Annotated in this window: 92 protein-coding genes and 1 pseudogene (2 of these 93 running past the window's edge); 69 read left to right on the top strand and 24 right to left on the bottom strand. The window is 35.8% G+C overall.

What is annotated here, in order from left to right; all coding sequences use genetic code 11:
• The 19 genes from OEV98_RS03540 to OEV98_RS03450 form a co-directional block, all read left to right on the top strand.
• A protein-coding gene (locus OEV98_RS03540) for a DUF5696 domain-containing protein (protein WP_263071821.1) crosses the window boundary here: on the top strand, nt 1–447 show its end. 2064 nt of this gene lie to the left of the window's left edge; the window shows 447 of its 2511 coding nt (coding positions 2065–2511); its start codon lies beyond the left edge, outside the window; its stop codon occupies nt 445–447.
• Complete coding sequence (locus tag OEV98_RS03535; protein WP_263071820.1) at nt 444–1400, top strand: carbohydrate ABC transporter permease; 957 nt, start codon at nt 444–446, stop codon at nt 1398–1400. The genes OEV98_RS03540 and OEV98_RS03535 overlap by 4 nt, the downstream gene beginning before the upstream one ends.
• A 12-nt stretch (nt 1401–1412) precedes the next feature.
• Nucleotides 1413–2402: a carbohydrate ABC transporter permease gene (locus OEV98_RS03530; RefSeq protein ID WP_263071819.1), complete on the top strand. Its 990-nt coding sequence runs from the start codon at nt 1413–1415 to the stop codon at nt 2400–2402.
• A 446-nt stretch (nt 2403–2848) separates the two neighbouring features.
• On the top strand, nt 2849–4276 hold the full coding sequence (locus OEV98_RS03525; protein WP_263071818.1) for an ABC transporter substrate-binding protein: 1428 nt from the start codon (nt 2849–2851) through the stop codon (nt 4274–4276).
• An 87-nt stretch (nt 4277–4363) separates the two neighbouring features.
• Nucleotides 4364–5419 carry a glycoside hydrolase family 43 protein gene (locus OEV98_RS03520; protein ID WP_263071817.1) on the top strand — a complete coding sequence of 352 codons (1056 nt, stop codon included), beginning with the start codon at nt 4364–4366 and terminating at the stop codon, nt 5417–5419.
• A gap of 114 nt (nt 5420–5533) precedes the next feature.
• Nucleotides 5534–6271: a YesL family protein gene (locus tag OEV98_RS03515; RefSeq protein ID WP_263071816.1), complete on the top strand. Its 738-nt coding sequence runs from the start codon at nt 5534–5536 to the stop codon at nt 6269–6271.
• Complete coding sequence (locus tag OEV98_RS03510; protein ID WP_263071815.1) at nt 6268–7212, top strand: ABC transporter ATP-binding protein; 945 nt, start codon at nt 6268–6270, stop codon at nt 7210–7212. Before OEV98_RS03515 ends, OEV98_RS03510 begins: the two co-directional genes overlap by 4 nt.
• A gap of 2 nt (nt 7213–7214) precedes the next feature.
• On the top strand, nt 7215–8081 hold the full coding sequence (locus OEV98_RS03505; protein ID WP_263071814.1) for an ABC transporter permease: 867 nt from the start codon (nt 7215–7217) through the stop codon (nt 8079–8081).
• Nucleotides 8082–8118: 37 nt separating this feature from the next.
• Nucleotides 8119–9552, top strand: a complete 1434-nt coding sequence (locus OEV98_RS03500) for a GldG family protein (protein WP_263071813.1) — start codon at nt 8119–8121, stop codon at nt 9550–9552.
• Between the two features lie 28 nt (nt 9553–9580).
• Nucleotides 9581–10990 carry a DUF4340 domain-containing protein gene (locus OEV98_RS03495; RefSeq protein ID WP_263071812.1) on the top strand — a complete coding sequence of 470 codons (1410 nt, stop codon included), beginning with the start codon at nt 9581–9583 and terminating at the stop codon, nt 10988–10990.
• A 235-nt stretch (nt 10991–11225) separates the two neighbouring features.
• Nucleotides 11226–12260, top strand: a complete 1035-nt coding sequence (locus OEV98_RS03490; RefSeq protein WP_263071811.1) for a LacI family DNA-binding transcriptional regulator — start codon at nt 11226–11228, stop codon at nt 12258–12260.
• Between the two features lie 95 nt (nt 12261–12355).
• A complete protein-coding gene (locus OEV98_RS03485) occupies nt 12356–14188 on the top strand; it encodes a heparinase II/III family protein (RefSeq protein WP_263071810.1) in 1833 nt (610 codons plus the stop codon).
• 121 nt (nt 14189–14309) lie between these two features.
• The gene (locus OEV98_RS03480; RefSeq protein ID WP_263071809.1) at nt 14310–17447 is read left to right on the top strand and encodes a glycoside hydrolase family 2 TIM barrel-domain containing protein; all 3138 of its coding nucleotides are present in this window, start codon (nt 14310–14312) and stop codon (nt 17445–17447) included.
• Between the two features lie 113 nt (nt 17448–17560).
• Nucleotides 17561–19537, top strand: a complete 1977-nt coding sequence (locus OEV98_RS03475; protein ID WP_263071808.1) for a beta-galactosidase — start codon at nt 17561–17563, stop codon at nt 19535–19537.
• A 195-nt stretch (nt 19538–19732) separates the two neighbouring features.
• Complete coding sequence (locus tag OEV98_RS03470; RefSeq protein ID WP_263071807.1) at nt 19733–20437, top strand: SDR family oxidoreductase; 705 nt, start codon at nt 19733–19735, stop codon at nt 20435–20437.
• A gap of 155 nt (nt 20438–20592) precedes the next feature.
• The gene (locus OEV98_RS03465) at nt 20593–22044 is read left to right on the top strand and encodes an alpha-N-arabinofuranosidase (protein ID WP_263071806.1); all 1452 of its coding nucleotides are present in this window, start codon (nt 20593–20595) and stop codon (nt 22042–22044) included.
• A gap of 1 nt (nt 22045) precedes the next feature.
• On the top strand, nt 22046–22282 hold the full coding sequence (locus tag OEV98_RS03460) for a DUF6171 family protein (protein ID WP_263071805.1): 237 nt from the start codon (nt 22046–22048) through the stop codon (nt 22280–22282).
• Nucleotides 22283–22396: 114 nt separating this feature from the next.
• Nucleotides 22397–23680, top strand: coding sequence for a glycoside hydrolase family 27 protein (locus OEV98_RS03455; protein ID WP_263071804.1), 1284 nt, complete (start codon nt 22397–22399; stop codon nt 23678–23680).
• A gap of 72 nt (nt 23681–23752) precedes the next feature.
• A complete protein-coding gene (locus tag OEV98_RS03450) occupies nt 23753–25675 on the top strand; it encodes a glycoside hydrolase family 127 protein (protein WP_407676479.1) in 1923 nt (640 codons plus the stop codon).
• 232 nt (nt 25676–25907) lie between these two features.
• On the opposite strand, the gene OEV98_RS03445 is transcribed toward OEV98_RS03450, so the two are convergent.
• From OEV98_RS03445 to OEV98_RS03435, 3 genes are all read right to left on the bottom strand, one after another.
• Nucleotides 25908–31652 (bottom strand): lamin tail domain-containing protein, encoded by a 5745-nt coding sequence (locus OEV98_RS03445; protein WP_263071801.1) that lies wholly within the window; start codon nt 31650–31652, stop codon nt 25908–25910.
• A 261-nt stretch (nt 31653–31913) separates the two neighbouring features.
• The gene (locus OEV98_RS03440) at nt 31914–33089 is read right to left on the bottom strand and encodes a DUF4317 domain-containing protein (RefSeq protein WP_263071800.1); all 1176 of its coding nucleotides are present in this window, start codon (nt 33087–33089) and stop codon (nt 31914–31916) included.
• Nucleotides 33090–33534: 445 nt separating this feature from the next.
• Nucleotides 33535–33984, bottom strand: a complete 450-nt coding sequence (locus OEV98_RS03435; protein ID WP_263071799.1) for an SRPBCC family protein — start codon at nt 33982–33984, stop codon at nt 33535–33537.
• 329 nt (nt 33985–34313) lie between these two features.
• Here OEV98_RS03435 and qoxA point away from each other — a divergent pair, with 329 nt between their 5' ends.
• The 19 genes from qoxA to OEV98_RS03340 all read left to right on the top strand — a co-directional run bounded on the left by qoxA (nt 34314) and on the right by OEV98_RS03340 (nt 53973).
• The gene (gene qoxA, locus OEV98_RS03430) at nt 34314–35234 is read left to right on the top strand and encodes a cytochrome aa3 quinol oxidase subunit II (protein ID WP_263071954.1); all 921 of its coding nucleotides are present in this window, start codon (nt 34314–34316) and stop codon (nt 35232–35234) included.
• Between the two features lie 73 nt (nt 35235–35307).
• The gene (gene qoxB, locus OEV98_RS03425) at nt 35308–37257 is read left to right on the top strand and encodes a cytochrome aa3 quinol oxidase subunit I (RefSeq protein ID WP_263071798.1); all 1950 of its coding nucleotides are present in this window, start codon (nt 35308–35310) and stop codon (nt 37255–37257) included.
• Nucleotides 37254–37856, top strand: coding sequence for a cytochrome aa3 quinol oxidase subunit III (gene qoxC, locus OEV98_RS03420; RefSeq protein WP_263071797.1), 603 nt, complete (start codon nt 37254–37256; stop codon nt 37854–37856). The genes qoxB and qoxC overlap by 4 nt, the downstream gene beginning before the upstream one ends.
• Nucleotides 37853–38140 carry a cytochrome aa3 quinol oxidase subunit IV gene (gene qoxD, locus OEV98_RS03415; protein WP_263071796.1) on the top strand — a complete coding sequence of 96 codons (288 nt, stop codon included), beginning with the start codon at nt 37853–37855 and terminating at the stop codon, nt 38138–38140. Before qoxC ends, qoxD begins: the two co-directional genes overlap by 4 nt.
• A 130-nt stretch (nt 38141–38270) precedes the next feature.
• Nucleotides 38271–38873 (top strand): nucleoside/nucleotide kinase family protein, encoded by a 603-nt coding sequence (locus tag OEV98_RS03410; protein ID WP_263071795.1) that lies wholly within the window; start codon nt 38271–38273, stop codon nt 38871–38873.
• Nucleotides 38874–39030: 157 nt separating this feature from the next.
• Nucleotides 39031–39762 carry a hypothetical protein gene (locus OEV98_RS03405; protein ID WP_263071794.1) on the top strand — a complete coding sequence of 244 codons (732 nt, stop codon included), beginning with the start codon at nt 39031–39033 and terminating at the stop codon, nt 39760–39762.
• A gap of 206 nt (nt 39763–39968) precedes the next feature.
• Nucleotides 39969–40316 carry a PadR family transcriptional regulator gene (locus OEV98_RS03400; protein WP_263071793.1) on the top strand — a complete coding sequence of 116 codons (348 nt, stop codon included), beginning with the start codon at nt 39969–39971 and terminating at the stop codon, nt 40314–40316.
• Nucleotides 40303–41301, top strand: a complete 999-nt coding sequence (locus OEV98_RS03395) for an HAAS signaling domain-containing protein (RefSeq protein WP_263071792.1) — start codon at nt 40303–40305, stop codon at nt 41299–41301. Before OEV98_RS03400 ends, OEV98_RS03395 begins: the two co-directional genes overlap by 14 nt.
• A 173-nt stretch (nt 41302–41474) precedes the next feature.
• A complete protein-coding gene (locus OEV98_RS03390; protein ID WP_263071791.1) occupies nt 41475–41780 on the top strand; it encodes a putative quinol monooxygenase in 306 nt (101 codons plus the stop codon).
• Nucleotides 41781–42155: 375 nt separating this feature from the next.
• Nucleotides 42156–42929: a TerC family protein gene (locus OEV98_RS03385; RefSeq protein WP_263071790.1), complete on the top strand. Its 774-nt coding sequence runs from the start codon at nt 42156–42158 to the stop codon at nt 42927–42929.
• A 100-nt stretch (nt 42930–43029) separates the two neighbouring features.
• A complete protein-coding gene (locus tag OEV98_RS03380) occupies nt 43030–43848 on the top strand; it encodes an SPL family radical SAM protein (RefSeq protein WP_407676486.1) in 819 nt (272 codons plus the stop codon).
• Nucleotides 43849–43998: 150 nt separating this feature from the next.
• Nucleotides 43999–46296 (top strand): glycoside hydrolase family 3 C-terminal domain-containing protein, encoded by a 2298-nt coding sequence (locus OEV98_RS03375; protein WP_263071788.1) that lies wholly within the window; start codon nt 43999–44001, stop codon nt 46294–46296.
• An 84-nt stretch (nt 46297–46380) separates the two neighbouring features.
• Complete coding sequence (locus OEV98_RS03370; RefSeq protein WP_263071787.1) at nt 46381–46818, top strand: CBS domain-containing protein; 438 nt, start codon at nt 46381–46383, stop codon at nt 46816–46818.
• A 342-nt stretch (nt 46819–47160) separates the two neighbouring features.
• Entirely contained in the window at nt 47161–48186 is a 1026-nt protein-coding gene (locus tag OEV98_RS03365; protein ID WP_263071786.1) for a LacI family DNA-binding transcriptional regulator, read from the top strand.
• Nucleotides 48187–48341: 155 nt separating this feature from the next.
• The gene (locus OEV98_RS03360; protein ID WP_263071785.1) at nt 48342–50012 is read left to right on the top strand and encodes an ABC transporter substrate-binding protein; all 1671 of its coding nucleotides are present in this window, start codon (nt 48342–48344) and stop codon (nt 50010–50012) included.
• Nucleotides 50013–50074: 62 nt separating this feature from the next.
• Nucleotides 50075–51061 (top strand): ABC transporter permease, encoded by a 987-nt coding sequence (locus tag OEV98_RS03355; RefSeq protein WP_263071784.1) that lies wholly within the window; start codon nt 50075–50077, stop codon nt 51059–51061.
• The gene (locus tag OEV98_RS03350) at nt 51061–52008 is read left to right on the top strand and encodes an ABC transporter permease (protein WP_263071783.1); all 948 of its coding nucleotides are present in this window, start codon (nt 51061–51063) and stop codon (nt 52006–52008) included. Before OEV98_RS03355 ends, OEV98_RS03350 begins: the two co-directional genes overlap by 1 nt.
• A complete protein-coding gene (locus tag OEV98_RS03345; RefSeq protein ID WP_263071782.1) occupies nt 51983–52978 on the top strand; it encodes an ABC transporter ATP-binding protein in 996 nt (331 codons plus the stop codon). Before OEV98_RS03350 ends, OEV98_RS03345 begins: the two co-directional genes overlap by 26 nt.
• Nucleotides 52975–53973: an ABC transporter ATP-binding protein gene (locus OEV98_RS03340; protein WP_263071781.1), complete on the top strand. Its 999-nt coding sequence runs from the start codon at nt 52975–52977 to the stop codon at nt 53971–53973. The genes OEV98_RS03345 and OEV98_RS03340 overlap by 4 nt, the downstream gene beginning before the upstream one ends.
• A gap of 145 nt (nt 53974–54118) precedes the next feature.
• On the opposite strand, the gene nhaC is transcribed toward OEV98_RS03340, so the two are convergent.
• The 3 genes from nhaC to OEV98_RS03325 form a co-directional block, all read right to left on the bottom strand.
• Nucleotides 54119–55516, bottom strand: a complete 1398-nt coding sequence (nhaC, locus tag OEV98_RS03335; protein ID WP_263071780.1) for a Na+/H+ antiporter NhaC — start codon at nt 55514–55516, stop codon at nt 54119–54121.
• A gap of 454 nt (nt 55517–55970) precedes the next feature.
• The gene (locus OEV98_RS03330) at nt 55971–56948 is read right to left on the bottom strand and encodes a sigma-70 family RNA polymerase sigma factor (protein WP_263071779.1); all 978 of its coding nucleotides are present in this window, start codon (nt 56946–56948) and stop codon (nt 55971–55973) included.
• A 260-nt stretch (nt 56949–57208) separates the two neighbouring features.
• Complete coding sequence (locus OEV98_RS03325; protein WP_263071778.1) at nt 57209–58360, bottom strand: aminotransferase class I/II-fold pyridoxal phosphate-dependent enzyme; 1152 nt, start codon at nt 58358–58360, stop codon at nt 57209–57211.
• A gap of 288 nt (nt 58361–58648) precedes the next feature.
• Here OEV98_RS03325 and OEV98_RS03320 point away from each other — a divergent pair, with 288 nt between their 5' ends.
• Nucleotides 58649–59257 (top strand): GNAT family N-acetyltransferase, encoded by a 609-nt coding sequence (locus tag OEV98_RS03320; protein WP_263071777.1) that lies wholly within the window; start codon nt 58649–58651, stop codon nt 59255–59257.
• Nucleotides 59258–59347: 90 nt separating this feature from the next.
• Nucleotides 59348–59608 (top strand): alpha/beta-type small acid-soluble spore protein, encoded by a 261-nt coding sequence (locus OEV98_RS03315; protein ID WP_263071776.1) that lies wholly within the window; start codon nt 59348–59350, stop codon nt 59606–59608.
• A gap of 72 nt (nt 59609–59680) precedes the next feature.
• Here OEV98_RS03315 and OEV98_RS03310 read toward each other — a convergent pair whose 3' ends face one another.
• From OEV98_RS03310 to OEV98_RS03295, 4 genes are read right to left on the bottom strand one after another with little or no spacing between them, the layout of a single operon-like run.
• Entirely contained in the window at nt 59681–60355 is a 675-nt protein-coding gene (locus tag OEV98_RS03310) for a GerAB/ArcD/ProY family transporter (RefSeq protein WP_263071775.1), read from the bottom strand.
• Nucleotides 60303–61334, bottom strand: coding sequence for a spore germination protein (locus OEV98_RS03305; RefSeq protein WP_263071774.1), 1032 nt, complete (start codon nt 61332–61334; stop codon nt 60303–60305). The genes OEV98_RS03310 and OEV98_RS03305 overlap by 53 nt, the downstream gene beginning before the upstream one ends.
• An 8-nt stretch (nt 61335–61342) precedes the next feature.
• Complete coding sequence (locus tag OEV98_RS03300) at nt 61343–61657, bottom strand: spore germination protein (RefSeq protein ID WP_263071773.1); 315 nt, start codon at nt 61655–61657, stop codon at nt 61343–61345.
• On the bottom strand, nt 61632–61943 hold the full coding sequence (locus OEV98_RS03295; RefSeq protein WP_263071772.1) for a hypothetical protein: 312 nt from the start codon (nt 61941–61943) through the stop codon (nt 61632–61634). Before OEV98_RS03295 ends, OEV98_RS03300 begins: the two co-directional genes overlap by 26 nt.
• A 122-nt stretch (nt 61944–62065) precedes the next feature.
• Here OEV98_RS03295 and OEV98_RS03290 point away from each other — a divergent pair, with 122 nt between their 5' ends.
• The 3 genes from OEV98_RS03290 (at nt 62066) to OEV98_RS03280 (ending at nt 64191) form a co-directional block, all read left to right on the top strand.
• Nucleotides 62066–62263: a hypothetical protein gene (locus tag OEV98_RS03290; RefSeq protein WP_263071771.1), complete on the top strand. Its 198-nt coding sequence runs from the start codon at nt 62066–62068 to the stop codon at nt 62261–62263.
• 291 nt (nt 62264–62554) lie between these two features.
• Nucleotides 62555–63424 carry a transporter substrate-binding domain-containing protein gene (locus OEV98_RS03285; protein ID WP_263071770.1) on the top strand — a complete coding sequence of 290 codons (870 nt, stop codon included), beginning with the start codon at nt 62555–62557 and terminating at the stop codon, nt 63422–63424.
• A 92-nt stretch (nt 63425–63516) separates the two neighbouring features.
• Entirely contained in the window at nt 63517–64191 is a 675-nt protein-coding gene (locus OEV98_RS03280) for an amino acid ABC transporter permease (RefSeq protein WP_263071953.1), read from the top strand.
• Between the two features lie 174 nt (nt 64192–64365).
• On the opposite strand, the gene OEV98_RS03275 is transcribed toward OEV98_RS03280, so the two are convergent.
• Together OEV98_RS03275 and OEV98_RS03270 are read right to left on the bottom strand one after the other, a co-directional pair.
• Nucleotides 64366–65997 carry a response regulator transcription factor gene (locus tag OEV98_RS03275; protein ID WP_263071769.1) on the bottom strand — a complete coding sequence of 544 codons (1632 nt, stop codon included), beginning with the start codon at nt 65995–65997 and terminating at the stop codon, nt 64366–64368.
• On the bottom strand, nt 65994–67700 hold the full coding sequence (locus OEV98_RS03270; protein WP_263071768.1) for a sensor histidine kinase: 1707 nt from the start codon (nt 67698–67700) through the stop codon (nt 65994–65996). The genes OEV98_RS03275 and OEV98_RS03270 overlap by 4 nt, the downstream gene beginning before the upstream one ends.
• Nucleotides 67701–67996: 296 nt before the next feature.
• On the opposite strand from OEV98_RS03270, the gene OEV98_RS03265 reads away from it, so the two are divergent.
• The 5 genes from OEV98_RS03265 to OEV98_RS03245 all read left to right on the top strand — a co-directional run bounded on the left by OEV98_RS03265 (nt 67997) and on the right by OEV98_RS03245 (nt 73377).
• A complete protein-coding gene (locus OEV98_RS03265; protein WP_263071952.1) occupies nt 67997–68890 on the top strand; it encodes an ABC transporter permease in 894 nt (297 codons plus the stop codon).
• 15 nt (nt 68891–68905) lie between these two features.
• Nucleotides 68906–69826, top strand: a complete 921-nt coding sequence (locus tag OEV98_RS03260) for a carbohydrate ABC transporter permease (protein WP_263071767.1) — start codon at nt 68906–68908, stop codon at nt 69824–69826.
• Nucleotides 69827–69839: 13 nt separating this feature from the next.
• The gene (locus OEV98_RS03255) at nt 69840–71405 is read left to right on the top strand and encodes a type 2 periplasmic-binding domain-containing protein (protein WP_263071766.1); all 1566 of its coding nucleotides are present in this window, start codon (nt 69840–69842) and stop codon (nt 71403–71405) included.
• Nucleotides 71406–71513: 108 nt separating this feature from the next.
• Nucleotides 71514–72134 (top strand): YesL family protein, encoded by a 621-nt coding sequence (locus OEV98_RS03250; protein WP_263071765.1) that lies wholly within the window; start codon nt 71514–71516, stop codon nt 72132–72134.
• Between the two features lie 223 nt (nt 72135–72357).
• Nucleotides 72358–73377, top strand: coding sequence for a DUF3231 family protein (locus OEV98_RS03245; protein WP_263071764.1), 1020 nt, complete (start codon nt 72358–72360; stop codon nt 73375–73377).
• Between the two features lie 282 nt (nt 73378–73659).
• Here the strand turns inward: OEV98_RS03245 and OEV98_RS03240 are convergent, their stop codons facing one another.
• Both OEV98_RS03240 and OEV98_RS03235 read right to left on the bottom strand, forming a co-directional pair.
• Nucleotides 73660–74742, bottom strand: a complete 1083-nt coding sequence (locus OEV98_RS03240; RefSeq protein ID WP_263071763.1) for a DUF916 and DUF3324 domain-containing protein — start codon at nt 74740–74742, stop codon at nt 73660–73662.
• Nucleotides 74743–74816: 74 nt separating this feature from the next.
• A complete protein-coding gene (locus OEV98_RS03235; protein WP_263071761.1) occupies nt 74817–75410 on the bottom strand; it encodes a WxL domain-containing protein in 594 nt (197 codons plus the stop codon).
• A gap of 375 nt (nt 75411–75785) precedes the next feature.
• Here OEV98_RS03235 and OEV98_RS03230 point away from each other — a divergent pair, with 375 nt between their 5' ends.
• The 10 genes from OEV98_RS03230 to OEV98_RS03185 all read left to right on the top strand — a co-directional run bounded on the left by OEV98_RS03230 (nt 75786) and on the right by OEV98_RS03185 (nt 87510).
• Nucleotides 75786–77846 carry a sensor domain-containing diguanylate cyclase gene (locus OEV98_RS03230; RefSeq protein ID WP_263071760.1) on the top strand — a complete coding sequence of 687 codons (2061 nt, stop codon included), beginning with the start codon at nt 75786–75788 and terminating at the stop codon, nt 77844–77846.
• A gap of 194 nt (nt 77847–78040) precedes the next feature.
• A complete protein-coding gene (gene adhP, locus OEV98_RS03225) occupies nt 78041–79072 on the top strand; it encodes an alcohol dehydrogenase AdhP (RefSeq protein ID WP_263071759.1) in 1032 nt (343 codons plus the stop codon).
• A gap of 410 nt (nt 79073–79482) precedes the next feature.
• The gene (locus OEV98_RS03220) at nt 79483–80436 is read left to right on the top strand and encodes an ABC transporter permease (RefSeq protein ID WP_263071758.1); all 954 of its coding nucleotides are present in this window, start codon (nt 79483–79485) and stop codon (nt 80434–80436) included.
• Complete coding sequence (locus OEV98_RS03215; protein ID WP_263071757.1) at nt 80426–81376, top strand: iron chelate uptake ABC transporter family permease subunit; 951 nt, start codon at nt 80426–80428, stop codon at nt 81374–81376. The genes OEV98_RS03220 and OEV98_RS03215 overlap by 11 nt, the downstream gene beginning before the upstream one ends.
• Nucleotides 81370–82128 carry an iron ABC transporter ATP-binding protein gene (locus tag OEV98_RS03210; protein WP_263071756.1) on the top strand — a complete coding sequence of 253 codons (759 nt, stop codon included), beginning with the start codon at nt 81370–81372 and terminating at the stop codon, nt 82126–82128. The genes OEV98_RS03215 and OEV98_RS03210 overlap by 7 nt, the downstream gene beginning before the upstream one ends.
• Before the next feature lie 186 nt (nt 82129–82314).
• The gene (locus OEV98_RS03205) at nt 82315–83265 is read left to right on the top strand and encodes a siderophore ABC transporter substrate-binding protein (protein ID WP_263071755.1); all 951 of its coding nucleotides are present in this window, start codon (nt 82315–82317) and stop codon (nt 83263–83265) included.
• 132 nt (nt 83266–83397) lie between these two features.
• Nucleotides 83398–84468, top strand: a complete 1071-nt coding sequence (locus OEV98_RS03200; protein WP_263071754.1) for a C45 family autoproteolytic acyltransferase/hydolase — start codon at nt 83398–83400, stop codon at nt 84466–84468.
• A gap of 81 nt (nt 84469–84549) precedes the next feature.
• A complete protein-coding gene (locus tag OEV98_RS03195) occupies nt 84550–85116 on the top strand; it encodes a GNAT family N-acetyltransferase (protein ID WP_263071752.1) in 567 nt (188 codons plus the stop codon).
• A 171-nt stretch (nt 85117–85287) separates the two neighbouring features.
• Nucleotides 85288–86271, top strand: a complete 984-nt coding sequence (locus OEV98_RS03190) for a coiled-coil domain-containing protein (protein WP_263071751.1) — start codon at nt 85288–85290, stop codon at nt 86269–86271.
• Between the two features lie 180 nt (nt 86272–86451).
• Complete coding sequence (locus OEV98_RS03185; protein ID WP_317633783.1) at nt 86452–87510, top strand: lactonase family protein; 1059 nt, start codon at nt 86452–86454, stop codon at nt 87508–87510.
• Between the two features lie 53 nt (nt 87511–87563).
• On the opposite strand, the gene OEV98_RS03180 is transcribed toward OEV98_RS03185, so the two are convergent.
• The 4 genes and pseudogenes from OEV98_RS03180 to OEV98_RS03165 all read right to left on the bottom strand — a co-directional run bounded on the left by OEV98_RS03180 (nt 87564) and on the right by OEV98_RS03165 (nt 93831).
• Nucleotides 87564–89057, bottom strand: coding sequence for a peptide MFS transporter (locus OEV98_RS03180; RefSeq protein WP_263071749.1), 1494 nt, complete (start codon nt 89055–89057; stop codon nt 87564–87566).
• Between the two features lie 492 nt (nt 89058–89549).
• Nucleotides 89550–90293 carry a nucleotidyltransferase domain-containing protein gene (locus tag OEV98_RS03175; RefSeq protein ID WP_263071748.1) on the bottom strand — a complete coding sequence of 248 codons (744 nt, stop codon included), beginning with the start codon at nt 90291–90293 and terminating at the stop codon, nt 89550–89552.
• Between the two features lie 130 nt (nt 90294–90423).
• Nucleotides 90424–92576 (bottom strand): annotated as a pseudogene (locus OEV98_RS03170) (DNA topoisomerase III).
• A gap of 355 nt (nt 92577–92931) precedes the next feature.
• Complete coding sequence (locus OEV98_RS03165; protein ID WP_263071747.1) at nt 92932–93831, bottom strand: RluA family pseudouridine synthase; 900 nt, start codon at nt 93829–93831, stop codon at nt 92932–92934.
• Nucleotides 93832–94037: 206 nt separating this feature from the next.
• Between OEV98_RS03165 and OEV98_RS03160 the strand changes: the two genes are divergently transcribed.
• Complete coding sequence (locus tag OEV98_RS03160) at nt 94038–94439, top strand: YhcU family protein (RefSeq protein WP_263071746.1); 402 nt, start codon at nt 94038–94040, stop codon at nt 94437–94439.
• Between the two features lie 204 nt (nt 94440–94643).
• Here OEV98_RS03160 and OEV98_RS03155 read toward each other — a convergent pair whose 3' ends face one another.
• The 3 genes from OEV98_RS03155 to OEV98_RS03145 all read right to left on the bottom strand — a co-directional run bounded on the left by OEV98_RS03155 (nt 94644) and on the right by OEV98_RS03145 (nt 95998).
• Nucleotides 94644–95114 (bottom strand): thioredoxin family protein, encoded by a 471-nt coding sequence (locus OEV98_RS03155; RefSeq protein WP_263071745.1) that lies wholly within the window; start codon nt 95112–95114, stop codon nt 94644–94646.
• A 1-nt stretch (nt 95115) separates the two neighbouring features.
• Nucleotides 95116–95547 (bottom strand): disulfide oxidoreductase, encoded by a 432-nt coding sequence (locus OEV98_RS03150; RefSeq protein ID WP_263071744.1) that lies wholly within the window; start codon nt 95545–95547, stop codon nt 95116–95118.
• A 202-nt stretch (nt 95548–95749) separates the two neighbouring features.
• Complete coding sequence (locus tag OEV98_RS03145) at nt 95750–95998, bottom strand: YhdB family protein (protein ID WP_263071743.1); 249 nt, start codon at nt 95996–95998, stop codon at nt 95750–95752.
• A 217-nt stretch (nt 95999–96215) separates the two neighbouring features.
• On the opposite strand from OEV98_RS03145, the gene OEV98_RS03140 reads away from it, so the two are divergent.
• Both OEV98_RS03140 and OEV98_RS03135 read left to right on the top strand, forming a co-directional pair.
• Nucleotides 96216–97187, top strand: coding sequence for a M14 family zinc carboxypeptidase (locus OEV98_RS03140; protein WP_263071742.1), 972 nt, complete (start codon nt 96216–96218; stop codon nt 97185–97187).
• 55 nt (nt 97188–97242) lie between these two features.
• Nucleotides 97243–97551 carry a YqzG/YhdC family protein gene (locus OEV98_RS03135; RefSeq protein WP_263071741.1) on the top strand — a complete coding sequence of 103 codons (309 nt, stop codon included), beginning with the start codon at nt 97243–97245 and terminating at the stop codon, nt 97549–97551.
• A gap of 98 nt (nt 97552–97649) precedes the next feature.
• Here OEV98_RS03135 and OEV98_RS03130 read toward each other — a convergent pair whose 3' ends face one another.
• A complete protein-coding gene (locus tag OEV98_RS03130) occupies nt 97650–98552 on the bottom strand; it encodes a LysR family transcriptional regulator (RefSeq protein ID WP_263071740.1) in 903 nt (300 codons plus the stop codon).
• Nucleotides 98553–98797: 245 nt separating this feature from the next.
• Here OEV98_RS03130 and gltB point away from each other — a divergent pair, with 245 nt between their 5' ends.
• Nucleotides 98798–103327, top strand: coding sequence for a glutamate synthase large subunit (gene gltB, locus OEV98_RS03125; protein WP_263071739.1), 4530 nt, complete (start codon nt 98798–98800; stop codon nt 103325–103327).
• Nucleotides 103328–103342: 15 nt separating this feature from the next.
• Complete coding sequence (gene gltD, locus OEV98_RS03120) at nt 103343–104824, top strand: glutamate synthase small subunit (protein ID WP_263071738.1); 1482 nt, start codon at nt 103343–103345, stop codon at nt 104822–104824.
• Between the two features lie 65 nt (nt 104825–104889).
• On the opposite strand, the gene OEV98_RS03115 is transcribed toward gltD, so the two are convergent.
• Nucleotides 104890–105495, bottom strand: a complete 606-nt coding sequence (locus tag OEV98_RS03115) for an HD-GYP domain-containing protein (RefSeq protein WP_263071737.1) — start codon at nt 105493–105495, stop codon at nt 104890–104892.
• Between the two features lie 502 nt (nt 105496–105997).
• Between OEV98_RS03115 and OEV98_RS03110 the strand changes: the two genes are divergently transcribed.
• The 4 genes from OEV98_RS03110 to OEV98_RS03095 all read left to right on the top strand — a co-directional run bounded on the left by OEV98_RS03110 (nt 105998) and on the right by OEV98_RS03095 (nt 111016).
• On the top strand, nt 105998–107413 hold the full coding sequence (locus OEV98_RS03110; RefSeq protein WP_263071736.1) for a SpoVR family protein: 1416 nt from the start codon (nt 105998–106000) through the stop codon (nt 107411–107413).
• 268 nt (nt 107414–107681) lie between these two features.
• Nucleotides 107682–108026 carry an ArsR/SmtB family transcription factor gene (locus OEV98_RS03105; protein WP_263071735.1) on the top strand — a complete coding sequence of 115 codons (345 nt, stop codon included), beginning with the start codon at nt 107682–107684 and terminating at the stop codon, nt 108024–108026.
• Nucleotides 108027–108041: 15 nt separating this feature from the next.
• Nucleotides 108042–109340: an arsenic transporter gene (locus tag OEV98_RS03100; RefSeq protein WP_317633776.1), complete on the top strand. Its 1299-nt coding sequence runs from the start codon at nt 108042–108044 to the stop codon at nt 109338–109340.
• A gap of 29 nt (nt 109341–109369) precedes the next feature.
• Nucleotides 109370–111016, top strand: coding sequence for an FAD-dependent oxidoreductase (locus OEV98_RS03095; protein WP_263071734.1), 1647 nt, complete (start codon nt 109370–109372; stop codon nt 111014–111016).
• 32 nt (nt 111017–111048) lie between these two features.
• Here the strand turns inward: OEV98_RS03095 and OEV98_RS03090 are convergent, their stop codons facing one another.
• On the bottom strand, nt 111049–111270 hold the full coding sequence (locus OEV98_RS03090) for a hypothetical protein (RefSeq protein WP_263071733.1): 222 nt from the start codon (nt 111268–111270) through the stop codon (nt 111049–111051).
• Nucleotides 111271–112012: 742 nt separating this feature from the next.
• On the opposite strand from OEV98_RS03090, the gene OEV98_RS03085 reads away from it, so the two are divergent.
• Nucleotides 112013–114976 (top strand): EAL domain-containing protein, encoded by a 2964-nt coding sequence (locus OEV98_RS03085; RefSeq protein WP_263071732.1) that lies wholly within the window; start codon nt 112013–112015, stop codon nt 114974–114976.
• A 179-nt stretch (nt 114977–115155) separates the two neighbouring features.
• Nucleotides 115156–115343, top strand: partial view of an EAL domain-containing protein gene (locus OEV98_RS03080; protein ID WP_263071731.1) — the 5' portion only. 1888 nt of this gene lie beyond the right edge of the window; 188 of the gene's 2076 nt are visible here — the first part of the coding sequence; the start codon lies at nt 115156–115158; the stop codon falls past the right edge of the window.

Below are 115343 nucleotides of genomic sequence, written 5' to 3'. Positions count from 1 at the left end.
AATCGATACAAGATAATTGATGAGACGGTACCATTTTATCAAATGGTAATCCGTGGCTATATTGATTATGCAGGAAAACCATTAAACTTAGCGGATGATTATCAACAGGAATTATTAAAGTCGATAGAGACTGGAGCAGGAATTTATTTTGAATGGATTTATGCAGATAATGCGATTTTAAAGGAAACAGAATACGAGAATCTATACTCCGTTAATTATGAGGGCTGGATTGAAGAGGCAACTACATTATACAACGAATTAAATGCAAAATTACAAGCTATTCATGGGAAGACGATAAAAGACCATCGTCAAATTAAAGAAAATGTATATGAAGTAACATATGAAAATAATGTGAAAGTTTACGTTAATTATACAAATACTGATATGAACTACAATGGAATAGTCATTAAGGCAAATGACTTTGCAGTAGAGGAGCGAGCAATATGAGTAAAGGGAAAATGTTAAACAAAAAAGGACAAGGGAGTAAGGGTTTTTCATTATCCTTATCGCAGCAACGAGCAGGATTAGGATATTTATTTATCAGTCCATTTTTAATAGGATTCATTTTGCTATTTATTACTCCTCTATTTCAGTCATTGCTTTATAGTTTTAGCAATCTAAATGTAACTTCAACAGGTTATACGCTGGATTTTGTTGGATTAACTAATTATAACCAAGTGTTAAGAGTGGATCCAAACTTTATCCCATCGCTAATTACTACTATTTTACAAATGGTAACGAAAGTACCAATTATTATCATTTTCAGCTTTTTTGCTGCTAGCTTATTAAACCAAAAATTTAAGGGAAGAGGATTTGCTAGATCGATATTTTTCCTACCAGTTATTTTAACTTCTGGAATTATTTTATCGATGGAAACATCGGATTTATTGCTTTCATCTGCACAGCAAGTAGCAGAAGAGGAGTTAACAGCAGGGGCGATGGGATCCGGTCTCCAGTTTCTGCAATTTAGGCAACTATTATTTTCTATTAATATGCCACCAATGTTTATAAACTTTATTGTACTTGCAGTAGACCAAATTTATGAAATTGTAATTGCTTCTGGAGTACAAATATTAATATTTCTAGCAGGCTTACAATCTATTCCACTCTCCTTATATGAGGCGTCGACAATGGATGGAGCCACTGCGTGGGAGAATTTCTGGAAAATCACCTTTCCGATGGTTAGCCCATTAATTATTGTTAATTCAGTTTATACAGTAATTAATACCTTTACTAGCCCAGATAATGAAATGATGAGTATGATTCAATCCACTATTTTTAGTCAATCAAAATTCGGCTTCGGATCAGCGATGGCATGGATATACTTTTTAGCAATTGCCATTATTTTGGCTATTATGTCAGCCATTTTATTAAAACTGGTTGCGAAATACCAACAATAGGAGGTGTCAATCATGGAGCTAATTGCCAAGAAATCTGTTAACAAAAATACGAACCATGTAACAATCCAAGAGCGTTTCCGAGGAATTGCACGAAAAGGTAGTAAATTAACTTGGTCCTTTGTACGATTTGTGATTATCTTTGGAATCTGTTTTGTTATCCTTCAGCCACTATTAACCAAGTTTGCTGTATCATTAATGTCTGAGGCAGATCTATATGATGCAACAGTCCAATATGTCCCAAGAGAAATCACTTTTCAAAATTATATAGATGCTTTCGTTGGAATGGACTATGCCGCAACCTTTGGTAGGACATTGGCACTTTCTTTAATTGCTAGCGTTCTTCAATTGGCATCTTGCACTATTGTTGGCTATGGTTTTGCAAGGTTTAAGTTTCCTTTTAAAAATACAATCTTTATGCTTGTTATTCTATGTTTATTGGTTCCACCAATGACGTTAATGCTACCACTATTTTTACACTTCCGTTTCTTTGATATTTTTGGGTTGTTCGAAATGATGAGTGGAAAACCAGGAATTAATTTATTGGATTCCCTTTGGCCATTTGTTTTAACCTCCATTTTTGCACAAGGCTATAAAAATGGATTATATATTTTCTTACTTCGCCAATATTTTAAAGGAATGCCTGTGGAACTAGAGGAAGCTGCTTATATTGATGGTTGTAGTGCGTTTAAGACGTTTTATAAAGTCATGCTACCAAGCGCAGTTCCCATCTTAGTCACCGTTTTCTTGTTTGGATTTGTTTGGCAGTGGACAGATAGCTTCTATTCCAGCCTATATTTATCCGATTTCAAAGTGATGTCTGGTGGGTTAGGCTCACTTGCAGCCAATATATATTCAAGTGAATTAAGTTTTATTAGTCCTGCATTAACATCGATGATGAATAATACAGGTACAATATTGGTCATTTTCCCTCTTTTTGTCTTATATTTATTTGCTCAACGTTATTTTGTAGAAAGTATTGAGCGTTCAGGTATTGTTGGATAATTATGCTACTCTATTGGCGGAAGTACTTCTTTTGCTGATAGAGTAAGCTAATATTTATTTGTGAAATGATTATGGAAAAAGTTTAGAAATGGTTTATTTATAAATTTCTTAATTCTGTTAAAAATTAAATTACTACACAATTATTTTAATATATAATAAAGGTATTCTTCCTATAAAACATTTTTAGATAAATTATGAGGCTTAAAAAGTAAGCGCTTTAAAAACTGCGGTAGCGGTAAATACATTTCTGCCGAATGACAGATATAATAGAATAATAGATTGGTGAAGTCACTTTATTATGATTAATATAAGAATCTGTAATGGAATTAGATAACGAATCAAGGAATTATAATAAACTAAAAGGATTTAGTGCTGGAAGATGAATCCTATTCTATAACTTTTTTCATATAATTTCACAAAGCTTTACATAAAAAGGGAGGGTATGTATGAAGAAAAAATTTCTAAGCTTAATTGGTATTTTAGGATTATCCGCAGCATTAGTTGGATGTAATGGCGATGATCAAGCTGCAGGCGATGGCGAAAAGGATAAGGATCCTGAAGCGAATGCCCCAGAAGCGGTAGAGGAATTACCAGAGAAGGACTTTGGTGGAATGACCCTTACTTGGGCAGCACCATGGTTGCGAGAAATTGATCCAAATGCAAGTGAAATCATGGAAAAATGGAATGACAGAATTGAAATGCTAGAAGAAAAATGGAATTTTACTTTCGAATCAAAAGAAATTGGTTGGGATGATTATGTAGGTAACTACATTCGTACAACATTAGCTGGGGATCCAGTAGGTGATATTGTATATTTATTAACTCCTAATTTCTACCCAAATTTAGTGGATAATGGAATTGTTTATCCTGTTAGTGATGTAGGTGTTATTGATTATAACGATCCTAAATGGGTGAAATCAGCTACAGAAGCAAGTAAGTATAAAGGAAAAACGTATTCACTTAAGGCAGGTACAGCTAGTACAATCAGTACCCGTGACGGAATTTTCTGGAATAAAACATTATTCGATGAACTAGGATTGCCAAACTTATATGAACTGTATGAGAATGGCGAATGGACTTGGGATAAGCTTGTAGAAGTAGCTGAAATGGCTACGAAGGATACAAATAATGATGGAGAAACAGATATTTATGGATTTGCATCTGAAAACCTACCATGGAAATTGATTTATAGTAACGGATATGAATCAATTATTAAAAATGATGATGGAATCGATATTAATATGAATGATGACAGGGTTATTGAAGCACTAGAATTTTATCAAGATTTTAGTCAAAATAAATCAAATGTTTTAAGAGATTGGTTCGAAGGTGCAAATTGGGATTTCCGATATACAGAATTTGCTAATGGTACGATTGGTATGGTTTCTGGTGAGTGGTGGATTGCAGGGAGTTATTTAACAGAAGGAAGAATGCAGGATGAATATGGATTCTTACCATTCCCTTCTGGCCCATCGAATGATACGCCGATTTCCTATGGTTATGAAGAATCTTTAGAAGTAATGCTTGCAACAGTCGAAAATCCTGAAGACAAAGTATTTATCTGGGATGCAATCAATGATATTGGTACAGAAGAAGATTGGTCCAGATGGTTACGTGAGGAATATGAAGGAACAGCTGGAGACGAAGAATCTGTAGAATACGCTATGATGTTAAACGATAATACGAAGATCAACTTAATTCGTGGATTCGAAAACATTAATACTATATTTAATGATTTCTTTAGTCAAATTGCTTCAGGAGCTACTACTGTACAAAGTGGTTTAGAAGCTATCGATCCACAAATTCAAGCGGAACTTGAAGACTTCAAAAACAATGGTGTTGATTTAGGGATTGAAGAAGAATCAGCAGAATAAAGGAATGTAGTAGCAGATGCCTACTTTGTCATTTGCTACTTCTTCCTTTATTAAGTATATGAAAGATAGAACGGGAGGTTCAAGAGGATGACCGTTACGTATTCAACATTTAAACCAGGACAGCTTTGGAATGATAATCGCGGAAAGCATATTAGTGCACATGGTGGAGGAATTCTTGTACATGAAGGTATCTATTACTGGTATGGGGAAGATAACTCCGAAGGGTATCTTAATAATGTAGGAGTAAGCTGTTATTCTTCTACAGATTTATATAATTGGAAATATGAAGGAACAGCTTTAAGACAAGAAGATATGCCGGAAGAATTACAAGGGAAGAACAACGGTAGAGTAGAGAGACCTAAAGTTATCTACAATACCAAAACGAAAAAATTCGTAATGTGGATGCATGCAGAACGCTCCGGTTATGCTTTTTCAAGTGCAGGTGTGGCTATTAGTGATAGTCCAACAGGTCCTTTTACGTTTTTATTTTACGATCGACCGGTTCTTTTTCAACCAGAAAATGGCTTTGACAAGCATACTAATGAAGAAGAATTAGGAAATTCCTTTCGGGACATGCATGTATTTGTAGATGATGTTGATTCCAATGGAGATGGAGTTAACGATGCATATGTTTATTATGCATCAGAAGGTAATTGGACGTTGTACATTGTCCGACTAAATTCGGATTATACATGGGTTGACCTACCAGATGATCCAGATAGAGTAAGACCACAATGCACAGAAAAGAATTTGGGAGAGGTTTGGTCAAGGCAATTTATTCGTAAGATGAGAGAAGCACCGACGCCATTCAAATATAAAGAGAAATATTATATCATTTCTTCAGCTTGTACAGGCTGGAAACCGAACCAAGCAGAATATGCAATAGCAGATAAGCCATTAGGAGACTACCAAACAATAGGTGACCCTTGTGTTGGGGATGATGATAAAACTACTTTTCATTCACAAAGCACATTTGTATTACCAATAGATAAAAAAAATGGAAAATTTATTTATATAGGTGACCGTTGGACACCTGATGAATTAGGTAAGTCACTACATATATGGCTGCCATTAGAAATTGATGATAACTACAATGTCACGATAAGATGGCAAGATGAATGGGAGCTATCCGAGTTGAAATAACGAAAAGGAATTGTCCCAAATATTGTGGCCATACCCAATTATATTTTTTGCACTTTTATGGGGATTGGCTCCTTTTGGGACAAATTTCTTTTAAGCCTGTAGGAGTGAATGTTGATGAAAAATAAAGACAACAAGGAATTTGTCGATGGAAAAATGTATACATTTGTAAACTATGTTTATTGGATTTTGGCTTCGAGCGTCTTATTTGTAGTTTCAAATATTGTATTTGTATTTGCACTTTATGTGGCGTTATATGCTAACAGGAACCAAGTGTTACCCACCTATTTATTGTTAACGATGCTGGTAATCTGTGCCATTCCAATGGGGCCATCCTTTACAGGATTAAATAGTATTATGAAAAAGATTGTTCATCATTCAGATGTGGCGGTTGTCAAAGACTTTTTTAAAGGGTATACAAAGAATTTTAAACAAGCAACACTGGCATGGGTAATTATTCTATTTTTTATCGCACTTTTTTCGTTAAATTATTACATTATAATCAAAATGGAATTTGCTACATTTTTAATTTTACCGCTCTTTCTATTTATCGCATTTTTAATTTGTTCAAGTTTTTATATTTTTCCATTAATTTCCCAATATTATATGAGTTTAAAAGATATTTTCCGCTTATCCTTGTATTTTGCTCTGAAGGAATTTAAAGCAACGGTTAGTATATTAATTGTTTTCGTAGTTGCAGCTTATTTGTTCTTTTTACTACCAACCGTATTTATAGTCATTGCACCAGGTGGATTAGCATTTTTTATTATGTATTTGACCAATAAAATATTTGCTAGCGTTCGTGCCAGCCACAAAGAAGATAATTCGATAGCAGAAGGTAGTGGAATAATGTGATAGAAATTAAAAATATATCGAAACGATATGGTAATCATCTTGCTTTAGATGATATAAGTCTTACCATCAATGACGGTGAAATTACCGGCTTTCTTGGAACAAATGGAGCAGGGAAATCGACTTTAATGAACATCATTACTGGCTATATTTCCATGACAGAGGGAACTATTTTAATTGATGGAATTGATAGTTTAGAAGATCCTGAAAAGGTTAAGAAAAAAATTGGCTATTTACCAGAATTACCACCTCTATATATGGATATGACAGTAGCCGAGTATTTAAAATTTGTTTGTAAGCTAAAGCATATTCCAGTGAAACAAATACCATTGGAAATGGAAAAAAAAATGGCGCAGGTGAAAATCGAACATGTAAGGAATCGATTAATTAAAAATTTATCCAAAGGGTACAAGCAACGTGTTGGCTTAGCACAGGCAATTCTAGGGAATCCTAGCCTATTAATATTAGATGAACCTACGGTTGGGCTAGATCCGAGAGAAATTATTGAAGTACGGAAGCTAATCCAAGAGATTAGCAAAAATTGTACGATTATTATCAGCTCCCATATATTATCGGAAATTAGTACGATATGCAGTAAAGTAATGATTTTGGATAAAGGAAGACATATTGTTACGGCTGCACCAAATGAATTAATCGAGAAAATGAATAATACTACACAGTTACATATAAGGGTAAAAGGTGATGAAGATGCGATTCAAAAGGCTCTTCATAAATTGGAAGGAATCACCCATATTAAAAAACTAGGAAACTATGAAGAACATACCGTAGATTTATTAATTGTAAGCGAACATGGAATAGATATTCGAGAAGTTTTATCGGTGTACTTAGTAACCAATCACTTTCCTATTATTATGATGAAAAACTATGATGTCAGTTTGGAAGATATATTTTTACAATTAACATCAAGTGAGAGAGGAGAATAATTGTGATTACAATATTGTCCAAGGAATGGAAAGCATACTTTCAATCAGCTACTGGCTATATTTTTATGACCGTTTATTTATTTCTATTTGGCATATACTTTACTTATTTAAATGTAATACCTACACCGAACAATGCCTTTACGACAACATTAAGTAATATGGTATTTATATTTGTATTAGTATCACCAATTTTAACGATGAAAACAGTATCCGAGGAACGGAAAAATCGGACAGATCAATTGTTATTTACGTCACCAAATTCTATTGCAAAAATAATAATAGGGAAATTTTTAGCTGCTGAGATGCTATTTCTATTTACACTTGCTATTACGATTGTTTATCCTATTTTATTAAGCTTCTACGGTAGTATTCCGTACGCATCTATCATTACGGCATATATCGGATTTTTCTTTATGGGCAGTAGTATTCTTGCACTAGGGGTATTTATCTCGTCATTGACTGAAAGCCAAGTCATTGCAGGTGTCACTACATTAGGTGTTTCAATGTTTATTTGGTTAATTGGCTCTATTTCCTATAATTTTCCTACGGATAGCTTTTCCGGTATGATATTTATTCTCTTTTTATTCTTATTTGCATGTATGTTGATATACCAATTTAGTAAAAGTATGCTGCTTGCAATGTTTTCCGCAATTATCTGTGTGGGTTTAATATTTGGTCTATATTTTGTAAAAAAAGAGTTATTTGCGGGAATTATTATTAGCTTTGTCAACTGGTTCTCTCTACCAAAGCATAGTAAGGATTTCTATTTAGGTATATTAAATATATCCGATCTTGTATATTATATGACTTTTATCATAGGCTTCCTATTCTTTACTATACGTTTCATTGAAAAACGTCGATGGAGTTAAATTACTTGAGCTGGTAAGCAAGAAAGGAATGGATCAGATGAAACAAAGCAAGCACAAGGAAAAAAAGCTGAATAGAAGTATTAAATATGGTAGTTATTCATTATTTATGACAATATTAGTAATTGGAATTCTTTATATAATTAATTTAATTGCAGGGAATTCAAATCTTACCGTTGATTTAACAGCAAATAAAGTATTTAGCTTATCGAGTGAAAGCAACCAAATATTAGCGGGGCTAGAGGAAGAAGTAACAATAATTTCGCTTTCCAAAAGTGGGTCTGAGGAAACGACAATTACTAGAATATTAAATGAATACAAAAAAGCAGAAAAAATAAAAGTAGAGTTTATTGATCCTGAAATCAATCCTAGTCTCGTAAGTGAATACCAAGAAGATGGTACTACTTTACCATATGGTAGCGTTATTGTAGCGAGTGGGAATAAATATAAAGTGATAAATAGTGTCGATATGTATTCTTATGATTCTTCCTATCAAAAAATTGAAGAGGTACAGGTCGAGCCACAAATTACAAATGCAATATTAAATGTAACAAATGATTATAATTCTACTATCTTTACATTAGTCGGACATAATGAAACTGCCTTACCTGAGAGCTTAGTCTCGGTCCTTAAGACAGAAAATTATCAAATCGAAGAGCTTCAACTTATTCAGGATGAATGGCAACCAGAAGAAAGTGATCTATTGCTGATTAATGGGGCAAAAAAAGATTTAACAGCAATGGAATTAGAACAAATTGAAGAGTATCTCGATAATGGGGGAAGGCTTCTCTTATTTTGTGATATTGGAGAAGATGTATTTCCTAATTTGAATGTATTGATGAACCGTTTTGGCGTTTCCGTTAATAAGGCAATGGTATTTGAAAATGATAAAAATTATACAGTTACGTCGCAAAACTTTTATTTAGTACCAAAGTTAACTTCACAACCAATCGTAAAACCGCTTAAAGATTCCAAGTACTCGATCCTTACTGTATACGCTCAACCAATTGATATATTAGATGTAAAAAAAGACACATTAATAATGGAGCCGCTCTTACAAACTTCTGAACAATCCTATGGAAAAACGGTTGAAACAATGAAATTAACAACAACCTATGAAAAACAAGAAAATGATTTGACCGGACCATTTGATATCGGAATGGCGATAACGGATCAAAACAAGGATAATGAAAAAATAGACAGTAAACTAGTTCTTTTTACGAGTACACAATTATTAAATGAAAGTTTAATAGAAGCTAGTAATGAGGCAAATATAGACATTACAGTTAACAGTATTAACTGGCTATCGAACCGTCAAGATAGTATGTCGATTCGTCCAAAGGATGTTACTAGTAAAATATTGGCAATGAATCAATCTCAGCAAATGATTATTAGCGGTATTGCTATACTAGTAATCCCACTGCTAATTGCGATATCCGGAGGGTTGACTTGGTATCGAAGGAAAAATAGATAACCAATCCTTTTTAAGGAGAAATGTTGATATGAAAAGAAAAAAGATCGTCATTCTATGTATAGTATTTATAGGACTGCTTGGAGTATTTTTCTTTTATAATATGTTTCCTTCAAAAAGCAATGGCGTAACCAAGGAAACAGAGAATCTCATCTTTAGCCAAAATGAAAAAGATTTAAAAGCAATCCATATATGTAATAAATTGAATGAATTAATTTTTGAACAAGTGGAAGGTAACGACGGGTTGGAGTGGAAAGTAAAAAATGCGGAGGCATCTATAGACGAAGTTAAGCTATTCGAAACAATCCAATCGTTAACTAACATTGAAGCGATAAACATTATTAAGGAAGATACGGGAAATCTAGCAGAATATGGTCTAGCATCTACAGAAATTAAGGCTATACTTGTAAGTCGTGACGGTGGGAAACAGACACTTCTGTTAGGGAATCCGTTACCTACTGGTAAAGGGTATTACTTTATGGTTGAAGGTTCTAAAACAATCTATTCTGTAGAAAAGAAAACTGCCCAACCGTTTACCATTACATTAAATGATCTAGTGTTAAATAATAAACAAGGGAATTTGAACGGAGCACAGTTTCATGAAATTACTTATCAAAATGGTGCCGATTCAATCGTAATGAAGCAAGTAACTGATTCTTCTTCCAAGTATTTTAGTCACTATTATTTAGCAGAACCGTATGATACAAGACCACAGGTTAATGAAAGTAGCGAAGCATTTGAAACAATCATTTCTGTTCTTGCCAATGTATTACCGATGGAAACTGTTACTTTATCAGCAAGCAATTTGTCTGATTACGGTTTAGATAAACCTGCTGTTTATGTAGAAGTTGAAACATTGGATGGTGAATTACGAGCAATATCGATTGGTAAGCAAAAGGAAAATGGTATTTATTATGCACAGTTCGATAAAGAACCAGCAGTTTACTTAGTAAATCTTGGGGAATATTCAAGTATTTTTGCTATTGATGCCTTTGCATTAGCAAATACTACTCCAGTTTATACATTCATTAATAATGTGAGTGCCATTACCATCAACGCAGAATCTGCTAGCTATCAAATGGAATATCAAAAAAGTGAGGAAGATAAGACAAATACAGAGATGACAAATGTTAATATCGAATTCCTGTTAAATGGTCAGGCGACGAATGAAGAAGAAATGAGAGGTGTTTATCTCGATTTATTAGAATTAAATGCGGATTCGGAACTTGCAGATAATAAGCAATCGTTAGCAGAAAAAGCCGCGATAACAATGGAGATACAATTTGTAAATGAAGAAATAATAACTGTTCAATATGTACCATATAATCGAGATTTTTATGCAATCGTAATCGATAATCAATATGATTTTGTAATCGCAAAGGATAAATTAGAAAAAATTTTACACCAACTAGAAGTGATAACTCATTCAAATAATTCATAGGGTATAATCAAGTGTTTTTCATTGACATTGGATAGAAAAAAGAAGTATATTCATAATGAATCCGGTTTCAATTTTAAAATAATATTCAATGTACATGAAATTTGCATAAAATTCCTCCTACTGTAAGTAATATTATATGAATACTATATTAGATAAACACTGATGAATACAATTGCATAACTAAGAATATTGTAAATAATACTACAGCTGTTCGATATAAAAGAGGTTTATAGAGATGAAGAAAGACGTAAAAAAGAATATTACAATTTATGATATTGCAAAAGAAGCAAAGGTTTCTCCAACAACGGTTTCGCGTGTACTAACAGGAAATCCATTAGTAAAAGAAAGCACAAGACAACTTGTGTTAGAAAAAATGAAAGAGCTTGATTTTACTCCAAATGAAGCCGCGAGAAGCTTAACAACAAAGCAAACAAATACAATAGGTTTTATCTTACCAGATATAACAAACCCTTTCTTCTCTCAAGTGTATATAGAAGTAGAGAAAAAAGCTTTGGATCTAGGTTTTACCATATTACTACGAAATTCCATGAGTAATAGTGAAGTAGAATCTGCTCATTTGAAGGAATTTACGGAAAAAAGAGTGGAATGTATTGTTTTTATGGGAGGTCGGATTAACAAAGTTCAACCTTCCGAGGAAGAAATTAACGAGATGCGCGAAGTCGTCAAGCGGGTACCAGTCATTATGGTAAATGGCAAAATGAAGGATGTTAATTGTTATCGGATCCGAACGAATGAAGAAGAGGGGATTCGCTTAACTGTAGAACATTTAGTTTCATTAGGTCATAAAAAAATTGGGCTTATTGGAGGAGTAAAAGGAATAACTTCTTTAGATTTAAAAACAGCAGCATACAGAAAGTCTTTAAAAGCTTTCGATTTAGAGGTTAATCCAAATTGGCAGGTTCCTTCAGGTTTTAGCATCGAAAAGGGTAGAGAAGCAATGAAGCAATTACTTTCTCAAAAGGATTTACCGACAGCAATAATTGGTATCAATGACTTAGTTATTTACGGTGCATTGAAGGAGTGTAGAGAGCAAAATATTTCAATTGATAATTTCTCCTTTGTTGGCTTCGATGATATTTTTCCATCAGATATCGTTCATCCAAGCTTAACTACCGTTAATCATAATTACGATATTCTCTCAAGTGAAATTGTAAAAATCATTCAAAATATAAAAGTAGGAAAAGCTTCAAAGAAGGGAAAAATCATCAATACAAAGCTGATTATTAGAGAGTCGACAAAGGAGGTATAATTTTTTAGCAAAAAATGGCACCGGTTCCATTTTAACCTTCTTTATGAGCTGCTATTGATTTTGAATAGTTGATTATCCGGTAAAAGGGAGGAAATATGGATCGATTGACAATAGAAAATTTATTGGAGAATACAAAGATTAATAGACTGTCATTATTGTTCTCTAACGGTATAACAAAGAGTGAATGGTTGGAAAAGCTAAGAACCTCTGCTAGCTATCAGCCGTTTGTAAATGAAATAAAAGAGGAGGCAAACAATATTCTTGAAAAACCTTGCCAGGAGCTGTCTTATACATTGTTTTCTTTATTTCGGAAGACAGGTTCTCGACTAGAGTTTGAAAAAGTATATTTTGCTAAAAGAAGACGGTTGAATACTTTTGCCTTTCTGACATTACTGGAGCCAACTAATGAACAATATGTAGAGGAATTGCATAATTCCATTTGGTCTATTTGTAATGAGTATTCCTGGTGTTTACCTGCTCATTTAAAAAATAGTCCTGAGATAAGTTTGCAAGCCAATTATTCACTGAAAAGAACATTTAGTGAATATTCCATTGATTTATTTTCTGCTGAAACTGCATTTACGCTTAGTGAAATAGTAACGGTAATGGAGGATACTTTAGATCCTCTTCTCATCAACCGCGTAAAACATGAGGTTCATCGGAGAATATTTTGGCCATTTATACATCAAGGAAAATTTGGATGGGAAACAGCTATGCATAACTGGGCATCCGTTTGTGCAGGATCCATTGGAGCTGCTGCAATCTATTTATTAGAAGATGAAGGAGAACTGTCCATAGTGCTTGAACGTGTTCTTGCCACAATGCAGTATTTTCTAAAAGGCTATAAAGAAGATGGAGCTTGTTTGGAAGGTTATGGATATTGGGAATACGGATTTGGATTTTTTGTCTATTTTGCTGATTTAATGAAAAAACGAACGAACGGTGCTATTAATTTATTTTTGAATGAAAAAGTCCACCAGATTGCATTATTTCAACAAAAGAATTTTTTAAATGGTAGTTCTCTCGTTAATTTTTCGGATGCGCAAGCAAACGGAAAGGTTTTTATTGGGTTAAGTCACTATTTAGCGAAGCTTTACGAAGATTTTGAAGTTCCGGCAATCACTCTCCGTTCAACCTATACTGATGATCATTGTAGTAGATGGGCACCAGCATTTCGAAACCTCCTCTGGTATAATGAATCGCTTTTAGGTAATTCGTGGAGATCTGCAACCTATTATTTTAAGGATTCTCAATGGATAATCTCAAGAACAGATACGAAATATGCTTTTGCCGCAAAAGGTGGTCATAATGGTGAACCGCATAACCATAATGATTTAGGACAATTTATCCTACATGGGGAGCAAGAAGTATTTTTAAAAGACTTAGGGTCAGGTTTATATTGTGATGCTTATTTCGGAGAAGAACGTTACACATTTATTTGCAATGGTTCACAGGGGCATTCTGTTCCAATCATTAATGACCAATTTCAAAGAGCAGGACATCATGTGGAAGCAATGGTTAAAAAGGTAACTTTAGGAGGTGATGCTGAAACTTTTGCGTTGGAGATAACAAAAGCTTATCCTGTACAATCACTAAACAAACTAGAAAGAAATTTTACATGGAGAAAAGGAAAAAAACCATCTCTTTATCTAATAGATACATATGTTTTTTCGGAAGAACCAAAAAAGGTTGTCGAAAGATTTATTCTACCACCAATGACAATAGAGGAGCATAAGGAAGGGATTGTTGTAAAAGGAAGCGAATCGTTATTAATCCAATTTGACCGAAAAAAAGTAGAAATGAAGATTAATAAAATGGAGTTTTCTAACCATTTTGGTGAAATGGAATCATTTATTGCACTTGACTTTATCCTTAAATCACCTGCTAAAAAATTCGATATTGCATTTTCTTTTACCTTTATAAAATGAACCAATTTTGCAGATGATTGGTAGACTTTTTGATTCAAAATGTAACAGTATGTATCAAAGGGTATTTTTTATGATTTAATGGTTCAAACATACGAATAAACAATAGAAAAGAGGAAATAGGATGTTAAAAAGCTTGGCAAAATTTAAATATTCGCCTCCAAAAAATGGATTTCCAGAATGGAATAATAACCCAGATATTTTTCAATTAAACCGATTGGAAGCACATGCGACACTTATGCCATATTCAACGTTAGAGGAGGCGTTAACGGGAGATCGTTCTTCATCCACCTATACACAATCGTTAAATGGTAAATGGAAATTTGCGTTTTCAGAAAATCCTGATGGTCGATTGATAAATTTTTTTGCAACCGATTTCAGTTGTGAATCATGGGATGAAATTACGGTTCCCGGCCATTGGCAATTACAAGGCTACGATTATCCACAATATACAAACGTTCAATATCCTTGGCGTTTAGTAGATGACATAAAGCCACCATTTGCCCCTACTAAATATAATCCGGTTGGGCAATATGTTCGCACATTTGTTACACCAAAAGAGTGGAAGAACCAACCAGTCTATATAAGCTTTCAAGGGGTAGAATCAGCATTTTATGTTTGGTTAAATGGTGAACTTGTTGGCTATAGTGAGGATACCTTTACACCTGCTGAGTTTGATCTAACCCCATACCTTGTAGAGGGGGAGAATAAATTAGCAGTAGAGGTTTACCGTTGGAGTGATGCAAGCTGGTTAGAAGACCAAGATTTTTGGAGAATGAGCGGAATATTTCGGGATGTTTATTTATATTCCACACCAGTAGTTCATATTAATGATTTCTTTGTTCATACCGATTTAGATGATCAGTACTGCCATGCTGAGTTAATTATTGATGCAAAAATTACCAATTACTTTCAAGAAAACATCGGAAGCTTAACCTTTGAAGCAAGATTATACGATCAAAATAATCAGGAAGTATGGAATGAGCCTATAAGTGTATCCGTTGATGTAGATGGAAAGGATTATTGTGCTATCGAAGCAAGAGCTTTTGTGGAAAATCCATTAAAATGGAGTGCAGAGCAACCAAACCTATATACAGTAGTTTTAAGCTTACTAGATCCGTCTGGTGGAATTATAGAAACGGAGAGCTGCAAGATTGGATTTCGAAAATTCGAGATAAAAGATGGGTTAATGAAAATCAACGGAAAACGAATTGTATTTAAAGGCGTTAACCGTCATGAGTTTGCAGCAGATAAAGGAAGAGCAGTAAGCTATGCGGACATGGTACATGATATAAAGCTAATGAAGCAGCATAATATTAACGCTGTTCGTACGTCCCACTATCCGAACCATCCAGCGTGGTATGAGCTATGTGATGAATATGGATTATATGTCATCGATGAAACGAATTTGGAAACACATGGCACTTGGCGGTATGGTCAAAAGACAGAGGAGGGCGCGATTCCTGGCAGCAAACCAGAATGGGAGGCAAATGTATTAGACCGTTGTAATTCGATGCTGCAACGGGATAAAAATCATCCATCTATCGTGATCTGGTCACTCGGGAACGAATCTTTTGGTGGGGATAATTTCATTAAAATGCATGATTTCTTAAAGGAGAAAGACCCATCAAGAGTTATTCACTATGAAGGGATATTCCATTTTAGAGAATCAGAGGCAGCATCTGATATCGAGAGCACGATGTATATTACCCCTGAGGGTGTGGAGGAATATGCAAGAAAAGCTCAAGCAAGCGATACATTTCATAAACCATATATTCTTTGCGAATACTGTCACTCCATGGGGAATTCTACTGGAAACCTTTTCAAATATACTAGGTTGTTTGATAAGTATCCAATACTTCAAGGGGGCTTCATTTGGGATTGGAAGGATCAGGCATTAGTTCATTATACAGAAGCTGGTGAGCGTTATTTAGCCTATGGTGGTGATTTTGGAGAGAATCCACATGATGGAAATTTCTCTGGAAATGGGCTGATTTTTGCGGATGGTTCCATTTCTCCAAAACTATTAGAAGTGAAAAAATGTTATCAAAATGTCGAAATTACTGCAGTAAATTTGGAAAAAGGAAAAATTGCTATCCATAACAAGAATTTATTTACGAATCTAAATAACTATCAGCTACAATGGGTTCTCACTGGAGATGGGGAGCTTGTTGAGAGCGGCATACAAACAGTTGATATTGAACCAGGAGAAAGTAAAGAAGTAATTCTTGATTACTCCATACCTGTCGAAGCGAACGATCCAAGAGAATTTATCCTAACTGTAAGTCTCCTAGAGTCTGAAGAAAAACGTTGGATTGGAAAAGGCCATGAGGTTGCTTTTGAGCAATTTATTTTACAAGGAGAATCAGTTAATTTCAAAGGGAAGACGGATATGCTGACGAAATTAGAAGTATTAGAAAAGGATGAGCAATTGGTAATCAAAGCAGAAAACATTACAGTAGGATTCTCTCGTGAAAATGGTAGTTTGGAATCCTTCTTAGTTGCAGGAAACGAATTGATTAAAACGCCTCTCGTACCAAATTTCTGGCGGGCGATGACTGATAATGATCGTGGGAACAGGCTAAATCAAAGAAGTGCAACATGGCGAGAAGCGGGAATCAATCGAAAGCTTAAATCTTTCTATTTTAAAGTAGAAGAGCATTCTGTTCTAGTGATTACGAAATATGAGATTCCAACAGAGAAAACCTCAAAATGTAAAATCTCTTACCGTATACATTCAGATGGAAACATTAAAGTAGATTTTGAACTTGTTCCTGGAGAGTATCTACCGGAAATTCCAGAGGTGGGTGTTATGCTCTCCATAGATGAATCGTTTGGAAATCTTCAGTGGTATGGTAGAGGGCCACAAGAGAATTATTGGGATAGAGCAACAGGTGCGAAAATTGGTTTATATAGCGGACTAGTGAAAGATCAATATGTTCCATATTTACGACCACAAGAATGTGGAAATAAAACGGATGTTAGATGGGCTACTCTGACAAATAATGATGGGCTGGGACTAGCAGTTTATGGCATGCCAACTATAGAAGTAAATGCATTAGCCTACAGTCCATTCGAATTAGAAGCGTATGATCATGTCTACAAGCTACCAACAAGTGATAAAGTTGTACTTCGAATAAATGCGAAACAAATGGGTGTTGGTGGAGATGATAGCTGGGGCAAGAAAACACATCCAGAATTTACCTTGTTTGCAACCCAAAGCTATCAATATTCCTTCGGATTAAAAGCTGTAACGAAATAGAGATGGACAATAGAACCCCGAACTTACTTTTTAATGCTGCGGGGTTCTTTTTACTGATTATAGTGCTGTTGTTTCGGTAGCTGATTAATGGAAATGATTGGAGAGGAAGTATCGTGAAAATCAAGTCAAATGCATTCTACCCAGACGCTCAAACAGAAAAAATCATCGTTTCAGAAAATGCTTTTCAAATATTAACATCAAGTACAGGTGGGGCAGTTAAACTTGATGGTGCATTGCTTTCATCTAACCTATGGATGGAAAGTAATTATGTATGTGCAGATATTTATCATGAATCGGACAATGTTCTCGTCATTGTATTCCGTTTTACAGAGCATAGTAATAAACAAATTAAAGTGCATTATGGAATTCTACCGTTTGTTAAAACAAGATTGTGCTTTCCTTTGAAGGCTTTAGATGGAGAAAAGCTATTCCTAAACCGGTATCCCGGAGTTATGCAAAGTGTATTAAGAGGCGACAGTAGAATAAACAGAGCAGAAATAAAGGATTTTGCCATTGAAACCATATCTTCTTTAAATGGAAGACAAATAGAAGTAGATAATGTGCAGTTTTTGAAAGAAGAGCCAGATTTTTTATGTGAGAGGCTTCCATACATCGACGAGCTCGGGCAATTAATACATAAGGAATGGGCAAATAAAACAAAAACGGTCGAAGAAATGATTCACTATTTAAAGAATCAATGGGCACAAAGTCAACGTCCAATTCAATCGAATGATGACTTTGGTAGATTTGGCGGTTGGAAGCATTTAACCTTCACGAGTACTGGTTATTTTCGAACGGAATACGATGGAGAAAACTGGTGGTTCGTAGACCCTGATGGCTATGCATTATTTAGTATAGGCATCGATTGTGTTCACCCAGATGATTCTATGAAGGTGACAGGAATGGAACATTTAATCACATGGCTCCCAGAACAGACAGGTCGTTTTCAGCAGGCATTCTCTCGGGAGAACTTTTGCTATAGTATCGCGAATTTAATCCGCGCATTCGGTGATTTATGGTGGGAGAAATGGGCGGATATCATGATAGCAAGATTTAAGGAGTGGGGAGTAAATACGATTGGAAATTGGTCTAGTGATGATTTTATTTCATATTCTAAATTGCCTTACGTAATCCCATTAGCAAGCTTTCCGACTACTGAGAAAACAATATACCGGGATTTTCCGGATGTATTTAGCACTGAATACGATGAGAATGCAAAAGAATTTGCTACACAGCTTTTACCATTTAAGGATGACCGCTATCTTATTGGATATTTTATGCGAAATGAGCCACATTGGGCGTTTGTAGATGGTCTTGATTTAACCGAAACGATGCTCCTACATTCGCAATCTTTTGTAAGTAAGGATGCCTTTATCGATAGAATGAAAGAAAAATATACTACTATTGATCAGTTAAATAAAAGCTGGAATACACAATTTTCTCGTTTTTCTGATTTACTGTATCCAGAGAAAATAGAACTGACAGGATTTACAAAGCAAAAAGATGATTTTCAAGAATTTAATAAAATCCTTATTCGAAAATATGTGGAGATTCCTACTCGTTATTGTAGAGAAGTTGATCCGAACCATTTGAATTTGGGGATGCGCTATGCCTGGATATCTAATGAAGCACTGCTAGAAGGCTGTGAGCTGTTTGATGTCTTTTCAATTAATTCCTATCAGAGGAAACCAGACGAAAATCAAATCGAAAAAATAAGTCAAAAGTTGAAAATTCCAGTTATGATAGGAGAATTTCATTTTGGAGCGGCAGATGTTGGCATGTTAGCCTATGGAATTCGCGCAGTTGCAAATCAATCAGATCGTGGGGCAGCTTACCGATATTATGTCGAGCAAGCAGCCACAATTAAAGGGTTGATTGGTGTCCATTATTTTCAGCAAAATGATCAGCCAGTATTAGGTAGGTTTGATGGGGAGAATTATCAAATTGGTGTTCATGATGTTTGTTTACGGCCATATGATGAATTCGTTGAAGGAATGAAGACAGCTCACAATAATCTTTATTTTATTCGAATAGGTAAGAGACAGGCAACTGACTATTCACCAAAAGAAATTCCGAAAACAGGATTTTAATTTCTGTTATGAGAGCGAAAAAAAAAGGAAAGGCTGTTTTCTTATAGATTGTAGCTATTTGTAAAAGGGCTGGCAACTAAATACATTCCGCTTTCCTGCGAGAGTCTGCGTATATTCAGTATGCTACTTTAATAAAACTATCACATGAAATAACAACAAACCTTTAGAAAATAGCCAAGAGAAATGGGGATAAATATGAAACTATTAGTAACGGGAGCAAATCGTGGATTAGGTTTTTATTTAGTAAAGGTTGGGTTAGAAAAAGGGTACCATATATTTGCAGGAGTTCGAAATTCTACTCCTGATGCAATGAAGTCTTTAGAAGATTTAAAGAATACATTCGGTGCGAATTTGACAATTGTAAAATTGGATGTGACAGACGAGGCATCGGTTATTCGTGCATCACAGCAGGTGATGACCGAAACTGCCAATCTTGATGTAATTATTAATAATGCGGGAGTTTTGTTTGGTAGAAATCGGACGATTGAAGAAGTGGATATTGAGGAATGTATGAAAACAATGGATATAAATACATTTGGTTCATTACGTGTGTTAAAGCATTTTCTCCCATTCGTGCGGAAAGGGAAAAATCAATCGATTATTAATATCTCGTCAGATTCTGGAAGCTTAACGAATGCATATAGTGGTGATTATGCATACGGCCTTTCTAAGGCAGCATTAAATATGCTCTCAGAAAAGCTTCATATCTATTTGAAAAATGACTCTATCCGTGTGTACTCTATTCACCCAGGTTGGATGCGGACAGATATGGGAGGGCAACAGGCATCATTAGACCCAATCGTTTCTGCAAATGGAATTTTCCAAATAATCGAATCTAGACCAGTTATTGCGAGCAAATATGTTTTTATCGATTATAAAGGACAGCCAATGGAAATTTAAAATTCACCTAGAATACTATGGACTTTTTCATTAGAAAGAGTGAATAGTTAACGATATCGACAATAAATTAATCGATATGTACGTATAAGTTATTGACACCGCTTTCATAGAGTGCTATTTTTAGCTTGAAGATAATTATTTAGGGAGGAAGGTATATGAAAATTCATTTATTGTTAGATAAAAAGGGCCCTATCATTAGTAAATACATATACGGACAATTTGCGGAGCATTTAGGACGATGTATTTACGAGGGCATTTGGGTAGGGGAAGATTCGCCCATACCAAACGAAAAAGGAATTCGATTAGATGTGCTCGAGGCATTAAAAGCAATAAACGTCCCGGTACTCCGTTGGCCAGGAGGTTGTTTTGCTGATGAATATCATTGGAAGGATGGCATCGGTCCGAAAGAAAACCGCAAGAAGATGATTAATACCCATTGGGGTGGAGTGGTAGAAAATAATCATTTCGGCACACATGAATTTATGCTGCTTTGCGATTTGATTGGATGTGAAGCTTATATTAATGGAAATGTTGGCAGTGGTACAGTACAGGAAATGTCTGAGTGGGTAGAGTATTTAACATTAAATGGTGAGTCTCCAATGGCGAATCTTCGTAAAGAAAATGGCCGAGAAAAGCCATGGGATGTAAAATTCTTTGGCGTCGGTAATGAGAGCTGGGGCTGTGGCGGAAATATGCGTCCCGAATTTTATGCAGATTTATATCGCCAATATCAAACATATGTACGTCAATATGGGGATCAAAAGATTTATAAAATTGCCTGCGGTGCAAGTGTGGATGATTATCAATGGACAGAAGTTTTAATGAAAAATGCCGCACGCTTTATGGATGGATTAAGCTTACACCATTATTCTATCCCAACGAGAAATTGGCAGGATAAAGGGAATGCCATAGCTTTCCCAGAGGAAGAATGGTTCTCCCTTATCGAACATGCACAATACATGGATGAGCTTATTGAAAAACACAGTACAATTATGGATAAATATGATCCAACGAAACGTGTTGGGTTAATTGTAGATGAGTGGGGCGCATGGTATAATGTCGAGCCTGGTACAAATCCTGGATTTTTATATCAACAGAACACCATTCGGGATGCTGTATTAGCAGCTATTACATTAAATATTTTTCATAAACATGCGGATCGTGTATACATGGCAAATATTGCCCAAATGGTAAATGTTCTGCAGTCCATGCTATTAACAGAAGGAGATCAGATGATTAAGACTCCTACCTATCATGTATTTGATTTGTATCAAAATCACCAAGATGCCGAATTGGTTGATTCCTATGGCGATGCTATCGAACGGGTTAGCTATACTGCTTCAAGGAAAAATGGATGTCTATCAATATCACTATGTAATTACGATCTTTCAGAAACAAAAGAAATCACCTTTACCGGCAGGTTAGGAAATTTCTCCGTCATAGATGCGCAATACATTTCAGCTGACGTAATGGATGCACATAATACATTTGAAGAACCAAATAATGTTGAGAAAAAGAACTTCTCCAACTACGAGATTAATCAGGATGGATTAACCATCACTTTACCACCAATGAGTGTTCTTACCGTTGTATTAAAGGAAAGCTAAGATGGTTTGTGTTGGATGTAGAATAAAAGAACAGGTTGCGCAGCTGAATGTTGATGAACTTGTAATAGAGCAATTATCGCTCGAAGCCGATGTTTTATCAGATGAAGAAAGAGATGAACGATTGTCCATTTGTCAAAACTGTAATTATTTATTAAACCATACATGTAGTAAATGCGGCTGTTTTGTAAAGTTCCGAGCAAGTTTACCTTACAAAAGCTGTCCGATTGGACAATGGTAAATAGGAGTTACTAACAAATGACAACATTTTCTTTTGGCGGTCTTCGTCTGTATTTAAGTTGCTATTTCAAAGAGAAAATTCGGATCATGCTTAATGGATAAAAGAGGTGAATGAATGAAGCACCATCAATATGCACTTACGCCACCGATAGGATGGAATAGCTGGGATTGCTATGGGGCAACGGTTACGGAGGAAGAAGTAAAAGGAAATGCGGAGTATATGGCAAAGAATTTAAAAAAATATGGTTGGGAGTATATCGTCGTAGATATTCAATGGTATGAGCCAGGAGCGGTCTCCTCGGCGTATCGGCCATTTGTTCCTTTAGAAATGGATGAATACTCGCGATTAATTCCTGCAGCTAATCGGTTTCCTTCTTCTGCAAATGGAAAAGGCTTTAAGCCATTGGCTGATTACGTCCACAGCTTAGGACTAAAATTCGGTATTCATATTATGAGAGGTATTCCAAGGCAAGCTGTTCATCAAAATACGGCAATTTTCGGTACAAATAAAAGTGCTCGGGAAATAGCAAATACGAACTCCATTTGTCCGTGGAATACGGATATGTATGGAATTGATCCAAAGAAGGAAGGCGCAAAGGAATACTATCATTCCTTATTTCAGCTATATGCAAATTGGGGAGTGGATTTTGTAAAGGTGGACGATATTGCAGCATCCACATTATATGGAACCAATACGGATGAAATAATGCTGATTAGAAAAGCAATAGAACAATGTGGGAGACCGATGGTTTTAAGTCTCTCACCTGGACCTGCACCTTTAGAACATGCGAGCCTTTTCGTTGAAAATGCCAATATGTGGAGAATGACCGATGATTTTTGGGATATTTGGGAACTACTTTATCAAATGTTTGAACGCTGCTATAAATGGAGTAAATTAGTTGGTCCCGGTTATTGGCCAGATGCAGATATGCTCCCGTTAGGCAGAATTGGGGTACGCTCAGTAGATGGTGGTGCAAGCAACCGATATACGCGCTTTACGAAGGATGAGCAGCGAACAATGATGACATTATGGACGATATTTAAATCCCCTTTAATGTTTGGTGGGGAGATGCGAGACAATGATGATTGGACATTGTCTTTGTTAACAAATGAAGAAGTTCTTCATGTCCATAAAGCTGGCTATAGTGCCCGTCAAATTTATCGAGAAAATGACAAGGTGGTTTGGTCTACGAAGGACTTAGAAGGAAACCTTTACGTAGCATTGTTTAATATTGGGGAAACTACTACAAATGTTTCAGTCTCCTTAAATGAATTAGACTGTATAAAGCCAAAAAAAATGCGCAATTTATGGGATAAAACAGATTTAGGAACTGTAGAAGATCGGATTACTTTTGAACTAAAGCCGCATGCTTCCATTTTCGTGAAACTATCAAACTAGCATCTATATTTATTTCGGATAAGCGGATTAGCTTATGATACCTATAAAAATATAAAATAGGAGTTGATTTTCTTGAAATCAATCGAAAATGTTCAAATAAAAGATACGTTTTGGCGTTCCTATTTAGAAACGGTTAAAAAAGAAGTAATCCCCTATCAATGGGAGGCATTAAATGATCGCCTTCCAAATACGGAACCTAGCCATGCAATCGAAAACTTCCGGATTGCCGCTGGGGAGGCTGAAGGGGAATTCTTTGGGATGGTTTTCCAGGATAGTGATGTTGCAAAATGGTTGGAAGCTGTCGCCTATATTTTAAAGGATGAACCAAATGAGCAATTAGAAAAAACAGCAGATGAAGTAATTGATTTGTTAGAGCGGGCACAACAAGAGGATGGCTATTTAAACACCTATTATACGATTAAAGAGCCAAATAACCGTTGGACAAATTTAACGGATAATCATGAGCTTTATTGTGCCGGACATTTAATAGAGGCGGCAGTTGCATATTATAAAGCAACAAACAAAAGGAAATTTTTGGATGTTGTATGCAAATATGCTGATTATATCGATCAAGTGTTTGGAGAAGAAGAAGGAAAAATACATGGTTATCCAGGTCATCAAGAAATTGAATTAGCTTTATTAAAGCTTTATGAAGTGACAGAAAATGAGCGGTACTTGCATTTAAGTCATTATTTTATTCATCAACGTGGCAAACAGCCGCATTATTTTGATGAAGAGAGAAAAAGACGCGGACAAACAGGACCAAATTGGTATATTGGTGGGAATCAATATAATCAATCCCATCAACCAGTGATTGAACAAAAGCAAGCGGTAGGGCATTCGGTACGGGCAGTTTATATGTATACTGCGATGGCAGATTTGGCAAAAAAGACGAATAATGAATCACTTAAAATTGCCTGTGAAAATCTATGGGAAAATGTTACTCAAAAGCAAATGTATATAACAGGAGGAATCGGTTCAAGCGAACATGGAGAATCATTTTCCTTTGATTATGACCTGCCAAATGATACATCCTATACAGAGACGTGTGCAAGTGTCGGACTTGTATTTTGGGCAAGAAATATGCTTGGATTAGAAAAAAATCGAAAATATGCAGATGTTATGGAACGTGCCTTGTATAATGGAACAATCAGTGGGATGGATTTAGATGGGAAAAAATTCTTTTATGTCAATCCACTCGAGGTATGGCCAAAGGCTTGTAACCATCGATTTGATAAAAGACATGTCAAAGCCGTTCGGCAACAATGGTTTACTTGTGCATGTTGCCCGCCAAATTTAGCAAGAATGATAGGATCCATTGGTGATTTTATTTATTCTACGGAAGATAATCAATTATTCGTTCATCTTTATATCGGAAGTGAATCGGCAGTTTCCATTAAAAATCAAAAAGTGAAAGTTATACAGGAGACAAATTATCCATGGGATGGAGATGTTAAGCTATCCATCGAGATAGAAAGCGCTACCGAATTTACTATAGCTTTAAGAATTCCAGGCTGGTGCAAAAATCCAGTCGTAAAAGTTAATAATCAATTAATCTCCGTAGAGCATTTAGAAAATGGCTATCTTTATATTAATAGAACATGGGAAAATAATGATCAAATCGAGCTGATTTTCCCGATGAAGCCTGAGCGAATATGGTCTAATCCAAAGGTTAGAGAAAATCTTGGGAAGGTCGCGATTCAAAGAGGTCCAATTCTTTATTGCTTGGAAGAAGTAGATAACGGAAAAGAATTGCCGGCAATCCAATTACCAAGACAGTCCATCCTACAGGAGGTAAATGGAACAGGGCTATTTGAAGGTATGGTTACTATTAAGGCGGAAGCATATCGTTTAGTAGAAAATACAGATGATTTATATGTCAATAATGCACTTTTAAAAACCCCTTGTATAATAAAAGCAGTTCCATATTTTGCATGGTGCAACCGTCAACCTGGCGAAATGCTTGTTTGGATCAATGAAGATCGTAATGTTTGAGCTGGCAAATGAATGTCCATTTAAATGATGGGAAAAGGGAATGGTTTCTTAATCGCTCTATTCTATTCACAAGACTGTTGTTAAAAGGGTGTTTGTTGCTTGTAGTTTTCATGAGTTGTGAGATAATATATAAAATCCTTTAGTAGAATGAATACGATGTTAACTTCTTTTTTTTATATTTACCAATAAACATAACCTGCCCCAAATGAAGAGGGGCAGGTAATTGTTTTAATTATGATAACTTCCGATTTCTGCGCTTCTGATAGATGAAAAGTTTAGCTGTAAGTAAAAGGATGATAGAACCAGTGAATAGTAGGTTATAAAAATTGTTTGCTGTATTTGGTAAGTTCTTTTCTGGTTCTTGGTCTTTATCCCGTTGGTCCAGATTTATTTCCTCTTTTGATTGTCCGGTATCCTCTTGATTACTTGGTTGCCCATTTCCTGGCCCCTCATCAACAGGTGGCGATTCTGGATTCGCTGGATCAGATGGTTCCGGGTCATTCTCATCAGCTGGATCAGTTGTTGACGGTGGCGCAATATCTTCCCCTTTTACAAATGTCCAAATATTGGAGACTGTTCGTCCAGTGTATTTATCCTCTGCAACAGCGTACCACGAGTATGTCACGTCATTTTCAAGACCTGGCCAAACGGTTTCAGCTATTTCTCCACTTTGTATCTTTTCGTCTTTGCCAATTTCGCTATCGGTATACACATTGACAGAGAAATAGTCGGTGGCTACACGTTTTTTCACTGCAGATAAATCCAAGTTAATAACGAATTCATCTTTTCCTGGATATGCCTCTCCATCATAATAGTTATAATCATCAAGATAAGGAGAATACGTATTCACTAGTATTCTATTATTTTCTTGATCGAAATGCAGCAATCGCATATATCCTTGCCCACCTTCAGGTCCTGCTTGATAATCGGCTAGCATTTGATATACTTTACGATCCACTGTACCATCCCCATTGTCATCAATTTCATTGACAAGGGTTTGTGCTTCGTGATAATGTCCGCTTAAAACTGCAATGACATTTTTATTTGGTACCACTACTTCATTATAAAGTTTTTCCCCGAGAGGATGTCTCGTTCCAGATGCTTGCAAGTATTCATGGAAGCTTAAAATTGCCTTACGATCTGGATAAGCTGCTAACACATCGTTCATCCATTGAATGCCTTCGTCAGTTACACCCCAACCAAGGTATACCATGATATAGTCATTCCCACCAGCGGAAATAAGATCATAATGACCGCGATTGTTTTCGTAGGAACCACCATAGTATGGTTTATTTTCAAAGCGATCCGCACCGAAATATCGGTAATAATCCGTATAATCATTGTTTACTTGATTTACATCATGATTACCAGCTAAAACGCCATAGGGGATGTTTTCATCGTCTAAAACTTTCATATACTCATCTGCATATTCCCATTGATATTCCTCGGTAGAAACATTTACTAAATCCCCGGTATGGAATACATATTTAATTTTCATTTCCTCTTGCATTTCTGCAATCCATTCTGTTTGTCTATCAAAAATATATGGATAACTTTCTGCATAATATTGGGTATCGGACATCCATACAAAAGTATAATCGTAGTCATCCGGTGTACTAGGAATTTCATCCTGGATTAATACATTGACCTTTGCATCTTTGACAAAATCACGCACAGCAACATTTCCTTTTAGTTCAAAGTCTACTGTTCCTGCTACGTCCGAATCAATTAACGTCCAATCCTGTGTTGTATGATTCCATGCATACATGGATACTTTCCTACCCTCTAAAGAATTTCCGTTCCAAACAAGCTCAACAATATCATTTTCATCAACCGAGCGATCAATTGTTACATCAAAACGGTGATATGGGAACTGTGTATCGGAATCTGTTACAAGATAGTTTCCATCCATGTCCGATACGAGAGAAAGATCCTCATCATTGAAAGCTTGTTCGCCTTCCGGTACCATTGTTTGCGGTGGTTCTGTATCGGAAGCATTTTTATAGCCTGAAATGTGGTCGATTTGACTTGGATCATATTGAAACCCTTGATAGAATGTAACATCTAGTTCATCTCCTGTTGGATCGGTCACACGGACTTGAAGTCTAGGATCTCCTGCAATTGGAGTACCTGCTACTGGATTGGGTGCCACAAGCACTGGTTTTAATGGGTTTTCATTTACTACGGAGAAACGCTTTGTGATTTCCTGGTTGTTTCCTACTTTATCAATAGCGACAATTGTTAGCATATGCTCACCAGGAAGTAGCTTAGATGATGCAGTTTCAAATGGTAGTGTGATTGCTTTATCATCTAAGGTCACTTGAACGTCCCCCACTCCTGCAATCGCATCTGTTACCTCTGCATCAATGGTAAACGCACCTTTGTATTCCTTATTATCCATAATTGTTGTTTGAATAACTGGTGCTGTATTGTCTATCAAGATTCGCGCAATTTTTTCTTCGTCATTATCTGTTGTTTTAATTTCATGTTCACCATCTGCAATTACAGTTGTGTCCCAATCATATGTTTTGGAACGAGTATGTTCCTCAGTAATCGAAAAATGAAAGTCAACAAATGGATTTGCATCATTCATTTTTAAAATCTGTGAAGCATCACTAAAATTTGGATCCTTCAAGACCGTTCCGTCGGCAAGTACGAGTCGGACATTTCGTAAATCATAATCGTCACGGTTCTCAGGTGAATCTAAATCAAATGGAGATGCCTTGTTTCCGGAACGAACCGTTATCGTTGTGTTGGCAGTTAAGCGATCGGATTCAATCGGAATACTGAACGTTTTCCATTGTGTTAACCAGTCATCATCCATCAAGTAAAGGATGTCATCGCCCATTGTTACAGCATTTTGGAAGTACGTATTCAATCCATTTACCTCAAAAGCGAAATAGGCTGTTCGCTCAACAGAGTGGTATAAATCATCGGTTACTTCTGTTCCGTCAATAAAGAGTGTGACATCTTCAGGATTATCTGTTTCAGAAGTTCCTTTTAGGACGGCTGTTCCATTTAATATTTCGCCATCTGCAACATTTAAGCGTAAGCTCGATTGGTCTAAGTCACTTGTAATGGTCACTCGATATGTATCACTTATTACTTCATTTTGACCATCGGAAACTTCAAAATAATAATCTACATATTGATTCCCAATGAGATCAGGAGAGTAGATTGTATGATGATAGAGCATATCATCGTAATCTTCCTGAAGAATAGCTTCCTGATATTCTGATTGATTATTAATCTTATAAAATAAGCGTACAGACTTTACGACTTTGTCATCGGTGGCATTGATAACTATCGGAATATCATCTTTTTGATCAAGTTCTGTAACATCTGTTAAATTTTCAATGGAAGGTGGAACGGAATCCTCTTCATGCTGCACCGGTTGGGCTGGCACTTGGAAGGGTTTTACGATTCCTGGAGTTGCATCCATTATGGCGATTTTCGTTGATTGTGTTGATTTGTTTGTAGGGAAGCGATAGAGAATCCCTTTATCTGGCATAGTGTCATCAACATTTGGCTCATCGAAATAGTAAGCAACTGACACCTCTTTATGAGTATTGGTTGCGACAACAAGTCCACGCATACTTCCATTTGCCATTCCGCCACTATAGATGCGGACAATATTTTCATTCTCTACTAATTGTGAGTCGTAATGGGCATTGAAATCCGCAACGGTTAACTCACGGTTTTGATCGTTTATGATCCAGAAAACAAGCGTTTCCCCAGCTGGAATTATCACTTCCTCTGGAATCGCTGGCCAAACGACATCTGTTCCAGCATCGGTTCCATAACGGTAATAAAGCTTATAATCTTTGAAATTCATTGGTTCATTCGTATTATTATAGATTTCGATAAACTCATAGCCATCTGCAGTACCGACATTCGTTGTGTCTGGTACAACCTCTGTTACAAGAAATTCTGGAAGTTGATTGTAATTTATATTTGGCTGCTCTACATGTATCGTATATGCAGCTGTTTGTACCGATTGGAATCCATCGGTAGCCTCAATATAATAAACCATGGAAGATACGACACTTGTAGCTGGAATTTCTCCTATGTACGTAGATGCATCAGCATCAGTAGTGCTATTACGCATAGATACAGAGGAAAAATTATCTTCATTTTCTTCTTTGTAATAAAGTGTAACAATTGGTATTGCACTATTATCGGTTACAGTAGCTGTCACTTGAATTGGTGTTAATATTTCTCCTTCAATAATGGCAGAATGTGTAATTACTGGTGGCTCTGTATCAACTGGCACTTCTGGTACATGAACAGGAGTGGCCGGAACCTGTTCTTCCTCAATAGTTCCAGGCGTGGGATTAGCCAAAATGCGATGTGTGACCATTTCTGTTCCTGCTAAAGGATATTTATATTCCACAACTGCACCAGTATTATCAGTTTCGTTAGCAAAATAAGCTGCAGAAATGACAGATGTACCTGTATTATCACGGATGACAATCGCACGATTACCACCGTTTGCAAAACCAGGAAAACCTTCTGTAAATGGAATGATTTGTTCTTCTGTCAAGTTCGTGCCAAAATTTTGATTGAATTGTTCGACTGTTTTATTTCCGTTATTAAACCAGAACACAATTGTCTCCTGTGATTCAATGGTAGTAGGAGGGACTTGGAATATTCTTTCTTCCCCTGAATCCGTATATAAGTATTGGAACGAATAGTTCGTTAAAGTGATTGGTTGATCGGTATTATTATAGAGCTCGAAATATTCAAAGTAATCGGTGCCACTACCATTGGAATTAGGCGAAATTTCCGAAATCATTAGTGGTGGTAATTGATTAAAATCGATATCCTCTAAACCAGTAATCGGTACTTGAACTGGAATATCTTTTGCAAAGTTGACGCGATGATTCTGGTCGGTAGCTTCGATGTAATAGCTAATAGACGCCTGTGATAACAATTCTTTTGCAATGACCGCTTGAAAATAATGATTATCAGAGGTTTCCATTTCTATTTTTTCGAAAGCGGTATTTGGATTTACTTGATAGTAAAGAAATGCTCGTGCATTTTGTTGATCATCATTAATTTCCGCAGGAATAACTAAATCCTCTAACGCGATTGCTTGTTCAATCGGTGTATGATTGATTTCCGGTGCTTGGTTATCCGGGACATTTACTACTTGTTCTGGGGCCTGTCCAGCCACCAATGTACCTGGAGTTGGCTGTACTTGCTGTGCAAACTTATCCATTTCGATGCCTACTTCTGGGAATTGATAATGCACGGAAAGTCCATTGCCAATATCCTCAAGCAAATAATTTGCCCAAACAACGTCATTTCCTAAGCGGTCTTTAATTACAACTGCACGATTTCCGCTATTATAGAATCCAGGTGCACCGCTGTATTCGACAACATTTTCTGCAGATAAATTCAATTGGTAGTGTGAATTGAAATCTGCTAATGCTTTATTGGATAAATTATTCCAAAATATGATCGTTTCCTCTGGCTCTAAGGTGACTGGAGCAAAATTCATTTTCACATCTTCATTGCCACTGCCATCTGTATAACGTAGGGCAAATGTATAATGATCTAATACAATCGGTTGATTGGAATTATTGTAAACCTCAAAATACTCGTAATCATCACTGCCAGCATTATTCGGCATGATTTCTGTAATTAAAATTGGTGGTACATTTCCAGTTGTTTTAGTTGCTGCTTGCTCTATGTATTCTGTTTGCTGTTCTTCTCTAGTAGCATCACTAGACTGTCGAGTGCTAGTAGATGGATCTGGATTCGATTCATCTTCCGCTTTCATATCAGTCGGTTTGCCATCCTCTACATGCATAGGGGAGGTGATGACGGTTTCGACATTTTCAGATGTGCCGTCGGCTTCTGCTGCTAAAATCCTTTTCGGGGGACCGATAAGATTAACATTAGAAACGAATAGAGCTAGTAGTAATAGAACGATCATTCCTTTTTTGAGTTTCTTTCTCACTTTTCTTCGCATACTTTCCTCCTTGAATTTAATAAAAATTGTTTCAATTAAAAGTTTAATAGGGAACTATTAAATTCATTTAAGAAGAATGTTAATTTTTTGATAGATATATTAAGAATATTACAAATAGAAGAATGATGGGGAGGTTTTACCCAAATGATTTCGAATGAAATAAAAACCATCAAATGATGATTAACAGTCATCATTTGATGGTTTCGATACGCATGTATTCCTACACATTTTACTCAATCGTTTTTCGTTGGATTTGTTTACTTATAATGTTTTCGTTTCTAGCTTTAATCCTTCTACTTCTACATCTTCATCAATTTCCAAGACAAGGCATCGCTTTCCCTGAAACATAATGTATTTGACATGCTTCAAATCTTTTGGGCTAAGGGTAAGCTTTGCTACTTTCGTATCAATTTTAATCGTTTTTGGAACTAAATTATTTGCCTTAAATTCGTGTTTTTCATCAATTAATACCGATTTCATTGCGTGTTCCACTTGTTCAATACGCACATCCTCGACACCACTTGCAGTTAGAAGCTGCTCGATGTCATGGGAATCTAGCATTGGTGGTTCCACTTCTTTATCTTCCTCATCTTCACTCTCTGCACTGACCGAAATCATTCGATCCAATTCACCGTACACATTGGAGATGACGTCCGAATCCACTTTGTCACCGATTACTTCTTTTAAAATATGATCAAAAATGTCTTTATCCTCTTGTGCAGTAATGATTTCCTCGCAATTAAGGACTTCTTCAATAAATTGGAAGTCTGGTTGATTAGCTTTTCCGGAAAAATAAAGAATATGATTTACATCTGCTGCATTATCATTAAAGGCAGGAAATAGAAAGCCTGTTAATGGGGCAGCTAAATTTATAATCGGATCTACGACATTATTGGCTTTAAATGTTCGCTCGATAAAATCGAATAATAGCGTTTTTTTCGGCTGATCTATTTTATTTAAACTACATAAAATAAGGGGGCTGGCATATGTTTCATCATCTCCACCCTCCTCGGTGTCAAGGCTACGTTTCCTTGTCGGCTTGCGATACTCTGCCCGAATAAAGGTTACAACCGTATCGAATTCATAAACAGTCTGTGCAAACATTTTCTCGACAATTTGCAGCATTTGTTCATTCCAGTCCTCGGTATCCTCCATATGCAATCCTTCATAAAGAATAGTTTGGGTACTATACTCTACATTATGGCGAAATTTTAACTCAAATAGCTTGGAATCAAGGGAACCGGTTAATACTTTTTTAAAGTTCACTAAAAATAATTCCTGGGCTTCCTTTTCTAGCATATAGAACGGTTGACTAATATGTTGGTAAATTTCACCTGTTTCTTTTTTTACATATACATTGAAAATATCTTGTATTTTCATTCGATAATTGTCTAATTTAAATTGCTTTCGAATATTTGCGATATCTTTTTTATTCACTAGTTTCAACTCCCATTTTGATTATACATTGTTGAAAATAATTTTGTAATACTTGACTAATAAACGGAAGCGAGAAATGTAGCGGAAGAGAAATGAAAAATGCTTGAACTGATTGCATTTTTAAGCTGTTTTGAGTCCATTGGAGGATTTTTAGTGTCCATTCTAGCTAAAAAGGCATAGGAGTCATAATCTTATTACAATAATAAAAACGAGTGTCATTTTTCTATAAAAATGAACACCCGTTTTTTACCTTTAAAGGATAGTTGATTTTATAGGATAAAGAACTTGGAATGAACCGCTGAGCAGACCAAATACACGGTGGCGGTTGTTTAGCTACCTACAAAATGAAGGCAATCCGCAGCTAGCCTCACCGCTGGTCCGAATGGATGCTTAGAGTATATTCAGTCTGCGAGCTATTTTACTATAGATACATACTATATAATTTTTAGCCAACCTCTTTAATATTTTTGGATATTGCATCTGCTAGTTCTGGGGTGATTTCTTGTGTGGGGTCAAAGTTTTTTAGCAATGTATTCATAATTTGGCCAACTGCACCCTGTCCTGAAAATTCAAGTGAAAGGGTGACTCGCGTGCGCTTCGGTTGTAATTGCTTTGCTCTTAATTCTCCTTTACCTTGAATGTGATTAGACTCGCTTGCAAAGTCAAATTGTAGGTAATTCGGTTCGTTTCGTTGAATAATGTGCGAGTGAACCTTGACATTACGCTTCCACATTCCAAACTTTGCCTGGACGGAAAGGACGAATTGCTGATCCGAAATTACCTCATGATGAATGTAACCAGGAATAACAGTTAAACAATGAAAATTTGAGTTAATCCATTTCCAAATTGTTTTTATAGGAAAATCTAAATCTATACTGTGTACCAATAAAGGCATAATTGGTAGTACCTCACTTTCCATGTTATTAATGGATGCCACTACTTCAAATGGAATAATGATTCCAATAAACCATGTATATGTCGTATTTCCTTTCCTGATTCCGAAAATTAGCAAAGAGAAAATAGGTAAGTTTAGGAAGTCATATAGCCGTTCGAATTGGACCGTATCGAAGAATGATGTTATGTCCTGAAAATCCTCATGAATTCAAACTTTCTTGTATTATTAGATAGCACTTTTGGACGACGAATACATATTCGTTGACGCATATCTTTCCTTTTTTAGGACAAGTTAGAAATAAAATATGAAAAAGAGAGGACTAGGAATTGATGAAAACAAAATGGGCATTATTCGTTGTTCATTTTCTTATAGCTTTCGTGCTTATTGGCTGCGATAAAATAGCAGTTCTTGATCCGAAGGGACCACAAGCGCAAACACAAGCAAATGTGATTTGGCTATCGATTGGCATTATGTCAGTTATTGTAGTAGTTGTTTGCGCAATATTAGTTTTTGTATTAGTGAAATACAGAGATTCGAAACTACCAAAGGATTATGAACCACCTTATATTGAAGGAAATCGTGTAGTAGAGACGATTATTGTTATTGTGCCGATATTAATTGTTGCGTTTTTTTCTGTAGTAACGATAATTACTAACAATAAAGTAGAGGCGACACCGCAAGCGTATAAAGGGCAAGATCCATTGATTGTTTATGCGTCCTCGTCGAATTGGAAGTGGCATTTTAGTTACCCAGAAGAAAACATCGAAACTGTGAATTACTTGTATATTCCAACGAATCGTCCCCTCGAATTTAAGCTATACTCTTTTGGGCCGATTACAAGCTTTTGGATTCCCCAATTAGGAGGTCAAAAATATGCCATGAGTGACATGGTAACGACATTACATCTAGCTGCTGATGAGGCAGGGGAGATGATGGGAAGAAATGCAAACTTTAGTGGTGTAGGGTTTGCTGAAAATTCCTTCTATGTCGAAGCAATGTCACAGGATGATTTTGATGATTGGGTAACAGAGGTTAAGGAAACTGCGGAGCCATTGACCGAGGAGAAATTTCAGCAATTATTAAAACCTGGTCATTTAGGTCAATTGACATTTACTGGAACCCATTTACCGTTCTCACCAGCTCCAGAAGGAGAGCATGCTGGACATAATCACGGAAAAGATGGTCCAAAAGCAGATACGAATGGTAATCAAGAGCATGATGTGCATGAACATGATACGAGTACTAGTTAAAAAATAGAGTTGTCGTTTTAATTTATTTCTATATGGAAGAAAGAAAAACTAAGAATAGAAAGGAAATAAAAGCATGGGTTATTTCTCTAGATTTGCCGTACCACATCCTAGTCCAGCCATATACGCATCCATGATTGCAATTGCTGTTACGGTTTTCTTGATAATTGCGGGTATTACCTATTTTAAAAAATGGATTTACTTATGGGATGGCTGGATAACAACTGTTGATCATAAAAAAATTGGGATAATGTATTTAATATCTGCGTTACTAATGCTATTCCGTGGTGGAGTCGATGCGCTAATGATGCGTGCACAGCTTGCCGTACCGGACAATAAACTATTAGATTCCCAGCACTATAATGAAGTTTTTTCTACTCATGGTGTCATCATGGTTCTCTTTATGGCAATGCCTTACATTATGGGGTTGATGAACTTTGTAGTTCCATTACAAATTGGTGCTCGAGATGTTGCATTCCCGAGACTTAATGCGGTCAGTTTTTGGTTGTTCTTTATGGGGGCAATGCTTTTCAATCTATCGTTTGTAATTGGAGGTTCCCCTGATGCAGGATGGTCCTCGTATTTTCCACTTGCAGGGAATGAATTTAGTCCACATGTAGGAACAAACTATTATATGATTAGTATTCAAATTGCTGGAATTGGCACGTTGATGACAGGGATAAATTTTCTTACTACCATATTAAAAATGCGTGCACCAGGAATGACGCTGATGAGGATGCCAATGTTCACATGGGCGAGCCTTACGACATGTATTATTATCATCTTTGCTTTTCCTGTATTAACAATCGCACTTTTGATGGGAACGATGGACCGATTATTTGCAACGAAATTTTTCACGATAACCGATGGTGGAATGGATATGTTATGGGCGAACCTTTTCTGGGTATGGGGACATCCCGAAGTATATATATTAATTTTACCAGCGTTCGGTTTATTCAGTGAAATTATTCCAACCTTCTCGAGAAGAAATATTTATGGCTATACATCCATGGTTGCTTCTATGGTATTAATCTCTTTCTATTCCTTTTTAGTATGGACCCACCATTTCTTTACGATGGGACAAACTGCCTATGTGAATAGTATTTTCTCGATTACTACGATGATTATTGCAATACCGACGGGAATAAAAATATTTAACTGGTTGTTCACCATGTGGCGAGGGAGGATTCGCTTTACCGTACCAATGCTTTATTGCTTAGCGTTTATCCCATTATTTACGATAGGAGGAGTAACAGGGGTAATGCTAGCAATGTCTGCTGCCGATTATCAATACCATAACACAATGTTTTTAGTTGCACATTTTCATAATGTTATTATACCGGGTGTCGTATTTGCGGTACTTGGAGCATCAACCTACTATTGGCCAAAAATGTTTGGTTTTGTATTAAATGAAAAAATCGGAAAGCTGGCATTTTGGTTTTTAGTGATTGGTTTTTGTTTAGCATTCTTCCCAATGTATATTACAGGCTTAGATGGACAAGCACGGAGAATGTATACCTATTCAGAGGATACAGGATTTGGACCGTGGAATATGGTGGCAACTATTGGCGCAGTATGTATGGCCATTAGCTTCGTCTTAATTGTTTATATGATTTACTACAGTATACGTAATGCGAAGAAGGAAGCAGTGTCCGATCCTTGGGATGCACGAAATTTGGAATGGGCAACACATACACCAGTTCCAGAGTATAATTTTGCGATTATCCCACAGGTCAACTCTAGGGAAGCCTTTTGGGATGCAAAGTATAAGGGGCATCCATTATTTAAAGGGGATTACGAAAAAATCCATATGCCAAATAATAGCGGGGTTCCGTTCCTTATGTCTTTATTCTTCTTTGCTCTTGGTTTTGGGCTCGTATTCAGTATGTGGTATTTAGCGATATGTGGATTAATAGGTGTCTTTATTTGTATGGCACATCGTTCCTTTGAACAAGATCATGGTCGCTATATTTCTGTTGAGGAGATTAAAGAAACGGAAGCAAAATATGGAGGGACGCATAAATGAAAGTGGATCACTCACAACCTCTTGAATACAGTACGGAGCAAAATCGCCTGAATATTTTAGGTTTCTGGATTTTTCTAGGAGCCGAAATTATGCTATTTGGTACACTTTTTACTTGCTATTTTACTTTAGTCAATCGAACATCGGATGGACCGATAGGAGCCGAAATTTTTGAAATTACACCTGTTCTAATGGAAACGTTCTTGCTTTTAACTAGCAGCTTTGTGATTGGTCTTGGGATTCATGCGATGCGTCTTGGTAATAAAAAAGCGATGCAAGCTTTCTTTATCCTTACATTGCTGTTAGGCATCGGTTTTTTAGCTTTTGAGATAACTGAGTTTATTACGTATTATGAGGAAGGTGCAACATTACAAACAAGTGCATTTACATCGATTTTATTTACTACATTAGGGACACATGGTGCACATGTTAGTTTAGGGTTATTCTGGGGATTATTTATTATTTTACAAGTGAGAAAACGCGGCATAACACCTGTAACAGCCAATAAATCATTTATTTTCTCCCTTTATTGGCATTTCTTAGATGTTGTTTGGATCTTTATCTTTACCTTTATTTATATGAAAGGACTGACACAGTTATGAAGGAATTATTCCCTGCCAAACAAGTAGGGGGCTTTGTTTTTTCATTAATTTTGACAGGTGTGGCATTATTGGTTTACTACTTCAATATGTCTCGAGCAGTTGGGCTAACCATTTTAACGTTAACGGCATTTATTCAAGCAGCCGTACAGCTCGTTGTCTTTATGCATGCCCGAGAAATAGAGGATAGTAAATCGGTTTTCACGACAATTTATTATGCTATTATCATTGCATTAGTGACGATCTTTGGGACATTATTGTGTATGATCTGGGGCTGGAATTATTAAAGAACAAATGGAATCGAAGATACATGATTTGGAAACCAATTAAAGGTTTCCTTTTTCTGTTTACAAGGAGGGAAATCATAAGAAAAAGTAGAAGATAATATCATTGCGAAAGAGAAGGGAGCAGAAGCCGATGCGTAAGCAGCTTATCACGGAAGTTGCCAATCGAATTTTACAGTTGAATTTAAAGCTATCACATCCGATCAGAGTTGGCGTAAGTGGGATAACAGCATCTGGAAAGACTACATTTGCTAATGAATTAGCAGTAGAACTGCAAATGCAAAACAATCATGTGGTGCGGGCTAGTATCGACCAGTTTCATAACCCGCGTTCATTACGATATCGAAAAGGAAAGGAATCGGCAAGAGGATACTATGAGGATGCCCATGACTATCAGTCATTTAAGGAAAAACTTTTACTACCATTAGGTCCAACAGGTAACTTTCACTATCAAACGATATCCTTTGATTTAGAAAAGGACGAATATGTTTTACTAGATCCAATCCAAGCGAAAAATGATTCCATTTTTATTATTGATGGGACATTTCTTTTTAAAAAGGAATTAATTAAACTATTTGACTTGAAAATTTTTGTTCAGACAGAATTTGCTGTCGCAAGAGTCAGAGGTGCAAAGCGAGAGACGGCTGCTTTTGGAAGCTATGAAAAAGCAGAAAAAATGTTTCTAAATCGATACCACCCAGCATCCAAATTTTATTTAGACGAACATGCCCCATAGGATAATGCGGATATTGTAATAAATAATAATGATGTAAACCATCCGTTTATCATCTCCTAAACTATAAACGGTATTCCGTCCATTTGCTCGTTTCGTCGGCAATATCAATATGTTAGACTAGTAAAAACTAGCTTTTTACTAGAGAGGAGAGAAAACAATGAAGCAAATCTATGCATTTGAAACGAAAGAAGAGTATGAAAAATTTCAAAAGGTCATTCAAAGCTTTGATAGGAAACTGAAGGACTATCAAAATACGCTGGAAAAGGATTATGCATTAGTCGATTTACCAAAAGGGGTAGTATGGACAACGGAAGAATTGGCAACTACTGTATTTTCGGAGCTACCGATACCAGCCTTCACTAATAAAAACTTAATTTATATGTCACCAGATATCCATACTTGGAGAAAACTTCTCATTAAGCAATTGGACGGAAAGGATCTACCAAATATCCAAAACTTCTATGAAAACTTTTCCGAAAATCATCTGTTTGTTATATTGGCACATGAGCTCACCCACCATTCGGATTTGTTCATGGATGAGTTTGACGACGAGCGAGAGAATAGTATTTGGTTTGAGGAAGGTATGTGCTTTTATTTGCCAAGAAAATTACTACTAAATGAAAAGGAATTTCAAGAAATTACGGAGATTGAAACAGTGTTAGTGGAGGTTTTCAAGGAGAAATATGGTCATCATTCACTGGAAGATTTCGGGGAAAGCTCCTATAAAGGAAGCTTATCGAGCATTATGTTTGATTATTGGCGAAGCTATCTTTCTGTCAAGCATATCGTAGAGGTTTGGGCAAACCACAATATAAAATTAGTATTTAATCGCTATCACCAGTGGATAAAAGATGACAGAAAAACCCCGTTAATGAATTATTTTAGTTGATTGAACTTTTTTCTAAATAGAACAATAAGTACGAAAGAAATCACAAGCTAGCTGTCAATTGCTAATTTGTGATTTTTTTGTACTTGAATATCTAAATTAATTTGTTTTCGGAATTATTTATTTTTATTGATTTTGATACACCAATAGTGTATGATGCATAGTATATAAAGAATACTGTATGACATATAGTAAGGAAAGGTGAGTTGATGAGTAATTTATTGAATTCCTTAATTACGGAGCTTCGGAGAGGAACGTTAACATTAGCTGTGTTAAGTCAACTGCAGACTCCTCAATATGGCTACTCGCTTGTTCAGCTTTTAGAGGCATCTGGTATTGCCATTGATCAAAGTACGTTATACCCATTGCTTCGCAGATTGGAAAAACAGGAGCTTGTGTTAAGTAGCTGGGATACATCGGAGAGTAGACCGCGCAAGTACTATGTTTTAAGTGATTATGGGAAGGAAATTTTTTTGCAGCTGAAAGAGGAATGGATGAAAAATTCTAAGGAGCTTTATCGGTTACTAAAGGGGGAGAATGAGGATGGAATTAATTGAGATTTATATTCAGGAGGTTACTCGTAGATTACCGGAAAAAATTCGTGAAGATATCGCACTAGAGCTAAGATCTACAATAGCTGATATGCTACCGGATAATTATCAAGAAGCGGACGTGAAAAAAGTACTTGAAAAATTAGGAAGTCCTGTTGCTTTAGCTAACGGTTATCGTGATCGCCCAATGCATTTAATTGGACCTCGCTACTATGATATTTATGTCACGCTTTTAAAAATGATTTTTCCCATTGCAATCATTGTGTCACTTATCTCTTTAATTGCCGAATATATGATTGGATATAGTGGTGAAAAGGCGGTTCTTCCTGTTGTATTAGATATAATAGGCATCGGAATATGGAGATTATTTGAAATGGCAATCCAAGTATTCTTTTGGTTAACGGCAGTATTTGCACTTATTGAAAGAATGGACAATGGAAAAGAACAGCAACCATTAACAGCAAGCTTGAAAAAATGGACACCGGATGATTTAAAACATATTTCATATATTCCAAAGAATAAAGCAATCACTAAGTTTGAAGTGTTTGGTGCATTACTGTGGACTGCAATATGGGCAACGTTATATTTTTATGCTAATCAGCTAGTTGGTGTATATGAAGGTAATGGAGAACGATTAGAGTTTGTGATTCCTGCTTTAAACCAAGAAGTTTTACTACATTATTGGATATTGGTTGTTATCGTTATCGGTAGTGAAATTGCATTGTCTCTTTATAAATTAATCAAAGGACAATGGACGAATAGAATCGCAATTGCGAATACATTACTTCAAGTATTTGCAACTATTGTATTTCTTCTCATAGTATTGAATCCAAATGTAATCAATTCAGATTTTATTACGTATTTAATGGATCTATTTCATATAACCGCTGGCAAAGTAAAGGCATGGATTGTGTGCATTGGAATTATCGGTTTTATTGTGTCTGCCGCAATCAGTGTCTATGATGGGTTTCGTAAAGCAAAAAAAAGTTAATCGTAATTTGTGTAGGAATGCCTATTAATCATAAAAGATGTAGGCATTTTTTTATTTAAAGGATTCGTCTTGGTCGTTAGAAAATGAAAATTTTAGCTTGGGGAAGGAGATGGAAGCTAAAAAGTAGAAGTAAACCTAGAAATAATAAACATTGACGATAGGGAGGAAAGTGGATGAGTAAATTTGGTTTGTTTGGTAAGTTTACCGTCAAAGAAGGGGAACGGGATACTTTTGAAAAAATTTTATTAAAAGCAGCGGAGTCCTTACAAAATATCGAAGCGTGTGAGTTATATTTGGTAAATCGATCGGATGAGGATGAAAATGCAGTATTTGTGTATGAAGTATGGAGCAATCAAGATGCCCATCAAGCATCATTAGCTCTTGATAGTACGCAAGAAATGATTCAACGAGCAAGGCCAATTATTACCGGAATGGAGAGAATTGCTACTTTTCAAAGTTGTGCTGGAAAAGGAGTGTAAAGAAATTTTTAGAAAAAGTGAATCCAAATTACAGATGCCATTCGTATATAGGAATAGCATCTTTTTTTTGCCCCGTTTTACCTGTGAACTGTAACGGAATTTTGATTTTTATCCATCATAAAATAAGCATCGTTCGAATATTTTTTGACCAACAATAGTCAAATCCATTCTATCGCACTAATTGTTGGTCAACAACATCCACATATATTTCGTGGGAATCTTTTTATTGGAATTAAATTTTCGCTAGTGGATGATCTTTATTTCGCCACGGTACAACAAGAAATAGGGAACAAATTTACTGATTACCAATGTTTTTATTGGGAAACCTAATGGAAGGTTATTTTGACATTTTTATTTTCGAAAGGAGAAAAGTGGATGGACTCACTATGGCTCGAGTATGCTTGGGCATTGTTAGTTTTAATTGGCTTAGAAGGCTTATTATCAGCTGATAATGCTCTTGTATTAGCAGTTATTGCAAAGCATTTACCGGAGGATGAGAAGAAAAAAGCAATTAATTATGGTATCATTTTAGCCTTTGCGTTCCGATTTCTTGCACTTTTTGGAATTTCTTTCATTGCAAACGTTTGGCAAATACAAGCAATTGGTGCAGCCTATCTCCTTTACCTTGGATTAAAGCATGTCATACAAGCACGATTCGGAAAAGCAAATGAGAAAATTCATCAGGAGGAGGCAAAGGAATCAGCGGGAAAAGGCTTTGCTCCTACTGTTGGCAAGATTGCGCTAGCAGACCTTGCCTTTGCGATTGATTCGATTCTTGCTGCAGTTGCTCTTGCACTTGGTCTTCCTGATTCTCCGCTCAGAAATTTCGGTGGAATGGATGGTGGGCAATTCATTGTTGTGCTCCTTGGAGGGATTGCAGGTCTTGTCTTGATTAAATTTGCTGCAACCTGGTTTGTTAAACTATTGGAAAAACGCCCGGCATTAGAAACAACCGCTTACGCAATTGTTGCCTGGGTCGGTGTTAAGCTGGCAATCATTACCCTTGCCCATGAAGATATTGGTGTTCTCGATCATGATTTTCCACATAGTACTTTGTGGACATTAATCTTTTATGGTGTGTTAGTTGCTATTGCACTTATTGGTTGGTTTGCACCAAGTAATAAAAAACAAAACAAAAATTCAAACTAGCAGATGCTAAGATAGTGGCATTTACACTTGTAGATGCCACTTCATTTATCCAAAGAAATCTTTGTGTTTAAGAAAGGAAGCGCAGTTTTAAATGGATAATATGAACATTTCCTATAAACTACCGAAACGAATATTAACCCCAACAGGTGGCTTTTTAAAGGAATACACACATTCATTAAATCCTTATGTAGGTTGCTCCTTTGCCTGTTCCTATTGTTATGTACGGCAAAGCCCAATTGGATTGTTTCGAAACCAGGAATGGGGAACATGGGTGGATGTAAAACAAGAAGTAAAGGAGAAAATTAAAACCGAAATACATAATTTTAAGAAACGAGGGAAAGAAGTTACAATATTTATGTCTTCAAGTACGGATCCGTATCAGCCAATTGAATATCAAGAAAAAATAACAAGATCTTTACTAGAAGGAATGGTTGCTACGCCACCAGATTTTCTATTTATTCAAACGAGAAGTCCGATTATCACCAGAGATATTGATTTACTAGTTCAACTGAAAGATAGGCTACGCATTAGCATGACGGTGGAAACGGATAACGAATCCGTTCGGAAGAGATTTTCTCCAAAAACACCGCCGATTGCTGCTAGATTAAAGGCGATTCGAAAGCTTCGTGAGCATCATTTACCAGTGCAAGTAGCAATTGCTCCGATTTTACCTTTTTCTGAAAGGTTCCCAGAAACCATCTCTCAATTAGTGAATCGAATCGTTGTAGATGATTTTTTTACAGGGGACGGTAGTAATGGAAAAAGAACGGAGAGATTAAATATTAAATCTTTATATGAAGAAGACCAATTAGCGAATTGGTATGGAGAAAATGCACACCTATTTGCTATTGAACAGTTGAAAAACTCCTTTTCACCGGAACAGATCTTTATCAGCAAAGAAGGTTTTCTTCCATTTTGACAAGCTTGTAGACGAATCTTTAGCTTATAAACACAAAATTGCTACAAATCTTCTATTTTTTATAAAATAACACAATAATTATTAATATTTTGTAATATAATAGATTTTAAGATAGCGTTTACATTCTTTTATTTATAAGGGGGAACGGTTATGAAAAGAGATTTAGAGAAATTGATTTCACAAATGACATTAGAAGAAAAGGCTAGTCTATGTTCAGGTCTTGATTTTTGGCATACGAAGGCGATTGAACGTTTAGGAATTCCATCAATTATGGTGACGGATGGACCACATGGACTTCGGAAACAGGAGGAAGGAGTGGATCCTTTAGGGATTAATGACAGTGTTCCGGCAACTTGCTTTCCTTCTGCTGTTGGGTTAGCAAGTACGTGGAATCGGGAATTAATTTACCAGGTTGGAGTTGCATTAGGCGAGGAGTGTCAGGCAGAGAATGTCGGTGTATTATTAGGTCCGGGTGCCAATATAAAGCGTTCCCCACTTTGCGGAAGAAATTTTGAATATTTTTCAGAGGATCCATTTCTTTCCGCAGAAATTGCAGCAAGTCATATAAACGGTGTACAAAGTCAAGGAGTTGGAACATCGCTGAAGCATTTTGCTGTCAATAATCAAGAACATCGTAGAATGTCGATTGATGCGATAGTGGATGAACGATCATTGCGGGAAATTTATCTTGCAAGTTTTGAAGGAGCGGTGAAAAAAGCACATCCGTGGACTGTTATGGCTGCCTATAATAAAGTGAATGGTTCGTATGCATCAGAAAATGAATACTTATTAACCGACATTTTACGTGATGAATGGGGATTTGAAGGGTTTGTTGTATCGGACTGGGGAGCTGTTAATGAACGTGTAGATGCCTTAAATGCAGGTCTAGAGCTGGAAATGCCTTCAAGTCATGGGCTTGGAGATAGAAAAATTGTAGAAGCTGTTCGTAGTGGCAAGCTGTCAGAAACATTATTAGATCAAGCTGTTGAAAGATTATTACGGGTGATTTTTCAAGCAGTAGATAATAAAAAAACATCTGCTAGTTATGACAAGGAACAGCATCACCAGCTTGCGAGAGATGTTGCTAGTGAAAGTATGGTGTTATTAAAAAATGAAGAACAGATCCTACCACTCAAAAAGGAAGGGACGATTGCAGTAATCGGTGCATTTGCGAAAACACCAAGATACCAAGGTGGTGGAAGCTCACATATTAATCCGACAAAGCTGGATAATATTTTAGTGGAAATGGAAACATCTGCTGGTAAAAATGCAACTATATTGTATGCAAAAGGTTATGCTATTGAACATGATGAAATAGAGGAAGATTTAATAAGCGAAGCTAAAGAAGTCGCTAGTTCAGCAGATAAAGTGGTGTTATTCGTAGGATTACCTGATCGTTATGAGTCGGAAGGGTATGATCGTAAACATTTACAGATGCCTGTTAATCACGTCAAGTTAATTGAAGAAGTGGCAAAGGTTAACAGAAATATTGTAGTCGTATTAAGTAACGGTGCACCAATTGAAATGCCATGGATTGATAAAGTGAAAGGATTGTTAGAAGCTTATTTAGGTGGGCAAGCACTAGGGGGAGCCATTTGTGACGTATTATTTGGTACTGTCAATCCGAGTGGAAAAATAGCAGAAACATTTCCGAAGCAGCTTAGTGACAACCCGTCCTTCTTAAATTTTCCAGGGGAAAGAGATAAAGTGGAATACAAGGAAGGTATTTTCGTTGGTTATCGTTATTATGATACGAAAAAAATTGCACCACTATTTCCATTTGGCTTTGGACTGAGCTATACAAGCTTTGCCTATAGCGACCTTACCGTAAGTCAGAAGGAACTAAAGGATACAGATATTCTTACCGTTACTGTGAAGGTGAAAAATATTGGAGATGTAGCAGGTAAAGAAGTTGTCCAGCTTTATGTCAAGGATTTAGAAAGTAGTGTTATCCGACCGGATAAAGAGTTAAAAGGATTTGTGAAGGTGGAACTTCAGCCAGAAGAGGAAAAAACGGTTGAATTCCATTTGGATAAACGGGCATTTGCTTACTTCCATGTAGAATGGAATGATTGGCATGTTGAGGCGGGAGATTTTGAAATATTAGTTGGGAAATCTTCTCGAGATATTGTGCTTAAGGAGAAAGTATCCATTACCTCCACTGTGTTGATAAAGCAACCTGTCCATCGAAACACAACGATTGGAGACTTATTGTCCGATCCTATATTAGCACCAATTGCACAGCAATTATTAACAAAAATGCAGGAAGGAAATGCAGCATTAAGCATGCCTGAATCGGATGGAGAGCATTCGGAAATGATGGCAGCGATGATGAAATATATGCCTCTCCGCGCATTAGTAAACTTTAGTCAGGGGGCATTCACAGAGGAAATGCTTTCCGGACTTATCGAACAATTAAATCATTATTTGGTTAATGAATTTGCATAAACGGTTAGTTAAAATTTACCAGTAATAATATCCCAAATGTATATCATCCTATGAAGGATTAAAATATGTTTGGAGGTATTTTTTATGGCACAGAATTTACGTGAAATTATGACAGATGATGTTATAACAGTAAAAGAATCACAATCGGTTCAAGAATGTGCAGCACTTATGAGCCAACATAATATCGGTGCAATTCCAGTTGTAAATAATAGCGGACAAATGGTTGGGATTGTAACCGATCGGGATATTACCCTTCGTACGACTGCACAAGGGGAAAATCCACACACACCGGTGTCTGAAGTGATGACATCTCAACAAATTGTTCAAGGAACACCAGATATGGATGTACATGAAGCTGCGAATATAATGGCACAACAGCAAATCCGCCGCTTACCAGTAGTGGAGAATGGACATATCGTTGGAATGGTTGCTCTCGGCGACCTAGCAACAGAAAATATTTATGCAAATGAGGCAGGAGAAGCATTACAGGATATATCCTCGCCTTCTTCTCCACAGCAATAAGTCTTTTTATGTGTGAATAGTAAAATAAAGGAAGGCCGAATCCCTGTGGTTTGGTCTTTTTTATGTGTAATAAGTCCCGTTATTAAAAAAATGCATTCCAATTTCTTTGAAGTTGTTTAGAAATATTTTCACATAAAATTATTTGTAAATAGCATTTAAAGAGAAAGTGGGCAGTGAATTTCACTGATAATATTTTATTAGTATATGAATTTTAATTACAAACATCAGTATATTAAAAATTATTAGAAAAGTACTTTACAAACGAAAAACTATGTTGTTTAATAAAGTTAACGAAAGCGCTTTCTTTATTGTTTTTGCATGTTTTTGTAAAGGGGAAGGAAAATGCTCACGATATACGATATCGCAAAAAAGGCAGGTGTTTCGGCTTCAACTGTATCAAAAGTTCTTAACGGACGACCCGGAGTCGGAAAAAAAACAATAGAAAAGGTTAAACAAATTACAGAGGAATTAGGATATTATCCAAATTCGATTGCTAGAGGATTAGCAACTAAGAAATCTAAAACAGTAGGTGTTTTTTTTGAAGACCATTTAAATTCAGGGTTTCGCCATCCTTTCCTACAGGATATATTAGCCAGTTTTAAAGATGTGATTGGTGCACATGGCTATGATTTAATTTTTTTCACCAATAATCATCCAGATAATCATGTGGAAACATTCGAAGCACGTGCAAGACATCGAAATGTTGACGGATTATTTTTAATGGGTATTCCAAGAACCGATAAAAACTTAGATGCAATTATTGCAAGTAATATCCCATGTATTTCCATTGATTTAGACTTATGTGGCCCACGAGCGAATTACATCTGCTCGGATAATATTGGCGGAGCAGCAAGTGCTGTCGAGTATTTCATTTCCAAAGGGCATAAAAAGATTGCTTGTATCACTGATTTTTTTGCAACAAAGCCAGGTGAGGATAGATTGGTTGGCTACCTACGGGCGATGGAGAAACATGGACTTTCTTTAAAAAAGGAATGGATTGCTCGCAGTGACTTTTCCGACCAAGGTGGTCTGCTATCGACTCGGAAGCTACTTGACAGTGATCCATCGTTAACTGCAATATTTTGTGCAGGAGATATGATGGCACTAGGTGCAATGCGAGCGATTAAAGAGAAAGGACTAGCGGTGGGGAAGGATATTTCCATCATTGGGTTTGATAATATTAGCTTATTATCGTATGTAACCCCAAGCTTAACAACTGTTTCTCAAAAGAAAGAAGCAATGGGAGAAATGGCAGCAAAAGAATTAATAAAACTAATGGAGGATCCATATTATCGTGCAGATCCCATTACGATTGAAACGGAATTAATAATTCGGGATACCGTGTGTAATCTCGTGGAGAATAGCTAAAGAATGGCTGTCAATTCCACTTTAAGGGGGTGGTAATGAAATAGTTTAATAGAGTACTATATTTTATTAATTGTAAGCGGTTACTTTATGCGTCTTTTGTTCTTATTGCTGATTATAAATTGGATGGACCGCTAAAAAAAAGAGGGGGATAAAAAGTGAAGTTTAAAAAACGTGTATTGACATTGTTAATGGTGATGATTGCATTTGCACTTGTGTTAACTGGATGTACAGACAAGAGTTCCTCGGGAAATCAAAATGAATCTGGAAATGAAAGTAGTAGTGGTGAGACAAAACCATTGATTATCGGACTTTCTCCTGCTGGTCAATGGCAAGAAAACTTCAATCCGTTTTCTAATACTGCAATGGGTGGAACGAATGGTTTGATTTATCAGTCACTTTGGTATTTTGATAATGTTAGTGGTCAGGAATATCCAATGCTAGCTACAGAATATGAATGGACAAATGACAATACTACTTTAGTTGCTAAGCTTCGTCAGAATGCGAAATGGTCAGATGGAGAGGCGTTTACTGCAGATGATGTCGTGTTTACCTTCCAGCTATTAAAGGATTATCCTGCAGCGGATACTTCTGGAATTTGGGCACAAGTCACATCTGTTGAGAAGCAGGATGATTATACGGTTGCTTTCAACTTTGATCAAGCAAACGTTCCATTCCAAAGCTATGTGTTAGGATCATTAATCGTTCCTGAACATATTTGGAAAGACTTAGGCGATCCATCGAAAGTACAAGTAACGGATCCAGTTGGTACTGGTCCATACGTATTAAGCTCCTTTACTTCTCAGCTTTACAAGATGGTGAAAAATGAAAATCACTATGATGCTGATAAATATGTAATTAATGAGCTTCAGTTCCCAGCATTTAGTGGGAATGATAGTGAGCAGTTGGCACTTGCAAAAGGTGAAATTGATTGGGCGGGAATTTTCATTCCGGATGCTGAGAACGTATTTGTTGCACAGGACCCAGACCATAACCATTTCTGGTTCCCAGCAAGTAATAACGTAACCTTATATCCAAACTTGAAAAATCCTATCTTAAGCGATGTTGCTGTTCGTAAAGCAATCAGTTTAGCAATTGATCGCCAAAAATTATCGGATCAAGCAGCTTCTGGTTATGATCCATTACCAAGCACAACAGCATTGATTTTGCCAAGGGATGAAAAATGGATTGATCCAAGTATTCCAAAGGATCAATTGGAATTTGAATTAAATGTTGATAAAGCAGTCCAAACATTAGAAGATGCAGGCTATAAAAAAGGTAGTGATGGAATCTTTGTTTCACCAGATGGAGAAAAATTATCCTTCACTTTACAAACAGTATCTGGATGGACTGACTGGGCAACTATGGCACAGTTAATTTCCCAATCGTTAACAAGTATGGGTATTGAAGTGACTGTAGATATGCCGGAATATGCAACATATGCAACAAATGTTCAAAATGGAGAATATGACTTAGCCATTTCATGGACAAATGCAGGACCAGATCCGTACCGTCAATATCAAGATATGTTAAACAGTAATGGATCTTGGAATCTCCAACAATGGAGCGATCCGAAAACCGATGAAGCATTACAAAATTATCAAAGCACAACTGATGAGGAAGTACAAAGAGAATCAATTTATTACTTGCAAAATGTGATGGTAGAGCATTTGCCAACTATTCCATTAGTAAATGGTCCAGTATGGTATGAATATCGAACAGAAAACTTTGTTGGCTGGCCAACAGAAGAGAATCCTTATGTGAATCCTGCGCCATTCAACTGGCCGGCACCTGCGATTACTATTTCTAATTTAAAACCAGCGAATTAATCTAAAGACGGAAAAGGCGAAAGCCTTTTCCGATCATTATTCTACCAACTGGAGGGAAAACAATGCGCTATGTTATTAATCGCATCGGTTTTTTTATCCTATCATTATGGGCAGCGATTACGATAAATTTCATTTTGCCACGGATGATGCCAGGGAATCCGGCTGATGCCATGTTTGCAAAATTTCAAGGACAGCTAACAACATCTGCATTAGAAGCAATGAAGAAGGCTTATGGTATTGGAGAATCGAGTTTATGGCAGCAATATGTTGACTACCTTCGTGGCCTATTTTCCTTTGACTGGGGCTTGTCCTTTATGCAATATCCAACGCCTGTAAGTAGTATGATAGGATCAAGTTTACCGTGGACCATTGGTCTTGTAGGTGTCGCAACACTAATTTCTGTTTTTCTAGGGACTGCATTAGGGGTTTATATTTCATGGAAAAGAAAAGGGTTCCTTGATAATACACTACCTATCGTTTCAATGGCTTTCCAAGCATTACCTTACTTCTGGGTCGCACTTTTATTTGTTTTTGTTTTTGGATTCAAATTAGATTGGTTTCCGATGTCGCACGGGTATGATCCAGCAATTACGCCTGGATTTACAAGCGAATACCTTTTAAGTGTTTGGAATCATGCATTTTTACCAGGACTAACATTATTACTTGGTGGCTTGAGCGGGTGGATTGTTGGTATGCGTAACAATATGATTTACACACTTGGTGAGGACTATGTAACATTTGCTGAAGCAAAGGGTGTAAAAACTTCACGTTTAATGTTTTCTTATGCGGCAAGAAACGCAATTTTACCACAATTAACAAGCTTTGCGATTGCGATTGGGAATGTAGTGAGTGGCTCTATTTTAACAGAGCAAGTTTTTTCTTATCCAGGGATTGGAAATCTATTAACAGACGCCGTACAATCACAGGACTTCCCAATGATACAATCATCCTTTCTATTAATTGCTGTTGCTGTGCTAGTAGCAAACTTAATTGTGGACTTATTATATAGTCGTCTCGATCCACGAATTCGTACAGGGGGTGCTAACTAATGCAAACAAATATATCACCGGCATCTCAACCAAGTATGGAAGCCCCTAAAGGAGGAAATTTCCGGAAAATTTTCCGTATCTTTCTACCGTTCTTTTCCAATGCAAAGTCGACAGTGGGTTTCATTATCTTTTGTATTTTTGTGGTAATTGCTATTTTTGCACCGATAATAGCACCGTATGATCCGAGTGCTGCCATTCATGTGCCGAACTTGTCACCAACTGCTGACCATTGGTTTGGTACGACGAACACAGGTCAAGATATTTATTCACAGTTTATTTATAGTGCAAGAAGTACAATGGTTGTCGGGTTTGGTGCTGGTATCTTATCGACCATCATAGGCTTAATATTTGGTGTTGTCGGCGGATACAGAGGTGGTTTGACCGACGCTATTCTTGGTTTTATTACGAATATTTTCCTAGTAATGCCTGGTCTAGCCTTAATGATTGTTATTCAGGCGTATTTAACAGCTTCTTCTCCTTATTTAACTGGCCTAATAATTGCGTTAACTGGCTGGGCATGGGGTGCAAGGGTGTTTCGTGCCCAAACAATGACACTCGCAAACCGTGATTTTATATTAGCAGCAAAAATGTCCGGAATGTCCTCCTTCCGAATCATGGTCACACAAATTTGTCCAAATATGATGTCGATTATCGCAGGAAATATTATGTTCGCAACATTGGGAGCAATTCTTGCTGAAGCTGGTTTAGCTTTCCTTGGCTTTGAAGACATTAATTCGATAAGCTGGGGTACGATGCTTTATTGGGCAAGTAATAATGCAGCACTGATTCGTGGAGCATGGTGGTGGTTTATTCCTCCTGGACTCGGAATTGGCTTAGTCGGACTTAGTTTAGTATTGATGAACTTTGCAGTAGACCAAATCACCAATCCTCGTTTGAAGGTGCAAAAAAGGAGGAAGAATCATGGAAGCAAAGCAGCCCGTGCTTGAACTTGAGAATGTCTCAGTAGCATATGATTCCCAGGCAGGAATGGTTCAAGCAGTGAATGATGTCTCCTTAAAAATCTATGAAAATACTATTGTTGGTTTAATCGGAGAATCTGGATCTGGGAAATCCACCCTTGGCAATGCCATTATGCGATTATTGAAAAATAGTGCGGTGTTAACAAATGGAACCATTAAAGTAAACGGAAAAGACGTTTACCAAATGGATAAAAAGGAACTTCAAAAATTCCGCTGGAGTCAAATGTCCATGGTATTTCAAAGTGCTATGAATGCACTAAACCCAGTGTTAACAATTGAAGCACAAATTCTAGATGTTTTGCTTAGTCATCACAAAAAAATGTCAAAGAAAGAAGCAAGAGCAAAAGCAGTAGAGTTAATGGAAATTGTAAGTATCGATCCATCCCATTTGAAGAGTTACCCACATGAGCTTTCTGGAGGCATGAGACAGCGGGTCGTCATTGCAATTGCCATTGCGTTAGATCCAAAATTAGTAATAATGGATGAGCCTACGACAGCGTTAGATGTAGTTGTTCAGCGCTCGATACTAGATAAAATTAAAGAAATTCAAAAGGTTAAAAAGTTTGCCATTCTATTTATTAGTCATGACTTTAGCCTAGTATCCGAACTAGCTTCAAAGGTTGCGATTATGTATGCTGGTAGATTTGTAGAAGTAACAGATAGTCAATCGCTAAAGCAAGCAGAAGGACATCATCCGTATACGCAAGGTCTTATTCATGCTATTCCACATTTGACTGCAGATGAGGTTTCCATTGAAGGAATTCCAGGAAATCCACCAGATCTTGTCGATTTACCTAGTGGATGTGCCTATCATCCACGTTGTCCATTTGCAAATGAGCGATGCCGAATAGAGCGGCCGGCTATTAGCAAGGTGAATAACCGCGAGATCGAGTGCCATCTTTATGATGTAGAGAGAAAAGAGGTGGTTAAGTCATGAAAGAAGCAGCTAGCAAAGAATCCGCGACACTAGTGGAAGTTGAGGACTTAGTCATCAAGTTTCCAGTCCGTGGAAATAAAAAAAATCGCTTTATCACACCTGTGGATAAAGTTAGTCTAAAAATAAAAAAAGGTGAAGCATTGGCATTAGTTGGTGAATCAGGTAGTGGCAAAACGACAATTGGTCGGGCATTAGTGCGATTACTAAAACCAACGGATGGTAAGATTTTGGTGGACGGCGAGGAAATAAATGATTACAAAGGCAAATCACTTGCGAAGTACCGACAAGTGGCACAAATGATCTTTCAAGACCCTTTTGGTTCTTTAAATCCTGTAAAAACAATTGAAAGCCATGTGAAATTCCCACTGAAAAAGCATCAAGGATTTAAAGGACAGGAGTTAGATCAAAAAATAACCGATTTATTAGTACAGGTTGGTTTAACTCCTGTAAATGAAATACGAAAAAAATACCCACATGAATTATCTGGAGGGCAAAGGCAGCGACTTGCCATTGCGCGAGCATTAGCGGTAAATCCGCAATTTATTGTTGCAGATGAACCAACCTCCATGTTAGATGTATCGATACGTGCAGGAATTTTGCAGTTAATGAATGATTTAAAGCAAGAATTGGATTTATCGTATTTATATATTACCCATGACCTAGCATCTGCCCGCTACTTTGGGGACCGGATAATGGTTTTATATGGTGGGAAGGTTATGGAGATAGCTGAGTCTAAGGAATTAATAAAGCATCCATTAAATCCTTATACACAATTATTGCTATCGGCTACACCGGGCAGTGAATCCCAAATTAATTTAAAGGATATGACAAACGAGCCTCCAGACTTAGGTGAAGGAAGAAAAGGTTGTCCGTTTGTCCATCGTTGTCCGTTAGCATCCAATGAATGTAAGGAAAAAATGCCAGCACTTGAAGAAGTAAGCAATGGTCATTTTGTTGCCTGTTATCATTATGATAAGGAAAAGATTGTGTTTTAAAAGACAACGAAGATGTTTGATTTATATTGTATAAGGGCAGCTAGAAGTTAAGGAAAAATATTGCAAAAAATAGCGGGTACGCTTATTATGCGTGAGCAGTTGGCTTTCTTTTTGCTCATCTGGAAAAAGCATACCCGCTTGTATATTATAGTGGGACATTCACTTTTTGTTTCATCGTGATAGTTTTACCTGTTATTCCAAATAAAATTGTAAGAATAGGTGATAACAAGCAGAAAAATGCAAAAGGAAGATATGCTAAAGTAGAAACCCCTAGAACATTTGCAATAAATACCCCACAAACACTCCATGGAACTAATGGATTTACAACCGTTCCAGCATCTTCTAAAACCCGTGATAAATTCTTATTCGCAAGACCTAGCTTTGCAAAATGATTTTGAAAAGCTTCTCCTGTTAAAATAATCGATAAATATTGCTCCCCGATTAAAACATTCACACCGATAGCCGTAAGGGCAGCAGCTACTATTACATTACTCACCTTGTTCAAGACACTTGCTATCGACTGTAATAGTGTCGGAATAATTCCTAATGAAAAAAGTAGTCCTCCCATGCTTAGTGCTAATAACACTAGGGACGCGGTGAACATCATACTATTCATTCCTCCTCGAGTAAGAAGACTATCGACCACGTCATTTCCAGTATTTGCAACATAGCCATCAAACAGAATATTCATAAGTTCTTTTATAGATGGACCTTGATGGAAATAGGAAAGCACAATTGCAACGATAGAATTTATCGCTAATGTAAGTAAGGCAGCAGCTTTTTTAATTGCAAAAATAACGAGTATGATAATCGGTAGTAAACTATACCAATGGATAAGTCCGGTTTCTAATAGTGTATCCTGAAGGCTAGATAATTTAATAAAATCAGCGCTATCCACATTCGGAGAAAGTATTGCAAATACGATGGCACTGATCATGAAGGCTGGAGCAGTTGTCCATGTCATATTTTTGATATGTTCAAATAAATCAACCTTTAGGATTGCGGATGCAATATTTGTTGTGTCAGACAAAGGAGACATTTTATCCCCGAAAAACGCACCTGAAACAATTGCTCCTGCGGTAATTGCTAACGATACATCAATAGCTGCCGCAATGCTGATAAATGCAACGCCGACAGTAGCTGTTGTCGTAAGTGAGCTGCCGATTGCTACACCAACAATAGCAGTAAGAATAAAAACAATAGCATAGAAAAAGCTCGGTGTGACAATTTGTAGACCTGCAAATAGTAAGGTAGGAATCGTTCCGCTTAGCATCCATGTAGCAATTAATATACCAATAAAAAAGAATAGAAAAATAGCGGATAAACCTGATTTTGCACCTTCGACCATACTACTCTCAAGCTTTGTAAATTGGATCTTCTTCCATAATCCAAATAATATTAAAAGTACAATAGAAATTATGATAGGGATTTGAGGAGATGCCCCAAACGTAATCATACTGACACCGTTAATAAAAATAATGAAAATGGTGATTAAAATAGACTCAACCAATGATGGATGAATGATTGCCTTAATATTAAACATGTAATTTCCTCCTTGAAGTAAAGTACTTAACCTTAAATGTGAAGTTTGTGAAATTACTTCCTTGCTAATCTAACTAGTAAAACTTAGGCAAAATAAAAAACACCTTCTCCCAAATTAGGGACGAAGATGTTCTCCGCGGTACCACCCTAGTTAATGAACCATTTGCTCATTCACTCTTAAGAAAACCGATAGGAAAAACGGTGTATTTCATTCTCATTGCTGCCTGAATTTTCAGCAACCATTCAGTCTCTATATGCTGCCCACAATGGAATTACTTCGGTCGTTCTTCGGTTAGTTGTATTTACTTTAACACTTAAACGCATAAACGCTTTTACGCTTTTATGTGTTAAAGAATTTATAATTACTATAACATGTTTCCGAAGAATTTCAAGTAGTTTATTTTATTTTTTTGTCCCTATAGGAGGAATATCCTATCTATAGGGTTTTATTGTAATTAAATCTGCCCAGAATGGGTGACATTTGTTGCGGATAGGAGATTTCCATCGGGATCTTCAAAGCCAAATCCCCCTTGTTTTGTCCCGGGAAAGTAATTAAGGTTCGTTACTTTGACACCTTCTTGCTGTAAATAATGATGGAATCTTTCCAAATCATCTATATAAAAATCAATCACACTATGAATAATTCCAGTGAACGTATTTTTAAATAGTAATCTCCTTTCATCCTCTGTTTTTACAAGGTAAATGGTCGGAACTCCGATTCGACTAGATCCTTGAAGATGCAGCATACAGCTGTTTTCATCCTGGTACACTGCTTTCAATCCAAGTAACTTACTGTACCAAGCAATCGATTTTGGAAGATTTGTTACAGGAATTTCAATCGTAGCAATTCTTGGGACAATACGCCACATCACTTCTTCCGCAAACTCTTCTCGTACTCGTTTTCCACCAAATGATTCTGACATTTCTATTAACAGCTCCTTTTTTAATTTTTCTTTTCCTCTTCGTAATCTGCTTTCAATGGCACTAGAGGATAGCTGCAGCAAATTCCCAATCTCCTTTGCTGTATATCCGGAAATATAATTCATTACGATAACAATCCGATATTTTTCTTCTATTTGTTGAAGTGCTTCCCATACCATTGCCTGAATACTGTTTGAGTCGTCCACTTTGTTATTTTCTGGGAAATTTTCCATCAATGTATGTTGATTCTTTTTTCGAAAAAAATCAGTGCACTGATTTTTCGTTATCTTCATAATCCAATGGGAAAACTTTTCTCCTTCGCTCAATTGAGGGAGCTTCATCCATGCCTTAACAAAAACTTCCTGTGCAATATCCTCAGAAATATAAGAATCTCTTGTTCTACTGAGTGCTAATCCATACACGAGATTGGAATATCGGTGGACGAGTTCTGCATATGCATCATAATTTCCTTGTAACGATTTATGAACAAGTACATCGTCTGTCCAGTTCATTTCGTCAAGAACCTCCTTTCAACTATTCATTAATTAGACGTAGGAAAATAGGAAAATCGGTCATAAATATATAAAAATCTCTATATTAATTTTAGTTTAGTATGAAGAAAGAAATAAAGGGAGAATGTTAAACATTTTATATTTATAAGTTCATTGCCAAAAAAATTGTCCATAAAAAGCAAAAAAGACTGCAAAGTAAGAATCACCTTTTCGCAGTCCTTTTCGTGTCATCAACTATTCCTATTAATAATTTCAATCAATTATTTTCCTAAATACTTTTGCATTCTCGTTAGTGCCTCTTCAAGCTTTTCGATTGGAGAAGCAAAGGAAATCCGTAAATGTTTATTCCCACCATGGGTAAAGACTGTACTTGGAAGTACGCCAACTCGAGCATTCTTTAATAAATCCATAGTAAATTCATAAGAGTCATTGGAAAAAGCAGAGATTTCCGGGAACATATAAAAGGTACTTGTTGGTTTTACGACTTGGAAGCCGAGCTTCGTTAAACCATTGTATAGAAAATCTCTTCTCCGTTGATATTCATCGCGCATGTAACTTACATCGGACATACCTTTTTGAAGGGCATCAATCCCGGCATATTGTGCAATGGAGTTGACACTTACAATGACATATTGATGGACCTTTACCATTTCCTTTATTAAATATGCAGGGGCAAACACAAACCCAACACGCCAGCCAGTCATCGCATGGGATTTAGATAGGCCGTTTATTACAATCGTTTTTTCCCGCATTTCTTGATAGCTTGCAATCGATACATGCTTTCCTTCAAAGGTGATTTCACTATATAATTCATCCGACAAAACAAAGATATCCTTGTCTTTTAACACGGAAACTAATTCCTTCACATCCTCTTCGGTTAAGGAAACACCAGTGGGGTTGGAAGGATAGGGTAGAATCAATAGCTTCGTTTTTTCGGTGATGCTATTTAGAAGTTGTTCCTTTTTTAATTTAAAATCACTACCTGTCACATCAATCGGGACAAGTTTCGCACCACATAATGTAATGACTGGTTCATATCCTGGGTAGGTAGGTGTAGGAATGATAACTTCATCCCCTTTGTTAAGGATTGTCTTTAATGCAATAAAGATTCCTTCAGTGGAACCGTTAGTAACAATAATTTCGTCCTCTTCATTATAGTTTAGCCGATAGTGCTGATTTACAAAATCAGTGGCTGCTTTTTTTAGCTGTAGAATTCCAGCATTTGGAGCATAAAAGGATAAATTATCGTCAATCGCTGATTTTCCTGCTTCTTTCACAATTTTAGGTGTTTTAAAGTCTGGTTCACCAATTGTTAGTGATAAAACATCAGGATATTTTTTAAATTGATCTGTTATTTGTCTGATGCCAGAAATTTGAATGGATTGTACTTCTGGATTTAGTAAATGATTCATCGTAAGTGCTCCTTGTTGAGTTTTTACAATCTATTATACTATTTTACATTAGAAATAAAAGTATGAAATATTAAGATATTTTATTATTCTCCATTTTGTTACTATGTTACAGGTCTATTTGGTCATTATAAAATATTATATAATCAACATAGGACTGTTCTAAAGAAAGAGGACTTTTTTATCGAACTAAGAACTAAGTATAGAATCAATTGGTTACCTATAAAAGGCGAGGACATTTATTTATTTCGTATTGCATTTAAAAGAATTTTGAAGAAGGAAGCAAAGTACATGAAAAGAAATCAACATGTTGATGAGGAGCTTATTTCGAACATTACATACCGAATGGCAAAGAAAAATGATGCACTGGAAGCCGCTAAACTTATTCATCTTGCCATTGACGACATTGCGAATCAGCTGACTGGACAAACTAAAAAGGAAAAAATTCAGGAAATGCTCAAGCTTTATTTCCGTGAAGAAAATAATCGGCTTAGCTATCAAAATGCAGTAGTAGCAGAAGCATTAGGAGATGTCATTGGGATAGTCATTTTCTACGCTGGAGCGAATGCTGCAAAGTTGGACGAGCCAATTTTGCAATATTTAAGAAGGCAGGGGAACAATCAAATGATTGCCTTTGATCAGGAAGCGGATATTGAAGATTTTTATATTGATACATTATGTGTAAGCGAAAGATTTCAGGGCTATGGAATTGGTACAAAGCTTATAAAAGTAGTAGAAAATATTGCAAAGCAGCAAGGCTTTACAAAAGTTTCTTTAAATGTTGCACAAAATAATCCAGTTGCTAAAGGTATGTACAAAAAATTAGGGTACATGAAACAAAAAGTGATTACAATTAATCAACATCCATATGACTATATGGTAAAGCTTATTGAAAGGTAATGGAAAAAGAGACTGGAGTGATTCCCCCCTTGTATTACCAGTAATGTTTTCCCGTAGATTGGAAACTTTAATGGTAAAGGAGTGATATACATGGCACGAAAAAACAGAAATAAAATTTTAGTACCAGAGGCACGTCAAGGACTAGACCAGCTAAAGGCGAAAGTGGCTGGAACAACTAATCCCGATCAAGCAAAGTTTGAAGCAGCAGAGGAAGCAGGTGTTCCACTTAAGAAGGGATATAACGGGAATCTTACAGCAGAACAGGCAGGGAAAGTTGGCGGTCGTTTAGGTGGAAGTATGGTGAAGGAATTAGTTAAGATGGCGGAAGAAAACTTAAGAAAAAAGCAGTAGCGAGCATTTCCTGAGGTTCGCTACTTTTCCTTACGATGATTGAAACTTGAGTGATTCCTGAATCCACTACTATTAACTAGAGGACTTGGCAGAAGTATCTGTAGTAGTCTTTTTTCGTAATTTCTTTTTTAATATGGTACCAAGTAGGAGGATAATTAAAGGTAACCCAATCGCCGTTGCCATAGCATAAATGACCCAAGGCGTTTCAACAAATTCAATGGCGCGTCGGTGGTCAAACACGATCCAATAGGAAAATCCGCCAAGTATTAGTCCAACCGGGATTATCGTTGGTCGATAATCCTTTAAGCCAATAAGCTTTTGCAAAGAGACAGAGGCACAGAGTAAGGACATCATTATTTGCGTTAAATTCGACAAAGCAAAAAAGGCAACCATTATCATCTCATAGCGGTGAAAGAACAGCCCAATATGAGCACTTCTTGCTAATTGCATACAGGAAAGATTGTATTTGGCAGTTACTTCCGCTGAGAGGACACCAACCTCTAATATTGGCCAAATGACAACAAATAATCCAGCAAATGCAATTCCAGTAAGCCCCAATTTTTTCCAGCTCGATTTATCTTTCACTAATGGCAAGATTATCGATGCCATCATAACTGCTAATGCCCAATCGGTATTATGAAACCTACTTGCCCAAATGGTGGAAAACAAGCCAGACTGAAAGGTAGGCAATAACTCACGAATATCGAATTCTGCAAGCGAACCCATAATAATTAATATATTTAACACTAAAGCAGAGAACACTCCGATTAAGGCAAGTCTTGCAATAACCTCCAGTCCAAAAAATATCCCGCGGCTTTGGAATTTGCTCATCCCCCAGTCGATCCTCCTGTCCTTCTGCAAGTTCAGGCTGACTTTTCATACTCCACCAAGGGAAACGAACGACTGCATCCTTTTGATCGGAAGGTTTAAATGGGGTTGCTGGAGCAAGATAGGACTCCCCAAAGGAACGAAGCGATAATGTATGAATAGCAATTAATACAAACATTGTTGCAAATCCAAGTAAGCCTAAAGTACCCGAGGCGAAAAGCATTGGAAAGCGAATTAATCGTATCGAGTATGAAGCGGAATCGTTAGGAACAGCAAAGGAAGATATTCCAGTAATAGCAACGATAATAACCATAAATGGTGATGCAATTCCTGCTTGAACGGCTGCTTGACCTACAATTAAGGACCCAACAATACTGACTGCCTGCCCTACAGGCTTTGGCATTCGCAATCCTGCTTCTCTCATAAGCTCAAAAGCTAGCTCCATAAGTAAAGCTTCTAATAAAACAGGAAAGGGTACTACTTCTCTACCAGAAGCAATAGTAAGTGCCAGTGTCGTTGGAATCATCTCCTGATGAAAGCTTGCTAGCATTACATAAATCGAAGTTAACGTTAAACTGATGATAAATGCTGTATACCGAATCATTCGGAAAAAGGATCCCATTAAATAATTCGAGTAGTAATCATCACTTGCCTGTAAAAATTGCCAAAAATAAGCAGGCATGATAAGAACGAAAGGAGTGTTATCCACAAATACAGCGACTCTTCCTTCAAAAATGGCAGAGGCTACCTTATCTGGACGCTCCGTACTTTGAATGGTTGAAAACGGGGAGTATGGTGCATCATCTATTAGCTCCTCAATATATCCACTCTCTAGCACGGAATCAATTTTTATACCTTCTAATCTCTTTTTGACTTCCTCAACAAGACCTTCTTTCACTGTCCCTTTCAAGTACGCAGGATTTTCGTAGTTTTTGATTTTGTTCCAATTTTCATTTCTTCGATAACAAAAAGCGGGTCTTTAATTCTTCTTCGCACTAGTGCTGTATTGGTACGAAAACTTTCCGTAAACCCATCTCTTGGACCTCGGACAACTTGCTCTGTTTGCGGCTCTGCAATCGAACGTGCTTCCCATCCTTTGGAAGAGACGATGATAGCTTTATCAAATTTATCTAGTAAAAATAATGTATCACCAGAAAGAATGGCTTCAATCCCTTCCTGCGAATCAGTAATTAGCTTAATGGATGAAATTAAATAGAACATCTATTTTCACCCATTCCGCAAAAGCCTTATCTGTCAATGGGGTATTACCATCCATCAGTTTCGGTGCACCATAAATAAATGCTCGAATCGCATTTTCTACTTCCTGAGTATTCGTTAATCCTTCTGTGAAGAAGCAAACTGCCCTTAAGTTTTCTTTTGGATGTAGAATAAATTCTCTCGAAGCAAAATCCGCGTTTCCACCTAATAAATCTTTGATGAGTTTAATATTTTCCTTAACATCCTTTTTAAATAATTGCTCCAGTTTCTTCGCGATTGCTTCAGCCATGGAAACATACTCCTCCAAAAAATTCTGTACCGATAGTATAGGCAATTTATTCCATAATATGTATGATTTCCATTACCTTGGACAAAATAGTTTTGCTTATCTAATGGAAGAAGGAGCGCTTAATGGATTTTTACCACAACTTTTTTTATATTTATGTGCTTAATGCAAGCTGGTTTGTTTGGACGATTATCATCGCATCTATCGTATTAAATATTTTAGCTCCGATTCTTATTTGGTTTGTTATGAACAGTAAGCCACTGCCCATCATCAGTAGTTTAAAAAAGGAAAAAACGGAGAAAAGTACGAAAAGTGAACAGTAATGAATTAAGAGAAAGGAAAGTGGAATGTGGAAAGTTGATGAGTGGCACAAATAAATCTAATCTATTAAAGAAGGTTTGGATGACCTTCTTTTTTTGAGACTGATTTTCAAAAGAATTGTTGTTATTTAAGAGAAAAAGGTCGGTGAACGATTTTCTTTAACAATAATTATGTGAATCCATCTTTTATTAGCTATTAAATAAATGATGATTGAATACTAATCAAATTATTTGCTATATTCATATGGAGGTGATAGGGTAATTTTTGGATTTACTACAAGGAGGAGAACAAACATGAAGAAACTTCAAATGAAAAAAAATAGTTTCGTTGCACTTTTATTTGCTTTTTTAGTTTTGCTAGGAGCATGTAGTAATGATTCAGAAACGAAAGAGAATAGTACCGAAAATTCGAAGGAAAAAACAGCTTGGGATATTGTGAAAGAAGAAGGAAAAATAACGGTTGCAACTTCTGGAACACTTTATCCATCGTCCTTCCATGATTCAGAATCGGATAAGTTAACAGGTTTTGAAGTGGAAGTCGTACGAGAGATGGCGAAACGATTGGGCTTAGAAGCTGATTTTGTGGAAATGGGCTTTGATGGAATGCTTACTTCTGTAAATAGTGGTCAAGTAAATATAGCGGCAAATGATATTTCGATTACTGACGATAGAAAAGAGAAGTTTGCATTTTCGACTCCATATAAATATTCGTTTGCAACAGCTATTGTTAGAAAAGATGATCTATCGGGGATTGAAACGGTAGAGGATTTAAAAGGGAAAAAAGCAGCTGGTGAAGCAACGACCGTCTACATGGATATTGCCCGGAAATATGGGGCAGAGGAGGTCATTTATGACAATGCGACAAATGAACTTTATTTGCGTGATGTAGCGGCAGGAAGAACGGACCTAATCATTAATGACTACTATTTACAGATGCAAGCAATTGAATATTATCCAGATTTAAATATTACAATTCATCCAGATTTGAAATTTGGTATACCTGATGACGGTGTAGGAATTATAATGAAAAAAGATGAAGTAGAACTGCAAGAAAATATTAATAAAGCAATTCAGGAAATGCTAGCGGATGGAACGATTAGCGAGCTTTCCAAGCAATTTTTCTCTGGTGAAGATGTTACTGTAAAACCAGACTTACAATATTAATAGCTTCGGTGTCTGTGAATTTTGCTAATTAAAACTGCTCGTGCATTGGGCAGTTTTCTTTCGTTTCTATTATCGTTCGGCAGGAGGGTGAAATTGTGAGCAATATTCAATGGGAATATATTTTTGACCCGTTATTGGCGATACGATCCGTTCCCTATGTCATGCAAGGAATCGGCTATACAATGCTAATTTCATTGGTTAGTATGGTTTTCGGATTATTTTTTAGCTTTTTTTTGGCATTGGGAAGGATGTCTGATCATCTTATATTACAGTTGCCATCGCGATTATATATTTCGTTTATGAGAGGAGTTCCTATATTAGTAGTATTGTTTCTTCTTTATTTCGGACTCCCATTGATTGGAATCGAATTCTCAGCAATAACGGCAGCCATTATTGGTTTTAGCTTGAACAGTGCTGCTTATATGGCGGAGATTAATCGTTCCGCATTACAAGCCATTGAGAGGGGACAGTGGGAGGCAGCATATACTTTAGGTATGAACTATTGGCAAACCTTGACTCGTATCGTATTACCACAAGCAACAAAAATAGCGCTCCCTCCATTAGTAAATGTCCTATTAGATTTGATAAAAAGCTCATCATTGGCTGCCATGATTACAGTTCCTGAGCTTTTTCAAAAGGCGAAAATAGTAGGAGGAAGGGAATTAGACTACATGACAATGTACATACTAGTTGCCTTCATTTATTGGGGAATATGCTCTATCGTGGAGGTACTTCAAAATAGAATAGAAAAACAATATAATATTTAAATAAATAGACTGCTCAAAAGGTTTTCGCCATTTCGTTGCAGTTTTTTTGTATCCTTCCAAGTTAATTCTCCAGTGCTTATCATTACATTCCTATAAGGTTAGGTATCCTATTACAAAAAGGTCGCAGGAAAACAATTCTCTGCGATCTTTTTAATCAATAAGAATAATTTGAAACTATACATCGATTTCTGAACAAATGCCATGCTTTTTTCGATAATCCAACGGGGTACAGTTCGTTTCTTGCTTAAACAGCTTGGTGAAATAGGAATAATTTCCATAACCAACTTTGTCGGAAATTAGATGAATGGGTAGGTTTGTGTTTACTAGTAATTCTTTTGCAATATCGATTCGTTTCTTAATAATATAATTGAACAGGGAAATACCTTTTTCCTTTTTAAAAATTCTCGCGATGTAATCTGGACTTAGATAAACAATTTTAGCAAGCTCCACTCTAGTGATATTTTCCTGATAGTTTTGATCAATATAATCACAAATGGTTTTGACTACGGATTTTTTCGAGTTGGTAAATGCCATATAATCGATAGATACATCTACTAAATACGTGATGTAGGTTATTAAATCCTCTATTGATCTAGATGACTGCTGGAGTAAAAAATCATCTACTTCCCCATGAAATAATTTATGTGCAAGAATTTCCTTTTTCTTTAATTGAGTATAGATTAGCTGTGTAATATCTAAACGAAAGCTACTTAATACCGTATGATTTAAAGCATTCTTTTCAACTAAGCTTGTAATATACTGTTTACAATAATTGATAAAATCAATATTCGCGCCGTTATCAAGATATTCCTCAAGTAACTGTAAATTAGGAATGACGTAGGTTGCTTCACTTTTTTTATAAGTTTGCAAGGAAAATACATTATTTCGATAGTTTATCGATTCCTCGTGCATTGCTTGTAGTTTTTGTACCATCTGTGGAATATCTTCTAGTTTCCCGATGGAGTCAACACATAGTTGAACATCACATTGTAACTTTATGGTGAGCGGATTGATCAGATGCTTACTAAGCTTACGTAAATCACTAGCAGTTAATTCAATCTTGGAATCTACCACTTTAAAGATCGCTAAATACTCCTCTTTTTTTGTCCGTAGTTTGAGAAATCCATCTAATTTTAGTGGATGACTCTCTACCGTTTCTTTAATAATTGTTACTAGCTGACTATCGATAGGTTTCGCATCAAAAATAGAGATAATTTTTTTATTATCAATTAATTGGTATGGATAAAAGTTTAAGAGAATTGGAAAGAAACAGTCATTCAATGAGTAATCGATACAGTTCATTTGCAAATGCTCCTGAAGTTCCGCTCGAGTAAAGCAACGATTGTATGTTACATATGAAAACCAAAAATGCTCTACTAGCTTCTCTTTATTTCGTTGTGTATAGCTACTTGTAATACTTTCGTTCCGCTGACTAATGGTAGCTTTTTTAATTGCTTTTTTTATAATGAATTCCAGTTTATCGAATTCGATAGGCTTTAAATAGTATTCAAAGCTTTGGAGTTCAATTGCCTTTTGCGCATAATTAAAATCAGCGAAATTGGTTAATAAAATTGCTTGGACATTATAGCCCTCCGATCGAATCCAGGCCAATAGCTCTAATCCACTTCCATGTGGCATTTCAATATCTGATATTAGAATATCGACTTGGTGTTTATGAAATATTTCCATAGCTTGCCGAATATTGTTCGCAGTGTAAACTTGTTCGAAGCCTAATCCGTGCCAATCCATCTTTTTTTCTAAAGACGCAATAACATATCTGTCATCGTCAACAATTAACAAGTTCATACTTCCACTCCTTCAAATACATCATTTGGTATTAATAACATAACAACCGCACCACCAGTTTTGGCGTTGGAAAAATCTATCTTAAATTTCTCAGAATATAAGAGTTGTAGTCTGGAGATGACATTATTAATCCCAATATGACTTCCGTCTACAGAGGATAAAGATTTATTGTTCTGCAATTTCTCCAATATGTCTTTCGGAAATCCTTGACCATTATCGGTTATTACCATTTTAAGTAATCCTTCGTTCTCTACTGATTGAATTCGCAATGTAATTTTAATTTGTTTATCATATGAACGAATATGTTTAATTGAATTTTCAATAAATGTTTGTAAGACAAGTGGAGGGATTTTGGCGTTTTCCACGCCATTTTCCACATATCGTTCAAAGGTAAATGTTGGACCATGGAGTAATTTCTGTATGGCTAAATAGTCATTAATATGGTCTAATTCTTTTTCTAATTTTACAAAGTTTTGCTTTGTTTGAAACAAATAACGGAAGTACTTGGAGGTAGATAATGTCATTTCTTGTATTTCCTTATACATTTCTAATTGAGCCATGCTATAGATTGTCGTTAAACAATTAATATAAAAATGTGGCTTGATTTGGAGTTTCATAAAATCCATTTGAATATTTTGCTTCTCCAACTCTTGCTCATATATATTAATCTTTAATTTCCTAATTTCTTTTATCAAATCCTTGAATTGTACATTTGCTTGTTCAAGTTCCTTAATATTACTATTATTAAAATCGATTGCCTCATTACTGTCGTTGATTTTTGACAGGTTATTCGAAAATGCCTGTATCGGGTAGAGAAGCTTATTCTTAATGTAGATTAAGATCATAATTAAAATAATACTGATGACAACCGTTGCGAATGTTAAGGAAAGCTGTGCAATCATAATCCTTTTAAAAGCACTTACATTGTCGACATACACATGTAATGAAAATGGTAAATCAATTTCTTTCTCCTTAAAGCGAAGATAGCTAATAGCTAATGGCTTTTGAGTATTATTTTGTAAGGACAGCTCTTCTGTTGCATTTGTAAGATATGTCCCTGCATCATTTTCCATTATAATGGCACCTTTATTCCCTAAGTTGATATCCTTTAACGGTAATAAAATATCATTTACAGATATTAACGAAATAAACACGCGATCCTCATAATCTATTAAGTGGTATAGGTAATAGTTATTATTTAATTCAAATGTTTTCCATGTTTTCATATTCTCATAGCTTTGGAATTTTTCTATTTCACTTAGGAAGTAATCTTTAATCTTAAGATACTCAGAATAATTCACATTAATGGGAGAACTATTAAAAAAGTAGTTTTCCTTTTTTAGTAATAAGAAAAATTGATATTCTTCACCAGTAGAATATTGATAATCAATGACACGTGAACGGAAATTGTCAATGCTATCGGCGAATTCATAATAATCCTTTGCATCATTAATATCATCAATTAATGGTTCGTTCAATACAGTCCATATCATAAAATGTTCGACTGAATTAAACTTTTGCTGTACTTGTTTTAAGTAGAGATTAATTGTATTCGTAATATTTTCAATACTTTGCTGTCGTGTAATAGAAATTGTTAATATGCTCACAAAGACATTAATTAATAATACAGTAATAATAACTACTACTAATACTTTCGAATAATAATTAATAGAATGAGAGGAATTTTTGTCTGGTATTTTCATTAAACCAACTCCCAATTTCCTGAAATAAATAGGATAGGTAAAGATGTGCATGCAAAATAACATTATTCAGATTTAAACGGAAAAATTTAAACGGAATAGTGTTATATTCCGAAGGAAAATAGAAAAAAGTTTGCCGTTTAGTAATAAATCAAGGTCTGTTTTCTTCTATTTAGGATTGAATGCGTTTTCATATAATGATTATATCAAAGAAAGGAGGGTAATATTTGAAAAATATTGTGACGCAGCAAAATATTGCACCGACAGTTTTACCTTCCCAAACAAAAAGGACTAAACGGATGAAGCAGTTTAAGAAAAGTGGACCATTATATGTGTTGCTGCTGCCATCACTGATTTTATTAGTTTGTTTTACGTATATACCTATGTATGGGTTAGTTATGGCATTTAAAGACTATTCTCCTGCATTAGGAATATTGGAAAGTCCTTGGGTTGGGTTTAAGCACTTTATTCAATATTTTCATTCCTATCAATTTGATCTTACATTAAAAAACACATTAGTGATTAGCTTGTACAGTGTTTTAGTAGGATTTCCATTACCAATTGCATTGGCATTACTTTGTAACCAAATACGGATTGGAATGTTTAAAAAGGTATTTCAAGTAACAACCTACTTACCGCATTTTATATCTACGATGGTAATGTGTGGGATGATATTAATATTCTTATCCCCGAGCAATGGGTTGGTTGCAAATTTTTTAGGATTATTTGGTATAGAAATGCCTAATGTTTTATCCGATCCTTCTTTATTTAGTAGTGTTTATGTTTGGAGTGATGTCTGGCAGCATGTTGGTTGGGACAGTATTATCTTTTTAGCTGCGTTATCTGCAATTGATCCAACGTATTATGAGGCGGCAACTATGGATGGCGCTAGCAAAATGCAAAAGATTCTTCATATTGATCTACCATTATTAATACCTACGGCTATGATATTACTAATATTACGGGCAGGAAGTCTTTTAAGTGTTGGCTTTGAAAAGGTACTATTACTGCAAAATCCATTAAACTTAACTGGCAGTGAAATTATTTCAACCTATGTTTATAAAGTAGGATTGCAAAATTTCCAGTATAGCCTGTCAACCGCTATTGGATTATTTAATACAGTAGTCAATTTAGCAATCCTTCTTTTAGTGAATTGGATATCCAAGAAGCTAACGAAAACAAGCTTGTTATAGAGGTGAGGTGAAAAGGTGGAATTATCATTAAAAATCAGTAGGGCGAAAAACAGGAAACCTCATAAGAACTGGAAGGATAGAATTTTTGATATTTCTGTATATGGAATCGCAATTCTTATGATGGTGTTAATTATTTATCCGCTCTGGTTCATCATTATTGCCTCCTTTAGTAATCCGGCGGATGTAGCAAATGGGAATGTATGGTTATGGCCAAAAGAGTGGAAGTTAGATGGTTACATCGAGCTCATGAAACAGGAACAAATATGGCGCGGCTATCTTAATACAATTATTTATACTATTGTTGGAACATTAATTGCCTTAGCTGTTAATATTCCAGCAGGGTATGCACTATCTCGGAAAGATTTATTCGGAAGAAAGTGGCTCTCGATTATCTTTATTATTCCAATGTTTATTGGTGGAGGATTAGTACCTACGTATCTCGTAGTGAAAGATTTTGGATTACTCGATACGTTCTGGGTAATGGTATTACCATTTTCGGTTTCATGTTATAACATCATTGTGGCAAGGACGTTTTTTAATAATAGTATTCCAGAAGGTTTATGGGAAGCGGCACAGGTGGATGGTTGCGGAACTATTCGATACTTCTTTACGATGATTCTACCGCTTTCAAAGGCAATTTTAGCAGTAATTGGTCTTTGGACTGCAGTTGGAATTTGGAATTCATGGTTTAATGCTTTAATTTATATTTCTAATGAAAATTTACAGCCATTACAGTTAATTCTTAGAAGAATATTAATTTCTAATCAGTCATTACTAGGAACTGCCTCAGGTGATTTAGCAGCAGAATTGAGGAGATTATCAGAAATGATGAAGTATGCTGCCATTGTAATTTCGACGGTTCCAATTATGTGTTTATATCCATTTTTACAAAAATACTTCAACCAAGGCGTTATGATTGGTTCATTAAAAGAATAGGGGGAAAGAAAGTATGTTTAAGAAAAAGCTATTACTTATTTTAATCGCTTTCACATTAGTTGCCAGCTTGTTAGTTGGTTGTAATAAAAATTCAGCAGGTGGGTCTGAAGAAGATGATGGATCCGTGAAAATAGCGACTGTCCGTTGGTCGGATTGGGGCGATGATTTTCTAAAAGGTTTTGTTGAGGAAACCGAAAAAGAAGTTGGCATTTCTATTGATTGGGATGTTTACTTAAATTCAGAATGGGGAGATAAAAAATCAGTATTAATGGTAGGTGGCGATTTACCAGATGCATTTTGGGGTTCTATCACCTTAACAGATGCAGATATCGCACAAAATCAAGGAGTGTTTATTCCACTTGAAGATTTAATAGAAGAAAATATGCCAAACTTAATGAAAGCGTTTGAAGAAGATCCAACATTACGCGCCATTGTAACATCTCCAGATGGTCATATTTATAGCTTACCGAAAAAATTACCATTACGACCATTAACAGGAAACCAATTATTTATTAACCAAAAATGGTTGGATAACTTAGGATTAGCTATGCCAGAAACATATGAAGAATTTTATGATGTATTAAAAGCATTTAAAGAACAGGACGCTAATGGAAATGGTGATCCAAATGATGAAATTCCATATGGTGCAGGAAATGCAAATAATGTCTTTAGTTTCATCTTACCATTTGGTTTAACAAGAGGTAGTGATAAACAAGGATATATGGCATTAAAAGATGGAAAACCAACATTCTTGGCAACAGAAGAAGCTTATCGTGAAGGTATTGAGTGGATGCACGAAGCATATGTAGATGGCTTAATTGACCAAGAATTGTTTACAGAAGATACTTCTATGAGTGATGCCAAACGTAAAAATGAAGATGTTTCCCTAGTTGGTGTTGCTGTTGGTTGGACTGCAGACGCAACATTTGGTCCAAATCAAGACGAATATGTTGCATTACCACCTTTAACAGGTCCAGATGGACAAAAATATGTTATTTCAGATGCGGAAACATATTCAAGAAATGAACTTATGATTACAACAGCAGCAGAGGATCCAGCGAAAATTTTACAATTTGCCGATAAATTTTACACAGAAGATGCAAGTATTCAAACATTTTATGGTTCCTTTGGTGTTGGCGTAGAGAAGAATGATGATGGCACTTACACAGTACTTGATGCACCAGAAGGAGAATCTGCTGATACATTTGCATGGGTAAATTCCTTCCGTGATTTTGGACCTAAATATGTAAGCGAAGGATTCAATGACAAAGTGACATTGCCAACAGATAGTGGAGATGGATTGAAGCTTGCATTAGATAAAGAAATTAATATGTATGTTAGAGATCAATATCCAAGTGTTAACTTTACAGTGGAAGAATTGCAACGATTAAATACATTAAAGGTTGATATTGAAAATTATGTATATTCCATGCAGGCAAAATGGGTAGTAGAAGGTGGAGCTACTGAAGAATGGGATGACTATTTAGATCAGTTAAATCAAATGGGATTTGAAGAATATATGGAAATTCAACAATCAGCATTTGATCGATACCAAGAAGCACTAAATAGCGGCAACTAATTGGCTATTGCAAGCAAATATGGGAAATAACAGTCGGAACTTGAACCGGCTGTTATTTTCTAGAAGTAAATAGGGAAAAAAGAAATCAATTTGTAGGGGTGGGAAAAATTGCAGCATTTATTTTCTTTAGAAAATCCGTTAGTAAATTTTTTGGCTAAAATAGTGGATATTTTTATATTAAACATGTTATTCATTATCACTAGTTTACCAATTATTACGATTGGTACAGCTAGTACAGCCTTGTATTCCGTCACACAAAAAATTGTACGCGGGGAAGATAGATATATAGTACGTGATTATTTTATCGCGTTTAAAAGGAATTTTAAGCAAAGCACCATATTATGGCTGCTACTCTTGATGGGTGGTTTATTAATTTTTATAGATTATCATCTATTCGTACGATTGAGTGGAATTCCTAAAATATTTCTTGCGAGCGTGCTGCTAACGTTTTGCTTTGTTTATTTATGTATTTCCTTGTTTATTTTTCCTTATATTGCAAGGTATGTTGATACGTTAAGAAAAGCAATATTAAATTCTCTACTATTAGCTATTTCTAATTTCCCATATTTGCTATTATTGTTTGTTATGAACTTTGTTCCTTTAATATTTGTTTTTTCTTCACCAATTGGATTTTTAACAGGGCTATATGTTTTTACTTTTGGAGGTTTCTCTTTCTTAGCGTTTTTGAATTCCTTTATTTTCCGAAGGATATTTTCTAAATATGAATGATCGTTGGAAGATCTGGCCAATGCTTTGATTTTTACAAGCATTGGCTTTTTTATGGCGTTAACTGGATTGATAAATTGCTATATGTAAGCAATCTTTTTATTTCGTTTATAGAAATTTATGGCATATGCATAAAAATTTCGGAAAAGCTAATAGCATTAGGAGTTTTATTAACTATTCGCGAAAGTAAACTGAAAGGTAGTCGTTATATATGATGGAGGGTACTATGGAAACAGAACATAATCCGGAATTAACTGGTCCTGAAATTACAAGTTTATGGACACATTATCAATCTGAGTCATTAAACCTTCGAATAAACAGTTATTTGTTAAAGCATATCGAGGAAGTAAATAGCGAACTGAAGGAATTATTTCAAGGGGCTACTTCACAAGCAAATAAAAATTTGCAAGAGATTAAAGCTATTTTTGAGAGGATAGGATATCCGATTCCTCAAGGATTCACGGAGCAGGATGTGCATTTGGATACGCAGAAATTATTTACGGATAATTTTAGCTTGAAATTTCTTCATGAGATGAGCATTCATGGATTATCAGCATATTCGATTGCGTTAACGGTTTCAACACGCCAGGATATGCGACAGTTTTATCAGGATAAAATAAATTTCGGAATCCAACTTTTTAATCAAACCATTGAATTGTTACTAGCGAAAGGACTTTATAATCGACCACCATCACTACCAATCCCAGTTGGAATCGATTTTATTAAAACGGCAAATTTTTTTGATGGATTTTTCCAAGATAAAAGGGCATTAAATGGTAGTGAAATTAGTAATATCTTTTTTAATTTAGAGAAGAGTATTGTGACGAAGGCATTATTAATTGGATTCCATCAAGTAGTAAAATCGTCAGAGGCTAAAAAGATATTGGCTAACGGTATTAAAGTGAAAGAGAAGCATATTGATACATTCAGTCATATTTTAACAACGGATAATTTACCAGCACCACCTATTTTGGACGCTGAGGTTACGAGTTCTACCATTCCTCCATTTTCCGATAAATTGATGATGTATATGACCGGATTTTTGTTTAATACAGCTATAGCCTATTATGGTGCTGGGATGGGGACAACGATGCGCTCCGATTTAATTGTGAAATACGAACAATTTATACTTGAAGATCTAAAGTTTGTGGAAAATTGGACAGATTTCATGATAAAGAATCAATGGTTAGAACAACCACCAAAAGCAATGGATCGGAAAAATTTAGCGGAAGAAAAACCGCGTTAATATAAATAAGCAGAAGTTTTCTCTTTAAGAAAAATTCTGCTTATTTAGCTTTGCGGTTGAAACTTATTGTAAGAAACAAGAACTGTGGAAATGAATTTTATCATACTGTTCGTAATAGTCGTCTTTGAATACTCGTGTATAAGTAGTAGCAGTACTTATTAAAATATTTAATAAATAGGAATCGTTAGGTCATACATAATCGTTGGTCAAACATATAGAAAAATAGTGGGTAAAGTGCATCATCACTGAACGTACCCACTAAGTTTAGTATGTTTATATGCATCAATTATCCGGAAACTGTCCAGGATATTTGCGATCTTTTCTGCTTTTCTTCTTTTTCTTTTTATTGCTACCCAATATAAAAACTAAGACAAGCAGTAGCAACACAACTACGCTACCAATGATTGCCCATATCCATGGAAATGGATTGGTTTCCAGTTGGATTTCTCCTCTTGCTTCCATTTTCTGTTGTGTTTCTTCAATATCATTATTTTCAATTGTGATTGTATCCTCAAATGATTGATTGCTCCCATTTATATTAAAAGTGACATTAAGTGTATATGTACCAGCGGCCAATGTCTCATTTGCCCATCTAAACGGATATTGAAAAGTAGTCATAGGTGCCATTTTAAACTCGGATATTTCGCCCTCTTGTAGAAAATTTTCATCACCCTTTTTTGTTATCTTATATGTCCCTGTAATATTTGGTAAAATAACAGGCTGTTTATTTTCTAGTGGGAGCATGATTGCCGTTAGTGTTGGCGAATAAATAGGCTTAGTGACCGTAATAGTAGAAGTTGGTACTACATCCGTAATATCTACTTGCACACCTATGTTTACTGCACGATATTGATCAATTAGAAATTTAGAATTTTCATCTTCTCCAGAAACGGATTCTGTTCCTTTAAATACACGAAATTCGATGCTGCCGAGTAAAGTACCAGTAATATCCGGAATATTGACGGTAAAATCAATAACTTTTGATTCCAATGGTCCAAGTTCTATCTCGCTTGGGGTAGTAACATAGGGAATAAACTGATAATGTTCATTCGTAATACTAGTACCTTCGGCAGTAGTTTTCTCTTGATAAACAATTCCTTGTTCACCGCTATATGCGTTAAAGCTACTGATAGTTACTGTCAATGGGCTATTACTATCGTTGATTACTCTTGCTTGTAAAACTATTGCTTGATTGGGTATCCCTTTAAAATGGTAATAGCCTTTATTGTCAATTTGAGATGCAGGAAAAACTGGTTCCACTCTAAAGGCAAAATCATTTTCGTTTTCTGCTGCATAAACCATTAAAGTTGGGAAGGATAAGAAAAGAAAAGCGAATAAAATCCAAAAGCATTGTATGTATTTCATTTCATCACTCCTAATTAAAAAAGTCCCCCTTAGTATTGGAGGACTTCCTGAAAATTAACCATTAATAATGAAAATTAAGGAGTTTCGTTAAGTGTTACAGTTGCAGTTGCTTTATATGTTCTTGCGTAAGCATTTGCAGGGATGGAAAGCTCAACGCCTAAATCTGATACCTCAAAAGAACCCATTCCTTCATTCTCACCTGCTGAAATAATTTGTACTGGAGAACCTGTATCTAAAGCTACCCCAGTAGCTACAGTAGATATATCACTAGGATTAGAAGAACTGTCATCGAACTGAGTGATTACTGGTGATGTTTTTACTTTCAACGAATTTTCATTAAATATATATCCATCTGAAACAACAGCACCACTGGAGTCAACTTCTTGAAATTGGGAAAGAGTCAACTGTAAGCTCCAGCTTGCACCAGTTCCTCTAGCATTAACAATTTTTGAAATATTCCAATTCGCTTCACCTGTAGTTCTTGTACCATCTAATGTACCAGTAATAGTATTGAATTGAATATCTCCACCTGTTAAACTTCCGCCAGTAATTGTTGTTGTTGATTCGCCTGTTGTTTCAGCAGCAAAAGATTGTGCACTAAATGCTGTAGCAACAAGACCAAAGGCTGCTGTAAATGCCACTGCTTTTGAGAAAATAGTTTTTTTCATCTATGAATTCCTCCTAGAATGTTTGAGTTTTTATATTAAACGAATAATTTTCAACTTCATGTTGTTGACTCGATTCATGTTTCATTTTTTGATGTGAATTTTATCAACAATGTAATCATATAAGATTTATAGTTTTATAGATAGATTGATTCTGTTACCAAAAGTGGTTACGAATGGAAAAAAGAAAACGGTCTATTAGTAAAGTACAAATAAATGTAAAGTAGGAATCGATTCCTATCGTTTTTGGATAAATATAAGAAGGAAAGGTGATACATATTTTCCTTCTTTTACATGACAATAATTTCTGTAGAAGATTTGTGATAATTTCAATTTGGGTTACACTCGTTAACATAAACATAAGGAGAAACACCAATCATGAAGAGTCTTATTGATAACATAGTACAGGATAATCGAACACTAACTAGTATTTTTGAATTTTTTAGCGATCTTGTTTTTTTCATGGAGTTAGAGGACCAATCGATTCGATACCTCTATTTGAATCAACCAGCAATGAGATGTTTGAATAGGCATGAGAATGTGATAGGTAGCCGTATAGAGGATGTACTACCGAAGGAGAGAGCAAATATTTTAGCCGCTAAATATCGTGAAGTACAATTTACGAAACAAACGATGAAGTTTATTGAGACGATAGAGACTGCGGATGGACAATTTATTGGAGAGACTACACTAAACCCAATCATAACGAATAATGGACAGTGTAATTATGTAATGGGTATTGTCCGTGATATAACGGAGAAGATGACGAAGGAACAAGAGTTAAAGGCGACTAAAAGAAAATTAGAACGCAATCAAAAACGGTTAAACTCTCTAATTGAAAATAATGGTGATGCTGTATTTGAATTAAATTTAGATGGGAATATCAAAAAAGTTAATGATAAAGCAATAGAAATTACCGGTTACTCGGAGCAACAGTTGGTAGGAACGTCTGCATTGGTATTATTAGCGGAGGATAAAATAGAGGATACTATTGCAAATTTTGAAGAAGCCAATATTGAAACACAGGTAGTATATGAAAGCTGGGTGAATCATAAAAATGGTGAAAAGCTATTATTATTAATTAAAAACGTTCCCATTATTATAGATGGGGAACTTGATGGCTTCTTCATAATCGCTAAAGATATAACTGAACAAAATCGACTCCAGAAGCAAATACGTGAGAAGAGCGAGGAGCTAGAAGCATTTTGGAATTATTCTGTAGACCCAATTATTTATTTTAATATAAATGGGGAAATCGAACATGTAAACCCGGCTTTTGAAGAAACCTTTGGGTACAAAGAAGCAGAAGTGAAAAATACGAAAGATTTATTAGTTCCTTTCGAATTGAGAAGCCGATCAAAATTTGTTTGGCAAAAAATTAAAAATGGAGAAACTGTTCCATTATATGAAACAAAGCGGATTACAAAGAACGGGGTAGTATTGGATATACTTGCCTCTTTTGCGCCCGTATATGAAAGTGATGGAAAAATTAAAGGATCCACCGCGTTTTACAAAAATATAACGGAATTGAAGAAAGCGCAAAGGAATCTGCTTGAAAGCGAGAAAAAATATCGAATCATAACAGAGAATGCTTCCGATATCATTCAATTGATGGATGTATCAGGAATTATTGAGTATGTTTCCCCATCAATTGAGAAAATTCTTGGATATTCAGTACACGAGTATATAGGTAACCATTTTTCAATAGCGATTCATCCAGAAGACAGACAGAAAAAATTAACAGGCTTTCAACTCTTAAAGGATGGGATAGAGTCGATGCCTTCAGAGATTAGAATTAAACATCGAGATGGGCACTATGTATGGATGGAGGTTACAACTACTCATGTAATGGAAGCGGATGAGATAAAAAAATTTGTTACCATTGCACGGGATATCACCGAACGAAAAAAACTACGCGACGAATTAGCGAAGGCCGCATTTTATGATTATTTATCTGGACTTCCAAACCGGAGAAATTTTGATGAAAAGCTAACATTAGCTATTCAAGAGGCAAAAGCTTTGAATAAAAAGATTGCTGTTATGATGTTAGATGGTCATAAGTTCAAGCGTATTAATGATACCTTTGGTCATGATGCTGGGGATGCTGTAATTGTTGAAATGGGGAAACGAATTCAAGACAATATTAGAAATATAGATACCGTTGCTAGAATGGGTGGAGATGAAATGGCAATCATTATCACAAAGCTAAGTACGAGAAACGATGTAGTAGAAGTTGCTGAGCGAATTATTGGCTCTTTTCAAAAACCATTTTATTTTAATGGAAATAAAATCAATATCGGTGCAGGAATAGGAATAGCCATTTATCCAGATGATTCTACCAATCAAAAACAGCTAATTAAGTATGCAGATATAGCATTATATGAGGAAAAACAGTCTGGAATCGATGGCTGCCGATTTTATTCACTATTGGAAAATTAAATTATAGATACTTAATGACCGCCCAATTACGGGCGGTTTATTGTTTATAGAAAAACTCAATTTTCCTATAAAGAATCTAAATATGAATGATTTATGAACAACACCGAAATAGTATTGCGAAACAGGAAGAGAATATTGTAAAATTAATTTGTGAAATGTTTCACAAACAATATTGAATTCATAGGAGGATTACCATGAAAGCTGCTATCGTAAGTTCTGAAAATAAAGGTAAAGTAGAAATTAAAGATGTGACATTACCTCCATTAGCACCAGGGCAAGCGCTTGTTGATATTGAATATTGTGGTGTATGTCATACTGATTTACACGTGGCAAAAGGGGATTTCGGAGAAGTTCCAGGACGTATTCTCGGTCATGAAGGAATCGGAATTGTTAAAGAAATCGCTCCAGACGTAACAAGCTTAAAGGTGGGAGATCGTGTAAGTATTGCTTGGTTTTTCCAAGGCTGTGGCACTTGTGAGTACTGTTTAACTGGTAGAGAAACATTTTGCCGAAATGTAAAAAATGCTGGCTTCACAGTTGATGGTGCAATGGCAGAACAATGTATTGTCGAAGCAGATTATGCAGTAAAAGTTCCGGAAGGTCTAGATCCAGCTCAAGCAAGTAGTATCACATGTGCTGGTGTGACATGCTATAAAGCAATTAAAGTGTCTGATGTAAAACCGGGTCAATGGATTGCTATTTATGGATGTGGTGGATTAGGAAATCTTGCTATCCAATATGCAAAAAATGTATTTAATGCAAAAGTAATTGCAATTGATATAAATGATGATAAATTACAATTAGCAAAAGAAATTGGTGCAGATCTCGTATGTAATCCATTAACAGATGGAGATGCAGGAGAATGGATTCAAGATAAAGTTGGTGGAGCTCACGCAGCAGTTGTTACAGCTGTATCAAAAGTTGCCTTTAATCAAGCAGTCCATTCGGTACGTGCTACTGCAAAAGTGGTTGCAGTTGGACTTCCTCCAGAAACAATGGACTTAGAAATCGTGAAAACGGTATTAGATGGTATTCAAATCATTGGTTCTCTTGTAGGAACACGGAAAGACTTAGAAGAAGCATTCCAATTTGGTGCAGAAGGAAAAGTTGTTCCGATTGTACAAACAAGATGTCTTCATGAGGTAAACGATGTATTTGAAGAAATGGAGCAAGGAAAGATTCAAGGACGGATGGTTATTGATATGCATAAATATCATCATCATTAATTAAATTTTTATTTAATTTACTCCGGCAGAATACTAAACAACCTAGTATTCTGCCGTTTTATATAGGAGCAAGTAGGATAATTATGTATGTTTCACCTTCTAACAATTTTTGATTGCAAAGCCATTCTCAATAAAAAGAGAACTGATGGAGTAGTGGCGAATCAATTATCCTATTGTCATGTTGAGAAAGTCAAAAAATATTATAAGAATTGGTTGACAATGATAATGATTATCATTTACAATTTAAATGATAATGATTATCATTATTATTTTGTCCAAATATTTGAACTTATTAGAACAAAAGTCTAATAGTTTTTTATATTGCCAGTCATTATCAAGAAAATGATGAATTTTATTTATGAAATTCACAAAACCTATGGCCAAATACTCGAAGAAAGTGACCGTGAGCTATGAAGAAAAGATACCTGATAATCGCATTAATCATACTTTCTATCTGCTCTATTTTTATCGGAGTAAGTGATCTTTCACCTATGGACTTGTTCAGCCTAACAGATGAAAATGTTCAAATATTAATGGTTAGTAGGATACCACGGTTAATCAGTATTCTGATAGCTGGATCAAGTATGAGTATTGCAGGCTTAATAATGCAACAGCTTAGCAGAAACAAATTTGTTTCTCCTACAACAGCAGGGACAATGGATTTTGCTAGACTTGGTATATTGGTCTCATTAATGTTTTTTACGTCAGCAGGCTCTCTTGTGAAAATGTTGGTAGCGTTTTTATTCGCTTTAGCAGGAACATTTTTATTCATGAAGATTTTAGACCGAATCAAGTTTAAAGATGCTATATTCATCCCTTTAGTAGGATTAATGTTAGGGAATATCGTTAGCTCCATATCGACCTTTTTTGCCTATCGAAATGATTTGATTCAAAACATTTCATCTTGGTTAATTGGTGATTTTTCACTAATCTTAAAAGGAAGATATGAAATTATTTACATTAGTTTGCCTTTACTCATTATCGCCTATCTATATGCAAATAAATTTACAATAGCAGGTATGGGTGAAGATTTTTCGAAGAATTTAGGATTAAATTATCGACAAGTTTTAAATCTAGGTTTGGCAATTGTCGCATTAATTACTTCATCTGTGATATTAACCGTAGGGACAATTCCATTTTTAGGCTTAATTATTCCTAATATTGTTTCCATCTATCAAGGGGATAATTTGAAAAAAAGTCTTGGGCATACTGCACTACTTGGTGCCGTGTTTGTTTTGATTTGTGATATTCTCGGAAGAATTATCATTTATCCGTATGAAATCCCAATTAATTTAACCGTTGGTGTCATTGGAAGTGGAATATTTGTGTACCTATTATTGAGGAGAAATAAGCATGAATCATAAGTCGAAAACATGGTTACTAGCAGGGATTTCCGTACTTTTCGTAGTGCTCTTCCTATTTATCGATATCGGTGGTAACTGGGAATACATATTAAAACGAAGAGCAATCAAAATAGGTGCAATTATTGTTACAGGAGCTGCCATTGCTTTTTCAACGGTTGTTTTTCAAACGATAACACAAAATCGGATTTTAACACCGAGTATTTTAGGCCTAGATTCTTTATATATGTTAATTAATACCGTTGTTATATTCCTTTTTGGATCTTCTACATTAACAATGGTAGATCGAAACATCCAATTTATCTTGATTGTATTTATTATGGTGTTGTTTTCAGGCGTTCTGTTTAAAATATTGTTTAAAAGAAAAAACCAAAATATTTATTTCTTATTATTAGTTGGTTTTATTATCGGTACATTTTTTGAAAGCTTTTCATCGTTTATGCAGGTGCTTATTGATCCAAATGAGTTTCAAATTGTTCAGGATAAGATGTTTGCATCTTTTAATAATGTTAATACCGATGTGTTGTATATAGCGTCAATACTCATTATTCTAGTTACGCTTTATTTCATGCGATTAGTGAAATATTTGGATGTATTAGCACTTGGAAGAGATACAGCGATAAATCTTGGTGTTGACTTTGATTATGTGGTGAAACGCCTGCTCATTGTTGTCGCTATATTAATATCGATTGCAACAGCACTTGTTGGTCCAATTATGTTCCTTGGGCTGTTAGTAGCAAATCTTGCATATGAATATTTGAAAACATACAAGCATCAATATTTGATTTTAGGTTCGATATTTATCAGTATTATTGCATTAGTTGGCGGACAATTTATAGTAGAAAATGTATTTACTTTTTCTACAACATTAAGTGTCATTATTAATTTTGTTGGTGGAGTTTACTTCATATACCTTTTGTTAAAGGAGAATAAATCATGGTAGATATTAAGAGTGTTACAAAGCGCTATGGTGCAAAAGAAGTAGTGAAGGATGTATCCGTGAAAATCGCAAGAGGGAAAATTACTTCTTTTATTGGTCCGAATGGTGCTGGGAAAAGTACCTTACTATCTATGGTTAGTCGTCTCATCTTAAAGGATGAAGGGGAGATACTAATTGATGGTAATGATATTAGCAAAGGGAAAAGCAGGGACCTCGCCAAGAAAATTTCGATTTTAAAACAGTCGAATAATATTAATTTACGGTTGACCGTACGCGAGTTAGTTTCCTTTGGGCGTTTTCCGTACTCTCATGGCAAGCTAACAAAGGATGATTGGCAATTTGTTGATGAAGCCATTGATTATCTTGGTCTGAAAGAAATCGAAAATCAATATTTAGAGGAATTGAGTGGTGGACAACGACAAAGAGCCTATATTGCTATGGTCGTTGCACAGGATACAGAATATATTCTACTAGATGAGCCATTAAATAATTTAGATATGAAACATTCTGTACAAATCATGAAGACATTGCGAAGACTTGTCGATGAATTAGGAAAAACGATCATTCTTGTCATACATGATATTAATTTCGCATCCGTTTATTCCGACTATATCGTGGCGTTAAAGGACGGTAAAATCGTCCGCGAAGGAACTACAGAAGAAATAATCAATAATAGCGTATTACGCGATATTTATGATATGGACATTTCCATTCAAAATATCCAAAACTGCCGATTCTGCTTCTATTTCCAATAAGAAATCGGCTTTTCGAACAATAAAAAAAGAATATGTGTCAATTTGGGTGGGTTGCGCGCAAAGGTAAATTGACACATATTCAAACATAAAAGAAAAAAGGTTACCTATAATTTTAAAAGATTATATACAAATTTTCAATAAAAATAACACAAAGTACTATTAATCCAAAAAATGAGGTGTGAAAAAATGAAAAAAAGTATATATTTAGGTTTATTTCTAATGCTTTCGCTAATTCTTACTGCATGTGGAACAAGTGATTCTAATAGTAATGCTAGCAGTGGGGATAAAGAAAAAGAAACAGTATCCATTAAACATGAGTTAGACGAAAATGAAGTAGAAGTACCAAAAAATCCGAAAAAAGTAGTAGTATTTGACTTCGGTTCACTAGACACATTAGATAAAATGGGAGTAGAAGTAGTTGGTATACCAAAAGATTCGCTTCCTACATACTTAGATAAATATGCAGACGATAAATATGAAAACGTTGGCGGATTAAAAGAACCAGATTTCGAAAAAATAGCAGAAATTGGTCCTGATTTAATCATTATCTCTGGTAGACAGGGAGAACAATATGAGGAATTTAAAGAAATCGCACCAACTATTTATTTAGCACTTGATACTTCAAACTACATTGATTCCTTTAAAGCAAATGCGCGCACATTAGGAAAAATATTTGATAAAGAAGATTTTGTAGAAGATGAACTTGTAAAAATTGATGATCGGATGGCACAGGTCAAAGAAGAAGTAACAGCATTAAACAAAAATGCATTAATTATTTTAGCAAATGATGGAAAAATTAGTGCATATGGAGCAGGTTCTCGTTTCGGCTTAATTCATGATGTATTAGGATTTACACCAAGTGACCCTAATATCGAAGTTTCTACACATGGCCAAAGTGTTTCTTTTGAATATGTAATGGAGCAAGATCCTGATTACTTATTTGTTGTTGACCGCACAGCAGTTGTTGGTGGAGAAACTGGTGCAAAAGAAGTAGTTGAAAATGAACTTACGAAAAATACAAAAGCATATAAAGAAGGACATATTGTCTATCTAGATCCAGATTACTGGTACTTATCTGGTGGCGGATTAATTTCTGTTTCGGAAATGATCTCTGAAGTGGAAGCAAGTCTGAAGTAATTCAATTATACGTAAGAAGAGTAAGTAGCATTCTGACTGCTTACTCTTTTTTACGTTCTTTTTTAATTTCACTATTCAATTTATAATAAGAATAATGAATCAAAAATACAAACAAGAAGAGGCGTATTTCCTTTGAAGAAAATTTATAGTGATTGTATACAATTCCGCGGTACCCATTATGATTTTGGATATTTACAAGGAGAACTATTAAAGAATTCTTTAACCGTCAAAAATAGAGAAAAACAATGGAAGGTAAGAAAACCACGCTTTGTTGTGACTCCGGCAGAAGTGCAAGCTGTTTTTAATCGATTTGCACCGAAAATATGGGATGAACTAATCGGGTTACAAGATGCATTACAATGGCCAATCGAACGTGTCTTACAGGAGTTTGGCGGATATCGTATTAATTATGTTAAATCTGGATGTTCAATTTTAACAGGGAATGGGTATCTTATACGCAATTATGACTATCATCCAAAAACATATGATGGTCGTTATATGATTTTTCAACCGACAGATGGTGGCTATGCAATGATTGGTCCAAGTCAACGAACCACGGGAAGAATGGATGGCTTAAATGAGAAAGGGTTAAGCATGGGATATAATTTTATGCATCGTAAAAATCCTGGAGATGGCTTTGTTTGTAATATGATCGGACGCATGATTTTAGAAAACTGTGCAACAGCAAATGAAGCAGTGGAGTTTTTAAAAGAAATTCCACATCGCCATTCATTTAGTTATTTTGTTTACGATAAAACGGATGAACATTACATTGTGGAGGCTACGCCGCGAAGTATTGAAGTACGAAAATCAAATGCATGTAGCAATCATTTTGAAATTTTGGCTGAGGAAAATCGCCATCATTTAGTGGACTCTAAACGTCGGTTACAACGAATGCAAGAGGCACAAACAGCTGAAAATCGACTAAGTGGTTATGAAGCCTTTCGATTATTAAACGATACAGATCAAGGTGTATTTTCAAAGCTGTACGGCAGTTGGGCAGGTACTATTCATACATCTGCATATTTTCCGAAAGAAATGAAGGCTTGGTTTGCATTAGGTGGCGACCAGGAACCGACGGTCTTTGATTTTGGCAAATGGCTGCAAGGGGAAGAAATGAACTTAAAAAAAATTACTGGGGAAGTAGATACTGATATTCCATTTGTTCATATGGATGAAGGAGCGGACTGGACGAAAAGGTAGTTTATATATTTAAACGGTAGGGAATAGTAGACATGGCAGCTTTATCGAATAATTAACATCATCCAAGGAGGTTAGCATTAAGTGGGATTAGAATTTACGGATATTCCGGTTTTAGAAACAGAGAACTATCGATTAAGAGGAGTAACAATTGGAGATGCAGCGGATTTATTTATGTTTATGCGTGATTCGGACACGATGAAATTTATCACCCCACATCTTGTTAAAACAGTGGAGGAAATGGAAGAGAAAATAAATAATCATCTCCAAAATTTTTTACAATCCAAGGAAATTCCCTGGGTAATAATTACTAAAGAAACCGATAAGGTTATCGGAATGGTCCGTTTTCATAAATTGCATTTGTGGCATCGAAAAACGGAGATCGGGGTCGCAATTTGTAAGGAATATCAAGGCAAAGGAGTAATGACGGAAGTAATGAAAGAATTATTACGCTTTGGTTTTCTAGAGCTGAAATTAAACCGGATTGTAGGAGATATATTTGCTGAAAATATTGGTTCAAAAAAATTATTAGAAAAATTTGGTTTCCATCAAGACGGCATCCTTCGACAAACTGATTTCGATGGAGTAGAATACCATGATACTATCGTTTACTCGATGTTGAAACAAGAATATGTAGAAACGAAGCGATAAGGTTTATGTACATATATTTTTCGGTAAAATAATTATTCCTAACGGGTTCTTTACTTTGATAGATATTACACACGGAATGAAATAGGCTAGTGCAGCAGTCTTCTCAGAGTCCCACCCACCATTGTTACGCATATGATGGTAATACATCACGATTGGTGAGGAGGAGTTTAAATGGGAATTTTCATAAATAATGGTGATCATCCCGATGTGTATAAAAATAATGGGGAACTTATCGAAGCAAACCAATCGTATTGGCGATTGGATTATTTAAATAGATTGCTGCAGGATCAATACGAAGGAAACATAAAATTATACAATTCTCTTGAGAATATAAAAAGTATTGAAAATACGCGCTCGAAGCAATTAGATACGGTAGATAAGAAATTAACGGAATTAAAGACTAACTATCTTCAACAACAGCAAATTGGAACAGATGTTGTGCAGCAACTAGTGAGAATGGAAAAGAGTGATTTTGTTCAGCAAGACCAAATCCGTTCGTTAGCAATCCGTGAAGATGAAGTACTTTTAAAAATAGAAAAAATCAGCAATTCCAATCAAGAAATGACAAGAAATCTAGAAAAATACCAAATATTATTTAATAGTTTAATGGAAGGAATTGCCAACTTATCAAAATTACAGCAACAGACATTACAAGTTTTAGCAAATCATGAAGAGATATATTATAGCCTATTTGAAAAGCTGGAAAGTCATTCCAATGATACGCTAAACCGTTTAGTGGCGCAAGAAAATATCCAAACAATGTTGTTGGCAGAATTTGAGTCACAAGGTAAAGAACTTGTGGAACGGTTCACCGGGCAAGAGAATACCCAGTCCGAAATTCTACAAAATATACAAGATCAAGCAACTGTACAGCAAAACCTACAGAAGCATTTGGTAGCCCATGAAAATATGGATAGTATGATTAATGAACGATTAGATAACCAGGAAGCATTGACTGAAAAATTATTGAGACAGGTTACACATTTACGAACCATCCTCTTTGAAAGAACGAGTTATTTATCGGAGCTAATTGAAAATAGTTATAAAAAAACATCAACCTATTTATCTAACTTACTATCCGGTACAAAGGAGCCCTTCACATTCCAATTGCTACCGTCTAGTAAGGATAAAGATAAAGATAATAATAATGAGTAATTCATCTATTGGCGATACTGTGGAGGTATCGCTTTTAGTATTGATAGGGAAATCGAAGGGAAATATTGCAATATAGTCGAGGACAAATTTATACTACCGTATTCATAACGCTACTATTTTAGTTTGTGATATAATCTTATTGTAAGCGTTACTAATTAGTTTGGAAGGGAGTACGAGCATATTATGGAAGCACAAAAATTTCGAGGATATATCGGTACATATACAAAAGGGGATAGTGAAGGTATCTATTTCTTTGAATTAAATATAGAAACAGAAAAGATTGAAAATATAAAGCCTGTAGCTAGATTAGGCAATCCTACCTATGTAAATGTTAGTAAGGATAATCAATACTTATATGCGGTAGGAAAAGACGGTGGAAACGGTGGAGTTGCGGCTTATCGTATTAATAAAGAAACTGGGGATTTAACGGAGCTAAACAAACAGCTTATGGAAGGTGCTTCCCCTTGTTATATTGCAGTGGACAGCAATAATAAAACTGTTGTAGCTGCAAACTATCACAAAGGGTTAGTGGAAGCATTTTTAACGAAAGCAGATGGTAGCCTTCACCCACAAGCTTCTTTTGTTCAACATGAAGGAGAAGGTCCAAATAAAGAAAGACAAGAGAAGCCACATGTTCACTACTCGGATTTTACTCCAGATGAAAAATATATTGTCGTAGTGGATTTAGGAACAGATAAGATTGTAACGTATGAAGTGAATGATGGACAACTAACTGAAGTACAAAGCTTGACTGTCCGTTCAGGAAGTGGTCCTAGACATTTAACATTTCACCCAAATGGTAAATTTGCCTATGTAATGACAGAGCTTAGTAATGAAGTTATTGGATTAACATACAACGCTGAAGACGGTAGCTTCCGTGAATTCCAATATATTTCCACAATCCCTGCGGATTTTACTGAAAATAATCAAGGAAGTGCCATTCATATTTCTCGCGATGGACGATTTATATATGCAGGAAATCGTGGACATAATTCTATAGCAATTTATCGGGTGAATGAAGAAACAGGTGAACTAACATTCGTGGAGTATGCTTCCAGTGAAGGGGATTGGCCACGTGACTTTATTTTAGATCCAACCGAAAATTATTTTATTGGATCGAATCAAGAATCTAGTAATATCGTTTTGTATCGAAGAAATAATGAAACAGGAACATTGACGGTATTACAATCAGAAATAACCGTTCCACATCCTGTTTGTGTAAAATTTCTAAATTATTAATATTAGAAAAAAAAGGGATATCCGTTTGAATGGATATCCCTTTGCTTAAGCTATTATTTGATTCCTTGCATATGCTTTTGAATAATAGGTGAAATGATAAATAGAATAATACCAAGTAAAATCGCCATTCCACCAATCACACCGAAATAAATCATTTCAGTTTCTGGTTTATAAAATTTCACTATTTGTGCATTAATCGCTTGTGCAGCAGCATTGGATAGGAACCAAAGACTCATTGTTTGAGCGGAAAAGGCTGCAGGCGCTAATTTAGTAGTAGCGGATAATCCAACAGGTGATAAACATAATTCCCCAAGTACTACGACAAAATAGCTTAACACTAACCATAATGGATTAACTAATGAATCCGTACCACCAAGATACGCAGGTAGTAAAATAACGATAAAGGATAATCCAGCAAACAATAATCCAAAAGAAAATTTCTTCGGAATCGATGGATTTTTATCTCCTAATTTGATCCAAAACCAACCAAAAATAGGTGCAAGCACAATGATAAATAATGGGTTCATCGATTGGAACCATGCAGGAGAAATATTAATCCCTGCAAAATGCAATTGTGTTCGTTTATCTGCATAATTTGCTAGGATGGTAGAACCTTGTTCTTGGATCGCCCAGAACATTACAGACGCAATGAATAATGGAATATAGGCAAGTAATCTGGATCGTTCAACTTTCGTAGTTTTTGGACTACGATACATACTAATAAAATAAATTGTAGGAATTAATATACCTAAAATTCCGACAAGTGCGACAAATCTATCGAAGGTTAACCAGCCATTTGGGATTAAAATGGCACATAGGATTGCTATAACTAAGACAGCAGCACCAAAGATTGAAAAGACTTTTTTCTTTTCATGGGCTGATAGTGGGTTTGCAATGTAGCTTCCTGCCAAACCTAAATTTTTTCGTTTGGAAATAATAAATACGATTAATCCAACTAACATACCAACTGCCGCAAAAGAAAAACCTAGATGAAAACTATAGTTAGTTCCAATTTTTCCGACAATAAAAGGTGAAATAAATGCACCTAAGTTAATTCCCATGTAAAAAATACTAAAACCAGAGTCACGACGCGCATCATTTTCATTATAAAGGTCTCCAACGATGCTCGAAACATTTGGTTTTAATAATCCAGTTCCTAGAACGATAAGTACCATTGATACCACAAATAATGGAAAGCTTCCAGGGATAGCAAGTGCAATATGCCCTAGCATGATTAATATTCCACCGTAAAATACTGAATTAGAAGTACCAATCAATCTATCAGCAACCCAACCACCGATGATTCCTGACATGTAGACTAAAGAACCGTAGATTGACATAATCGCTAATGCAGTAGGTTCTGGTAAACCTAAACCGCCTTTTGTTACTTCGTAGTACATATAATAGACTAGGATTGCTCTCATTCCATAATAGGAGAATCGCTCCCAGAATTCAGTAAAGAATAGTGTAAATAAACCTTTAGGATGCCCAAAAAAGCCTCTCTGTGGTACACTATCAACAATTTTTTGCTTGTCTATAGGTGTCACAAATAACTCCTCCTTTATTATCTTAATATAATAATATGATTTATCTGTATTTGTCAATTTAAGATTATATCTAGTTAAATTATATTTTCTCCTTCGAATTTTTCGAAAAATCGACAAATTACGAGATTTGGTTTCGTAAAAAAGATAGTATTTAGTATATTAAAAATGAATATGAATTTCATTGGAATTATATGGAAATATATTAAATTATTTCGATATAATAATTTGATGATTATGAAGGTTATTATTTGAATAAAATCTCAAACACTACTGTATAAACGAGGAAGGAGGGATATTTACTATGGAAATCAATTTGTAAAAAGCGGGTAACTACATATTGACGTGCCGCAAAAGAAATAAGTGTAATCGATCAATGAATGGGAGGCAAGGAGAAATTCGTATGCTAGAGAAAGTAAAGTACAATCTATCACTAAGCTAGTGCAAACAAAAAAGACTACATTTGCATTGTCCTTGTAGTCTTCTAGCCTATGTTTAAAGTTGTAATGCTTCTTTATTAATGGAAATTAATAAGTTATTTATTTGTGAAACGTCTGGTTCCTCAGGAATGCTTGATGTTCTATAGGCGACCTGGAGCTTTTGATCATAATATTGTATTAGTTCCATTGCTTCAGAAAAGCTGTACTTTCCATTTCGACAATCAAGTAAAAGCTGTCTTTTCGGATGGTAGGTGTGGAAATTTCCAGTTTCAAGAATTTCAATGGCACTTGTGAGAAGGCGGATACTGTGCATAAACATTTTTGTGTCGTATCGTGCTTCCGTTCCGATAGTATGGGTGGAATGTGGCTTTGACAGCTTTTTTATTTGCGATTGCGCATAACCATTATATTTTTTATATACCCGTTTGGATAAAAAAAGCTGGCGGTTGTTGATAAGCATTTTGCCAAGCTCGGTTACTTTAAGGTAATCGTTTGTTTGCATAAACAATAACTCCAAATTATTTGGTACACCCTTTATTGCATCTTTTACAAATTTATTTATATGGGTAATGGTGACATCGATATCATCCTTAGTATTTCGATATTTTTTACCACCTGTTGTGTTGAATTCGTTGAACGATTGCAATCCTAAATAAAATTCAATTGGTGGAATACAAATGCCTTTATAATCTTTATCAGAGCTATCGGTATTTGTTCCGTATGCAAAGCTACCAGATGGAGCAAGTAGGATCGTTCGTTCCGCTAGCCATGGGAAATTTGTGTCTTTAAAGATATCCATATTTTCACCTCTTATCATAGGAAAAAGCATAAATGTGCTGTCCAAACAGACTTCTTTATTGTTACACTTTTCGTATGGAATTTAAAAAAGAATCAAAGCATTATTCTTTGATTCTAGTGGAAAACAGTCTTTAATGAAAATCAAAAGCGATTTTCTTTTCTTTTTCATCCCATTTTAACTTCGCTGCAAATGTTTTTTCTTTACTTTTGAAGTTTTCGATTTTATCTGTAATGCCATCCTTCAGTAATTTCTTTACTTGTGCCTGGGTGATGGTTTTTCCAAGTAGTTTTTTGGTAATGGTAAAACTACATCCGTTTTTTTGATAGTTGGCACAGCCATAGAAATTTCCTTTGTCAACCACCTTGCCACCACAAAGCTTGCATGTACCTAAATTAGTTGCTGATTGCCTTTTATATTGTCTTGGAACGAAGGCTTCTACTAGTTCGTTTTCAAATGACCATTCGTTAACGTGCTGTGATGTCTTTGCAATTAAATGGGTTACCATCTTGTTCGTTAATTCCATAAATTGTTTAGCATTTGCTTTCCCTTCGGAAATCTCTTTTAGTCGTTGTTCCCATTTTGCCGTCATTTCTGGTGAAGCGAGTAATTCACCGCCAATTGCTCCAATTAAAATCTTTGCCTTTGCTGTTGCGTAGACAAGATTTTTTTTAATGTCAATATATTTGCGGTCCTTTAGCATTGTAATGATTCCGGCGCGGGTTGCCTCGGTACCAAGGCCCTCGGTAGCGGTTAATACTTTTTCTAATTCTTTATCCTCAATATGCTTTCCTGCTGATTTCATTAATGTTATTAACTGACCTTCTGTATATCTTTTTGGTGGCTGTGTTTTACTTTCTTTTACCTCCACCTTTGCAACTTGACCACTGTCACCCTTTGCTAATTGTGGAAGCTCCGGTTCATTTTCTTTATCCGATGCCGGAATTACTTTCCGCCAGCCCTCCTGTAGCTGTACTTTTCCCTTTGAAATGAAGGTTGCTCGTCCATCAACTAAAGTTGTCAACGTCGTATATTCATAGACGGCTTTTTCGTAATGGGCTGCAATTAAACTGCGGGCAATTAAATGGTATAACTTTTGCTCATCACTGCTTAATCGTTCCATATTTGGCACTTGTTCCGTAGGAATAATTGCATAGTGATCGGTTACCTTTTTTTCATTAACATATCGTTTATTATTTGCGATTGATGAAGTCGGTAATGGGAAAAGGTTAGCAAACTGCGGAATCCTTTCGATTTTTTGTAAAATTTCCGGAAAGGTTTCCGCTTCCCCTGGTGTTACATAGCGTGAATCGGAACGAGGGTAAGACACAATGCCTCGTTGATATAGAACTTGCAAAACATCTAATGTTTTTTTCGGTGGAAATTTATACAAACGATTAGCTTCCGCTTGTAATGCGGATAAATTATATAGAAGTGGTGGGTAAAATTCTTTTTGCTCCGCTTCTACATTGGAAATAGTTGCATCCTTCTTTTTACAAAAGGATGCAATTTTTTCGGCAAGCTCTATTGTTTGGATATGTGAATCTCCATCGTTTTGCCATTTGCCACGGTATTTTTTTCCGCTAAACGTAAATTGTGCGTGAACCTCCCAAAATGGTTCAGAAACAAATTTCTCAATTTCTAGCTCTCTTTTAACAATTAGTGCTAGTGTTGGTGTTTGCACGCGCCCCACAGAGAATACATCGGAAAATCCTTTTTGCTGGAGAAGTAAGCTATATAATCGGGAAGCATTGATGCCAACGACCCAATCTGCACATGCTCTTGTATATGCTATGCTTCAAAATAAAGGCTTCTAGTGTCAGCTTCATTTAATAGCTTCTGAAATCCTTCTGTAATCGATTTTGGTGTTAAGGAGGAAATCCACAAACGTTTCATCGGTTGTTTTGCATTGGTTAATCGAAGAATATTTCGGATAATTAGCTCTCCTTCGCGACCAGCATCACCTGCGTGAATGATTTCTGTTACTTTTGGATCGTTAACTAATTTTTTTATTATGGCAAACTGCTTTGCTTTATCTTTCGTGACAGTATATTGGAATTGGTCTGGAATTATCGGTAACGTATCAAGTGCCCATTTTTTCCATTCTGGATGATATTTTTCAGGGGGAACTAGCTCACAAATATGCCCAATTGCCCATGAGATGTAAGCACCTTCTGGAAATATAGTATTTGGTAATATTTCAATATATCCATCTGCTTTTTTTGTTTTAAAAACAGATGCAAGGGTTCTGCCTTGATCCGGTTTTTCCGCTAATATAAGTTTCATCTTTCAAGTTTACTCCTTTACGATTTTTATAAATAATGACGCTTTATTTTTTCAACATAGCATTCATTAAATGAGATAAACCGCATTTGTTTTTTCTTTATCCTTAATGAGAGGTAGTTTACGAACGTTTTCATTCTATTTCATTGTTGGAAGAGGTGTTGGAAAATGAAAAGAAAAATAGTGGTAGTAGTGAGGGAGGAGAAAAGGGTAGGTGGGTAGTTTTATTGTATAGTATTTTTGCCGAATTGTTAATGGAATTTCTTTTCGTTTGTATGGTAGAGGCTGAAAATTACCTATATTATTAGCTAATAAAACGTCAGGGGAATTTTTCTCCTGCCGTTTTATTGGTTGTGTATTATCCCTCAAAAATAGCTGGCTTGTCTAAATATGGTGCTTCTATTTCGACTTTTTTTAATGTAATCGGGTGAATAAAGGAAAGAAATTTTGCATGTAATGCCTGCCGATGTACTATCGGCTTCCCCCCATATAAAACATCCCCAACAAGCGGATGTCCGATGGATGACAAATGGACCCTGATTTGATGAGTTCTACCTGTATCGAGACGACAATATATTTGACTAATCTTTGTTTTCTCGTTGTAATGGATTACCTCATAATGGGTGATAGCATCCTGCCCTGAAGGGGAAACTCTCCGTCTTGTTGGATGATGTCTGTCACGACCGATTTTTTTATGAATTGTTCCTTTTTGCTGTGCCAGTTTGCCGTGTACAAGCGCAGTATATGTTCGTTTTATTTTTCTTCCTTCGAGCATTTGATCAAGTAACACACCACTTAAGGAGTGCTTAGCGAACAAAATCGCACCAGTAGTATCCTTATCAAGCCGATGGATATGCTGGACTTTCGCAATTTCCCCTTTTTTCTGTAAATGATGTGCTACTGCGTTAGCTAATGTATACGTATCGCTTGTATCGTTTGGGTGGGTTGCTAAATTTGCCGGTTTATTTACAATCAGTAGGTGTTCATCTTCAAATAAAATTTCGATATCAATAGGGGTAGGTAAAACACCATATTCTTTTTCTGTAAATACCGATATGGATAAAGTATCGCCAGTTGCTAATTTCGTAGAAAAAGGGATAGGCTGTCCATTGATATGTATCGATTTATCCATCCGATATTGATGAATCATTTTCCTTGGCAGCTTCCAAAATTCTTTAAGTAATTGTTCAATTGATAAACCATCCCAAATCTCTGGAACGACGATGTTTAAGTAGTTATTCGTTTTAGCGGTTTCCATTTATAGTTCCTCTCATGTACAAAAATTGTTTCGTTTATTTGTCCGAGTTAGAAAATTATCGGGTATCTACCAAATATTTCACACGGCACCTTCAATTCCCACTCTATCATACGTTCTCTTTATGTTATTCTATTAGTAACGTTTTTACTAAGGAAACAGTCAAGAGTAATCAGTCGAAATACGAATTGTATAAAGGTGGGTCGTCATTGAAGATTGTTTATGCTTCAACCCCAGAACAAGAAAGTAAAATTAAGCATTTGGTTGAATATTTTTATTCCACCATTTTTCCAAAGTATTTTTCAGATGATGAAATTCATTCCTTTATTGAATGGAATTTTTTAAATGTATCCAATCAAAATCAGTTGTCAGGTACGTTAAAGGAATCATATCAAATTATCAGCAGTTTAGAAATTCTCATTTCGCTTATCGAGTCTAATCATATGGAAAATAGACATCATTATCAACAAATGTTTGAGAAAAATGCTGAAATTCTTAATGAAGTAGATATGACGTTTCCGTTTACCTATGATCAATTTATGGGAGATAAGGATATTTCATTGGAGTCTGGAAGTATTTATATTAAGGCTGCTAATGAATGGTTAGTTTAACGCGTAAAATACATAGATGTTTATCTATTGTATGTACGTAAATTCACTATGAATCTTTATCAACAGGCAAACGAAAATATAAAACAAAAGAGGATACCCATCACAAAACATCTTTTCCATTACTAAAGCATATCAAAATGCACATATGCTTAGATATGCAGTCGGGAAGAGTGCTTGTGTTGGGTATCCTCTTTATTTTGTAAATTACTCTAAAACATTTTCCTCAAACCATTGCTGGAATACTTCTTTTTCACGATATCCATCGATTCGGGCTACTTCTTTTCCATCTTCGAAATGAATAATCGTTGGAGTTCCTTTGATTGCGTAATCATCCCAGCCTTCTTCAAACTCAAGAACATTATACATTTTTAAATCAATGCCTAAATCCTTTGCTAAAGGAGCAACAATTGGTGTAGTCTTTTGACAATGTGGACATTCAGGACTGAAGAAATAAACAGTTTCTGTTTCTCCATTTTCTAATTCTTGCTTTAGATCATCCGGCAAAATAATATTTGCATAATTTTTATCTTTAAGTTGATCAATGGTCGATGCATGCAAATCATTAGTTTTATACGGATTGTCCTTTAGTGCAGCTTGCTTCTGGTAATAATTTAATAAACCGATGGCTCCAAAAATAATGATAATAATTCCTAAAAAGATAAGGATCTTTTTCAAGCTATTTAGCCTCCTTCAATTGCTTCCAAATAAGTAAACTAATGATGAATATTATTAGAAAGGCAAGTAATGCTAAAAATGGTATGGTAATAAAACCAAACCAATTAATGTATTGAGCAGTACATGGAACTTGTCCACAAAAACCAGTTGAATCACCAAGAACGGTTATTTTTTGTATCGAATAATGATATATCGAAATGATTCCCCCGGCTGCTGACAAAATCATTGCATATAAACTCATATGCCAGTCTTTTCGAACATATGCAATCCCTAATAGGATAGTCATTGGATACATTAAAATTCGTTGGTACCAGCATAATTCACAAGGAATATATTGCCTGATTTCGGAAAAATATAAACTTCCAAACATGGCAATAATAGAGGTAACCCAGCTTAAAAAAAATAAATTATCCAATTTTTTGTTTGCAGACAACCAATTCACCCGCCTAAAAAAATCTAATTTTTTGAAATCTATGCCACTGTATTTTACCATATGTCATTTAAGAAACGGTAACAAAATGATTACACTCCTGTCATTTCTGTCATTTTTCGCTTGCATATAACGCAAAAAGAAAGACCATGCAATTTTCCCATTTGCACGGTCTTATCTATCGTTTCTTTCGTAAATTATCGGCTTAAATGGAATACCATATTTCCTCTTGAACGGTAGTTGCCTGAGCATCTGCATAATCTACATATTGTAGTAATGAAAATAAATATTTTTCAACGACTCGGTCATCTGTTTGGTAGTAATAGGCGTGTAAAAAATGTTCAATTTTTTTTGCTAAAAAATCATCTTTTGTTCGAACCATTAAGATAAGCAAATTGTCCCATTGGGAACGGTATGTGTAATATAAAGCTCTGTCATAATCAACTTTGTTCATTATGTTTCCTCCTTTGAAGGAGTTGTTAATAGTATAAGCCCGGTAGGTGTAATTTTTTCACTGAAAAACTTTACAGTACTGTAATTACTGGACCGTATGTATTTACCAGTATATTCGGCGATTGGAAAATGGTTTTTCGTAAAAAATAAGCAACATCTGTACTGAGAAATAGAATATCCTGCATGCTTGTGGGAAAAGAATTGGATAAGGAGTGCGAATGAAAAAAATACCACTAATTCCAATCATTATTATTTTTTTCTTACAATCTGTTCAAACTGGACAAGCTTACACAATTGAAGGAAAACATCCATATGATTATGAACAATTGATTACCGATTTAAATGGATTAAAGCAAGAGTATTGTAATACGTTAACAATCGAGCAGATTGGTCAAAGTCATCTTGGAAAACCAATTTGGGCAGTACATCTTGGGCGAGGAGAAAAAAATATTCTCCTGGTTGGTGCCCATCATGGTAGGGAATGGATTACTTCCAACTTATTAATGATGATGCTGGAGCACTATGCAAATGCTTATACAAACAATATACGTGTCGGTTGGTTTGAACCGTCAATACTCGATAAAGTATCGATTTGGTTTGTACCAATGCTGAATCCGGATGGAATTTCCATTCAACAGGGAAAAATTCCTGAAAATATGCGAGAGAAAATTACTTCTTTCAATGATGGCTCCACTAATTACCATCGTTGGAAGGCAAATGGTGTTGGGATTGATTTAAATCGTCAATATCCTGCTGGTTGGAGTACTGTACCATCGCCGAGCAAACCATTTTATAAATTTTATAAAGGCAAGCAGCCACTTGAAGCAAAAGAAGTTCAAGCGCTCGTGCAATTTGTGAAGAAAATTAAACCACAAGCTGCAATTACCTATCATTCCTCTGGTCGAGAAATTTTCTGGAGATACGGAAATCACCAAAATATTTTCCGGGATTTTCAAATTGGACAAAAGCTATCCTTCTATACGGGCTATCCTTTAGCAACCCCTCCAAAAAACGCAACAGGAGGTGGATTTACCGACTGGTTTATTGCAGCATTTAATCGACCAAGTTTTACCCTTGAATTATGTGATTTTCAGGGGGAAACAAATCCACCAATTGCACAGCTTCATGAAGAATGGGAGAGAAACCAGTATATCGGATTCGTTTTAGCGGAAGAAGCAGAAAAATTTTAGTGCATACTTCGAATGCTTTTAATAAAAAATAGAAAAAACGATTAGGAGGTTTATGATGAAAAAAATATTATTTCTATTGTTACTTTATACGTTGATTATTTCTAGTCCATTAACCGGTCATGCACAACAAGATGGCTATGAAAAATATGGTCGAATTGCCACTGCTGTCGTTCGGGAGGATTATCCTGGCGAGGAGCTTGTGGAGTATGAGTATGTAGGAAGAGAAAAGAAATCAGATGATGAGGTTACCGATACTTTTCGATTTGAAGTAGTTGAAAACGGACAGTCAAAATTTATTCGGGTCATTATTTCCCATCATTTGGCAAATAATAAATTAGTCACATTAACCGTACAGGAAGAATAGAAATATATTTTATATCTAGCTTTGAGTGAATTATTGAAGAGACTATCGGTAAAGCTTATCGGCAGTCTCTTCATAATGTGGTGAATTTATTCTTTTTATTATTGGTAACGTTCCAATTTTGAAAAGAAGCCTTTTACAAATTGATAAAAAACATTTTCAGAAGGGGCTAACTCCCGATGCTGAGGAATAATAATTCCGACCGAGCGTTTCACTTCTGGAAATTCAATGGGGATTTTTTTTGTTAACCTTGGCACATTATCATAAAGTGAATTATCAGGTAAAATACTAACCCCAATACCCGCAGATACTAAACCTTTTATGGCATCCAAATCTTCTCCCTCAGAAGCAATTTTTGGTGCAAATCCTGCTTGCTTACAAGCATCAACCACAATTTTCCGTAAAATATAACCTCCAGCAAATAAAATAAAATCATCATTTTTTAACTCAGTTAAAAAAATACTTTGTTTTTTTGCTAATGGGTGTGTAATAGGAACTAATGCAGAAAAGCTCTCGGTAAATAATACATATGGATGCAGATCATTGTCATCGGTTGGAACTGGCCCAAGAAATGAAATATTAATTTCCCCATTTTTTACGGCATTAATTAAAAATGAATAGGAGCCTTGACGTAAATGAAAGGCAACATTCGGATGCTCTTGTTTAAATGAAGAAATAATAGTCGGTAAAAAATAACTGGCTAAGCTGGATGGGTAACCAATTTTTATCGTTCCGTGCTCAGGGTCAAGGAATTCATCAACCTTTGTTTTTGCATAATCAATCGCATCTAATGCTTTTTTTGTGTGGAATAAAAATATTTTTCCGATTTGTGTGAGCTTGACACTTCTTCCAACACGTTCAAATAATTTGACCCCCAGCTCTGCTTCGAGCTTCGTAATTTGCAAGCTTACAGCTGATTGAGCGACATGGAGATACTCTGCAGCAGAAGTCATATGCTCACGATCAGCAACCTCTACAAAGTATCGAAGTTGGCGGAGTTCCATAATCCACCCTCCATTCATATGAAATTTAGATTATATCTATCTATATCATATATTGTTTATATAAATTTGAAAATATATAATTGTAATTAAACTGAAACTTCCCAAATTTAGCGGAATTTTCTCGGAAAAAGGATAAAATTTTCCGTTAAACAGAAATTTACTGATTGTATTCGATAAGAAGCTTTTCTCTGCGTTAGCCTGAAGGATAGATAAAATATATTAATTTAATAGAAAGGAGCGATAAGATGACATTTCACCAATTGCCGTCTTCGCAAGGACTATATAATCCTGCATTTGAACATGATGCTTGTGGGATTGGTTTATATGCTCATATTAAAGGATATGCAACCCATGAAATTGTAAAAACTGGATTGGAGATGCTATGCAAATTGGACCATCGAGCTGGAAAAGGGAATGATCCCTATACAGGTGATGGGGCAGGAATTATGGTCCAAATTCCTGACCGTTTTTTTCGGAAAAAAATTCCACAAATAAAGCTTCCCGAAAAAGGCTCTTACGGGGTTGGCATGCTTTTTTTAGGAAATAACGCAAACGAACAAATAGAAATAGAATCGATGATTAATAGAGTGATTACGGAAGAAGGACAAATTGTGCTCGGATGGCGTACAGTGCCAACAGAAGTAGGAAAGCTGGGACAACAGGCTCAAGTGAGTTGTCCAGTTGTGCGCCAAGTATTCATAGGAGCAAGTGATAGCAAAATCGATGTACTTACATTCGAAAAAAAATTATTTGTCATTCGAAAATTAATAGAAAAATGGTCAATTGCCGATGATAAAAAATTATATATTGTTTCACTTTCTAGTCGAACGATTGTCTATAAAGGTCTATTAACACCAGAGCAGGTGGATTCGTTTTATACAGATTTACAGGATGAGGATTTTGTATCTTCGTTTGCAATGGTGCATTCTCGCTTTAGTACGAATACTTTTCCAAGCTGGGAGAGGGCTCATCCGAATCGATACTTACTCCATAATGGAGAGATTAATACATTAAAAGGGAATGTCCATTGGATGCGAGCACGGGAGAAGAACCTAGCGACTACTGCTTTCGGTTCCGATGCAGATAAAATTTTGCCGTTATTAAATACTGATGGAAGTGATTCCTCGATTTTAGATAATGCCTTTGAGTTTTTTGTTCTGTCTGGCATGGATCCTGCAAAAGTTGCGATGATGCTAGTTCCTGAGCCATGGTCTGAAAATCCTCATATATCACAAGAAAAGCGAGCATTCTATGAGTATTTTAGTTTATTAATGGAGCCATGGGACGGACCTGCAGCAATATTATTTTCCGACGGTAGAAAAATTGGAGCTATTTTAGATCGGAATGGCCTCCGTCCAGCTCGATATTATGTTACAAAGGATGATTATATTATTTTTTCTTCTGAGGTTGGCGTAGTAGATGTTGACACGGAAAACATTCTATATAAGGATCGTTTAAGCCCTGGAAAAATGCTTTTTATCGATTTAGAAGAAGGACGGATAATTTCCGATGAAGAAATTAAATCAAATATGGCAAAGGAACATCCTTATCAAGAATGGCTAACAAATGGACGAATTACATTAGATGATAAGGAGATAGAAAAAAACGAAATTCCTGATTTACTTATTAGGCAAAAGGCATTTGGATATACGTATGAAGATGTCCAAAAATATTTACTTCCAATCATACATGATGGAAAAGATCCGCTTGGTTCTATGGGAAATGATACCCCACTTGCCGTATTATCGGACCGGCCTCAATCATTGTTTAACTACTTCAAACAATTATTTGCACAGGTTACCAATCCGCCTATTGATTCCATTCGTGAAAAAATTGTTACATCGACGATTACTTATTTAGGGACTGAAGGAAATATACTCCAGCCTACAGAGGCAAATTGTCAGCGAATTCAATTGGATACCCCCATTATAACGGATGGTCAATTGGTACAATTGAAGGAAAATTTACTTCCGGGGTATACGAGTAAAATGATTGATTGCATTTTTACAGGTCTGTTAGCGGATGAAATCGAACAGCTATGTAATCATGCAGAGCAGGCTGTGAAAGATGGAGTAAATATACTTATTCTTTCCGATCGAAATATGAAGAACAACCAAATTGCAATGCCAATATTATTAGCGGTAAGTGCTATCCACCAAAGACTTATTTCCACCAGCTTACGAACAATGGCAAGTATTGTTGTGGAATCAGGAGAAACGAGGGAGGTTCATCATTTTGCTACACTACTAGGTTACGGTGCGGATGCGATTAATCCTTATTTAACCTTTGCTACGTATAAAAAAGAAATAGCAAATGGAAGTCTTACCGTTTCTTATCAAACAGCTGTTTCAAAGTATATAAACACAATTAACGATGGGATCGTTAAAGTAATGGCAAAAATGGGTATTTCTACCGTTCAAAGTTACCGTGGTGCACAAATTTTTGAGGCTGTTGGTATTTCTTCTGACGTCATAGATAAATATTTTACTGGTACGGCTTCCCAGCTAAGTGGAATTAGTTTAGATATCATAGCAAAAGAAGCAATCCTACGTCATCAAGCTGCGTACAACGATTTTCTTGACCAAACATTAGAATCGGGAAGCGATTTCCAATGGCGTAAGCAAGGAGAGCATCATGCGTTTAATCCAAAAACGATACACACGCTTCAATGGGCAGTCCGAAAAGGAGATTATCAGCTTTTTAAAAAATATACCGAGATGGCTAATGAAGAAAGCTTAAGTTTTCTTCGGAATTTGTTTAGCTTTACTGATCGTCAACCGATTCCTTTGGGTGAGGTAGAGTCGATTGAGAGCATTGTGAAAAGATTTAAAACAGGTGCGATGTCCTTTGGATCCTTAAGCAAAGAAGCCCATGAAACATTAGCAATTGCAATGAACCGTATAGGTGGAAAGAGCAACAGTGGTGAAGGTGGCGAGGATCCAAGCCGTTATGTTATTGATGAAAATGGTGACAATCGGAGGAGCAGGATTAAACAAATAGCATCCGGGCGTTTTGGAGTAAAAAGCCATTACCTTGTAAATGCAGATGAATTGCAAATTAAAATGGCACAAGGTGCAAAGCCAGGCGAAGGCGGACAATTACCAGGGAATAAAGTATACCCTTGGGTAGCAGATGTTCGGGGTTCGACACCTGGTGTTGGTCTTATCTCTCCACCACCAAATCATGATATATATTCTATTGAGGATTTAGCACAGCTTATTTATGATTTAAAGAATGCTAATAGAGATGCCAGAATTAGCGTGAAGCTTGTTTCGAAATCGGGTATAGGTACTATAGCTGCCGGTGTCGCAAAGGCAAATGCGGACGTTATTGTAATCAGTGGCTATGATGGGGGGACAGGTGCGTCACCAAAGACGAGTATTAAGCATACTGGACTACCATGGGAGCTAGGTCTTGCGGAAGCCCATCAAACATTAATGCTAAACGGTCTTCGTGAGCGAGTGGTGCTAGAAACAGATGGTAAGCTGATGACAGGAAAAGATGTTGTAATGGCAGCATTACTTGGTGCGGAGGAGTTTGGATTTGCAACAGCTCCACTAATTTCGATGGGCTGTGTAATGATGCGTGCTTGCCACCTTGATACATGTCCGGTTGGCATAGCTACACAAAATCCAGAGCTTCGCCATAAATTTACCGGAAGTGCAGATCATGTAGTTAATTTTATGTATTTTGTTGCAAGAGAAGTACGTGAGCTAATGGCAGCTCTTGGCTTTCAGACAATCGAAGAAATGGTTGGACGTACCGATGTACTGCAGGTAAGTGAACGTGTCGAATCTCATTGGAAAGCAAAATATTTAAATGTAAGCAAGCTGCTCCACCAGCCAAGCGGAATTCGTACACGGAAAATTGCCCAAAATCATCAATTGGAAAAAACATTGGATGAGGCACAAATATTACCGCAAGTAATCCATGCAATTGAAGAAAAACAGCCAGTTAGCTTAACAATGCCAATAAAAAATATTGACCGAGCGGTTGGTACGATTGTTGGAAGCGAGCTTTCGAAACGCTACGGTGAAGAAGGTTTACCAGATGATACGATTATCCTAAACTTCATAGGATCTGCCGGGCAAAGCTTCGGGGCATTTGTTCCAAAAGGGATGACATTATCTATTACAGGTGATATCAACGATTATTTAGGAAAAGGTTTATCGGGTGGAAAACTAATTGTGACAGCACCCCGTGACTCATTATTTGTTTCGGCTGAGAACGTAATCGTTGGCAATGTAGCTTTATATGGTGCAACGAGTGGAGAGGTATACATCAATGGGCGTGCAGGAGAGCGGTTTGCGGTACGTAATAGCGGTGTCAATGTAGTAGTCGAAGGAATTGGTGATCATGGCTGTGAATATATGACTGGTGGTCGAGTCGTCATTTTAGGCGATGTCGGGAAAAATTTCGGTGCCGGGATGTCTGGTGGAATTGCTTATGTACTAGCAGATAATATTAACGAATTTACATCTATGGTAAACAAAGAAATGATTGAAATCGAAACATCCTTTCATTCAGAAGAATTAAAAGAATTGCTTGAAAATCATGTGAAATATACAGAAAGTAGAAAAGCTGCAAAAATCTTAAAGGATTGGGATACATTGAAAAAGAAATTTGTCCGTGTAATTCCGAAGGATTATAAGCAAATATTGGCTAGTATTCAAGCCCAAAAAGAAATTGGTCTCTCGGATGAACAAGCAACTATCCACGCTTTTCATACGATCCAAGAAAGTAAAGAAGTGAAGGTTGAATCAGTCGCAAATTAGAGAGGAGTGCAGAAAATGGGGAAAGCAACAGGTTTTATGGAATATAGTCGAAAAAATATAAAAGAGCGCAATCCTCTCCAACGATTAAACGACTGGAAAGAATTTTCCGCACCGTACAACGAGCATACCGTCAAACAACAAGGGGCAAGATGTATGGACTGTGGTACACCATTTTGTCATATTGGTATGGAAATTAGAGGGGCAACAAGTGGTTGTCCCATCCATAATTTAATTCCAGAGTGGAATGATCTCGTATACCAAGGAAAATGGAAGGAAGCGCTTGAACGATTACTAAAGACTAATAATTTCCCGGAATTTACCGGTAGGGTTTGTCCTGCTCCCTGTGAAGGTTCTTGTACGTTAGCGATTTCAGATCCTGCAGTTACGATTAAAAATATTGAACGAACAATTATCGATAAAGGGTTTGAAAACGGATGGATTCAGCCACGAATTCCAACCCGTCAAACAGGAAAAAAAGTTGCAATCATTGGCTCTGGCCCTGCTGGATTAGCAAGTGCAGATCAATTAAACCAAGCAGGGCATATGGTGACTGTATTTGAACGGAGTGATCGTCCTGGTGGATTATTAATGTATGGAATCCCGAATATGAAGCTAGAAAAACAGCTAGTGGAGCGGAGAATTAAATTATTGGAAGCGGAAGGAATTACGTTTATCACCAATACAGAAGTCGGACGTGATATTACAGTAGAAGAATTACAGGAATCCTTTGACTCAATTATTTTATGCACTGGTGCTCAAAGGCAGAGAGATTTAGTTATTCACGGTCGCGAAGCGAAAGGTATTCATTTTGCGATGGATTACTTAACCTCGACTACTAAAAGTTTACTAAATTCTGATTTTCAAGATGAACTATTCGTTAATACGGAAGGAAAAGATGTCATTGTAATTGGTGGTGGAGATACTGGAGCTGACTGTGTTGCTACAGCACTTCGCCAAAATTGTCGCAGTGTAGTGCAATTTAGCAAGCACCCACAACTACCAAGTAGTCGTGGAACGGATAATATGTGGCCATCAGCTCCAAATATATTTACTTTAGATTATGCTCATGAGGAAGCAAATGCAAAGTTTGGCTCCGATCCACGGCAATATTTAATTCAAACGAAAGAAATTATTGCCGATGAAGATGGTTTTGTGAAGAAATTAGTGACCGTTGGGATGAAGAAATGTATTCTAGATGATGGAAGTTATTACTTTGAAGAGCTCCCAGGTTCGGAAAAAGTATGGCCAGCTGATTATGTTTTTATTGCTATCGGCTTTGTAGGGACAGAACTAACATTACTAAGCCAATTTGGTGTAGAAGCAGTAAATAATAAAATAAACGCACAATATGGACAATATAAAACAAATATTCCTGGCGTTTTTGCTGCAGGTGATGCTCGAAGAGGGCAAAGCCTAATTGTTTGGGCAATTAATGAAGGACGTGAAGCCGCACGTGAAGTAGACCGTTATTTAATGGGGGAAACAGTACTTTCATAAGGAACTTCCATACCACTTTTCCAATGGATATGCTTATGGTTACCGAGAAGCATATCCATTTTTATTTATACATTCCCTCGTAATGCTCCTTGATCTAGTAGGGATAGAAAAACATCGACAATTTCTGGATCAAATTGTTTCCCTTTATTATTTATTAACTCCTGTCGTACAGATGCGTAGTCCATTTCGTTTTTATAAATTCGTTTGGAAACCATTGCATCATAGGCATCAGCTACTGCTACAATACGTGCCTCTAAAGGTATATTTTCCCCCTTTAACCCGTTAGGATATCCTGTTCCATCAAATTTTTCGTGATGATATAAAACAATATCTAACACCCCACTATCTTGAAAATTGTTCACATGCTTGATGATATCATGACCAATTTTCGGATGACTCTTTATTAATTCGTACTCGTCAGAGGTTAGTTTTCCAGGTTTGGATAATACATGCTCTGCTATTCCGATTTTTCCAATATCATGAAGCAATGCACCGATTTGTATTTCCCTACATTTCTGTTCGGATAAATTCATTTTCTTTGCTATTTGGACACTAAAATTTGCTACATTTTCTGAATGATAGAGTGTATGGGTATCTCTAGTGTCTAATGCTTTTGCTAATGCTCTCGTAAGATCCTGTTGATTTTGTTTAACTTTTTGAACGAATTGCATAAACCCAACGGATAATCCCATGATTATTAAGTATGTAATCAAATGGAAGGGAAGCATAATAAAATCAATAGTAAAATTTGGAATGAAAAAACATCTGCACAAAACAACAAGGAAGGTTAAAAAGATTAGCAAGAAGGGGGATTTATTATAAAATCCAACTCCTAAAAATACAGTGGCTAATATATAAAAAACATAGGTAATGTCATTGTGTATTAACGTGCTATTGATCAGAATATTGAATACTAATAGGATAAAAAAAGAAATACGATAGAACATAGGATTTCTCAATAATGTATTCATTAAAGTACTTCCGACCTTCCGTAATAATCTCTAGAAATGTTACCACTGAAAGACTAGGCATTATAATTCACTATGATTTATTATTAGGAAAATCCCAATATCCATACGTAATAATTGCTGAGAACAAATTATCATGTGGATTGTCATCATCATTTACGATTTTCCTTCATAAATTAATATAAAGGCAAGAGGGGGAAACGCAATGAGAGAAGCGGAAAATAAGGCATTGCAACATGCAATCGAGGAGATAACCGAAATTGCCGAAGGATTCGGATTGGACTTTTATCCGATGCGCTATGAAGTTTGTCCTGCTGACATTATTTATACGTTTGGTGCGTATGGCATGCCTACAAGATTTTCCCATTGGAGCTTTGGAAAACAATTCCACAAGATGAAGCTACATTATGACTTAGGTTTAAGTAAAATTTATGAGCTCGTCATCAATTCCAATCCTTGTTATGCATTTTTATTAGATTCCAATACATTAATTCAAAATAAATTAATCGTTGCCCATGTGTTAGCCCATTGTGATTTCTTTAAAAATAATGTTCGTTTTCAAAATACAAAGCGGGATATGGTCGAAAGCATGGCAGCCACAGCAGAACGGATTCGCAAATATGAAATTGAATATGGAAGACAGGAAGTAGAATCCTTTATTGATGCTGTTTTAGCAATAGAAGAGCATATTGATCCATCACTTGTTCGACCAAAGCTCGCATGGACAATGGAGGATGTTGAATACGAAGAGGTAGTGACACAAAATCCAACGCCTTATGATGACTTATGGAACTTGGAGAAGAAGAATGAACCAAAAAAACAAGTGAAGCGGAAAAAGAAGAAATTTCCACCGCAGCCGGAAAAGGACTTATTATTATTTATTGAGCAATATAGTCGTGAGTTAGAGGAATGGCAGCGGGATATATTAACAATGATTCGTGAAGAGATGCTTTATTTTTGGCCACAATTAGAAACAAAAATAATGAATGAGGGCTGGGCATCTTATTGGCACCAGCGAATTCTTCGTGAACTAGATTTAACAAGTGATGAAGCTATTGAATTTGCGAAGCTTAATGCAGGTGTCGTTCAACCATCGAAGACAGGAATTAATCCATATTATTTAGGCTTGAAAGTATTTGAGGATATTGAGGAACGCTATAATAATCCGTCAGAAGAAATGAAAAGGTTAGGAGTAAAGCCTGGCTCTGGACGAGAAAAAATATTCGAGGTGCGGGAACTAGAATCTGATCAATCGTTTTTACGTAATTACTTAACGAAGGAGCTAGTGCATCGCGAGGATATGTATTTATTTCAAAAGCAAGGCCGCGATTACAAAATTGTGGATAAGGCGTGGGAAGGTGTCCGTGACCAATTGGTAAATATGCGCGTCAATGGTGGTTTTCCGTATATTACCGTTGTAGATGGGGACTATATGCGAAATGGAGAACTATATCTTAAGCATCATTTTGAAGATATTGAGCTTGATTTAAAATATTTAGAAAAGGTATTGCCATATGTTTATCAGTTATGGGGTCGTCCGGTCCACATGGAGACGATTGTGGAGGATAAGCCAATTACCTTTTTCTATGATGGTCGAAGTGTACAGCGTAGATATTTATAAATAGGAATATTTCAAATAGAAGGGCACATTTATTGTGCTCTTTTTTATGTTTATATTTGGCCTGCTAATCTGTTCATTTAACTAATGCTGTATACGAGTGAATTGTTGTTATTTCATGAGATAGAAATTCAGAAATAATAAACGGAGTATCAGTCTGCACTATTTACAAATAAGCAAGAATCTATAGGAAACAACATTATCTTATTTGTCATTTACCTATATAAGCAAATAGTTATATAATAATATACATATATAAAGGAGGGGTTGGATGTTTAAGGAGGATTATTCTATTGAGAAAACGGCAGAAATTTTAAAGCTATTAGGGGATAAAACCCGTTTGACGATGCTGAAAATATTGGACAAGCAAACATGTTGTGTTTGTGAATTTGTAGAAATTTTTCAGGTTAGTCAGCCGTCGATTAGTCAACATCTTCGCAAACTAAAGGCTGCAGGACTTGTTAGTGAAGAACGAAGAGGGCAATGGATTTTCTACTCTTTGCATAAAGCAAATGAATATTATCCACTGATCCAGCAAATACTTCTTCATTTACCAAATCAAGAAGATAAATTACTAGAATTAGAAGAAAAAGGTACGCGGGTATCTTGTTGTTAACGGAGGAAATAGAACTTGTCTTACATATTAATATTTGCGGTCATTATTTTTTTGATAACGTTACTGCTTGTCATCTGGCAACCAAAAGGCTTGTCTATCGGATGGTCAGCAATTGGTGGTGCAGTTGTTGCTTTAATCATTGGTGTAGTAGATTTCCATGATGTTTTGGAAGTGGTAGGCATTACATGGAATGCTACTTTATCGTTTATCGCTATCATCATTATTTCTTTAATTTTAGATGAGGTTGGCTTATTTGAATGGGCTGCACTACATATGGCAAGAGTGGCAAAAGGCAACGGAATCAAAATGTTTGTCTACATAAGTATTCTTGGAGCGTTTGTTGCAGCTTTTTTTGCGAATGATGGAGCTGCCTTAATTCTGACACCGATAGTGTTAGCAATGGTGCGAAACTTGAATTTTCAAGAGAAAATGATTTTCCCATTCATTATGGCTGGTGGGTTTATTGCCGATACTACCTCACTGCCATTTGTTGTAAGTAATTTAGTAAATATTGTTTCTGCAGATTATTTTAAAATCGGATTTGTTGAATATGCACTCCGAATGGTCATCCCAAATATATTCTCTATTATGGCTACTATTGCTGTGCTACTATTTTATTTTCGAAAAAGTATTCCAAAAACATATGATGTATCGAAACTAACGACTCCAATGACTGCGATTAAGGACATAAAAATGTTCCATCTGTCCTGGTATGTCCTTGGTTTATTAGTCATTGGTTATTTTGGCAGTGAATTCATAAATGTGCCGGTTTCCTTTGTAGCTGGTATTATTGCTATTTTCTTTTTATTAATGGCAAGAAAAAGTCCAGCAGTTGCTACGCAAGTAGTCATAAAAGGTGCACCATGGAATATTGTCTTTTTCTCGATTGGTATGTATGTAGTAGTCTATGGATTAGGAAATGCTGGGCTAACCTATGTGCTTGCTAAAGTAGTAGAAGCAGTAGCAAATCAAGGATTATTTATTGGGACAATGGCAATGGGGTATATTGCAGCATTCCTATCCTCTGTAATGAATAATTTGCCTACTGTGATGATTGATGCGCTAGCAATTGCAGAAACGGATACGTCTGGATTAATTCGAGAGTCATTAGTGTATGCAAATGTCATTGGCTCTGATTTAGGGCCAAAAATTACACCAATAGGTTCTTTAGCAACCCTTGTGTGGCTTCATGTCTTATCGCAAAAAGGTGTCAAAATTTCATGGGGGACATACTTTAAAACAGGAATTGTGCTCACTATCCCAATTCTATTCTTTACATTACTCGGACTTTATTTATCTCTTTTCATCATTTAGGAAAATACTTTATATATGGAGGGTGTTTAATGAAAATCATAATGATTGGTTCCGTTGCTGCAGGGACTTCGGTTGCGGCAAAAGCTCGTAGAAATGATGAGAATGCACAAATTACGTTGTATAATGCGGATAATGATATTTCTTATTCTATTTGTGGAATTCCCTATTTTTTAGGCGGGGAAGTCGATAAACTAGAATCACTTACGCCTAGAAATGCTGAATGGTTTAAGGCAAGATATAACGTTGATATTTTTACAAGACATGAAGTTACGAAAATTCATCCAGATGAAAAAAGAATAACGGTTAAAAACTTACATACGAATGAAATTCACGAAGACACATATGATGCATTGGTTTTTGCTACTGGAGCTTTTCCAATTACTCCAATGATTAATGGTGTGGATCAGCAGCATGTTTTCCACGTACGAACGATTCAAAATACGGCAGCAATTGATGCGTTCATGATAACAAATGAACCGAAAAAGGTAACGATTATTGGTGCTGGTTTAATCGGCCTAGAGATGACTGAACAACTAACAAATAAAGGGTTGGAAGTTACCCTTATTCAGCGAAATCATCATATCATGACAGCATTGGATGGGGATATGGCGTTTCGGGTGGAAGAACATTTGAAAAACAAAGGTGTTTCATTATTATGTAATGAACAAGTAGTATCAATTACGGAAAAAACAGTAGAAACGAAATCAGGAAAAGTGATTGATACAGATATGGTCATTTTGGCGACAGGAGTTCGTCCAAATACGAAACTAGCAAAAGAAATTGGAGTGGAAATCGGCTCAACTGGTGCAATAAAGGTGAATAAAAAAATGCAAACAAACCTACCAAATATATATGCGGTTGGAGATGTGGCAGAAAGTTATTCTGTAATAACTGGTCAACCGTTATACCGTCCATTAGGGTCGACAGCAAATAAAATGGGACGAATTGCAGGGGATATTATTACTGGTGGTGATTTAGAGCATCGAGGGATTCTTGGAACAGGAATAGTAAGGGTATTTGATCTTGCAATTGCCTATACGGGTTTAAATGAACAAGAGGCTCTGGACTATGGATTTAATGTAGAGATCCTTCATAATATTAAACCGGCGAGGGCAGAGTATTTAGGTGGCAGCGAACTAGTAATTAAGGCTATTTGTGATCGTAAAACAGGACGAATACTTGGTGCCCAAATTATTGGGAAGGATGGAGTCGATAAGCGAATCGATGTTTTTGCAACAGCAATTACTTTCGGTGCAAAGGCAGAGGATTTATTCCATCTAGACTTAGCCTACGCTCCACCATTTAGCACTACAAAAGATCCGGTTATGTACACAGGTATGGCTTTAGAGAATGCAATTAAAGGGAAAAATAAACTGATTACTCCGAAGGAACTAACAGAACGGATAGAGAACAAAGAAAAACTGCAGATTATTGATACTCGAGCGAAAAAACAATATGAAGTATCAAATGTAGCTGGTGCCATCAATATTCCATTAGCACAATTACGGACAGAGGCAAAAAATCTAGATCCGAAAGTACCGACGATTACCTATTGTAATAGTGGGGTAACGGGAAATGCAGCGCAAAATGTATTAAGGAACATGGGTTTTAAAGATGTGTTTAATCTTTCGGGAGGAAATAAAAACTACCAAATTTTCCTGAAGAGCAAAAAATGAATATATAAACGTAAAAACAGAAAGGTATAGGTTCACTCCCTTTCTGTTTTTATATTAATTCTCATTAATTCCTTGTATGCTAATTCAAAATTATGATAGGTGGCTTCTCCAAATTTAACTTTATTTTGATGAAAAAAATGCTTCCATGTATATTCTTTTGCTTCGTTAACATTAACTTGTTTCGCATGGATAACGAGCTTTAAATAAGCAATGAAATATTCCTTTCGTAATACGCCACTATTGTTTACAGTCATAGATATAACCTCCTGTTATCAAATTTTCATTTATGGACTCCAATCCATAAAATATTTTTCTATTCTTCTCATATCCGGTCATCACCACATTTTTCACATATTTATTGTTTTTGGGATAAAATTTTTAAGCCTTGTTATGTACTTTTTCATCAAGAAAAATCGATTTATTAATCAAAATAACTCGATTAAATAAAAATATAAGAGTTTAATTTGGGACTTTTTCAATTAAATCAATTTTTTTTGATGTAGTAAATATATAACGAACAATGCTTGTTGTCAATAATATTAATCAAAAATTTTTGATATTTAAAACAGCTCATAATCTGGCATTCTTTACCATAGAACAACGGACTTGTAGAATGATATTCTTAACGCGAGGATGGTAAAATTTCAACTCATACAAAAGGTGAGAAAATATTTGTATTTTTTGAAATTTTATTATTCTACTATGCCTATTAACTCCTATGTAATGCACTGCTTACAGCATGCTATCAATAGGAATCGATTCCTAATGGATAGGAAAGAGAATAAGAAATTTTGGTGATATAATTACCAATCATTTTCAATCACAATGAAAGTAAGGAAATTGTAGGCTATTTTCTTAAAGTTGTTAAAAACTGGAATCTCACCCTAGATTTTACAATCGCCATCAAGTCGGAAAAAACGACTAAGTGTGCGTTAGTGCTAGTTCTAAACAAATGAAAGATTTTTATGCCAAATCAAAATACAAGGGGTATGTATTATGGTGCTATCTTTTTTGACGAGAAATAAAATTAATTCGATAAATAAAAAAAATATGTTGTTTTCTAGTGAATCTTTATTTGATAAAAAAGGTTTTCAATCTTTATTTGAAAATCATCCGGATGCAGTATTTTCGCTAAATACAACAGGGAAAATCAATTTTACGAATCGTGCAGCACATCAAATGTTAGGATATAATGACGATCAATCGATGGAAGCGGAAACGATTTATTCTAATAATTTTATCGCCATTCGAAATTATTATTTACGGAATGCTTTAAAAGGCTGTGCCCAAAATTATCAGGCGGAAGTTCTTCATAAAAATGGTACTACTCTATTTGTAGATATTACCTATATTCCGATGATTGATGATGAGAACACGGTAAAAGGGATATTTAGCGTAGTTAAAGATATTACCAAATATAAGCGCAATGAACAGGCATTGATAGAAATGAAGGATAGTTTAGATTTAGCCCAAAAAATTGGGAAAATGGGTAGCTGGGAATATGATATTAAAAAGGATAAAATTTACTTTTCCAAGCAGTTATTAAACATGCTTGCTATGGATGAGACTGAAATATTCCTTTCATTATATGATTCCTTTCAGATTATTCATCCTGTGGAACGAGAAGCATTTCGAAAATTTGTTTATGAAGCAATAGATAAACAAGAAAGCTATAGTGTAGAAATAACCGTTACCCGGAAAGATGGAACAACATTTGACAGCCAGATTTCGGGATATTTTATTTTCGATGAAGCAGGAAATATGAGTAAGTTTGCAGGTATAATACAAGATATTTCTGCAAGAAAGAAAGTAGAAAATAGACTGCAGGAATCAGAGAGTAGATTTCAGCGAATCAGTGACACACTTGAAGTAGGAATTTTTTCTCATGATGTACTAACAGATACTTGTTTATTTGCCTCGAAAGGATTTGAAAAAATAACTGGGTATTCAGTGGAAGCGTTAGAATCATTTGTTACTTGGGAATCAATCGTTCATCCAGAGGATCTGGAAATGTATAATACCGAACAACTGAAGATTAAAAATGGAGAATCATTAACGATAGAATATCGAATCATCGATAAACAAGAAAATAATGTATGGGTATTAGATCAGTCATTACCGGTATTTAACGAGAACGGAAAATTAATTCGGATTGATGGAATATTAACCGATATTACCGAGCAAAAAAGACAAGAGAAAAATATTACCCATTTAGCATATTATGATTTTTTAACCGGATTACCAAACAGAAATTTATATTATAAAGAAGTGGACAAGCTCACACAGTCATCTATCGTTGGAAAGTCTGGCTTTTCGCTTATTTTTATTAATATTGATCGATTTCGAACGATAAATAACTCATTAGGACCATCGATTGGGGATCAGCTATTAATCCAAATTAGTGAAAGAATAAAAGTTATTTTACCAGAGGATTCTACTCTTGCTAGAATGATAGGGGATGAGTTCGGAGTAATTTTACCGAAGGATGAACGTTCCATTGACCCGGTAGCACTTTCAAAAACCATTATTGATAGCTTAAATGAACCATTTTATGTTGAGGACTATGAATTATACATTACGACAAGTCTTGGAATAAGTTCATTTCCTGAAAATGGGACAACACTTGATGAATTAATTAAAAATACCGATACTGCATTATATCGTGCGAAAAATTATGGTAAAAATAATTATCAAATTTATTCACCGCAACTAAATATTCGCTCATTTAAGCAATACCATTTGGAAAGTGACTTGCGAAAATCGATTGAAAATAATGAGCTTGTCATTTATTTTCAACCAAGAATAGAGGCTACAACAGGAAAAATTGTCAGTGCAGAAAGCTTGATTCGCTGGATGCATCCAATTTGGGGAGAGGTATCCCCGAAGGAATTTATCCCAATTGCCGAGGAAAACGGTTATATAAATGAGCTTGGTGATTGGATATTAAAGCATGTCTGCCTACATTTAAAGAAGTGGGAGAAAGAACAGTTACCGATTGTACCGATTTCTGTAAATATTTCTGCCCAACGGTTTTTGAAAAGTGACTGGAAAAGTGTCATTCTTGAAATTTTAGCAAGCACCCAGGTGAATCCAGAATTAATAGAATTTGAAATTACCGAAACTACGATGATTCAACATGAAAAGGTAACGAAGGCCGCGTTTCAAACGATAAGAGAAATGGGGATAAAAATTGCTTTAGATGATTTTGGAACTGGTTATTCCTCGCTTTCGTATATTAGTGATTATCCGATTGATACATTGAAGATTGATCAAACGTTTATAAAACAAATTACAAAATCTACTAAAGAAGAGGTCATTATAAAATCGCTAATCTATATGGCAAAAGGCTTGGATATGAATGTTGTAGCAGAAGGGGTAGAAACAATAGAACAACTAAATTTTTTAAAACAGCAGGAGTGTCAGGAAATCCAAGGATATATATTCAGTAAACCTGTACCAGAAAAAACGTTTATTGCTTTATTAAAGAAACAAATTATTAAACCAATTTTATATCATGAAAGCAAGGTAAAATCGGAACGTCGAGGGTATTTCCGAATCCCGTTAGTATATCCACTGGCAGCACAAATGACGTTAACAGAAATTCAAGGGGTAGAAGTAGCCGTTGGAAAAACAGAGGTATTAATCGAGGATATCGGTCCAGGGGGCTTAAGATTCCTTTCCATTATGGATCTTCCTGTTCGTCCAGATATTCTGTATCAATTTGAAACCACGATACTTGATAAAAAGCTCCCATTATTAGGTTATATTGTGTGGAAAGAGGAAGTAAAAGGGATATTAAAATACGGATTTTCCTTTACGATTAATGAAAATGAACGGGATGAACTAATTAAGCTGTTAAATACATTTTCGCTGAAATTACGAAGTAAACCAATTCTTCCAAGCTGTAGTTTTGTTCAGGAGGAAAAAATTCCATATTTAAAAAGGCATCTAACTTATTAGTTTGCTTTTCTAATGGCTGTCTTAACAATTACGTACCATTCGTATAAAGACAGCCTTATTTATTGGCAATGGTACTATTTGGAAGTTTTGTATCCGATAATTATCCCCCCTTTTTATGACAAAATATGATAAGCTAATAACAAAATAGTATCAAAATGGCAAGCAAGAGGTGAGCGAGCATGTTGAGAATTGACGAAAAAGTCAATATACTCCTGGTGGATGATCGACCGGAAAATTTATTAGCTTTAGAAGCTTTTCTTGAAAAGGAAAATCACCAGTTAATTCGTGCAAATTCTGGAGAGGAAGCATTGAAGCAATTATTGAAATATGAATTTGCCTTAATTTTATTAGATGTTCAAATGCCAGG

It is taken from the genome of Perspicuibacillus lycopersici (genome assembly GCF_025660475.1).
Lineage (GTDB): Bacteria > Bacillota > Bacilli > Bacillales > Caldibacillaceae > Perspicuibacillus > Perspicuibacillus lycopersici.
Note: the sequence above shows the minus strand (reverse complement) of the source record. Positions and strands in the feature narration are given on the sequence as shown.

Excerpts from the sequence above, each read along its gene's own strand:
- OEV98_RS03535 (WP_263071820.1), top strand. The coding sequence starts at position 444 with ATGAGTAAAGGGAAAATGTTAAACAAAAAAGGACAAGGGAGTAAGGGT.
- OEV98_RS03530 (WP_263071819.1), top strand. The coding sequence starts at position 1,413 with ATGGAGCTAATTGCCAAGAAATCTGTTAACAAAAATACGAACCATGTA.
- OEV98_RS03525 (WP_263071818.1), top strand. The coding sequence starts at position 2,849 with ATGAAGAAAAAATTTCTAAGCTTAATTGGTATTTTAGGATTATCCGCA.
- OEV98_RS03520 (WP_263071817.1), top strand. The coding sequence starts at position 4,364 with ATGACCGTTACGTATTCAACATTTAAACCAGGACAGCTTTGGAATGAT.
- OEV98_RS03515 (WP_263071816.1), top strand. The coding sequence starts at position 5,534 with ATGAAAAATAAAGACAACAAGGAATTTGTCGATGGAAAAATGTATACA.
- OEV98_RS03500 (WP_263071813.1), top strand. The coding sequence starts at position 8,119 with ATGAAACAAAGCAAGCACAAGGAAAAAAAGCTGAATAGAAGTATTAAA.
- OEV98_RS03495 (WP_263071812.1), top strand. The coding sequence starts at position 9,581 with ATGAAAAGAAAAAAGATCGTCATTCTATGTATAGTATTTATAGGACTG.
- OEV98_RS03490 (WP_263071811.1), top strand. The coding sequence starts at position 11,226 with ATGAAGAAAGACGTAAAAAAGAATATTACAATTTATGATATTGCAAAA.
- OEV98_RS03485 (WP_263071810.1), top strand. The coding sequence starts at position 12,356 with ATGGATCGATTGACAATAGAAAATTTATTGGAGAATACAAAGATTAAT.
- OEV98_RS03480 (WP_263071809.1), top strand. The coding sequence starts at position 14,310 with ATGTTAAAAAGCTTGGCAAAATTTAAATATTCGCCTCCAAAAAATGGA.
- OEV98_RS03470 (WP_263071807.1), top strand. The coding sequence starts at position 19,733 with ATGAAACTATTAGTAACGGGAGCAAATCGTGGATTAGGTTTTTATTTA.
- OEV98_RS03465 (WP_263071806.1), top strand. The coding sequence starts at position 20,593 with ATGAAAATTCATTTATTGTTAGATAAAAAGGGCCCTATCATTAGTAAA.
- OEV98_RS03460 (WP_263071805.1), top strand. The coding sequence starts at position 22,046 with ATGGTTTGTGTTGGATGTAGAATAAAAGAACAGGTTGCGCAGCTGAAT.
- OEV98_RS03455 (WP_263071804.1), top strand. The coding sequence starts at position 22,397 with ATGAAGCACCATCAATATGCACTTACGCCACCGATAGGATGGAATAGC.
- OEV98_RS03445 (WP_263071801.1), bottom strand. The coding sequence starts at position 31,652 with ATGCGAAGAAAAGTGAGAAAGAAACTCAAAAAAGGAATGATCGTTCTA.
- OEV98_RS03435 (WP_263071799.1), bottom strand. The coding sequence starts at position 33,984 with ATGCCTTTATTGGTACACAGTATAGATTTAGATTTTCCTATAAAAACA.
- qoxA (WP_263071954.1), top strand. The coding sequence starts at position 34,314 with ATGAAAACAAAATGGGCATTATTCGTTGTTCATTTTCTTATAGCTTTC.
- qoxB (WP_263071798.1), top strand. The coding sequence starts at position 35,308 with ATGGGTTATTTCTCTAGATTTGCCGTACCACATCCTAGTCCAGCCATA.
- qoxC (WP_263071797.1), top strand. The coding sequence starts at position 37,254 with ATGAAAGTGGATCACTCACAACCTCTTGAATACAGTACGGAGCAAAAT.
- qoxD (WP_263071796.1), top strand. The coding sequence starts at position 37,853 with ATGAAGGAATTATTCCCTGCCAAACAAGTAGGGGGCTTTGTTTTTTCA.
- OEV98_RS03410 (WP_263071795.1), top strand. The coding sequence starts at position 38,271 with ATGCGTAAGCAGCTTATCACGGAAGTTGCCAATCGAATTTTACAGTTG.
- OEV98_RS03405 (WP_263071794.1), top strand. The coding sequence starts at position 39,031 with ATGAAGCAAATCTATGCATTTGAAACGAAAGAAGAGTATGAAAAATTT.
- OEV98_RS03400 (WP_263071793.1), top strand. The coding sequence starts at position 39,969 with ATGAGTAATTTATTGAATTCCTTAATTACGGAGCTTCGGAGAGGAACG.
- OEV98_RS03395 (WP_263071792.1), top strand. The coding sequence starts at position 40,303 with ATGGAATTAATTGAGATTTATATTCAGGAGGTTACTCGTAGATTACCG.
- OEV98_RS03390 (WP_263071791.1), top strand. The coding sequence starts at position 41,475 with ATGAGTAAATTTGGTTTGTTTGGTAAGTTTACCGTCAAAGAAGGGGAA.
- OEV98_RS03385 (WP_263071790.1), top strand. The coding sequence starts at position 42,156 with ATGGACTCACTATGGCTCGAGTATGCTTGGGCATTGTTAGTTTTAATT.
- OEV98_RS03380 (WP_407676486.1), top strand. The coding sequence starts at position 43,030 with ATGAACATTTCCTATAAACTACCGAAACGAATATTAACCCCAACAGGT.
- OEV98_RS03375 (WP_263071788.1), top strand. The coding sequence starts at position 43,999 with ATGAAAAGAGATTTAGAGAAATTGATTTCACAAATGACATTAGAAGAA.
- OEV98_RS03370 (WP_263071787.1), top strand. The coding sequence starts at position 46,381 with ATGGCACAGAATTTACGTGAAATTATGACAGATGATGTTATAACAGTA.
- OEV98_RS03365 (WP_263071786.1), top strand. The coding sequence starts at position 47,161 with ATGCTCACGATATACGATATCGCAAAAAAGGCAGGTGTTTCGGCTTCA.
- OEV98_RS03355 (WP_263071784.1), top strand. The coding sequence starts at position 50,075 with ATGCGCTATGTTATTAATCGCATCGGTTTTTTTATCCTATCATTATGG.
- OEV98_RS03350 (WP_263071783.1), top strand. The coding sequence starts at position 51,061 with ATGCAAACAAATATATCACCGGCATCTCAACCAAGTATGGAAGCCCCT.
- OEV98_RS03345 (WP_263071782.1), top strand. The coding sequence starts at position 51,983 with ATGGAAGCAAAGCAGCCCGTGCTTGAACTTGAGAATGTCTCAGTAGCA.
- OEV98_RS03340 (WP_263071781.1), top strand. The coding sequence starts at position 52,975 with ATGAAAGAAGCAGCTAGCAAAGAATCCGCGACACTAGTGGAAGTTGAG.
- nhaC (WP_263071780.1), bottom strand. The coding sequence starts at position 55,516 with ATGTTTAATATTAAGGCAATCATTCATCCATCATTGGTTGAGTCTATT.
- OEV98_RS03330 (WP_263071779.1), bottom strand. The coding sequence starts at position 56,948 with ATGAACTGGACAGACGATGTACTTGTTCATAAATCGTTACAAGGAAAT.
- OEV98_RS03325 (WP_263071778.1), bottom strand. The coding sequence starts at position 58,360 with ATGAATCATTTACTAAATCCAGAAGTACAATCCATTCAAATTTCTGGC.
- OEV98_RS03320 (WP_263071777.1), top strand. The coding sequence starts at position 58,649 with ATGAAAAGAAATCAACATGTTGATGAGGAGCTTATTTCGAACATTACA.
- OEV98_RS03315 (WP_263071776.1), top strand. The coding sequence starts at position 59,348 with ATGGCACGAAAAAACAGAAATAAAATTTTAGTACCAGAGGCACGTCAA.
- OEV98_RS03300 (WP_263071773.1), bottom strand. The coding sequence starts at position 61,657 with ATGTTCTATTTAATTTCATCCATTAAGCTAATTACTGATTCGCAGGAA.
- OEV98_RS03295 (WP_263071772.1), bottom strand. The coding sequence starts at position 61,943 with ATGGCTGAAGCAATCGCGAAGAAACTGGAGCAATTATTTAAAAAGGAT.
- OEV98_RS03290 (WP_263071771.1), top strand. The coding sequence starts at position 62,066 with ATGGATTTTTACCACAACTTTTTTTATATTTATGTGCTTAATGCAAGC.
- OEV98_RS03285 (WP_263071770.1), top strand. The coding sequence starts at position 62,555 with ATGAAGAAACTTCAAATGAAAAAAAATAGTTTCGTTGCACTTTTATTT.
- OEV98_RS03275 (WP_263071769.1), bottom strand. The coding sequence starts at position 65,997 with ATGAACTTGTTAATTGTTGACGATGACAGATATGTTATTGCGTCTTTA.
- OEV98_RS03270 (WP_263071768.1), bottom strand. The coding sequence starts at position 67,700 with ATGAAAATACCAGACAAAAATTCCTCTCATTCTATTAATTATTATTCG.
- OEV98_RS03265 (WP_263071952.1), top strand. The coding sequence starts at position 67,997 with ATGAAGCAGTTTAAGAAAAGTGGACCATTATATGTGTTGCTGCTGCCA.
- OEV98_RS03255 (WP_263071766.1), top strand. The coding sequence starts at position 69,840 with ATGTTTAAGAAAAAGCTATTACTTATTTTAATCGCTTTCACATTAGTT.
- OEV98_RS03245 (WP_263071764.1), top strand. The coding sequence starts at position 72,358 with ATGGAAACAGAACATAATCCGGAATTAACTGGTCCTGAAATTACAAGT.
- OEV98_RS03240 (WP_263071763.1), bottom strand. The coding sequence starts at position 74,742 with ATGAAATACATACAATGCTTTTGGATTTTATTCGCTTTTCTTTTCTTA.
- OEV98_RS03235 (WP_263071761.1), bottom strand. The coding sequence starts at position 75,410 with ATGAAAAAAACTATTTTCTCAAAAGCAGTGGCATTTACAGCAGCCTTT.
- OEV98_RS03230 (WP_263071760.1), top strand. The coding sequence starts at position 75,786 with ATGAAGAGTCTTATTGATAACATAGTACAGGATAATCGAACACTAACT.
- adhP (WP_263071759.1), top strand. The coding sequence starts at position 78,041 with ATGAAAGCTGCTATCGTAAGTTCTGAAAATAAAGGTAAAGTAGAAATT.
- OEV98_RS03220 (WP_263071758.1), top strand. The coding sequence starts at position 79,483 with ATGAAGAAAAGATACCTGATAATCGCATTAATCATACTTTCTATCTGC.
- OEV98_RS03215 (WP_263071757.1), top strand. The coding sequence starts at position 80,426 with ATGAATCATAAGTCGAAAACATGGTTACTAGCAGGGATTTCCGTACTT.
- OEV98_RS03210 (WP_263071756.1), top strand. The coding sequence starts at position 81,370 with ATGGTAGATATTAAGAGTGTTACAAAGCGCTATGGTGCAAAAGAAGTA.
- OEV98_RS03205 (WP_263071755.1), top strand. The coding sequence starts at position 82,315 with ATGAAAAAAAGTATATATTTAGGTTTATTTCTAATGCTTTCGCTAATT.
- OEV98_RS03190 (WP_263071751.1), top strand. The coding sequence starts at position 85,288 with ATGGGAATTTTCATAAATAATGGTGATCATCCCGATGTGTATAAAAAT.
- OEV98_RS03175 (WP_263071748.1), bottom strand. The coding sequence starts at position 90,293 with ATGGATATCTTTAAAGACACAAATTTCCCATGGCTAGCGGAACGAACG.
- OEV98_RS03165 (WP_263071747.1), bottom strand. The coding sequence starts at position 93,831 with ATGGAAACCGCTAAAACGAATAACTACTTAAACATCGTCGTTCCAGAG.
- OEV98_RS03145 (WP_263071743.1), bottom strand. The coding sequence starts at position 95,998 with ATGAACAAAGTTGATTATGACAGAGCTTTATATTACACATACCGTTCC.
- OEV98_RS03140 (WP_263071742.1), top strand. The coding sequence starts at position 96,216 with ATGAAAAAAATACCACTAATTCCAATCATTATTATTTTTTTCTTACAA.
- OEV98_RS03135 (WP_263071741.1), top strand. The coding sequence starts at position 97,243 with ATGAAAAAAATATTATTTCTATTGTTACTTTATACGTTGATTATTTCT.
- OEV98_RS03130 (WP_263071740.1), bottom strand. The coding sequence starts at position 98,552 with ATGGAACTCCGCCAACTTCGATACTTTGTAGAGGTTGCTGATCGTGAG.
- gltB (WP_263071739.1), top strand. The coding sequence starts at position 98,798 with ATGACATTTCACCAATTGCCGTCTTCGCAAGGACTATATAATCCTGCA.
- gltD (WP_263071738.1), top strand. The coding sequence starts at position 103,343 with ATGGGGAAAGCAACAGGTTTTATGGAATATAGTCGAAAAAATATAAAA.
- OEV98_RS03115 (WP_263071737.1), bottom strand. The coding sequence starts at position 105,495 with ATGCAATTCGTTCAAAAAGTTAAACAAAATCAACAGGATCTTACGAGA.
- OEV98_RS03110 (WP_263071736.1), top strand. The coding sequence starts at position 105,998 with ATGAGAGAAGCGGAAAATAAGGCATTGCAACATGCAATCGAGGAGATA.
- OEV98_RS03105 (WP_263071735.1), top strand. The coding sequence starts at position 107,682 with ATGTTTAAGGAGGATTATTCTATTGAGAAAACGGCAGAAATTTTAAAG.
- OEV98_RS03095 (WP_263071734.1), top strand. The coding sequence starts at position 109,370 with ATGAAAATCATAATGATTGGTTCCGTTGCTGCAGGGACTTCGGTTGCG.
- OEV98_RS03090 (WP_263071733.1), bottom strand. The coding sequence starts at position 111,270 with ATGACTGTAAACAATAGTGGCGTATTACGAAAGGAATATTTCATTGCT.
- OEV98_RS03085 (WP_263071732.1), top strand. The coding sequence starts at position 112,013 with ATGGTGCTATCTTTTTTGACGAGAAATAAAATTAATTCGATAAATAAA.